Here is a 112,803-nt window from a genome sequence, read left to right as displayed (position 1 = left end):
GATGATATTCACGCGAGCCGAGCGTTGGGTGGCCGCCGCGAACATCGCACTGGTTGTTGTCTTTAGCGCCTGGAGCCTCGGGGTCGCCTATGGCGAGATTCCACTTTCAGCATGCTGTGGCGTTCCGAGCTATGTCGAGGCCGTGCTGGCAACACTGAACTTCCCTTCGTGGTTGCCCTCCGCACTTGCCGCGAAAGCTCTCTATGGTCAGGACTTCACCGCATTCGTTGCCTTCAAGCAACTGGTGTGGATCACCCTCTGCGGACCGCAATGGTGGGCCTACATTTCCATCTATCGGTTTTTGAGAAATCGGCGACGCTCCCCTCCGTAGCAGTACCTCGGCATCAGTCTGGGGAGCAAATTGCCAAGCTAAAAGCGTCTACCCCCTTCGCGCTAGTAGCAGCGTTACTGGTTCCTCCGGCCGTAAAGTCACCCGCAGCTTCGGCACACACACCGCCGCCCCCTCCGGCAACCGCAGCCGGTACCGCTGCAACAACATCGCCGCCAGCAGCGTCATCTCCAGCATCGCAAAGTGCTGCCCGATGCAGACGCGTGGCCCCACCCCAAACGGTATCCACGCGCCTTTGGGGATGGCCGGGGCGTCATCCAGAAAACGCTCCGGCACACAGCGGTCGGCCTGGGCAAACCAGCGTTCATCCCGGTGCAGCACCCAGGGCGTGATGCGCAGCATGGCGCCCTGGGGCACCTCCACGCCGCCCAGCGTGATGGGTGCGGTGGTGCGCCGGGTCATCAGCGCGGCAATGGGCGGGTACAGGCGCAGCGCCTCCTTGAGGGTTGCGGCCAGAAAGGGCAACCGGGCCAGGTGCTCGGGGCCGGGCGTCTGGCCCGGGGGCAGCACGCTGTCCACCTCGGCCTGTGCGCGTTGCGCAGCCTCGGGGTGTTCGGCCATCAGGCGGCTCCACCACAGCAGCGTGGTGGCGCTGGTCTCGTGCCCGGCCTGGAAGCTGACCATGCACTGGTCGAAAACCTCCTGCGGCGACAGCGGCTCGCCGGTGGATTCGTCGCGCAGCGCCAGCAGCATGTGCAGAAGGTCAGTGCGTGGCGGGGCGCCTGCTGAATCTGCCGCCTCCCGGCTGCGCGCACCGATGTGGCGCTGCACCAGCCCCTTGAGCGCCCTGAGCGCGCGCCGCTTGGCGGCCTTGCCGGGCAGGGGCAACCAGTCGGGCAGCGTGAAGGGCATGAACATTTCGCGGAAGGCTGTCTCCGACAGCGTCTGCGTGGCCCAGGCGGCATCGCGCGCGTCGGCCTGGGCCGATTCGCTGAACAGCGTGCGCAGGATCACATCCATGGCCACATCGGTCCAGAGCGTGTCCATGGGCACCAACGCTTCGGCCTGGCCAGCGGGCACGGCGGCGTCGAGTGCGCTGCGGGCGGCATCGGTCATGAGCTGCGCGTAGCCCGCCATGCGTTTGGGGGTAAAAGCAGGCATCAGCATGCGGCGCTGGCGCTGCCAGGTATCGCCCTCGGTCACCAGCACGCTCTGGCCGAACACCTGCTCGAACACGGCGATGCCGCGCTCCCAGCGGATCAGGTGGTCTGCGTGGGTGACCAGCGCCTCGCGCACGAGGTCGGGCGACAGGAGGTCCCAGGCATCTTCATTACCCAGGCGCATGCGGGTGAGGTCGCCATGGTCACGCTGCAGACGGGTGACGAAACCGAGGTAATCGGCCCGCATCTCCCACAGCAAGGGCAGGCCCCACCAGCGGCTGGGCGGGCCACCGGGCTCGGGGAGCCGGGCTGGCGCAAGCTGCGCAGAGGGGGAAGGTGTTGCGGGCTTCGATGGGGCAGTGGTGATGGCGTGGTTCATGGTGCGGATGGTGCGGTGCAGCAGCGGGCAGGTATTGAACGAATTCGACATCGCCCCTGGCCTACACTCGCGCCCCATGGCAACCCTGGTCCCACCTTCCGCACGGCATCCACAGGGGCTGATCCCCTCGGGCCAGCTGTGGCTTCCGCGCGCCAGCCTGTCGGCCTGCCTGCGCGGCACCATGGTGCGCAGCACACTCGGCTACACGCTCACGGATGCGCAACGCATCAACCGCTTTCCGGCCACACCCCTTTGCAGCCTGAGCTGGTGGTTTGAAGGCCGCAGCGAAGCCCTGGTGGCAGACCGCCCCGACGCCCTGCCCGGCCTGCACAGCCCGCGCGAGGCGTATCCCGGCCGCTGGGTGCTGGCGGGCCCCCAGACCCGGCCCAGCGCCAGCTATTGCGCAGCGCCCACCCACGCCATGATGGTGATGTTCATGCCCGACGCGCTGCACCAGCTCACCGGCCTGGAGCCTGAGGCGCTGACTGACCGTTTCGTGGATGCGCAAACCGTGCTGCCACCCGACTGGATCGCGATGTGCGAAGCCGTGCAGCACCAGCCGGGCGATGCCGCCCGCATGGACTGCCTGGAGGCGTTTCTGGAACCCCGCTGGCAAGCCTGCCGTCCCGCGCAGGCGCTGCAGGTGCAGCGCTACGGCGACTGGGCCATGCACCTCGCGCAGCGCGCCGCTGTATCGGCTCCAGGCCGCAGCCTGCGCCAGCTGGAGCGCCGCATCAAGCGCTGGGCCGGGCTGCCGCTGCGCGAGCTGCGCGGCTTTGGCAAGGCCGAGCAGGCGTTTTTCGACACCATCGCTTCGGACGCCGCGAAGGGCACCGTGAAATGGGCCGACGTGGCGGCAGGCGCGGGCTTCTCGGACCAGTCGCACCTGTGCCGCGTGACGCGGCGCATCACCGGCTATGCCCCACAGGCGCTGTACGACGGCATCTACGGCGACGAGGCGTTCTGGGCATATCGCATCTGGGTGTAGTGGCCAGGGTAGCTGCAGCCGCCCGGCTGCGGCACGCCACAGTACACGCCCGACAGGGCACACCCGCCACGTATCATCCCCGCCATGCTTGCCAAGTTGATGAGTTTCCTTCTGCTGGGGATCGTGCGGTTTCTGACCGGTTCCCAGGCCCGCTGGTACGGCTGCCCGCCCAAGGCCGAGCAGCGCATTTATTTCGCCAATCACCAGAGCCACGCCGACATGGTGCTGATCTGGGCGGCGCTGCCCGAAGAGCTGCGCAGCATCACGCGGCCCATTGCCGCCAAGGACTACTGGACCAAGACGCCGTTCCGCCAGTGGATCACCACCGCCGTGTTCAACGCCGTGTATGTAGACCGTCAGGCCACGCCTGCGCGGCCCCCGGCTCCCCTGGCGGCGGAGCCGGTGGGCGTGCTGGAGGCCCTGGCCACCGCCGCCAGCGACGCGGACACCGCCATGGCCGGCGGCCCCGATCCGTCGCCCGAAGCCCCGCCCCGCGCGCCCACCCCCGAGGAGCTGCGCGCAGCCCTGCCCGAGTCCGACCCGCTGGCCCCGCTGGTGCGTGCGCTGGAGAGCGGAGACTCCATCGTGATCTTTCCCGAAGGCACGCGCGGCCATGGCGACGAGCCGCAGCCGTTCAAGTCGGGCCTGTTCAAGCTGGCGCAGATGTTCCCGCAGGTGGTGCTGGTGCCCGCCTGGATCAACAACGTGCAGCGCGTGATGCCCAAGGGCGAAGTGGTGCCGGTGCCCATCCTGTGCTCAGTGACCTTTGGGGAGCCCGTGCAGCTGGAAGCAGGTGAAGAGCGTCGCCCATTCCTCGACCGGGCACGCCGTGCAGTCATTGCGCTCAGGGAAGTCTGAACATGAATAACTTCCTCCGCAATTTGACTGCCACCCAGCAGGTCGGTGCCCTGTTCCTGGTGATGTTTGGCATCCTGTCCGTCGTCACCATCTGGGCCTTCGTACGCAATCTGCGCGAACACGCCAGCGACGACCCTGAGTCCGAAGCCCGCATTCTCGAAGCCAAGCGTTTCTGGGGGCTGCTCAAAACATCCTGGATGATGGCTTCCGTCTTCTGGATTGGCTGGGTCCTGGGCGACACGGTAGCCACCGTGCTGTTTGCCATCGTGGGGTTTTTTGCGCTGCGCGAGTTCATCACGCTGTCGCCCACACGGCGTGGCGACCACCGCAGCCTGGTGCTGGCGTTTTTTGTGGTGCTGCCGCTGCAGTTCTGGATCGTGGGCAGCAAGCACTTTGACCTGTTCACGGTGTTCATCCCCGTCTACGTGTTCCTCGCCCTGCCCGTGGTGAGTGCGCTGGCCAACGACCCGCAGCGTTTTCTGGAGCGCAACGCCAAGCTGCAGTGGGGCATCATGGTCTGCGTGTACGGCATGAGCCACGTGCCCGCGCTGCTGCTGCTGGACTTTCCGGGCTACCGCGACAAGGGCGCGTTTCTGGTGTTTTTCCTGGTGTTTGTGGTGCAGACCTGCATGCTGGTGCAGCACCTGCTGGGGCGGCGCTTTCCGCACAAGCCCGTGGCGCCGCAGGTGAGCCAGAGTTTTCAGTGGACGAGCTGGCTGGCCGGTGTGGCGGCCGGGGGGCTGGCCGGCGGGCTGCTCACGTTCATCACCCCGTTCAAGCCCGGCCAGGCGCTCGGTATGGCGCTGCTGGCTTGCGTGGCGGGCAGCCTGGGGCACCTGGTGATGAAGGCCCTGAAGCGCGACCGGGGGATCACCAGCTGGGGCATGCAGGGCATGTCGGTCACCGGTGCGGGTGGCCTGCTCGACCGGGTGGACGCGCTGTGTTTTGCGGCGCCGGTGTTTTTCCATTCGGTGCGCTGGTACTTCGGTCTGTAAATGAACCGACCCAGAAGTTTTCAAGAAAATTGGCACCTAGCGCTTTACCAACAAGCGATAGCAGCTATCAAATAATGAGCAAATGCGCATCTTAGGCATCGACCCCGGCCTGCAGACCACCGGATTTGGCGTGGTAGACATGGACGGCCACAAGCTCAGCTACGTGGCCAGCGGCACCATCCGCACCACCACGCTGGCGCTGGGCGATCTGCCCGGGCGTCTGAAGATCCTGTTCGACGGCATCACCGAAGTGGCGGCCCGCTATGAACCCGATGTAGCCTCGGTCGAGATCGTGTTCGTCAACGTCAACCCCCAGTCCACCCTGCTGCTGGGCCAGGCACGGGGCGCCTGCATCACGGCCCTGGTGGCGAGCAATTTGCCGGTAGCCGAATACACGGCGCTGCAGATGAAAAAAGCCGTGGTCGGCCACGGCCGCGCCGCCAAGAGCCAGGTGCAGGAGATGGTGCGGCGCCTGCTCAGCCTGCCCGGCGTGCCAGGCACCGACGCGGCCGATGGCCTGGGCATGGCCATCACACATGCGCATGCGGGTGCTGCCATGGGGCGGCTGGGCGAAGCCGCGACGCTGAACCGGCGCCAGCACGCGATGTACAAGGGTGGGCGGAGTTACTGACCCCAGGCGAGCCAAAGCACCGCCGCGCGGATGGGCGCCCACGGCCGCGGGGATGTCGAAATGTGCGGACAAAAAAATACCGCGCCCGAAGACGCGGTACTGCCCCACCAGGCTTTAGCAACAGCGAAAGGTCAGGCCACCTGCGTCTTCATCCGGTCCGCCCGCTCCTTGGGTGACGGATGGGTAGACAAAAAGCTGGTCGAATCCCCGCCCGACATGGCGGCGAGTTTTTCCAGCGCAGTGACGCAAGCGGCGGGCTGGTATCGCTTGGCCTTCATGAAGCCCATGGCGTAGTCGTCAGCCTCGCGCTCGTTGCTTTGCGAATGCTGGGCGCGCACCACTTTCTCGAACAGGTCACCGAGCTGCGAGCTGGCAATGGCACCGGCCTTGCCGTTGCTCGACGCCACGGCATTGCGCAGCGCGCTGGTGCGCAGGGCGGTCTGGATGCGGGCCTTGGTGTGGCCGGCCTTGACGTGGCCGATCTCGTGGCCGATCACATAGCGCACTTCATCGTCGGTGAACTTGTCCATCAAACCCGAATACACCCGGATGGTGCCGTTGGCCATGGCAAAGGCGTTGATCTCCGGCGTGAGGTAGACCTTGAAGTTCATCTTGAGGCCGTCGTGGGTGCCCAGGCCCGAGGTGAGCTTCGTGAGGCGCTTGGCATAGGGGTTGCCTGCCGGGGCCACCTGGTTCTGGCTGTCCATATCGGCGGACATCTGGTCGAACGTGCTCTTGAGTTCCTCGTCCGACAGGCTCTCGGACTTGGCCAGGTCCTTGCCTGCATCCAGCATCTTGCCCAGGTCAAACTGCGCCCACACGGGCGATACGGCGCTCACGCCGGAAGCCAGGGTTACGAGCGTCAACAATTTACGGCGGTCCATGGGGTTCCCTCTCTGACGTGGTCAGCTTCTTGATTGGTCTTGAATCGATGGGTCGATTGTGTTTTTGCGCAACCAACTGCAAGCAATGGTTGGCGCGCGCCGAAGGATAGCCACGCCAACGGCGTTTCTCGCAGGCAGCCGTGTCTTCAGATGTAAGAACTGTGTGCCGATGCTGGCGGGCGGGCCGAAACGGTGGGGGCTGGGCGAGGTTGCGGGCGCCGGAAATCTTCGCAGAATTCAGAAAAAAATGGCCTTAGCGCTTGTGTCTAAAGCGTTTTAAGCTATCAAAAACAGAGCAACCATTCACACAGCGCCGACTGGCCCTGGCCGTGCCTGTGTACACCGCGCCCCAAGGTATCAGCGCCCCAGGCCCCGCTTGAGTTCCTTGAGCAGCAACAGCACCTGGTTGGACGCATGGCGGCAGCTGCTGTTGAGCAGTTGCACGGCCTTTTGCTGCTCGCCCGCCTGGAACGCAGTCACCACATCGGCCGCCTGCTGGTGAAAGTATTTGTGCCGGGCCACCAGCATGTCGAACGCGGGGTAATGCCCCAGCCGCACGCGCCCCGTGCCATAGAGCCATCGGCCCAGGTCGCAGCGGTCGTCCTGGCAGATGCGTTCGGGCCGCATCACTTCCTGCGAGCGGCTATTGACCATGTCCTGCAGCTGCAGGCGCCAGCGCTCATGGCTGGCAATGGCCGCGTCGATATCGATTTCGGTCATGAGCATGGAGGCGTACTCGGCGTCCAGCACCAATTCGCTGCCGTTGTCTTCCATGGCCCAGGTGGTGTCAGGGCTGGTGGGATCTTGCTCCCGGATCTTGAACAGACGACTGAAAAAACCCATGCTTGGTCCCTGTGGAGGCACCCCGTCCGCCAGCACCAGGAATGGTCCTGCCGGAAATGCCTTGAAACATTCTGTGGGGCGCGCGCGCTTTTGGCTACCAAAAAATGACCTCTTGGTAAAAACCGTGCGCGTCAACCCTTCTGGCCCTGCCAGCTCTGCCCCGGTAGCCAGCAGCAATGTGGCCAGGGCCAGACAATGTACGGATGACTTCCACTGCTCAACGCCCCGCCCTGTCCATGCTCGACCTCGTCGCCGTCCGGGAGGGCGGCACCGTAGCCGATGCGCTGCAGATTGCCCTGCGCACCGCGCAACATGCTGAAAAGCTGGGTTTTGCCCGCTACTGGCTGGCAGAGCACCACAACATGGCGGGCATTGCCAGCTCAGCCACCGCCGTGCTGGCGGGCCATATTGCCGGTGGTACCTCGCGCATCCGTGTGGGTTCTGGCGGCGTGATGCTGCCCAACCACGCGCCTCTGGTGGTGGCCGAGGCCTTCGGCACCCTGGCCGAGCTGTACCCGGGCCGCATCGACCTGGGACTAGGGCGCGCGCCGGGCACGGACCCCACCACCATGCGCGCACTGCGCCGCAGCCGGGTAGAGACAGCCGATGATTTTCCGCAGGACGTTGCAGAGTTGCAGCGCCTGCTGGCCCCGGCCGAACCAGGTCAGCGCCTGATTGCCATGCCCGGTGCGGGTACCAACGTGCCGATCTGGCTACTGGGCTCCAGCCTGTTTTCGGCGCAACTGGCGGCGGAGCGCGGGCTGCCGTATGCCTTTGCCTCGCACTTTGCCCCGCGCCTGCTGCACCAGGCCATTGACCTGTACCGCAACCTGTACCGGCCGTCCGCCGCCTGGCCCCAGCCCTATGTGGTGATCGGGGTGCCGCTGATTGCAGCCCCCACGGATGAAGAAGCGGAGTTTCTGGCCAGCAGCACCTACCAGCGGGTGCTGGGCATTCTGACCGGCGACCGGCGCCGCCTGCTGCCGCCCGTTGAGAACTACGCCGCGCAGCTGCAGCCCCAGGAGCGCGCCGCGATTGGCGACTTTCTGGCCGCTGCCGTGATCGGCGGGCCGGACACGGTGCGCGCGGGCCTTGCACAGCTCACCGAAGCCACCGGGGCCAATGAGCTGATGCTGGTAAGCGATGTCTACGACCCAGCACTGCGCCTGCGCTCGCTGGATGTTGCGGCACAGGCCCACGCCGAAGCGTGGGAAAGCCGCTGAGTGCCTTGATAAAAGAGCTTAGGTCTTCTGTCCGGTGTAGACGAAAGTTTCTGCCTTGCTCGCACTCTGCCCCATGATCACGATCGCTTGGGTGGTGTCGTTGTACAGAACAACGTGTTGAACAACCACGCCATCGCCCACGGGGCAGGTGGCTCCGCTGAAGGTGAGCGGCAAATCAAACACGTTCCGGCCGCTGGCGCGGGGCACCACGGTGCCGCGAACGGAGCAGCCCGGGTAGGAGGGAATCGACACCAATCCACCGGTGGAAATGGAAACCGACACCAGGGGCTCCCGCACCTGATTGCCAATGCCGGTGCCGGAATACGTACCCAGCAACTCGCTCACGACAGCAGGCTGCTCGTAGAGCACGCCATAGGTACCGGTGAACTTCACGCCCTTGGAATCCGTGACCTGCACCGAATCCCGCACCGCGTACTTGCCGCTATAGCTGACCGCCACCGTCGTCCGGCTGGCAAGGTTTGCCTCATCCACCACATTGAGATAGCGCCCGGTGCCAGAGACAACATCTGGGCCCGACGTCTGAACGGCGCCTTGCGATATGCCCACCACGGCGCCCACTGCATCGGTCAGGATGCTCCAGGATTCGCCGTTCTCCAGCACCACACCCTGCACATTCAGAGGGTCGGTGGTCGCCCCGGTCCACAGGCCTTCCACGCCGGTGACCACGGTCGCAGGAGGCTTTGGCGCAGGTGGCGCCACATCATCCCCGCCTCCGCCGCAAGCAGATAACACCAAAGCGGCAACCAGTCCTCCCAGGGCAGTCGTCTTATTCACTTTCTTCTCCTTTGTGAGTCAAATCTGGGGGGCTGCGCCATGGCGCGGCCCCAACTGCCGCATCTTAAGCGCAGGCACCGCAAGCGGCACAGGGCAAAATGGCATCCGGTGGCGGGCCGTCTCACCCACGCCACATCGGGTTCGAGGAGAACTTCATCAGAGGCAGCCACCCTTTCCAGCCATCCAGTTTCCATGGCTCCAACGCCGCGCCGGTGTTTTATCGCGCCAGGTAGCCGCCATCCACCGGGTAATACGCCCCGGTCACAAACGACGCCTTGCTGGACGCCAGCCAGGTCACCAGCTCGGCCACCTCTTCAGGTTGCCCCAGGCGGCCGATGGGGTGGGCGCCCACCAGCATCGCGTTGATGCCAGCATCCTGCTCCAGCCCGCTGATCATGGGCGTGTGGATAAAGGCAGGCCCGACGGCATTGATGCGCACGCCATGGGCGCTGTATTCAATCGCAGCCGCCTTGGTCAGCCCCACCACACCATGTTTGGCCGCGGTATAGGCCGGGGCGGTGGCAAAACCCACCGATCCCAGGATGGATGCCATGTTGATGATGGAGCCGCCGCCATTCTTGAGCATGGCTGCGATCTGGTATTTCATGCCGTAAAACACGCCGGAGAGGTTGATGTTGATGACCTGGGCCCAGCCATCCAGGGGGTAATCGGCCGTGGCCGCCTGCGGGCCGCCGATGCCCGCGTTGTTGCAGGCGATGTCCAGCCGGCCGTAGTGGGCCACGGTGCGGTTCACCAGCGCTTCGCAGTCCTCAGGCTTGCCCACATCGGCAGCCACAAAAATGGCATCGCCCCCGGCTGCGCGTACCAGCGCCGCCGTTTCCTCACCCGCCTGCACATTCACATCCGACACCACCACCTTGGCGCCTTCGCGCGCCCACACCAGCGCAATGGCACGCCCAATGCCCGACGATGCCCCGGTGACCAACGCAACCTTGTTCTTCAGCATGAAAGACTCCTTGTTCATTCAGAACACCTGCAACCCGATGCCACAGATCGCTTTTCATTCTGCGCGCCCAATGCGTCAGCGCCTTGACCTGGGTCATCCCGCTGGCAAGGGTACTGGCCCACAGCCATGGGCCTTGGGTACCGGCTACCATCAGGGGCTGCAAGGTTTTCGCCCGCATCAGCCTGTTGTGTGACCGCCTGATTTCCACGCCACCGCCATACCGCCCGCACCCGCATGCCTGCTTTTTCCTTTGAAGCCCTGGACGCCCAGGGCCAGACCCGCAAGGGCCTCATGGAGGCCGACACCGCCAAGGCCGCGCGCAGCCTGCTGCGAGCCCAGGCCCTGGTGCCCCTGGCGGTAGAGCTGGTGCAGACCGGCCAGTCGCTGGATGGCAGCTCGGCCAGCCTCAGCCAGCGCCTGTTCACACGGCCCGTTTTCAGCGCTACGGGCCTGTCGATCTGGACGCGGCAGATTGCCGGGCTCGTGTCTTCTGGCCTGCCGCTGGAGCGTGCCCTCACTGCCTTGTCGGAAGAAGCCGACGACGATCGCCAGCGCCACCTGGTGGCCGCGCTGCGTGCCGAGGTCAACGCGGGTGCCACCTTTGCCCGCGCGCTGTCGCAGCACCCCCGTGAGTTTTCCGACATCTACTGCGCCGTGATCGGCGCGGGCGAACACAGCGGCAACCTGGGCTTGGTGCTGGAGCGCCTGGCCGACGACCTGGAAGAACGCCAGGCGCTCAAGGCCAAGCTGGTGGGCGCTGCGCTGTACCCCGCCATCGTGACCATCGTGGCCATCGTGATCGTGCTCTTCCTCGTGGGCTACGTGGTGCCCCAGGTGGCCAGCGTGTTTGCGGGCACCAAGCGGGCGCTGCCGTTTCTGACCGTGGCCATGCTGGGCATCAGCGCTTTTGTACGCAGCTATGGCTGGATGATGCTGATTGCTTCTGTTTTGATCGCTTTTGGCACACGCTGGGCGCTGACCATCGGGCATATTCGCGAAAAATTCGATGCTGCCTGGCTCAACCTGCCGCTGGTGGGCAAGCTGGCGCGCGGCTACAACGCGGCGCGTTTTGCGGGCACCTTGGCCATGCTGGCGGGTGCGGGCGTACCCATCCTCAAGGCGCTGCAGGCCGCCGCCGAAACGCTGAACAACCGCGCCCTGCGCGCCGATGCACTCGAAGCGCTGGTGCTGGTGCGCGAAGGTGCGCCCCTGGCCTCGGCGCTGGCGCAGAAAAAGCGCTTCCCCGGCCTGCTGTCGATGTTTGCGCGCCTGGGCGAGCAGACGGGGCAACTGCCGGTGATGCTGCAGCGCGCCGCCAGGCAGCTTTCCACCGAGGTCCAGCGCCGCGCCATGGCGCTGGCAACCATCCTGGAGCCTTTGCTCATCGTGGGCATGGGCCTGATCGTGATGCTGATCGTGCTGGCCGTGCTGCTGCCCATCATCCAGCTCAACCAGTTCGTGAAGTGACTCTATGGCCGTGACCCTGGACGACAAGCTGGTGGTGGCGATCTCATCGCGGGCGCTGTTCAACTTCGAGGAGGAGAACCGCGTCTTCGAGCACGAGAGGGATGACCGCGCCTATGTGGACCTGCAGCGCCAGCGCCTGGACGTGCCTGCCGCACCCGGCGTGGCGTTCTCGCTGGTGCGCAAGCTGCTCGCCTTCAACACCTCGGAGCACCAGCGGGTGGAGGTGGTGCTGCTCTCGCGCAATGACCCGGTCAGTGGCATGCGCGTGTTTCGCTCCTGCAACGCCCATGGCCTGCCCACCATCCAGCGCGGCGTGTTCACCCAGGGGCGTGACCCGTTTCGCTACCTGCGACCGCTGGGCGCACACCTGTTCCTGTCTGCCAACGAGGCCGATGTGCGCGAGGCGCTGCACCTGGGCTACCCGGCCGCGCGAGTGATCACCGAATCGGTACAGGCAGGCGACGCCAACCCGCAGGAAGTGCGCATTGCCTTTGACGGCGACGCCGTGCTGTTCTCCGATGAGGCAGAGCGTGTGTACCAGGCCGAAGGCCTGGCCGCCTTCCAGCAGCACGAAACCGACAAGGCCGCCCTGCCCCTGCCCGATGGCCCGTTCAAGCCCCTGTTGGCGGCGCTGCACCGACTGCAATCCGCGGGAGAGGCCGGCGGCACCACCGGCATGCGCATCCGCACCGCACTGGTCACGGCGCGCAGCGCCCCGGCACACGAACGCGCGATCCGCACGCTGATGGACTGGAACATCGATGTGGACGAAGCCATGTTCCTGGGTGGCCTGCCCAAGGGCGAATTCCTGCGCGAATTCGAACCCGACTTTTTCTTCGACGACCAGACAGGCCATGTGACCTCAGCCGCCCGTCATGTGCCAGCCGGCCATGTGAACAGCGGTATCTCCAACCCCCTGCGCCCTGCTGGCGATTAACCCGGGGCCGGGCACGGACCCGCGTTCCTTCGAAAAGTTTTGCAATCCCCTGCAACTCCCGGTGAAAGCTGCAAGCCTTGGGTTGCATTCCGCCCACGCACGCCCAGCTGTGCCAACATCGTTGCCAGTCCACAGAAGGAGCCTGTTTTGCGCATCAGATTTTCCCTGGCCGCCTGCGTGATGAGCACCCTGGCGGCAGCCTTGGGCACCACTGCACTGGCCATGCCCCCTGCAACTGCGCCAGCGCCACCAGCCCCCGCCGCCAGCGCCCCCACTGAATCCCAGGCAGCCCTGACCAAAGGCGAAATCAAGGCCATGCGCGAGTTCAAGATGCTGGACTTCAATGGGGACGGCAAGCTCAGCCGCACCGAGGTCAAGCTCTTTCCCCGCCTGGCCGCCGCGTTCGACGATGCAGACACGGACAAGGATGGCTACGTGTCGTACGAGGAAGTGCGGGCCTTTGCCGCCAAGTACCGCGCGGAGCGGGATCAGCAGCGGGCGGCCCAGGCAGCGGCTCCCGCTTCATCGCCCCGGCCTTGAGGCCAGAATGGGGCAAAAATTGAATGAAATACGGCTCCAGCGCTTATCAGTTATGCGCAAACAGCTATAATTTTAGGAGCAAAATCCTCACAAGCCGCCAGTGCGCTTGATCTTGGGGTCGGAGTAGGTCAGAGGCTCGTTCTTGACCTGCTGGGCCATGCGCTCCTGCAGGGTCATCTTGTTGATGTCCTGCGCCACCTCCACCGCACTGCCACTGGCCCGCCACATCGACTGGATCAGCTCCAGCAGTTGTTTGTAGATCGGCTCCTTGGGGGGCTCGGGCGGTTCTTCCACGGTGTCTTTTTTCTTGACCTCGGTCCAGTCCCGGTTTGCTACATCGGGCGCGGAGGGCTTGTCGGGCTCGCGCACGATGGCGCCCTCGCCCAGCCGGTCCATGGATTCGACGGGATTGGATGCATTGATGGGCCGCACCGGCGGCGCGCCAGAGGCGCCAGTGGAATACAAATCAGCGCCCTGAGGACGCCAACTCGGCGATCGATCGACAGGTGGCATTTGCATGGCAGTGGCCCCAATGGTTGATGAATAGATATGCTCGAAGTGCAGAGGCTTTTTCGCCGTCTTCGTAATCTGTTACGGCAAAAAGAAGGGGAAATTTAGGTCTTTTTCACCGATTGGCACAAATTTAGGGTTTCCCCTAATCTTTGTCACCCTTTTGGGAGCATGCGGGGGCCGGATCGGCTCACAGCCGACCGATTGCACTCATTCCCGCACCGGGTCTGGAGCTACTGGCTTGCGGGGGGAGCGGGCACGGCAGGGCTTGGCACTGCCGTTGTGCCTTGCCGGTGGAGACACCGGGATGACCCCGTACAGGGTCAGATCAGAGAAAGCGTTCCAGCAGCCGGCGCGAATGCCGGTCCAGCGCCGTGGTGTCTTTGACGCGGAACTGCACGCCGTCGCCCCCGGCAATCAGCAAGCGGGTGCGTCCGCCCAAGCGGCGGATGTCTTCCTCGGCCTTGAGGACGAGGCTGGCAGGGCCCCGGTCCGTCTCCACCTGCCAGGTGCTGGGGGTGGAGAAGCTCGATACTGCAATGATTTTTTCGATAGTGGGCACAAACTCTCGCACTTCCAACTCTTCTTCGATGAGCTGGCGGGCGGGGGCTGGCAGCTGGTCCAGCCAGTCGATCCACAGCAGTTCGTGGCCGTCAGATCCGATCAGCGAGAGCCCTTCGGCGGGTGCCGCGATGGGGAAGGCCCGCACAGGCGTGACGCCCTCGTGGGCCGTGCCGTCGGCCAGGGTCAGAACCAGCCTGCCATGTGGATTGCGCGCCAAGGTGAAAGCGCCGGAGGCGGTGGACGGCGATTGCGGGAAGGAAGGGGTGTTCATGGCGTTTTCCTGCAGTGCAGTCGTCACGGGTTGCCCGCAGGGTGGGCGGGGTGCAGCAGGCTGCTGTCGATGATGACGCCGGCCGCCTGGGCGTCTTCTTCAGCACGGCGCGCCTGGGCTTCGTAGAGCCGCCAGTAGGCGCCCTGCTTTTCCATGAGTTCGTCGTGCGGCCCGACCTCCACCACTTCGCCCCGGTCCATCACTACCAAGCGGTCGGCTTTGCGCAGGGTGGACAGGCGGTGGGCGATGGCAATCGTGGTACGGCCCTGCACCAGGTTGTCGAGCGCCTTCTGGATTTCCTTCTCGGTCTCGGTGTCCACGGCCGAGGTGGCCTCGTCCAGGATCAGGATGCGCGGGTCGATCAGCAATGCGCGGGCAATGGAAATGCGCTGGCGCTCGCCGCCCGAGAGGCCCTGGCCGCGCTCACCCACCAGTGAGTCGTAGCCATGGGGCAAGCGCAGGATGAATTCATGGGCGTGCGCAGCGCGGGCCGCCGCCACGATCTCTTCGCGCGTGGCTTCGGGTTTGCCGTAGGCGATGTTCTCGGCAATGGTGCCGAAGAACAAGAAGGGCTCCTGCAGCACCAGGCCGATGTGGCGGCGGTAGTCGGCCACGGCAAAACGGCGGATGTCGATGCCGTCGACCTGGATGGAGCCGTCGCTCACGTCATAGAAACGGCTGATCAGGTTGACCAGCGTGCTCTTGCCTGAGCCGCTGTGGCCCACCAGGCCGATCATCTCGCCGGGGCGGATATCCAGATCCAGCCCCTTGATGACTGCGCGGCTGCCGTAGCGAAAGCCCACGCCCTGCATGGTGATCGCGCCCTGAACCTTGTCCGCCTTCACGGGTTGGGCCGGGTCGGGCACGTTGCTCACATGGTCCAGGATGTCGAAGATGCGCTTGGCGCCAGCGGCGGCCTTTTGCGTGACCGAGACAATGCGGCTCATTGAATCCAGCCGCCCGTAGAAACGGCCGATGTAGGCGATGAAGGCCGTGAGCACACCCACCGTGATCTGGTTGCGCGACACCAGCCAGATGCCGAAGCCCCACACCACCAGCAAGCCAATTTCAGTGAGCAGCGACACGGTGGGCGTGAACAGGCTCCAGGTCTTGTTGAGCTTGTCGTTGACTTCCAGGTTGTGTTGGTTGGCGTCTCGAAAACGCTGGGCTTCGCGCTTTTCTTGCGCAAAGGCTTTCACGACCCGGATGCCCGGGATGGTGTCGGCCAGCACGTTGGTCACTTCGGACCACACGCGGTCGATCTTTTCAAACCCGGTGCGCAGGCGGTCGCGCACGGTGTGGATCATCCAGCCAATGAAGGGCAGCGGCACCAGCGTGACCAGCGCCAGCCATGGGTTGATGGAGAACAGAATGGCCGCCGTCATCATGATCATGAGCACGTCGGTCACAAAATCCAGGGCGTGAAGGGACAGGAAGACGTTGATGCGGTCCGTCTCGGAGCCAATCCGCGCCATGAGGTCACCCGTGCGCTTGCCGCCAAAGTAGTCCAGCGACAGGCGCAGCAGGTGCTCGTAGGTGGTGGTGCGCAGGTCGGCGCCGATGCGCTCGGACACCAGCGCCAATATGTAAGTGCGCGCCCAGGAGAGGCCCCAGGCCGCCAGCGCCGACAGCAGCAGGCCGCTCAGGTACAGCAGCACCAGGCCGGGTTCGATCTGCTTGCCGTTCTGGAACGGGATCAGGATGTCATCCATCAGCGGGATGGTCAGATACGGCGGCACCAGGGTGGCGGCGGTGGACGCCAGCGTCAGCGCAAAACCGGCGGCCAGTTGCTTGCGGTAAGGCCGGGCAAAGCGCCACAGGCGCAGCAGCACCCAGGTGGAAGTTTGGGGCGGCTGGGCGCGGGCGCAGGCCGGGCATTCTTCGGTGTCGGGCGGCAGGGGCGTGTGGCAGGTGGGACAGGCGGGTTCGTCGGCCTCGTCCTCGGCGCCGTTGTCACCCCGGGCGCTTTGCTGCTCAAAACGCTGCAGCAGACGCAGGGCCTGGGCGTGGTGCGCCAGGGTAAAGCGCCACAGCGCCAAGCGCTCGCGAGGGCTGTGCAGCTCCAGCGAGCCCACACCGCCATGGTCCTGCAGCTTGAGCGCCAGGCCATCGCCCAGGGGCCAGCTGCGCCAGGCCGTGGTGCCCGCATCACAGGCCAGCAGCCGTTCAGACGTCACCACCACCCAGCCTGCCGCAAAGCGCAGCGCCGTGCTCAGGTCAACCTGAAGCGCTGCCAGTACGTTTTCCTTGGAAGCGAGCATGGCCCGCAAATCGGCCCCCAAAGGGCCAGAAAAGACACCCGAGGCGTCCACAGAATGGTGATGTTGCATTTTTGGTTGGGTTTTCCGCCCCCGGCTGCCTGCGGTGACCGATCTCGCGAAAGCGCGAATTCTCCCCGATACTGCATGCCACGGTGCGACGGCATCCTCATTTAACGCCTCTGACGCTCATTTGGCTGACACTGCGCACAGCCCCAGGACTGGAGCACAATCCTCGTCCACAAAAGTTTCCTTTCACAGTTTCTTCCTCTCCCGCATAGCCCATAGCCCTTACCCGGCCGGACCAACTCACCCGCTGCAATCCATGGCGAAACTCAACGACATCCAACTGCTTCGCATCAACTACCTGCGCGGCCCCAATATCTGGACCTACCGGCCTGTACTGGAAGTCTGGCTGGACCTGGGCGAGCTGGAGGACTACCCCTCCAACCTGCTGCCCGGTTTCAACGACCGACTTACCGCCTGGCTGCCCGCACTGATCGAACACCACTGCGGCGTGGGCGAACGCGGTGGGTTCCTGCAGCGCCTGCAGGAAGGCACCTGGTGCGGCCATGTGCTGGAGCACATCGTGATCGAGTTGCTCAACCTGTCGGGCATGCCCACCGGTTTTGGCCAGACCCGCAGCACCAGCCAGCGTGGCGTATACCGCATGGTGTTCCGGGCGCGCGACGAAAGCGTGGCGCGCGTGGCGCTGGCCCAGGGCCATGCGCTCATCATGGCCGCCATCAACGATGAGCCGTTTGACGTGGCTGCCGCCGTGGCCCGTGTGCGCACCGAGGTGGACGACCAGTACCTTGGCCCCAGCACCGCCTGCATCGTCACCGCCGCCACCGACCGGGGCATCCCGCACATCCGCCTGAACGACGGCAATCTGGTGCAACTGGGCTATGGCGCCAGCCAGCGCCGCATCTGGACGGCTGAGACCGAGTTCACCAGCGCCATCGCCGAAGGCATCGCCAGCGACAAGGACCTGACCAAGAGCCTGCTCAAGTCCTGCGGCGTGCCCATCCCCGAAGGCCAGGTGGTCAACAGCCCCGAGGAAGCCTGGGAAGCCGCCCAGGACATCGGCCTGCCTGTGGTGGTCAAGCCCTCTGACGGCAACCACGGCCGGGGTGTGACGCTGGATCTGCACAAGCAGGCAGACATCGAGGCCGCCTACCACGTGGCCTACCCCGAGGGCAGCGACGTCATGGTCGAGAGCTTCATCCCCGGCGACGAGCACCGCCTGCTGGTGGTGGGCGGCAAAGTGGTCGCAGCGGCACGTGGTGAAGTGGTCACCATCACCGGCAACGGCCGCTCCACCGTCAAGGAGCTGATCGACACCCAGCTCAACTCCGACCCGCGCCGTGGCTACGAAGAAGAGTACCCGCTCGAAATCATCGACCTGGCCACTGACACCAAGGTGCAACTCGAACTCAAGCGCCAGGACCTGGGCGCCGACTCGGTGCCCGCCGCTGGCCGCCAGGTGGTGGTGCAGCGCAACGGCAACGTGGCCGTGGACTGCACGGACGACGTGCACCCCGAGGTGGCCTACATCGCCCAGTTGGCGGCCAAGGTGGTGGGGCTGGACATCGCTGGCATCGATCTGGTGGCCAAGGACATCTCCAAACCCCTGCACGCCCAGGGCGGTGCCATTGTCGAAGTGAACGCAGGCCCTGGCCTGCTGATGCACCTGAAGCCCGCCGTGGGTGCACCGCGCCCTGTGGGCCAGGCCATTGCAGAGCATCTGTTCCCGTCGGAAGACGATGCGGGCCAGGCAGGCCGCATTCCGCTGGTGGGCGTGGCGGGCACGCGTGGCACGTCAACCATCGCGCGGGTCGTGGCCTGGCTGCTGCACCTGAGCGGCCACCACACGGGCCTGGCCTGTCGCGAAGGGCTGTTCCTGGACCGCCGCTGCGTCGAATCGACCGATTGCGCGCACTGGGAGGCCGCCCACCGCCTGCTGATGAACAAGACCGTGCAGGCCGCCGTGATCGAAAGCGACGCGCGCACCATCCTGCGCGACGGCCTGGCCTACGACCGCTGCCAGGTGGGTGTGGTCACCGACATGGACGGCGTGGAAACGCTGGCCGAATTCGACGTGCACGAACAGGACCAGATGACCAAGGTGATGCGCACCCAGGTGGACGTGGTGCTGTCGGAAGGCGCAGCGGTGCTCAACGCCGCCATCCCGCAAGTGGCCGACCTGGCGCCGCTGTCGGACGGTGCCGTGGTGCTGTATGCCCAGGACGCCACCCTGCCTGTGATCGTGGAACACCGCGCCAAGGACAACGGCCGCGCCGTGGTCGTGAAGAACGGCCGCGTGGTGCTGGCCACGGGCAGTGCAGAACATGTGCTCGGTTCGCTGGCAGACCTGACCTTTGGGCGCAATGCCGTGGCGCCCGACACCGACGCCCTGCTGGCTGCCATCGGCACGGCCTGGGCGCTGAACATTGCCCCCGACCTCATCGGCGCTGGCATCAAGACCTTTGAGCCCGAACTGGTCCCCACCGCCGCACTGCGGTCGTGATGGCACCTCGCGCATTAGCTTTAGTTTGTTGTTTGACCTCGCATCCCACGACCTGAACAGGGCCTCAGCGCCCTGATGGACCACTGAAAGAGACTTCCATGGATGTATCCCGCACCCGGGCCCTGCGTGGCCCCAACCTCTGGAGCCGCCACATGGCCATCGAGGCCGTGGTGACCTGCGCCGAAAACGAGCGCGCCGTGGGCCAGATGGCCGGGTTCGAAGCCCGCCTGCGGGCCCTGTTTCCCGCCATCGGCGCGCTGCACCCCGAAACCGGGGGCGGCGATGTCTCGCTGGCCCATGTGCTGCAGACTGCCGCCCTGGCATTGCAGGCGCAGGCAGGTTGCCCTGTCACCTTTGCGCGCACTACCGCCACCACCGATGCGGGTGTGTACCAGGTGGTCGTGGAATACAGCGAAGAGGCCGTGGGCCGCAAAGCCTTTGAGTACGCGCAGCAACTCATCAAGGCGGCGCAAGGCGAAGGCAGTTTTGATGCCGACACCGTGATTGCCGAACTGCGCGAACTCGACGAAGACGAGCGCCTGGGCCCCAGCACCGGCTCCATCGTGGACGCCGCCGTGGCGCGCGGCATCCCCTACCGCCGCCTCACGCGCGGCAGCCTGGTGCAGTTTGGCTGGGGCTCCAAGCAGCGCCGTATCCAGGCCGCCGAGGTCGATTCGACCAGCGCCGTGGCTGAGTCCATCGGCCAGGACAAAGACCTGACCAAGCGCCTGCTGCATGCTGCTGGCGTGCCCGTGCCGCTGGGCAAGCCGGTCGAAAGCGTGGACGAAGCCTGGGAAGTGGCCTTGAAGGTGGGCCTGCCCGTGGTGGTCAAGCCACAGGATGGCAACCAGGGCAAGGGTGTGACGGTCAACATCACTGACCGCGCCCAGCTCGAAGACGCCTACAAGAACGCCGCCGAATACGGCACCGTGATGGTCGAGCGCTTTTTGCCGGGCCATGACTTCCGCCTGCTGGTGGTCGGCGACCAACTGGTGGCCGCTGCACGCCGCGAGCCGCCCCAGGTGCTGGGCGACGGACAGCACACGGTGCGCGAGCTGGTCAACCAGGTCAACCTCGACCCGCGCCGGGGTGAAGGCCATGCCACCTCGCTCACCAAGATCCGGCTCGACGACATTGCCGTGGCCCGCCTGGCCATGCAAGACCTGACGCCCGACTCGGTGCCCGCCAAGGGCCAGCGCGTCGTCCTGCGCAACAACGCCAACCTCTCTACGGGTGGCACCGCCACCGACGTGACCGATGATGTGCACCCCGAGGTTGCCGCACGCGCTGTGGCCGCCGCCCAGATGGTGGGCCTGCACATCTGCGGCGTGGACATGGTGGCCGAGACCGTGCTGCGCCCGCTCGAAGAGCAAGGCGGCGGCTTTGTGGAAGTGAACGCCGCCCCCGGCCTGCGCATGCACCTGGCACCCAGCTACGGCAAGCCCCGCAACGTGGGTCAGGCCATGGTGGACAAGCTCTACGCCCATGGCGACGATGGGCGCATCCCAGTGGTGGCCGTCACCGGCACCAACGGCAAGACCACCACGGCCCGCCTCATCGCCCACCTGTTCACCGCCCAGGGCCTGCGCGTGGGCATGACCAACACCGACGGCGTGTACGTGAACGGCCGCCAGATCGACAGTGGCGACTGCAGCGGCCCCAAGAGCGCCCGCAACGTGCTGTTGCACCCCGAGGTGGACGCCGCCGTGTTCGAGACCGCCCGTGGCGGCATCCTGCGCGAAGGCCTGGGGTTTGACCGCTGCCAGGTGGCCGTGGTCACCAACATCGGTGCGGGAGACCACCTGGGCCTGAACTACATCACCACGGTGGAAGACCTGGCCGTGCTCAAGCGCGTGATCGTGCAGAACGTGGCCACCACAGGCTACGGCGTGCTCAACGCGGCCGACCCCATCGTGGCCGCCATGGCACCCGCCTGCCCCGGCAAGATCATCTTCTTTGCCAGCGACCGCCACCATCCCGTGATGGCCACGCACCGCGCGCAGGGCCACCGCACGGTGTATGTGGATGGCGACTCCATCGTGGCTTCGGAAGGCTCGTGGCGCGAGACCATCCACCTGCGCGACGTACCCATCACACGCAACGGCAAGATCGGTTTTCAGGTCGAGAACGTCATGGCGGCCGTGGCCGCCGCCTGGGGTGTGGGCATGCCCTGGCAGACCATCCGCCGGGGCCTGTCAGGCTTTGTGAACGACAGCGACAACGCGCCCGGCCGCTTCAACATCATGGACTACCGGGGCGCCACCGTGATTGCCGACTACGGCCACAATCCCGACGCCATGCGCGCCCTGGTGGGTGCCGTGGACGCCCTGCCCGCCAAGCGCCGCAGCGTGGTGATCAGCGGCGCGGGCGACCGCCGCGACGAAGATATCCGCGACCAGACCGTGATCCTGGGCGCCGCATTTGACGACGTGATCCTGTACCAGGACGCTGCCCAGCGCGGCCGTGCCGATGGCGAGGTGATGACCCTGCTGCGCGAAGGCCTGGCAGGCGCATCACGCGCCACACACGTCGAAGAGATTCGCGGTGAGTTCATCGCCATCGACGCCGCCCTGGCGCGCCTGCAGCCCGGCGACCTGTGCCTGGTACTGGTGGACCAGGTCGAAGAAGCCCTCGCCCACCTGGCCCAGCGCTGCACCGAAGCCGGGGCCGCTGCGTGATGGCCCTCAAGCAAACGGCCACCTCGGCGCTGCTGGCCCTGGCCGCAGCAACCGCCTGGGTGGGCGCAGCTGGCACAGCGCAGGCAGCGCCTGGCGAAAAAATCGGCACGGTGGACACCGCCTTCCAATGGATCGGCCGCGACCACGACATCCTTGTGGAAGCCTATGACGACCCCGGCGTGTTGGGCGTGACCTGCTACGTCTCGCGCGCACGCACGGGCGGCATCAAGGGCACCCTGGGCCTGGCCGAAGACCGCGCTGAAGCCTCCATCGCCTGCCGCCAGGTGGGGCCTATCAGCTTCCCCGAGCCGCTCAAGAAGCAGGAAGAGGTGTTCAGCGAACGCATGTCCATCCTGTTCAAACGCCTACGCATCGTGCGCATGGTCGACCCGGCCCGCAACACGCTGGTCTACCTCACCTACTCCGAAAAACTCATCGACGGCTCGCCGCAGAACAGCGTGACCGCCGTGCCGGTGGACCGGGCCATGGCCATCCCTCTGCGCAAATAAGCGGGCAAGGCCGTACACCACAGAAATCAGAAAACACAAAGGGGCCACGGCCCCTTTGTGTTTTTTTTATATAAAACCAGCCCCTAGCGCTTATCCATCAAGCGCCAGCAGCTATCAAAACAATAGTATTCATCAAGCCTGGCTGGCAATCTGCCGCAGCGCCTGCTCAAACACCTCCACCGGCTGACCACCTTGAATCAGGTGGCGCTCGTTGATGATGATGGCGGGCACCGAGTGGATGCCATTTTGCAAATACAACTGCTCACGCTCGCGCACCTCTTCGGCAAAACGGTGAGACGCCAATAGTTCACGCGCCTCGTCCACATTCAGCCCGACCTCACCCGCCACGCGCACCAGCACTTCGTGGTTGCTCGGGTCTTGCCCATCGGTGAAATAGGCTTTGAACAGCGCATGTTTGAGTGGCGGCTGCAGGCCCTTCTCTTCGGCCCAGTGCAGCAGGCGGTGCGCGTCAAAAGTGTTGTAGACGCGGCTGCGTTTGCCTTTACCAAAGGTGAACCCCAAGTCCGCACCACGCGCGGCAATGGCCTCGCGGTTGCGTTCGAGCTGCTCGGGCGTGGAGCCATACTTTTCCTGCAGATGCTCGTTGATGTCCTGGCCCTCGGGGCCCATCTGCGGGTTCAGCTCGAAAGGCTGAAAGTGCATGTCAAGGGCCACTTCGCCCTTCAGGCGATCGGCCGCCTGCTCCAGCGCCTTGAGGCCGATGATGCACCAGGGGCAGGAGACATCGGAGACGAAATCGATCTTGAGGGTTTTGGTAGTCATGGCAAGCTCAAAAAATCAGAGCTGGATGGTAGACCAATGCATTGGCCTTCGCAGGAGGGCGCTTTTGTGCCCCTGAAGCGCCCGCTTCCTGCCCCAGTGTTATCTAGTGTGGCGTTGCACGCTAGCGCAGAACGCCAGGCTTCAGTCCTCCTCGTTTCTGCCGATATCCGTCAGACAGCCATGAAATATCCTGAATGAGTGCGATCAGCCTCTCCCCTCTTTCCACAAGCTGGAGCCCGTCAGGAAATTCCGCCCCAGCATCGGTGACGGCCTCTGCGCAGGCTTCTTCACGCGTGCCGATAGCGAGCGCCGTATCGCCGGACGTGACCCGCAACAGCGTCACAAACTTCACTCCATCTGTCATCCCGGAAGCCGTGCCTTCGACGATGGGTGACACCCGGTTTCTGCACGTTACCCAGTGGCCCTCGGCGATGGAGTCGATCGACGTCACCTACGAAGCAATCGCCCCATCGCAGACCAGCAGCCGGCAAATGCAGGTATGGGAGCAGACACCGACGACCGCTGTGGATCAGATCATCGGCCGAAACGCGAGCGCCACGACGGAAAAGGCGCGGTTTGCCGGTTTGGGGTCCGCCCTGATAGAGCAGGCCGCCCGCACCGGCTCGAGCTACCGTCAGACTGTGGTGAACCTGGGTGCAGTGAGTTCGCCCGACAAAATTCAAGGCAAGGCTACCGGCGCTATGTGGGGCATTCAATCCAGCCCCAGCGCCAGTGCGACATTTGCCATCACCACTCAATCTGGCGCCACGGTGCGGATCTCCATAGCCGACCAGCGGGAGCAACGCGCCACAGGCTCTGGCATCGCTGTGCAGATCGAGGTGGATGGCAACCTTACGCAGCAGGAAAAGGACGCACTCCAATCTCTGGCAGAAGGTTTCGATCTTGCTATCGAGGGCTTGACGGCTGAATCCCCTGTGCTGCGGCTGGACGGTCTGCTGAAGTTCGATAGCAAGCTCTTCACCAAGCTGGAATTCAAGGTGGATATCTATGGCGTGGACCAGGATGGCGTCCGCATCCTGAAGCTCGGTGCCAACATCAGCGCAGACGCCAAAACCCGCGAGATTGAACTCAAGAGCCCTGAAGGCACCGTAAGAATGAAAACCGATTTGCGGCAGCCCGCGCTATGGGGCACCGCAGACCAGAAGGCCTACGCCGTGCGACAGTACCTCAGCCGCATCGACAAGGCAGCAGAGCGCGGGCATGCAGACAGCGGCTTGGTTGACCTGTTCAAGTCCAGCTTCGCCGCCCTGAACGGCGGCTATGAATCGGCAAACTCCCCTGGGAGGTCAGGCAGCGCCAGTATCAGCATTGGCGACCCGGTCGATCTGACGCGCGACGCCAACGCCTTCAGTGAAGGCGACAAGAGCCTGCTCACCGGCCTGGCGGACTTTGATGCATCGATTACCGCAACCCGCCGTGCGTCCAATCCGCGCCGCACCAAAGAGGTTGACACCTTCGAATACACACTCAAACAGTCCACTCAGATCTCCGGCTCATCCCCCAGCAACCGCGGCTTCACCCAGACCCAGTCCGCCAAGCTTTCTGCTGCCTATCACCAATCGCTGCACTCAAGAGCAGCACCAAAGTTGACATCAGACTCTGCAACCCAGAACTATTCCTACGAAAAGGTGGAAGACAGCAGCAGTACGCAGGTAGAGCTAGGCTACGAGAAGGATGAGCCTGTGCGCGCACTGATCACGCAGGCCGCCTCGCAATCGCTACATGTCCTCAAGGTGGAAAACAACAAGATCACCGAGAACACGGCAGAGCCAGCTCATGTGCAGTCAAAGCAGACAGATTTGCTGCCCTTGCTGAAGCAATTGAAACAGCAGCAGGATGCGAACCAGTTGACGCATGACGAGAAACAAAAGCAGCTGCAGGAATGGGGCGGAATGGTGCTGGGAAGCTTGGCCACGGATTAGCACCGCTGAATAATTTCGTTGACGCAGCGCCCGTGCGTTCTCTGCTGCGCAAACTGACAAAGACGCCGAACACCCGCGCTAACCCGTTCGATCCGCCGAGAGCATCTCTCGAAGTGCTGTCTTTGGCACTTTGCCATAGCTGTTCTTGGGCAAAGCCTGCACAAAGCGGTACAGCCGAGGGCGCTTGAAACGGGCTATATGGGCCAGGCACAGCGCGTCCAGTGCATCCGGGCTCACGCCCTCCTCCGCCACCACAAAGGCCACAGGCACCTCGCCCCATTCCGCATCACGCTGCCCCACCACGGCCACCTCGCGCACCTGGGGGTGCAGCAGAAGCACCTCCTCCACCTCGCGCGGGTAGATGTTGGAGCCGCCAGAGATGATCACGTCCTTGGAGCGGTCCTTGAGGGTGAGGAAACCATCGGCATCCAGCGCGCCCATGTCGCCGGTGTAGAGCCAGCCGTCGCGCAGCGTCTGCGCCGTGGCTTCGGGGTTGTTCCAGTAGCCGGGCATGACGGTGTCGCCGCGCACCACCACCTCCCCGGTCTCGCCTGTGGGCATCGGCTGGCCTGCAGCATCGACCACACGCACCTCCACCAGCGACTGCGCCACGCCGACCGATACCATGCGCTCGGCCCAGCGCGGGTGGTTGCGGTCGGCCAGCTGGGCGCGCGACAGGGCGGTGATCGTCATTGGGCTTTCGCCCTGGCCGTAGATCTGCACGAAGCGGTTGCCGATCACGGCCAGCGCGTTGCGCAGGTCGTCGGCATACATGGGACCGCCACCGTAGACGATGGTCTTGAAGCCGCTCACATCGGCACCCGTGGCGCGCACATGGTCCACCAGGCGGTGCACCATGGTGGGCGCAGCAAACAACGTGAGCTGGCCCACGCTGGCCGCAAGCTGCACCAGCTCCGCAGGCTCAAAGCCACCCGACAGCGGCACCACATGCCGCCCGCCGCGCAGCACCTGGGCGTAGTTGTAGAGGCCAGCGCCGTGCGACATGGGCGCGGCGTAGACCATGGCGTCGCCGGGCAGCACATCGTCTACGTCGGTGAAGTAGCAGGCCGTCATGGCCAGCAGATTGCGGTGGGTCTGCATCACCCCCTTCGGGCGGCCAGTGGTGCCGGAGGTGTAGAACAGTGAGGCGACATCCTCGGGTGCACGGTCGCAAACGTCCATGGGCGCGTGCGTGACGGCGGCGCGGTACGCTTCGGAGCCGAACACCAGCAGACCGGCATCCGCCGCCCCGGCCTCGCGCGCGGCCGGTGCCAACGCCTGCGATGCCAGCACCGCACGCGCGCCGGAGTCGGCCAGCACGTAGGCCAGTTCTTTGGCATGCAGCTTGTAGTTGACCGGCAGCGACACGGCCCCGGCCCACACGATGGCGTGCAGGGCCTCCAGGTACTCGGGCGCATTGGCGGCGTAGATGGCCACTCGGTCACCGGGGGCCACGCCGCATTGCGTGTGCAGATAGGCGGCCAAGGCGGCAGCGCGTGCGCCCAGGTCGCCGTAGGACCACAGCACGTCACTCCCCTGGAGTACAGCGGGCTGGTGGGCATGCAGCAAAGCACTGCGGCGCAGCAGGTGGGCGATGTTCATAGGGTGCACTCCACAACAAGGGGATTTTTCAGGGTCAGCCGCCTCCACAGCCGTGGAGACCTGTTGGCACTGCAGGCACTGTAGGCACGCCGGGCGCTGGCGCACAGTCGCCAAAATACCCAAGGGATAACCCGGCCCGCCCCCGAAACACCCAGTTACCACGCGCGCCCAAATCCCCACAGGCTGTGGCGTTGAAACCCCGTTGCCTAGACTGCATCTGATCCCATGCGCGCGGCCAGCCCACCCAGGCGAGCGCACCACCGTTTTTACCCAACGCCTTGCAGGCAACACCCCATGAACCTGGACCAGCAAAAATCCATTCTCACCATCGCCCTCCTGGCCGCGTTTGCGGACGGCAACAAGGACGACGCCGAGCGCGAAGAGATCCGCCGCATTGCCCAGTCGCTCGCGGGCGACGCAGGCATGGCGGACCTTCCACGCATCTACCAGGACGTGCTGCTGCGGCGCACCAGCGTGCAGGCGGCGGTGCAGGCCTTGAGCGACCCCATGCACCGCCAGCTGGCCTACGAGATGGCCGTGTGTGTGTGCGACGTGGATGGCCGCCAGACGGCGGCAGAACGCGAGTTTCTGAACGGCCTGAAGACGGCGCTGCAGCTGGGCGCACCGCAGACCGACGCGTTTGACCGGGAAGCCGATGCGATCGTGGATGTGGCCGAAAAGGCCGTGCCTTTATCCGTGCCTTTATCCGTGCCTGTGTCCGCGCCCATCGCGATCCCAGTGGCAACAGCCGCCGCAGCCCCCAGCAGTGCTTTGGATGCGGAGCTGGACAAATCCATCCTCAACTACGCGCTGCTCAACGGTGCGCTGGAGCTGCTGCCGCAGTCCTGGGCGTCAATGGCCATCATCCCCATGCAGGTGAAGATGGTGTACGGCATTGGCAAGGCCCATGGCGTAGAGCTGGACCAGGGCCACATCAAGGAATTCATCGCCGCTGCGGGCGTGGGCATGACGTCCCAGTACCTGGAGCAGTTTGGCCGCAAGCTGCTGGGCGGCCTGCTGGGCAGGGCGGCGGGCCGGACCATCGGCGGACTGGGCAGCGCCGCCACCGGCATGGCGTTTTCGTTTGCCACCACCTACGCGCTGGGGCAGGTGGCCAAGCGCTACTACGCCGGGGGTCGGGTCATGAGCACGGCCATGCTGCGCGATACCTTCCAGAACCTGCTGGGCCCCGCCAAGCAGATGCAGTCGCAGTACCTGCCGCAGATCCAGCAAAAGGCCGCCACGCTGGACGCGGGGAAGATCATGGCGATGGTGCGCGGTGCCTGACACGCCACAGCCACTGCGGCAAACGCTATATTATTAATAGCTACTAGCGCTTAACAGATAAGCGCCAGAGGCCATTTTTAATCAAAGTCCAGTGGCGAGGCCCGCGTGGGCCAAACGCAATCAGGCCAGAGCGTTGCGCCCGCGCTGACCCGCGCGCAAACCAGGTGGCGCAAACATCGGCCCATGACAGAATCGGCCCATGCTCGACCACACGGACCCTGTCGCCTCCATCATCCCGGCCATGTCGCTCGACTCACCGTCCGACAACGCCATGACGGCGCTGTCCCGGCTGGCGCTGGGGCCCGTGAACACGGCCTACTACATGGCCGTTTTCGAGCGCTTTGACAACACGGGCCGCACCACCACCACCTGGAACTGGGCGGCCTGCCTGGCCACCCTCAACTGGATGCTGTTCCGGCAGTTGTGGACCCCCGCGCTGGTCTACCTGGCGGCGGCCGAAGGGCTGGCGCTCATCGTGTATGGCATCGGCCGGACGTTCCTGCAATGGCCGCCGGGCGTGGAACTGGGCGTGCTGGGCGCCTTTGCAATGCTGGCCTTTGCGGTGCCGGGCCTGTATGGCAACGCCATCCTGTATGCCGACATCCGCAAACGGGTGGCCCGCGCGCTGGCGGCCTCACGCACGCTGCCCGAGGCCTGTGTGCTGCTGGAGAAGCAGGCCAGCTCACGCAAGCGGCTGCAGGCACTGGTGCTGGCCAACCTGGTGCTGGTGGCCGCAGCCACGCTGGCTTATCTGGTATGGGCCCCTTCAGACACCAAGCCGCTGGCCCTGGAGCCCGCCGTAACGGTGGCGCAAGCCACGGCGGCGGCTTCCCGGCCCAGCGCAGCGGCTTCTGCACCAGCCGCTGCCATTACGGCGGCGCCTTCACCAGCACCAGCACCAGCACCGGCACCGGCATCAGCACCCGTACCTGTTCCGGTTCCTGCGCAAGAGCCCCCTACCCCCGCCCTTCCCGCCACCACCGCCTCGGCTCCTGACCCAGCGAAACCGGCAGCGGCCCCGCCCACCGTCAAGCCTGCGGCCACGGCAAACCCAGCGCCAAAGGCCGCAGCACCAGCCAGCACGCCAGCGCGATCCTCGGAGGCCAACCGCCCCGCTCCGGCTGCGGCCTCTGCAGCCTCCACGGTGTCCAAAACGCCCTCTTCAGCGCCCGCCACGGCTGCCCCCAAGCCCTCTGCAAAGACAACGCCCCCCGCCGAGCCCGCCAGCCGCGCGGCCTCGGCAGCCAAGGCCAAAACGCCCAAAGCCTCCGCTTCGGCCGCTGCGCCAGCATCCTCAGCCCCTCTCCCCACCGTGGGCACGGCGGCGGGCTACTACATCAACGTGGGGCTGTTTGCCGACGAAGCCAACGCCCGCAAGGCCCAGGCCCGCCTGCTCAACGAAGGGCTACCCGCCTTTCGCCAAGAGCTGAACAACGCCAAGGGCCGCCGCATCCGCGTGCGCGTGGGGCCCTATGAAAGCCGGGCGAAGGCAGAGGCCGCGGCCGCGTCGATCCGGGCGATGGCGCTGGAAGCTGTGGTTTTCAAGCAGTAGCCGACCGTAGCGGCGCGCCCGTCCTACTCGCTCCGTTGCCCGCCACCGACGCATCCGGCCCCTGCCTGTCGGTAGGCTGCAGCAAGGTCCTACTCTTGCTCCAGCCCATGAAACACGCCGTCCGTACCCGCCCCGCATCCTCGCGCCGCATGGTGACCCTGGTGGCCATTGCCACAGGCGCACTCTTGCTCACCGCCTGCGCGCCCTGGCGCATGTGGACCGCCGCAGACCTGGCCCGCGAGGCCCAGCCCTACACTGCGCAACCGGATCAACCCGTGCGGCGGGTTCTGGTGGTGGGCGACAGCACGGCCGTGGGCACGGGGGCCAATGCCCCGCTCGACAGTCTGCCCGGGCGCATTGGCCAGGACCACCCGAAGTGGCACATCGATAACCTGGCCGCCAACGGTGCACGCTACGCCGACGTGGCCGCCCAGCTGGATCGGGCGTCTGCGGGCTACGACCTGGTGCTGGTGCTCGCGGGTGGCAACGACGTGATCCGGTTGACAGCGCTGGATACCCTGCGCCCCCAGATCGAGCAGGTGGTAACCCTTGCACAACAAAAGGGCCAGCACGTGGTGCTGATGCCATGTGGCAACGTGGGGCATGCGCCGTTTTTCATTCCCCCGGTTTCGTGGGTGATGTCGCACCGCTCTGAGGACCTGCACGCCATCGTCAAAGACGTCGCAGCCACGCGCCAGGCGCGCTATGTGCGCCTGCTCAAGCCACGCCATGAAGACCCGTTCGTGGCCCGTAGCAAGGCACTGAATGCCGCCGACGGGCTGCACCCCAGCAGCGCTGGCTACGAGGAGTGGTACCGCGAACTGGTGGCCCAGGGCGGGCTTGCCGGTCTGGGGGAGTGAACGCCAGCGCGGGGTTTGCGCCACCTCACGGCGAGCCCTCTATCCAGGACCGCACCTGCCCAATAACCCACTGCGCGTCATCCAGCGGCAGGTCATGTCCAGCCGACGGATGCATGCGCAGCGGCACCCCCCACGCCCGTGCGATGGTCTGCGAACACTGGCAAGACACCAGCCTGTCGTTCTGGCTGGCCAACAGCAGGATGCGGGGGCTGTCTGAGACCGGAACCAGGGGCGCTGCAACAGGCGCCATGTAGCGCGCTGCAGCCACCAACTGGCGCAGGGCGTTGGATGCCGACACCGGCCGCTGCCTGCGCAGGGCCACCCAATCCTCGACCACCGCGCCCCTGGCATGGTCAAGGTTGCTGGTCATTCGCAGCACGGTCTTTTCAATGGTGAGCGGGCTGCTCCAGGGCGCGACGCAGCGCAGCACCTGCAGATATCTGGCTGGCCGAAGCCGTTGGGAGAAGGGGCTGAAGGGCCGCAGACTGGTGTTGATCAACACACAGCCCACCAGCTCCTCAGGCGCCACCCGCGCCCACTCGGTCGCCACCATGGCGCCCAGCGACATGGCCAGCACCCGAAAAGGTGGCCGCACACCTTGCGCGGCCAGCTGGGCACGGCAGGCGTCCACCATGCCCCGCACCGTGGCGGGCGACACGGCCCGGTGCAGCAGGCCATTGCCAGGCAAGTCTTGCACCACAACGCGGGCACCCGGCAGGGCGTGCTCGAACGCTTCGACAAACGAGCCCCAGTGCGCGGCCTCGCGCGTGAGGCCTCTGAGCAGAATCCATGGATGGTGCATGGGGAACACCTCTTCAGTACCACGCGGCCAAGGCATCCGCCCTGCGCTGCGCCCGCGCTTCGGGAGCTGGCACCCAGCGCTCGTGGCTACAGGCCGCGCGGGCCAGAAAATCGAGCAGTGACAGATGGCGCCGCAGCACCCGCTGCTGGCGGTGGTTGATGAGTGGGTTGAAGATGCCGTTGCGCGAAAACAGCTGGCGCGGGTTCTTCTTAATCCACAGCCACGACCCCATCTCCAGCGTGAGCGGCAGGAAGGTGTGTGTGGGCGCCTCGCGGCAGGCCTGCAGGTACAGGTGGTCCCACAGGTCGCCGTGCGCCAGGTACTGGGCGCTTTGCGGCTCGATGACGTACTGGTGGTGGCTGTGGGCCTGCAGAAAGATCTCCTGCAGCGCATGCAACTCGGCCAGGTGCGCAATGGGCTTGCGCGTGTGGGCAAACGGAAACCACAGGCGGTCACGCACGCCAAACCCCGAATGGCAGTCGATGGCCATGCTGAAGGGCCGCGCCAGCAACTCCTGGGCCACCACCTCGCACAGCGCCTGGCTTTCGGCCTCCATGGCATCGCCCGCGCGCCCCCGGTACCAAGGCAGCCCCGCGCTGATGCGTTGCCCGCCGATCCAGGGCGGCACGCGGTCCGTGGCATCGACCGGTGCATTGCGCATGAGGTCCACCCCGCGCGGATTGGCGCGTGTGGCGGCCCACATGCCACCCGGGTTGACCACCGGCATGAAAACCAGGCGCATCTGCTCCAGCTGGCGGTGCAGCGTGGTGTCCCACTGCAGCCGCATGACCACGTTCTGCAAGTAGGCGATGACCACCTCGGCGCCGATGCGCTCCAGCCCATGCACGCCTCCGAAAAAGCCGATGGCAGGCACGTCCAGCGACGGGTTGCCCACGCCGATGGCATGGATCGGAAAGCTGTGGCCCGACGCCAGCTGCACCTGCCGAACCACCTGCACCTGCAGATGGGGTGCCCCCAGCTCGATGATTTTTTCGAGCGCCAGCAACTCGGGCAGCGTGTTCATGGTGGATGGCGATGGAGGCGTGGGACCGTGCAGCAAGGCGATAGGCAGCAAGCATAGCCCCGGCCCGCACGCGCCAACAGCGCCATGACGCATCTGTGTGAATTCGGCGAAACGACTCGGAACTGTCACACAAGCGCGTTAACTTGCCCGCAGACACAACCCTTCGAAGAGGCACACGATCATGCTCTGGAGATTGCTCGGACTGCAGCGGCTGCTGGATGAACTCTTCGATGCCCCGGGCTGGCCCAGCTTCGATTTGCCCAGCCCCGACGGATGGACCCACTATGAAGACGCCGCAGCTGCAGCGCAGGACTGAGGTGCACCGCATCGTCCTGCTGTGCGGCACCCTCGGGTGTGCGCTGGCCTGGGGTCTGGTGGAGTTGCTGGCGCTGCAGCGCCAGCGCTACCACCAGTGGCGCCAACGCCACGAGACCCCTGCGCACCGCTGACGCAGCAGCTAGACCGGACACATGCGTGCATGCATGCATGTATGCGAGCGCACGCAGCACACACGGCCTTCAGCAGACGCCAACTGCGCACGACCCCTCACTCGCAGCGTCTTTCTACAGCCCTTCTCAGAAGCCTCTAATGCTGGCGGGTCTTCGTTTTTGCACGGTATGCCGCAGTCGCACCTAAAATTGCGCACCTTCCCTTCATTGGGGGGAGGCATATTGCAACTCTGAACAAAGAAGAATCACCATCATGGCAACTGCAAAAAAGACTCCAGCGCCCGCGAAGAAGGCCGTCAAGGCGGCAGCACCTGCTGCTGCAAAGAAGGCGGCACCTGCCGCCAAGAAGGCTGCAGCCCCCGCAGCAAAGAAGGCCGCCGCACCAGTGGCTAAGCCTGTGGCTGCAGGCATCAAGCCGATCAAGACCGCCTTCAACAAGACCACGCTGATCGCCCACCTGGCCGATCAGGCTGGTGTGGAACCCAAGGCCACCAAGGCCGTGCTGGCCGCACTCGAAGCCACCATCCTGGGTTCGGTGCACAAGAAGGGCTCTGGCGAATTCACGCTGCCCGGCCTCATGAAAATCGGCCTGCAGCAAATCCCCGCCAAGAAGAAGCGCTTCGGCAAAGACCCCTTCACCGGTGAAGAGCGCTGGTTCCCCGCCAAGCCTGCAGCCGTGAAGATCAAGACCCGCGCGCTGAAGAAGCTCAAGGACGCCACGGTCTGATCTCAGCCGTTGCGAAGGGCGTGACGGGGTGATGCCCCATCATTCCTTCTCCGCAAGAAAAGGACCCGTTGCCCAAGGCAGCGGGTCCTTTTTTACGGGTGGATTCGAAAAACCGCAGAAGGCGCTGCCACGGCACCCCGTCAGATTGAGATCACGTTGGGGGCAGCAGGCCTGGCATGCAGCAGCTCGACCTGTGCAGCACGGCGCGAGAGCACAGCGCCCTGGTTGATGTAGCCCTTGTCGGTGATTTCTCCAGCATCGGGGTCGGGCGGCGTCGCCATCACCAGTGCACGCGCAGGGCACTGCGATGAACCCGCGCCAGCAGTGCGGCGGGCCTGCATGACACCACGCAGGGCGTCGTCCAGCCGCGCGCGGTCCGCTGCACCGGCGGCAGAGGGAAACACCAGCATGCCCACTTCGTCCCGGTTGTGGCCCGTAAGCACGATGTCCTGCACCAGGGGTGCCAACTCGGACACCAGTTCCACCCGCAGCGTGCCCACCGACACCCAGCTCCCACTGGAGAGCTTGAAATCCTCAGCCACCCGGCCGTTGAAGACCACGCCACCCTCCGGCCGCGCGGGGTCCACCAGGTATCCCGCGTCACCGATGCGGTAGAAGCCATCGCTGTCAAACGCGGCGGCCGTCTCGGAGGGTGCATTGCGGTAGCCCGGAAACACCGATACACCCTTGACCCGCATTTCGAGCTTGCTGCCGTTGGGCACCAGCTTGAGTTCAAGCCCGGGCAACGGCGCACCGATACAGCCAGCGCCCTCCATGCGCCAGTGGGCGCTGGTCACTGCGGGCGATGTCTCCGTGGAGCCCCAGGACGTGGTCAGCCACAGCGGCGACGCGGGCCGCACGCGTGCTGCCACGGCCTCCAGCCGCTGCCAGGTGGAAGGGGCCAGCGCTGCCGCGGCATAGAACGCCAGGCGCATGCGCGAGAGGATTTCAGCGGCCAGCGCGGCGTCTGCCTCCAGAAACGGCAACAGCATGTCGAAACCACGCGGAACATTGAAGAGCATCGTCGGCTTCACATCGCGCAGGTTGCGCACCGTCTTCTCGATAAGCCCTGGCACGGGCCGCCCTTCATCGATGTAGAGCGCGCCCCCATGGCACAGCACCATGTTGAGGTTGTGGTTGCCGCCAAAGGTGTGGCTCCACGGCAGCCAGTCCACCAGCACAGGCTTTTCGTGGGCCAGGAACCGCCAGGTCTGGGCCATCATCTGCTGGTTGGCGCATAGCATGCGGTGGGTGTTGATGACCACCTTGGGATGGCCCGTGGAGCCCGACGTCAACAGGTACTTGGCAGGGTCGTCGGGCTGGATGGCCTCAAACGCCTGCGACACGGCCGGGCTTTCCACGCCCGCGAGCAGTTGAGCAAAAGGCAAGGCGCCAGGCACGGCCTCGGCATGGCGACTGAAGACCTTGACGGCATCGGACGCGTACCCCGCCAGGGCGGGCGCGTAGACCGAGGCGTCCGATGCATAAACCAGCGAAGGCTCCAGCACCGCAAGCATGCTGTGCAGGCGGCCCGGGTCTCGGGATCGTGCATAGGCGCTCGACAAGGAACAGGGCGTGATGCCCACATGCATCGCCGCCAGCATGAGCACCGCGTGGTCTACCGCGTTGTCGGAAAGAATGGCGATGGGGCGGCCCGCCGGCAGCTTCAGGTCCAGCAATGACTGCGCAACGGCGCCCACAGCCTGGCGCAATTCGCCATAGGTCAGGGTGCGCCAGTGCTCGGCCGTCTCGTCACGCTCCGCCAAGGCCAGCGCGTGGGGTGTCTCGCGCGCCCACTGCTCCACCCATTCACCGATGCAGCGCGCATACGCGCCCAGCGCCACGGGGGAACGCAATACGAACGAGCCGTCGTCCTGATGGACCAACACCGTGGCGGGCGGTGCGATTTGGTTTTCATCGCCAAGAAATTCGGGGTGCATGGTGTGGGTGGTCTCTCGTGTTCTTGGGGCAGCGACAAAAATGGGCAAAACAGCGCTAACCAGCGGCGCGGCGGTGCGCAGCACCACTGCTGGAAGCGCTTGGTTGAACCCGTCGAACAAACCCATGCGGCAGGAACGCACGGTGCAATAGCGGATTCAGACCGGCGAACAAAACTCAGCGAAGCGGTTCTGGCCGGGCGCTGCGTCGCAGGCAGTACGGGTAGTACGGCAAGACGCGGCAACAACGCCAGCAGGGTTCTGTTGGCCGCTCTCAGTCCAGGACGCGGGCATCTTGCTTGGCACGCAGAAGGTCTACCAGCAAGGCGTCGCGTGCAGCCACCAGCTCCGCACTGGTTCTCCCTCCAAGCGCCTGCGTAACGCCGTCAGCGACACGGCTTTGCAGCGCTGGCGTCATCTGCGGAGCCCCCAGGTCCCGCCACCAGTCTTCGATGGGGCCGCCGAGGTGCGCGAGCAAATGGGCGATTCCACCTTCGCCGCCGGAGAGGTGCAAGTTCATGAAAGGCCCCATCAGCGCCCAGCGCAGCCCCGGGCCATGGGCAATGGCGGTGTCGATGTCGCTCACACTGGCAACCCCCTCGTGGACCAGATGAAACGCCTCCCGCCACAGCGCCGCCTGCAGGCGGTTGGCAATGTGCCCCTTGATTTCGCGCCGAACATGGATGGGGCGCTTACCGATGGCGGTGTAGAAATCCATCGCGGTAGTGATCGCCTGGGCCGATGTCTTTTCGCCTCCGCCCACCTCCACCAGCGGGATCATGTGCGGGGGGTTGAACGGATGGCCCAGCACCACGCGCTCCGGGTGTTTGCACTGGGCCTGCATGGCCGTAATAGACAGCCCTGAAGAGCTGGAAGCCAGGATGGCATGCGGCGGTGCGGCTTCGTCTATGCGGCGCAGCAGATCCACCTTGAAGTCCAGCCGCTCCGGCCCGTTTTCCTGCACGAAGTCCGCCTGCCCCACGGCGTCCTCCAGCCGAGCATGAAAGCGCAGCCGTGCCGTGCTGGCGCCCGGCGCAAGCCCTTGTCGTTGGAGCACCGGCCAATGCTGCGCCACGGCATCGCGCAGGCGCTGCTCGGCCCCCGGGGACGGATCGGTGGCATCCACGTCCAGCCCCCAGGCGAGAAAATACGCAGCCCAGCTTGCACCAATGACGCCAGTGGCAACCACCGCCACCCGGTTCACGGAAGCATCCATGTCCGTGCCCTTCAGGACTCGGCCGTGAAGCCGATCTTCTTGACCAGAGGCCCCCAGCGATCTGCCTCCGCCTGTTGCGACGCGGCCATCTCTGCGGCGGTGGAGCCCTTGGCAATCAGGCCCACCACAGCCAGGCTGTCGATCACCGACTTTTCCTTGATCGCCGTGTTGATGGCAGCGTTGGCGGCTGCAACCACGCTGGCCGGTGTCTTGGCGGGTGCGTAGAAGCCAAACCACTCCTCGGTCGTCAGCTCGGGGAAGCCCTGCTCCGCAAAGGTGGGCACCTCGGGCGAGAACGGCGAACGCGACTGGCCAGAGGTGGCGATCAACCGCAGCTTGCCCGCCTTGTGGTTGGGAATGAAGTCGCCGCTGGGCGTCACCATGGAGGCAATCTGCCCACCCACCACATCGGTCACACCGGGAATGGAGCCCCGGTAGGGCACATGCTTGAGGTCCACACCGTTGTTCAGCCCCAGCAGCGCACCGATGAAATGGGGGGTGGAGCCCGCCGCTGGCGAGCCGTAGTTGGCCTGCCCCGGGTTCGCCTTGGCCCAGGCCAGGAAGTCCTTCACGTTCTTCACCGAGGCTGGCACCAGCGGCCCCACGGCCAGCCCATGGTGCATAACGGCGGCGATGGACACCGGCACGAAGTCTTTCGTGGGGTCGTAACTGAGTTTGCTGTAGATGTGCGGATAGATGGACGTGCAGGAAAACGGCGACAGCGTGAGCACGCTGCCATCGGTGGGGGCGCCCTTGAGCGCCTCCAGCGCAATGCGCCCGCCGGCACCGGGCTTGTTCTCCACCACGGCGGCATTGCGGGTATAGGACGAACCCGCCAGCTTCTCACCCACCCTGCGCGCCACGCTGTCACCCGCGCTGCCCGCCGGGAAGCCGTAGAAAATCTTCACCTGCTCCAGCGTCTGGGCCATCGCGCTCCAGGGAGTCAGTGTCCCCAGCGCGGTTGCATAGCCCAGGTGATTCATGAATTGGCGGCGTGTCTGCATCATCTGTCTCCTCTTTCTTGGTGGGTGAAATCGCAACAACTCAATCGATCGCAAAGGCGGGGCGAACGCCGCCTGCGCGGGGCAGACCCATGAGGGCGCGGGCCTCTGCCGGCGAAGCGGGCTCCATGTCCAGCTCCCGAATGATGCGCACGATGCGCTCCGTCAGCTGCACATTGGTGGCCAGTTCGCCCTGGCGGAAATACAGGTTGTCCTCCAGCCCCACGCGGGCATGCCCACCCAGCAGCAGCGCCGCCACATTGGCTTCGAGCTGCGAGGGGCCGATGCCACTCACGCAAAAGATGCTGCTGCGCGGCAGGGTGTCCACCATCATCTGCAGGTAGCGCGGCGAATACGGCATGGCGTTCTGGAAGCTGCGGTGCACGTTCATCACGAGGTTGATGAAATGCGGGCCCTCGTCGTGCCCCTCATCGATCAAGGTGGTGGCATCCTGCAGGATGTGTGTGGGGCTGAACACCTCCCACTCGGGCTTGATGCCGCGTGCCTTCATGCCCAGTGCCAGTTCGCGCCCTTTGCTGAGCGGGGTGTCCATGAGGATCTCGCGGCCGTCAAAGCTCAGATTGAGCGTGGTGGCATCCAGGGTGCACATCTCGGCCCCCGCATCCATGCCCTTGATGCGCTCTTCCCAGGCGATCTCCCAGCGGTCACCGGACAGCGGCCGCACCATGTCGCCATGCACACCACCGCCGGTAGAGTTGTTGATGACGATGTCGCAGCCTTTGGCCCGGATGCGGGTGTTGATGTCGCGGTAGATATCTGCGTTGCAAGTGGCGCCGTCATCCGGGCGCCGCGCATGGATGGCCACCACGCTGGCCCCTGCGTTCCAGCACCGCTGCACATCGTCGGCAATTTCACCGGGCTGGGTGGGCAGGTGCGGGTTCTGCGACTTGTGGGCCATGCCACCGGTGGGAGCGATGGTGACGATGACTTTGCGCTTTGTCATGACATGGACTGGTGGAAAATGGTAATGCACCCATTATTTTTTTTTAGCGTCTGCATACTCAGTCATCGCGATGACATTTGGACTCAGGGTATACGAGGACGCCTTTCTCCTTCACTCTGGAGCCTCACACCATGCTGGTCAAACTGGCGCCGCCGACGGTCGCCGATCTCCTGAAAAACTCAGCCTGGTTTCCCTTGCTGGACGAGAGCGCACAGCGACGCGTCCTGGACGACCTGCGTGAAGTCGAAGTGGCCCAGGGCAGCGCCCTGTGCCGGCGCGGCGACGTACCCCTGCACTGGTACGGTGCCGTTGAAGGACTGCTCAAGTGGACGGTGACCTCGGACAACGGGCGCTCGGTGACCCTCGGCGGTCTTTCTGCAGGCAGCTGGTTTGGTGAAGGAACCCTGCTGCGTGGCGTGCCGCGCACGGCGGACATCATTGCGCTGCGCCCCAGCCGGGTTGCGCTTTTACCCGTGGACACCTTTGAATGGCTGCACGCCACCCAGCGCAGTTTTGACCACTTTCTGCTGCGCCAGATCAACGAGCGCATGCACTGGTTTCTGGGCAATTTCACGGCCCACCACCTGCTGGACACGGACAGCCAGGTGGCGCGGGCGCTGGCAGGTCTTTTCCATCCCTGGCTGCACCCTGGCAGCGACCCTCACCTGCAGGTATCGCAGGAGGAAATCGCCAATCTGTCCGGTGTCTCGCGCCAGCGCTGCAACGCTGCACTCAAGCGCCTGGAGGCCGGGGGTGTGCTGCAGATCGAGTACGGCGGTATCACCGTGGTGAACCTGGAAGAACTGCGCCGCAGAGTGGAGTAAGGGCCGGCGCGGCGTTCGATGGGCGCAGGTGCAGGCCTATCGGGTGTTCACTGATTTCGGCCTGCTGCCATCACGAACGCCAAGGTCGCAGCGATCACATCGTCGGAACGATCGCGGTGGGGTGAATGCGCGCAATCGGACAGTTCCAGCAGCTGCGTTCCGGGCACACGGGCGGCAATGCCGTGGATCTGGGCCAGCGTGCCGTACTCGTCATTGAGCCCCTGCACAGCCAGCACGGGCACACACACGGTGCCCAGCTCTTTTTCGATGTTCCACGCGCGAAATGTCGGGTCGAGCCAGATGCGGTTCCAGCCCCAGAAAGCGGAGTCCGGGTCGTCGTGGTAACGGCCCAGCTTGCGGGGCAGGTCGGTGGTCTCGTAGGCATCCCGCGCCTGCTCGATGTTCTGGATGGTCACATCCTCCACAAAGAGGTGGGGCGCCAACACCACCAGACCGCTGACCCGCTGCGGGAACATCGATGCATACAGCAAGGCAATGGATGCGCCATCACTGTGGCCAAAAAACCAAGGTGGCTCGTTAACGCCCACAGCCTCCAAAAAAGCAGGCAATACCTCCCGCGCCTGCCGGTGCATGAAGTCCACACCCCAGGCTTCGTCGGGCGCTCGTGGTGTGGAGCGCCCATACCCCGGCCGCGAGAACACCAGACCCCGAAAGCCTCCCGCCTCGCAAAGCTGCTGCGGGAAGTCCTTCCACATCGCCACCGAACCCAGCCCTTCGTGCAAGAACACCACCAAAGGTGCGGAACGGCGCTCGGGCGCGATCCACTGGTATTCCACCTGCACCGGCCGACCGCGCCAGTCGATCGTGACGAATTCGCAGGCACTGCTGGTACCGCCGCTGATGCCCCCGTTCACGCCCGGGACTCCAGCTCGCGCAGCCTGAAACGCTGGATCTTGCCCGTGGCGGTCTTGGGCAGCTCCGGTACGAACTCGATGAAACGCGGATACTTGTAGGGCGCGAGTTTCTCCTTCACGAAGGCTTTGAGCTCGTCCTGCGTCGCGGCCTTGCCATCCTTGAGCACCACAAACGCCTTCGTCTTGGTAAGGCCGTCTGCGTCCTGCTTGCCGATCACGGCGGCCTCCAGCACGGCGGTGTGCTGCATCAGCGTGGCCTCCACCTCGAACGGCGAGACGTAGATGCCGCTGACCTTGAGCATGTCGTCGCTGCGGCCTGCGTAGGTGTAATAGCCGTCCGCGTCGCGCACATACTTGTCGCCGCTTTTGGTCCACCCGCCCTGGAAGGTGTCGCGCGTCTTCTCGCGGTTGTTCCAGTACATCAAAGCAGCGCTGGGGCCTCGGATGTAGAGGTCGCCCACCTCGCCGTCGGGCACGCTCTGGCCGTCCTCGCCAAGTAGTTGCACCTCGTAGCCCGGCACGGGCTTGCCGGTGGTGCCATAACGGATGTCGCCCGGGCGGTTGGACAAAAAGATGTGCAGCATCTCGGTGGAGCCAATGCCATCGATGATGTCGCAGCCAAAGTGCGCCTTGAAGCGCTGCGCAATCTCTGCGGGCAGCGCCTCGCCTGCCGAGGAGCACATGCGCAACGCCACCGCCGCACGCGCTGGCAACCGGGGTGATGCGAGCATGCCCGCGAAGCCTGTAGGCGCGCCAAAAAACACCGTGGGCTGGTGGTCCACCCAGCGCTTGAAGGTGGCATCGGGCGTGGGCCGCTCGGCCATCAGCACCACAGTGGCGCCCACGGACAGCGGGAAGGTGAGCGCATTGCCCAGGCCGTAGGCGAAGTACAGCTTTGCGGCTGAGAAACAGACGTCCTGCTGGGTGAGGCCGAGCACCGGCTTGCCATACAACTCGGCCGTCCACCACAGGTTGCCGTGGGTGTGCACCGTGCCCTTGGGCTTGCCCGTAGAGCCCGACGAATAAAGCCAGAAGCCCGGGTCGTCCGCGCCGGTGGGCGCTGGTGCGGCCACCGGAGACGCACTGTTCAAGGCCGCCTCCAGATCGCGGGCGCCCGCATGCAGCTTGCCCACCGGCAGCGATACCAGCAGCGTGCCCACTTCATGAGGACCGCGCGCCATGGCCTCGGACAATACAGGCAGCAAGGCCCCCGATACCAGCGCCGCCTGCGCCCGGCTGTGCGCCAGCATGTAGGCATAGTCATCCGCGGTCAGCAGGGTGTTGACCGCCACCGGCACCACCCCTGCATACAGGCAGCCCAGAAAGCACACGGGCCAGTCGCTGGTGTCGTGCATCAGCAGCAGCACCCGCTCTTCGCGCCGCACCCCCGCCTCAGCCAGCACGCTGGCCAGCCGCCGGGCGCGGTCTTCCAGATCGCCATAGCTCAGGTGGCCCCGGTCGTCGATGTAGGCTGTGCGCTCGGCATGCGCCCGGTTCAGGTCGAACAGATGTTCGGCGAAATTGAATCGCTCTGGCAGGCTGGTCATGGGGATGTCTCCGTATTGTTCTGGGTAATTCACAGGCCTTGGCAGGCCTCATAGACCGAGCGATGCCAACACACCTGGGCTGGCTTGCACCGCACTGCGCTGGTGGTAAAAGTCGAGCGCACGCAAGCCGCCCAGCTCTGCACCACCACCAGCGCGCCCCGGCCCCCCGTGCTGCGACATGGGCATCACATTGCCGTGCCCTGTGTGAGCCTGCGCCACATCGGGTGTGACGACATGCACACGCCCGTGGCTCGCGGCCAGCTGCACGGCCGCAGCTGCCAAGGCTGCCTCGTCAGCACCAAACAGCGAGGTCACCAGCGATCCTTGGCCCCTGTGCGCCAGCGCCAGGGCATGGTCCAGGTCACGGTAGGGCAGTAGCGTGGCGACAGGGCCGAATACTTCCATGTCATGCACCGCAGATGCTGCATCGGCATCGCGTGCACCCAGCAGCACCGGCCCCATGCAGGCCGCTACGGCAGGGTCGGCATCCACCAGCGGGCGTGCGCGGCCATCGTGCAGCAGGTCGGTGTGGGCGCTCAAAGCGGCCAGACCTTCGCGCACCGCGTGCAATTGCGCGGCGCTGACCAGGGAACCCATGCGCACGCTCTCGTTGCGCGGGTTGCCCACGCTGATGCCTGCGAGCTTGGCACCGATGGCCTCGGCCGCAGCGTCGTATACCGCGGCGGGCACCAAAATGCGGCGGATCGCCGTGCACTTCTGCCCGGACTTGACCGTCATCTCGCGCACCACTTCACGCACCAGCAGGTTGAAGGCATCGCTGCCCACGGTGGCGTCGGTCAGCAGGAGGGCGGAGTTCAGGCTGTCGGCCTCGATATTGGCCCGCACCGAGCGGTGCGCCACGGCCGGGTGCGACCGGATGACGCCCGCAGTTTCCGCCGAGCCCGTGAAGGAGACCACATCGAAAGGCTGCAGCTGGTCCATCAAACCCGCAGAGCTGCCCGCGATGACCGACAGCGCCCCCGCGGGCAGTACGCCCGCATCGATCACATCCTTCACCATGCGCTGCGTGAGCCAGGCCGTGGCAGTGGCGGGCTTGACGATCACCGGGACGCCAGACAGCAACGCAGGCGCCGCCTTCTCCCACAGCCCCCAGGCCGGAAAGTTGAAGGCATTGATGAACAGCGCCACACCCCGCGTGGGCACCTGCAGGTGCTGCGACAAAAAGACCGGCTCCTTGCCCAGCTTGACCGCGTCGCCATCGCGCAGCACCCGCACATCACCCAGCGCATCGCCCCACCGCGCGTACTGGCCAAGGGTGAAGATGCCGCCGTCGATGTCCACCGCCGAATCGTTCTTCAACGTGCCAGAGTTGGCGGTTGCAATGTCGTAGTAACTCTCACGGTGTGCCTGCAGTACCTTCACCACCGCCGCCAGTAGCGCGGCCCGCTCACGGTAGGTCATGGCGCGCAAGGCGGCGCCGCCGCGATCCCGTGCAAAGGCAAAGGCTTCCGGCAAATCCAACCCCGTGCAATCGACGCGCACCAGCGCGTCGCCCAACACCGGGTCGCTGAGCACGGTGCCCGGGCCGTTTCCGGTTTGCCAGCGTCCAGCGGCAAAGTTGGCCAGAAGTTCAGTCATGCAGGTCTTTCAATAAAAGGGATCGGGATGGCGAGAAGCGCGAGAAAGAAGGGACCGCTTTAACGTGTGAACTGGATCTGCCCTTCCGGCAGCAGATAGAGCACCAGCGCACGCCCTTGAGCCACCGTGGGGCGGTGGGCGCTGGCCGGTGGATAGACGCACCACCCAGCGGGGTGCCCGTCGAAGGTGGCACCGGCCGTGAGCGGCATGATCAAATCGATTTCCCCCAGAGGGTGGCTGTGGTGAGGGCCCGCAATGTCCTGCATGTCCACCACATCGACGGAAAAGCGGTGCAATGCATCGTCAGCCTTGAAGACGCGGCCGTAGCGGATGCCGCCACCTTCGCGATCGCACAGCCACCCCTCTTTCACGCCCACCAGGCAGGCCGCTTTGAGCCCTGCATAGGCAGCGCTGTCAGGCCCGTGGGTCTGGTTGAGCCAGTCCTGCAGTTCGGAATCCAGAGGTCGCCCGGCGATCTGCGCGGTCAGATCCACCAGGGCTTGATGAAATGCGGCTTTGTGGGGCATGGCTTCTCGGGGGCTAGGAAAATGGGGGCCCGCACACCTTTTTGATCTGTATCCTTGTGGATTTTTCAGATGTGCAGTATTTTGCTTGCACATGAACGATAGGTAATGCATGGCTGAATGTCAAGCACTATAGTGCATAAATTGTTTTCACCGACGGGGTGGAAATGCGCCGTGGTGAGGCGCCCCAGAGTGCGCTCGACCTGCCACTACCCACCAATACCCGCCAATGGGCTGTAAGAACCTGTTCCAAGAAAGATGGGCATGACCGAACAAGAAGACGCAGAAACCGCGCTCTCCACGCCTGCCGACAACATGCCGGGGGCTGCGGAAGAGGCCAAGAACCCCCTGCTGGTCGCGCTGGGCGAGCGCGCGCGCAACCTGCGCGCACAGCGCGGCCTCACGCGCAAGGCCGTGGCGGTGGCGGCCGATGTGTCCGAGCGGCACCTGGCCAACCTCGAATACGGCACCGGCAACGCGTCCATCCTGGTGCTTCAGCAAGTGGCAGGCGCCCTGCACTGCTCGCTGGCCGAGCTGGTGGGCGACTTCACCACACGCTCGCCGGAATGGTTGCTGATCCGGGAGCTGCTGGAGCACCGCAGCGAGCCCGAGCTGCGCCGTGCGCGGCTGGCGCTGCACGAACTGTTGAGCGGCGGTGGCAGCGACACGGCACGCCATAGGCGCATCGCACTCATTGGCTTGCGGGGCGCGGGCAAATCCACCCTGGGCCCCCTGCTGGCGCGCGACCTGGACGTGCCCTTTATTGAGCTGAGCCGCGAGATCGAAACCCTGGCGGGCTGCAGCGTGCGGGAGATCCACGACCTGTACGGCACCACGGCCTACCGCCGCTACGAACGCCGCGCCCTCGAAGAAACCGTGCAGATCCACAGCGAAGTGGTTATCGCCACGCCCGGTGGCATCGTCTCGGACCCCGCCACCTTCAACGAGCTGCTCGCGCACTGCACCACCGTGTGGCTGCGCGCCGCGCCCGAGGAACACATGGGCCGCGTGCTGGCCCAGGGCGATATGCGCCCCATGGCCGCCAGCAAGGAGGCCATGGACGACCTGCGCCGCATCCTGGAAGGGCGCGCGGCCTTCTATTCCAAAGCCGACCTCACCATCGACACCTCCGGGAGCAGCCTGGAAGAAAGCCTGCAGCAACTGCGCACCGGAGTGCGCAAGCTGATGACCGCCCGGCCAGCCTGACCTCCTCCCCACCACCAGCCCACAGCCTCGAAGCTCTCCGGGGCTGCCGCCGCGTGGTTTCAGAAAAATCCGCAGAAAACAGCGACATGCATTGACTTGCCTATTGATATGCACGATGATGCACATCAACGATGCATTTAATGCACTATTATTCCTGTTAGCAGATGGATGGAGACCCCATGACCACACCCGCCCCCACCCGCGTGGACTACCGCACCGATCCCACCCAATATCGCCACTGGACGCTGGCCGTAGACGGCCCGGTGGCGCGCCTGTCGCTCGACATCGCCGAAGACGGTGGCATCCGCCCCGGCTACAAGCTCAAGCTCAACAGCTATGACCTGGGTGTGGACATCGAGCTACACGACGCACTCAACCGCATCCGCTTCGAACACCCCACGGTGCGCACCGTCATCGTCACCAGCGCCAAAGACCGCATCTTTTGCTCGGGCGCCAACATCTTCATGCTGGGTGTCTCCAGCCACGCCTGGAAGGTGAACTTCTGCAAGTTCACGAATGAGACGCGCAACGGCATCGAGGATTCGTCCAAACACTCGGGCCTGAAGTTCGTCGCCGCCGTGAATGGCGCATGCGCGGGCGGAGGCTACGAGCTGGCCCTGGCCTGCGACGAGATCGTGCTGGTGGACGACCGCTCGTCGGCCGTGTCTTTGCCTGAAGTGCCGCTGCTGGGCGTGCTGCCCGGCACTGGCGGCCTGACCCGCGTGACCGACAAGCGCCATGTGCGCCACGACCTGGCCGACATCTTCTGCACCAGCGTGGAAGGTGTGCGCGGCCAGCGCGCGGTGGACTGGCGCCTGGTGGACCGCATCGCCAAGCCCGCGCAATTTGCCGCCACCGTCGATGAGACCGCCGCACGCCTGGCCGACGGCAGCCCCCGCCCTGCAAACGCACGGGGCGTGTCCCTGACCCGCGTGGAGCGCGAAGAAAGTGCCGACAGCCTGCGCTACGCACACGTCAGCGTGGACATCGACCGCACCCGCCGCACCGCCACGCTCACGCTGAAGGTCCCCACCGGCGCGCAACCCACGGACATCGCTGGCATCGAAGCCGCAGGCGCCGCCTGGTGGCCGCTGGCCCTGGCGCGTCAGCTGGACGATGCCATCCTGAACCTGCGTACCAACGAGCTCGATATCGGCACCTGGCTGCTCAAGACCGAAGGTGATGCCCAGGCCGTGCTGGCCAGCGATGCCACGCTGATCGCGCACCAGGACCACTGGCTCGTGCGCGAAACCATTGGCGCACTGCGCCGCACCTTTGCGCGGCTGGATGTGTCGTCGCGCAGCCTGTTTGCGCTGGTCGAATCCGGCTCGGCCTTTGCAGGCTCCTTGGCAGAACTGGCGTTTGCGGCCGACCGCACCTACATGCTCGCCCTGCCCGACGATGCCGAGCGCGCGCCCAAGATCACGCTCAACGAATTCAACTTCGGCCTGCTGCCGATGGTGAACGACCAGAGCCGCCTGCAACGCCGCTTTTACGAAGAAGCCACGCCCATGGAGGCAGCCCGCTCGGCCGCCGGCAAGCCACTGGACGCCGATGCCGCGCTTGCACTCGGACTGGTCACCGCCGCCCCGGATGACATCGACTGGGACGACGAGATCCGCATCGCCATCGAAGAACGCGCGGCCATGTCGCCCGACTCGCTCACCGGGCTGGAGGCCAATCTGCGCTTTGCCAGCAAGGAGAACATGAACACCCGCATCTTCGGCCGCCTGACCGCCTGGCAGAACTGGATCTTCAACCGCCCGAACGCCGTGGGTGACAAAGGCGCGCTCAAGGTCTATGGCACGGGCCAGAAAGCCGGTTTCGACTTGAATCGCGTCTAGCCCCAACCCCGACCGTTCGGTTTTCCATCCAACGAGGAGACATCCATGAGCACCATCAACTACAGCGAGAAGATCCCCAACAACGTCAACCTCGGCGAAGACCGCACGTTGCAGCGCGCGCTCGAAGGCTGGCAGCCCAACTTCATCAACTGGTGGGACGACGTGGGCCCCGAGGGCTCCACCAACCACGAGGTGTACCTGCGCACCGCCGTGAGCGTGGACCCCAACGGCTGGGCGCAGTTCGGCCACGTGAAGATGCGCGACTACCGCTGGGGCATCTTTTTAAACCCCGGTGACACCAACCGCGAAATCCACTTTGGCGACCACAAGGGTGAAAAGGCCTGGCAAGACGTGCCCGGCGAGCACCGCGCCAACCTGCGCCGCATCATCGTGACGCAGGGCGACACCGAGCCCGCCTCGGTCGAGCAGCAGCGCCACCTGGGCCTGACGGCGCCCAGCATGTACGACCTGCGCAACCTGTTCCAGATCAATGTGGAAGAAGGCCGCCACCTGTGGGCCATGGTCTACCTGCTGCACAAGCACTTTGGCCGCGATGGCCGCGAAGAGGCCGAGGCACTGCTGCAGCGCACCTCGGGCGACGTGGACAACCCACGCATCCTGGGCGCGTTCAACGAGAAGACGCCCGACTGGCTGGCGTTCTTCATGTTCACCTACTTCACCGACCGTGACGGCAAGTTCCAGCTGGCAGCGCTGGCCGAGAGTGCCTTCGACCCGCTGGCGCGCACCACCAAGTTCATGCTGACCGAAGAGGCGCACCACATGTTTGTGGGCGAAAGCGGCATCTCGCGCGTGCTCAGCCGCACCGCGCAGGTGATGAACGACCTCAAGACCGACGACCCCGCCCGGGTGCGCGCGGCCGGCGCCATCGACCTGCCTACCATCCAGCGTTACCTGAACTTCCACTACAGCGTAACCATCGACCTGTTCGGTGCCGACCAGTCCAGCAACGCCGCCACGTTCTATAGCTCCGGCCTCAAGGGCCGCTACGAAGAGGGCAAGCGGAGTGACGACCACATCCTCAAGGGCCAGACCTACAAGGTGCTGGAAGTTGTCAACGGCCAGTTGCAGGAGAAGGAAGTGCCCATGCTCAACGCCTTGAACGAGGTGCTGCGCGACGACTTCATCAAGGACTCGATGGCGGGCGTAGGCCGCTGGAACAAGGTGCTGGAAAAGGCCGGCATCCCCACGCGCCTGGCCGTGCCACACAAGGCCTTCAACCGCCAGATCGGGGCGCTGGCGGGCATCAAGATGTCACCCGACGGCCGCGTGGTGAGCGAAGCCGAATGGACAGCCCGCAAGGCCGAGTGGCTGCCCACGCCCGAGGACTTTGCCTTCGTTGCCTCTCTGATGGGGCGCGTGGTGGAGCCCGGCAAGTTTGCGGGCTGGATCGCGCCGCCGGTCATGGGCATCAACCGCCAGCCCGTCGATTTCGAATACGTGCGGTTTGGTTGATCCCCCTGAGCCGCTGCGCGTTTTCCCCCTGAAGGGGACGCCTCCAGCGGCCCGGCAAAGCCGGTTCCGCGGTGGCACTGGCATCAGGTCGCGCCACTGCTTACCGCTGCGCGCAATGGCGCAGGGACATGGCACCGGAACAACTGTTGGAAGAAGAATATGGGCATGACCACCACCACGCTGATCGACAACGGCATCCTGAAGCAGCACCTGATCGACCCCGAGATCTGCATCCGCTGCAACACCTGCGAGGCCACCTGCCCGGTGGGTGCCATCACACACGACGACAACAACTACGTGGTGCGCGCCGATGTGTGCAACGGCTGCATGGCCTGCATCTCGCCCTGCCCCACCGGCTCCATCGACAACTGGCGCACCATGCCGCTGGCGCGCGCCTACAGCATCGAAGAACAGCTCACCTGGGAAGAACTGCCGCCCGAACTCACGCCCGATGAACTGGCTGCCGAGGGCGTGGCGACTTCAGCCGGGGATACAAAGCTGCCGTCCGCAGCGGCTGCACCGACCACGCCCATGGAGCCGGGCACGCAGACGTTCCGCTCGGCGCAGTACGGCGCCACGGTGCCACCCTGGTCGGCCGCACACCCCTACACCAACCTGTTCCCCCCGAGGAGCCCCACCACCGCCACCGTGGTTGGCAACTTCAACTGCACCGAGGCGGGCTTTGAGAGCGAGACGCACCACGTGGTGCTCGACTTCGGCAGCATGCCGTTCCCGGTGCTGGAGGGGCAGTCCATCGGCATCATCCCGCCCGGCACCGACGCGCTGGGCAAGGCGCACCACGCGCGCCAGTATTCCATCGCCAGCCCGCGCAATGGCGAGCGGCCCGGCTATAACAACTTGGCGCTCACGGTAAAGCGCGTGACCACCGACCACGACGGCAACGCCGTGCGCGGCATCGCTTCCAACTTCGTGTGCGACCTGAAAGTGGGCGATAAGGTCCAGGTGGTGGGGCCGTTTGGAAGCTCCTTCCTGATGCCCAACCACCCGCGCTCGCACATCGTGATGATCTGCACCGGCACCGGCAGCGCCCCCATGCGCGCGATGACCGAATGGCGTCGGCGCCTGCGCAGCAGCGGCAAGTTTGAAGGCGGCAAGCTCATGCTGTTCTTCGGCGCACGCACGCAGCAGGAGCTGCCGTACTTTGGCCCACTGCAAAACCTCCCCAAGGATTTCATCGACATCAACCTGGCGTTCTCCCGCACCGCCGGGCAGCCCAAGCGCTATGTGCAAGACCTGATGCGCGAGCGCGCCGCTGACCTGGCTGCGCTGCTGCGCGACGGCAACAGCCACTTCTATGTCTGTGGCCTGAAGAGCATGGAAGAAGGCGTGGTGATGGCCCTGCGCGACATCGCCAGCGAAGCCGGCCTGGAGTGGGACGCTGTGGGCGCCGCACTCCAGCGCGAAGGACGGTTGCACCTGGAGACCTACTGAGCTGCATCGCCGCCGGTCCGTAGGCCGGCGGCACGGGAAGCGCGCTGGTGGTGGTGCGCCTCCAGGTTGGTCGGATTGCGCATCAAATTTAGAGTGCAATAGGGCCCTAGCGCTTGATGGATAATCGCAAACAGCTATTATTTTTATAGCACTTAAGCCATCCACCACCCTCGCAGCAGTTGCGCATAGTCAGGCGAGAAATGAACGGCGCACTTTCGCGCACGCGCCCCGCCCTTCCCGCCAGCACCGCCAAAGCGCCACGCTGCACTATCCAGAATAATCACACGCCCCACGCACCTTTGCGCGCCTCGCAAGATGCGGAAACCTGGTGTGCGTTTGCTTACGGCAGATGGAAAAAGGACGACCCGCCTATAGGACAGGGACTACAGAAATTGCCCTGGTGCATTTTGAGAATGAATTCACACACGGCCCCCCGTGTGCAATTTTTCTTTTCTTTCACCAGGAGATATCAATGTCCAGCAACAACCCTCAAGGCCAGAACCAGCACACCGACAACAACGACTCCCAGCGCAAGAATCAGGGCAGCCGGCAGGCCGAGCAAAGCAACGATCCATCCGGCAACCGCCAGCAGGGGCAGAACGACCCTTCGGGCTCCAGCGGCAATCAGGGAAGCCGTGAGCAACATGGCGATTCTTCCCGCCGCACACCCCAGAACCAGCGCTGATCCGTCGAGCGGCGCCTTGCCGTGAGACTGATGCAGGCCAAACGGGCGCACGCCAAGCCGCAAGCCGGCGGTGGGCGTCCGCCTTGTGACCTCGGGCCGCGCTGCCTCCACCCCGGAAGCAGCGCGGCCTTACTTTTTGCCCCTGTTGCGGCCTTCATTCAGCGCGCCACACCCCTGCGCTTCGTTTTTCTTTCATTCATTGAGCCAGCACCCTCTGCCATGAACACATCCAAAACGCCCCCTTCCGACACAGCGGTCCATGCAACGGTCCAGAAGCAGAGGCGGATCCAGACCGAGCAGGACCGCCACGACACACACCAGCCTCCAAAGAGCAAGGCACGACCCACGCAGGGCAAAGGCAGCCCTGCGGCACCGGGGCCGGGTCACGCGGAACCGGCACCTCCGCTGCCCGACCAGCACCTCGCCAAACCGGGCCTGGAGGCGGACATGGAACTCAAGCCCCAGTTCGAGGCAGCCCACTATCGGGGCAGCGACAAACTCAAAGGGTTCTCTACCCTGGTGACTGGCGGTGACTCGGGCATTGGCCGCGCGGTGGCCGTGCTGTTTGCCCGCGAGGGCGCGGACGTTGCCATTGCGTACCTGGCGGAACATGCAGATGCCGAGCAGACTCGCCAGCTGGTGGAGGCCGAAGGCGGCCGGTGCATTCTGATCCCCGGCGACGTCAACGACGCTGCGTACTGCGCGGATGCCGTGCGGCAGGTGATCACCGCATTTGGCAAGCTCAATGTGCTGGTCAACAACGCGGCATTCCAGGAGCATGCGGCATCCCTGGAAGAACTGACGGCCGAGCGTTTTGACGAAACGTTCCAGACCAATATCTACGGCTACTTCCACATGGCCAAGGCAGCCCTGCCCCACCTGCACCGGGGTGACTCGATCATCAACACCGGCTCCGTCACCGGGCTGCGCGGCAGCAAGGAACTGATCGACTACTCGGCCACCAAAGGGGCCATCCATGCGTTCACCAAGGCCCTGGCCCACAACCTGGCCGACCAAGGAATCCGCGTGAACGCTGTCGCCCCCGGGCCGGTATGGACTCCGCTCAACCCAGCGGACAAGGCGCCAGACGACATCGAAAAATTTGGTGCAAAGACCCACCTGGGCCGCCCGGCGCAGCCCGAGGAGATTTCACCCGCCTACGTGTTTCTTGCAGCGCCGTGCTGCTCCAGCTACATCACCGGCACGGTGCTGCCGATCACGGGCAACGCCGGCGACGGCGCGTGAAGAGAGCACCGCCTCACATCACGCCAGATCGCGGGCGACCAGCGGTTCAATCCCAGCCCACTCCTCGTCCGTGAACAGGCGCGAGCGGGTGTGGAAAGCCTTGCCGGTGCTGCCCTCCAGCGAAAACGTGCCGCCGTGCCCGTCAATCACATCCAGAATGAGCTGCGTGTGCTTCCAGTACTCGTACTGCGATTTACCGATGTAAAACGGAGTGCCGCCCACATGCCCCAGCAAGACATCCCCCGCCCCAATGGTCAGGTCGGTGGGCAAGTAACAGTTGGCGGCACTGTTGTCGCAACACCCGCCCGACTGGTGGAACATGACGCTGCCATGCTGCGCCTGCAACTGCGCAATCAGCGCAAGGGCTGCGTCGGTGGCAATGACTCTCTCGACCATGGTGATCTCCTGGTGCGCCAATGCAAAAAGCTGCCGCAGAACGACTCTGCCGCAGCGTCACCAGCGGTTCACAGGCCGTTCCTGGCTAGGCGTCTCTCCCGCAGACAGTAGCAACGCTACGGCAAGGGAGAGCAACGACGCCAGGGACGGTCTGTGGACCGCCACCACCATCAGAAGAAGCCGAGCTTGTTTTCCGAGTACGAAACCAAAAGATTCTTGGTTTGTTGGTAGTGGTCCAGCATCATCTTGTGCGTCTCGCGCCCAATGCCCGATTCCTTGTAGCCGCCAAACGCCGCGTGCGCCGGGTAGGCGTGGTAGCAGTTGGTCCACACACGCCCAGCCTTGATGGCGCGGCCCATGCGGTAGGCCACATTGCCGTTGCGGCTCCACACTCCCGCCCCCAGGCCGTACAGCGTGTCGTTGGCAATGGCCAGGGCTTCGGCTTCGTCCTTGAAGGTGGTCACGGCCAGCACGGGGCCGAAGATTTCCTCCTGGAAGATGCGCATCTTGTTGTGGCCCTTGAACAGCGTGGGCTGCACGTAGTAGCCGCCTTCCAGGTCGCCACCCAGGTGGGCTTGGCCACCGCCAGCCAGGACTTCGGCGCCTTCGGCCTTGCCCAGTTCCAGGTACGACAGGATCTTGGTGAGCTGCTCCTTGGAAGCCTGCGCGCCCATCATGCTGTCGGAGTCCAGCGGGTTGGCATGTTTGATGGCCGTCACGCGCTTCAAGACACGCTCCATGAATTTGTCGTAGATGCTTTCCTGGATCAGCGCGCGGCTGGGGCAGGTGCAGACCTCGCCCTGGTTGAACGCGAACAGCACCAGGCCTTCCACACACTTGTCAAGGAAGGCATCGTCCTTGTCCATGATGTCGGCGAAGAACACGTTGGGGCTCTTGCCACCCAGCTCCAGCGTGGCGGGAATCAGGTTGTTGGCGGCGGCCTGCGCGATCACGCGGCCGGTGCTGGTCGATCCGGTGAAAGCGATCTTGGCAATGCGCTTGCTGGTGGCCAGTGGCATGCCCGCCTCGCGGCCATAGCCGTTGACGATGTTGAGCACGCCGGGCGGCAGCAGGTCGGCAATCAGCTCGGCCAGGATGAGGATGGAAATGGGGGTGGACTCTGCAGGCTTGAGCACCACGCAGTTGCCCGCGCCCAGGGCAGGCGCCAGTTTCCACGCCGCCATCAGGATGGGGAAGTTCCACGGAATGATCTGGCCCACCACGCCCAGTGGTTCCTGGATGTGGTACGCCACGGTGTTCTCGTCGATGTTGGAGAGGGCGCCTTCCTGCGCACGCACACAGCCTGCAAAGTAGCGGAAGTGGTCCACGGTGAGTGGGATGTCGGCGTTCAGCGTTTCGCGGATGGCCTTGCCGTTGTCCACGGTTTCCGCATAGGCCAGCAGCTCCAGGTTCTGCTCGATGCGGTCGGCAATCTTCAGCAGGATGTTGCTGCGCGTGGCGGCGTCGGTCTTGCCCCAGGCGTCGGCAGCGGCGTGGGCGGCGTCCAGCGCCAGCTCGATGTCATCAAAGGTGGAGCGGGCGGCCTGGGTGTAGATCTTGCCGTTGACGGGTGAGATCACATCGAAGTATTGGCCCTTGACCGGGGGCACAAATTGGCCGCCGATGAAGTTGTTGTACTGGGGCTTGTAGGCGATCTGGGCGCCAGCGGCGCCGGGGGCTGCGTAAACGGTCATGTTGTCTGTCTCCGGTGGATTTGTGGACATCTGGTCGGCACACCGCGCCGCCAGATAGAGGACATGACTCAAAACCCGTGCCAACCTGCCCCACCTGCTAAGTGTTTGATTTTTATGGCTTTGTTTGCGCGTCCGCAAGAATGCACAACCCATCGGCCGCTAAGGTGTCCGCTCCAGAACGCGACACCTGTCACGAAATGGAACAGTTGAAGCGGCCCCTCAGCGCTTGCTATTGCCCTGGCCTCTGGCCACCGCCATACTGGCTTTCAAACAGGGCGCGTTCATGACGCCCGGGCAGGAGACAAACACCATGCGATCCACTTCCACATCTGTGGCACTGCGGCAAGCCCGCCAGCACCTGCTGGAATCAGGCCAATGCCCCATCGGCCTCGTGGACGAGCGCCTGGCACGGTCGTGGCAGCGCAGCCTGGACAGCGGCCTGCTGCCCACCGGGCGACTGGGCAACCCCGACAACCTGGAACACCAGGCCTTGCGGCAGTTGCGCGGCCACCACCAGGAGTTGCTGGCGCATTCGCGCCCCGTGATGGAGTACCTGTTTGAGCAGGTGCGCGACAGCCAGAGCGTGGTGGTGCTGGCCAGCCCCTGCGGCACGCTGGTGGACACCTGTGGTGACGCCTACTTTCTGGGCAAGGCCGAACGGGTGGCCCTGACCAGCGGCGCCTCGTGGCACGAAAAGCAGCGCGGCACCAACGCCATCGGCACCGCGCTGGCCGAAATGGCGCCCGTGGAAGTGCACGGCGCAGAACATTTTCTGGAGCGCAACGGCTTTCTGACCTGTGCCGCCGCCCCCATCCTGTCTGCCACCGGGCAGATACTGGGCATTCTGGACATCTCCAGCGAACACAGCCGGGGCAACCCCCACACGCTGGGGCTGGTCAGCACCGCCGCCCACATGATCGAAAACCGGCTGCTGGTGTCGGGCAGCCAGCGCCATGTCCGCCTGCACCTGCACACGCACCCCGAGGGCATTGGCACCGTGGCCGAAGGCATCGCGCTGGTGTCGGAAGACGGCTGGGTGGTGGGCGGCAACCGCAGTGCGCTGGCGCTGCTGCGCATTTCGGTGGCGCAGCTGGGCAGCATCTCGCTGGACCAGATCCTGAACGTGGACCTGCAAGAGCTTCTGGCGCGCCATCACCGCCGGCCCGACGCGCCGCTGTCCTTGCGGCGGCACGATGGCGCCCCGCTTTTTGGGCTGCCAGTGCCCGACAAGCGCACGGTGCGGACCCTGCCCCCATCTGCGCCCGCCCGCCCGCCAGAGGATGCGCTGGCCCAGCTGGACACCGGCGATGCCCGCTGGCGCGCAGCGGCCGCCAAAACACGGCGCATTCTGGGCAAGCCCATCGCCCTGCTCATCCAGGGCGAATCCGGGGTGGGCAAGGAGTGGTTTGCGCGCAGTGCACACCAAAGTGGCCCGCGCCGCGACGGCCCCTTCATTGCCATCAACTGCGCCGCAATGCCCGAGTCGCTGATCGAGTCCGAGCTGTTTGGCTACAGCCCCGGCGCGTTCACCGGCGGCCGGCGCGAGGGGCGCCTGGGCCTGCTGCGCGAAGCCCATGGCGGCACGCTGTTTCTGGATGAGATTGGCGACATGCCGCTGACCCTCCAGACGCGGCTGCTGCGCGTGCTGCAGGAGCGGCAGGTGGTTCCACTGGGCAGCGCGCAGCCGGTGGCCGTGGACTTTGCCCTCATCTGCGCCTCCAACCGCAAGCTGCGCGAAGAGGCGGAGCAGGGACGGTTTCGCACCGACCTGTACTACCGGATCAACGGTCTGGCGGTCGAGCTGCCCCCCCTGCGCGAGCGCACCGACTTCGAAGCGCTGAGCCAGCGCATGCTCCAGGACATTGAACCTGCCCGACACCTGCGCCTGGACCCTTCGTTGATGGCAGCGCTGGAAAAATACCGTTGGCCGGGCAATTTGCGCCAATGCGCCAGCGTGCTGCGCACCGCCTGCGCCATGCTGGACGCGCACGAGGAGATGGTGGAATGGCACCACCTGTCGGACGACTTTCTGGAAGAACTGCAAAGCGCGGATCGTTTTTCCACGCCCTCCACTACGGAGCGCCCTCCGCAAAACCTGGATGAGCTGTCCCAATCGGCCATCCAGCAGGCGCTGGAGAGCTGCCGGGGCAACATGAGCCACGCAGCGCGCACCCTGGGCATCAGCCGCCAGACGCTGTACCGCAAGCTGGCCCTGCGCAAGGAGCGGCTCGCCGCCCCTGATGTGCAGCACTCCGCCCGGGGCTTGTTGTCAGGGCGCTGACGTTCAGGCCAGCATCAGGCGCTGGCCCGCATGCTGCCCCGATTCCAGTGGCTGGGCAACGCCGGAGAGTTTGAACGTTGCGACCGTTTCCACCAACTTCCTCGACTGGGTGCTCAGGCTGGAGGCTGCTGCGGCCATTTCCTCCACCAGCGCCGCGTTTTGCTGGGTGGCCTGGTCCATCTGGTTCACCGCCACATTGACCTGGTTCACCCCTTCGCTTTGCTCGGTTCCGGCCGCGCTGATTTGCGCCACCGTCTCCGTCACCCGCTCAATGGACGAGACCACCTCTTTCATGGTCTGCCCGGCGGTGCCGACCAGCACGGTGCCAGCCTCAACCCGCTCGACACTCGTGGCAATGAGCGTTTTGATCTCCTTGGCGGCCTCGGCAGAGCGTGCCGCGAGGCTGCGCACCTCCGAGGCCACCACGGCAAAACCCCGTCCCTGCTCACCCGCCCTGGCAGCCTCCACGGCCGCATTCAGGGCCAGGATGTTGGTCTGGAACGCGATCCCGTCAATGACACCGATGATTTCGGAAATCTTCTTGGAGCTTTCGTTGATGCCGCTCATGGTGTCCACCACTTTCGACACCACATCGCCCCCCTGCTTGGCCACCGTGGATGCACTCTGGGCGAGGGCATTGGCCTGGCGTGCATTCTGCGCATTGTTTTGCACCGTGGAATTGAGTTCCTCCATGGCGGCAGCGGTCTGCTCCAGCGCACTGGCCTGGTTCTCCGTCCGGGTGGAAAGGTCGCTGTTGCCGATGGATATCTGCGCGCTGGCCGCCGCCACGGTTTCGGAACCACTGCGCACTTGGCTGACGATGCGGGTCAGCGAGTCCTGCATCACGGCCAGCGCTGCCAGCAGGGGGCTGAATTCATCCTGCGACGCATCCACCACCGCCGTGGTGAGGTCGCCATTGCGCACGCGGTCGGCCACGGCTTGTGACTCGGCAACCCGGCGCAGGAGGGTAGCGCCGATGTGCCACGAAAACAGCAGCAGCCCGATAGCCACCACCACAACGGAGCTCACCAGCGCACGCAAGGTCAGCTTAACGTCCCGCCCAATCTCGGCAAGGCTGGCATCGAGCAGCTTGGACTGGTGTTCCTTCTCCTTGGCAAGAACTGCCAGCACCACATTGCGCGTAGGTATCGTGGACGCGACCAGGAAGTCAAACGCTGGCTCCTTCTTTCCTTCCTTGATCAACTGCAGGTTCTGTTCGGCAACCCGCCAGAAAGCTTCCAATCCTTGGGTCAATTCGGCACTCAGTGCCTTTTCCGATGCCGAATTTACTGCTTGCTGGAAGCCCGCAAGGTCTTTGTCAATCAGGCGCCTTTTCTCGCCGATATCTGCGAGCGTGGCGGCCAGGTCTTCGGGTGTGCGGACCAGGATGGCATGGCGAACCTGCAAGGAAACCCGCGTGACGTTCAACTCCATGGCACTGGCCTGAAGCTGGCGCGGCACCTCTTCCCGAGCCACCAGTTCGGTCTGGTGATTGACCTCACCCAGATAGATCCAGGCCAATACGGCGATCCCGGCCAGTCCTGCAATCAGCAGGAAGGAAATGGCATGAAGACGTCTGGCAATGCTCATGGTGTCACCTCTGCAAGGAAGAAATCTGCGTTGCGGCGGCGCTCTAGCACTGCCCCCTGGGCTTCGTACCAATTGCGACAATTTGCAACGAACCGGGCATCTTGGCGGATTGAACGCGCTTCTCGAATGCGGGTCAATGGGGCCGCCCCTGCATGGCGGCAAGCGGGTCTTCAGGGGTCACAGGGCGAGGGGCTATGCTTTACCCATGAGCCCCCGCAAGACCTTGTTGATCGTTTACCACTCGATGACGGATGGCACGCGCCAGATGGCAGATGCAGCACGGGCAGGCGCTTGCTCCGACAAGGATGGGGCCGTTCAAGTGCGACTGCTGCATGCCGCACAGGCTGGCGCCGCAGACGTGCTGGGCGCGGATGGGTTCATTTTTGCCACCCCGGAAAACCTTGCAGCCATCAGCGGACAACTCAAGGATTTTTTTGACCGCAGCTACTACGCCGTGCTCGACCACGTCAATGGCCGCCCCTATGCATGCCTGGTCTGCGCGGGCAGCGATGGGCACAACGCGGCCCGGCAGATGGAACGCATTGCGACCGGCTGGCGCCTGCGGGCCATCGCCGAGCCCCTCATTGTCTGCACCCACGCGCAGACGCCAGAAGCGATTCTGGCCAGGAAGAGCATCGGCAGCGATGAACTGGAACGCTGCCGAGCCTTGGGCGAAGCGATGGCGCAGGGTTTGGCGCTGGGCGTTTTTTAGGCCGGCTACTGCGCCCAGAAACCTGGTGGGGTAGTCCACTGAAACGGCTCAGCGCACCACCTGAAACGCAGCACGCGCCGCCGAGTCCCGCTCCAGCTGGCGTGCAATATTGCCGCAGACCAGATCACACAAGGCATCGACCGACTCATCGGTCAGCCGGTAGTACACGCTGGTCCCGCGCCCCTCGCGGGCCACAAGGCCGTGTTTGGTCATTAACGACAGATGCCTGGAGACATTGGCCGCGGTGTAGCCACATTGCTGCGCCAGGTCTCCCACGTTTTTCTCTCCGTCCCGCAGCAAATTGAGGATGCGCAGCCGCGTGGGTTCGGCAAGAACCTGGAAGTAGGCAGCGACCTGCTCAAGGGCTTCGGGGGGCATTTCTTTCATCGCGGGATCTCCGTGCATTGGGAACACATGATACATTATTGACTAATTAGCTGATTAGTTAAATAATTAATCTCACATAGATTCCCTGGAGCCGCCATGAAGTCCCTGACCCTGTTGACCGCAGCGCTTTCCCTGGCCGTGTCCGGCGCCTGGGCGGCTGGCGACACCGCTGCGCAGCCGGTCGCCACCTTTACCGTCAAGCCCGCTGCCGCCCAGCTGGCGAGCAGTGTGGACGCCCAGGTCGAGGCCGTGCGGGACGCCACCCTCTCCGCCCAGGTACAGGGTGCGGTGATCAGCCTCTCTGTCAAGGCGGGCGACCGCGTCACGGCGGGCCAGGAGCTGGCACGCATTGATGCGCGCGCAGCGCAACAGAGCGCCGCCGCCAGCGCGGCCCAGGTGGACGCCGCGCGCGCCGCCCAAAACGTCGCGACCAAGGAATACGAGCGCCAAAAGCAGCTGTTCCAGAAGCAGTACATCAGCCAGGCAGCGCTGGACCGGGCAGAGGCCCAGTGGCGCGCCAGCCAGTCGCAGGTGCAGGCCCTGCTGGCGCAGGCAGGTGCGGCCGCCACGCAGTCGGGCTTCTACGTCATCAAGGCGCCATTTGCGGGCGTGGTGGGCCATGTGCCCGCCACCCTGGGCGACATGGCCATGCCGGGCAAACCCCTGATGACCGTGTACGACCCTTCGCTGATGCGCGTTACCGCCTATGTGGGGCAGCAACAGGCCGCCACGCTGCGCGATGGAGGCACTGGCGAGCTGCAGGTGGACATTCCGGGGGTCTCCGCTTCGCGCATCGCGGTCCCGGCATCCAAAGTGCAGGTGCTGCCCACCGTAGATGCACAAAGCCACACGGTGCAAGTGCGCGTAGAGCTGCCAACCAGCGTGGTGGGCGTGGCACCCGGCATGTTCGCCCGCTTGTGGCTGGACGCTGGCAAGGGCACTACCTCACCGACAGCCGCTGCCGTGGGCCCGCTGCTAGTACCCGCCAGTGTGGTGGTGCGGCGCGCGGAAATGACGGGCGTCTACGTGCTGGACGGCCAGGGCCGGCCGCTGCTGCGGCAGGTGCGCCTGGGGCGGCCCGCTGGCGACATGGTGGAGGTGTTGAGCGGCGTGCGCGCAGGCGACCGCATTGCACTCCAGCCCCAAGCTGCTGCCAAGGTGCGCTGACATGAGCACCCCCAAAAATCCTTCTCCGCTCGGAATCTCCGGGCGCATCGCCGCCTTGTTTCAGGGCGCGCAAATCACACCCTTGCTGGCTGTGGGGGCGTTTTTGCTCGGCGTGTTTGCCGTGCTGGTCACCCCCCGCGAGGAAGAGCCCCAAATCGACGTCACCATGGCCAATGTCATCGTGCCGTTCCCCGGTGCCTCCGTGGCAGATGTGGAGCAAATGATTGCGACGCCCGCCGAACAGGTGCTGTCGCAGATGCAAGGCACGGAGCACGTGACCTCGGTGTCCCGGCCCGGCGTGGCGGTGATGACCGTGCAATTCAAGGTGGGCGTGCCACGCACCGAGGCGCTGGTGCGCCTGCACGACACCTTGCGCAGCAATGCCAACTGGCTGCCCAAGGGGCTTGGGGCCATGGACCCGATCATCAAGCCCAAGGGCATCGACGACGTGCCCGTGGTGACGCTCACCCTGCACAGCCGCGACGAAACCTCCGGTGCCTTTGCGCTGGAGCGCGTGGCCCACAGCCTGGAGGCCGAGATCAAGCGTGTGCCCGGCACCCGCGAGGTGCAGACCCTGGGCGGCCCTGGCCGCGCCGTGCTGGTGCGCATGGACACCAACCGCATGGCCGCCACTGGCACTACGGTGGAAGACCTGCGCCGCGCCTTGCAGTCGGCCAACATGGGGCTGCCCGTGGGCGAACTGCTGGGCGGCGACCGAACCATCCAGCTGGACAGCGGCCCCGTTCTGGCGCGCGCCGATGAGGTGGCCGACCTCATGGTGGGCGTGCGCTCGGGCAAGCCGGTGTTCCTGAAAGATGTGGCCGATGTTCAGGACGGCGCCTTGCCCGCCAGCCGCTATGTCTGGCATGGGGTTCCACGGCGCACCGCCAACACCGCCAGTACCAGCAGCGAAGCCCAGCAGAGCGCCGTGGACGAATACCCAGCCGTGACCCTCACGGTGACCAAGAAGGCGGGAGAGAACGCCATCGACGTCGCCAATGCGGTGATGCAGCGGGTCGAACAACTGCACAACACCGTGATTCCCGACGGCGTGGAGGTGACGGAAACCCGCAACTACGGCGCCACCGCCAACGACAAGGCCCAAAAGCTCATCCAGAAGCTGCTGTTCGCCACAGCGTCGGTGGTGGCACTCGTCTTCCTGGCCCTGGGCCGCCGCGAGGCCGCCATCGTGGGCGTGGCCGTGGTGCTGACGCTCACGGTGACGTTGTTTGCGTCCTGGGCTTGGGGCTTCACCCTCAACCGGGTATCGCTGTTTGCGCTGATTTTCTCGATCGGCATCCTGGTGGACGACGCCATTGTGGTGGTGGAGAACATTCACCGCCACCAACTGCTGCACCCCGGACGCAGCCTCAAGGACATCATCCCCCACGCGGTGGACGAGGTGGGTGGCCCCACCATTCTGGCCACATTCACCGTGATTGCCGCCCTGCTACCCATGGCGTTTGTGAGCGGCCTCATGGGCCCCTACATGAGCCCCATCCCCATCAACGCCAGCATGGGCATGCTGCTGTCGCTGGCCGTAGCGTTCGTCATCACCCCCTGGCTGGCCCGGCTGTGGATGAAGGAGCATACGGGCCATCCACCAGGGCATACGAGCCCGGTGCACAGTGGACTCAGCGCTCGCATCGCGCCCACCTTCGAGCGGGTTTTCAGCCCCTTGCTGGATGACGCCCAAGGCCGACGCAACCGCCGCTGGCTGGGGCTGGGCGTGGCGGCACTTATTGCCTTGTCGGTCGCTTTGCCGGTGCTCGGATGGGTGCAGCTCAAGATGCTGCCGTTCGACAACAAGTCCGAGTTCCAGGTGGTGGTAGACATGCCTGCGGGCACCCCGGCAGAGCGCACGGCCGCCGTGTTACATGAGTTGGGAGCACACCTGGCCACCGTGCCCGAGGTGACCGACTACCAGGCCTACGCAGGCCTCTCCGGCCCCATCAACTTCAATGGACTGGTGCGGCAGTACTACCTGCGCACCGGGGGCGAGGTCGGTGACATCCAGGTCAATCTGGTGGACAAGCAACACCGCAAGGACCAGAGCCACGCCATTGCCATGCGGGTGCGCCCCGCCCTGCAGGAGATCGGCAAGCGCCATGGCGCCAATGTGAAGGTGGTGGAAGTGCCACCCGGCCCACCTGTGCTGTCGCCCATCGTGGCCGAGGTGTATGGCCCCGAGGCCGATGGCAGGCGCGAAGTGGCGCGTGCTGTGCGCGCCGCGCTGGCCGCTACCAACGGCATTGTGGACGCCGACGACAGCAGCATTGCCGACGCCCCTCGCAAGCTGCTCATCGTGGACCGGCGCAAGGCGTCCCTGCTGGGCATTCCCCAGCAGGCCATCGTGAGCGCGCTGCATGCGGGGCTGAGCGGCGAAGCCACCACCTGGCTGCGCGACGCCAGCAAATACCCGGCGCCCGTGCTATTGCAATTGCCCGCAGAAAGCCACGGCGACTTGGAGGCACTGTTGCGCCTGACGGTCCGGGGTTCTCAAGGCCAGTTGGTCCCTATCCGCGAGCTGGTCACGGTGAGCGACACCCTGCGCGAACAGCCCGTGTATCACAAGGACCTGTTGCCGGTGAATTTCGTGGTGGCGGACATGGCGGGCCGTGTGGACAGCCCGCTGTACGGCATGTTCCAGGCGCGCAGCGCGATTGCCCACATCGTGGCGCCTGACGGCGGATCGGTGCAGGAATACTTCGTGCGCCAGCCTGCGGATGCCCTGCGGGGCTACGCCATCAAATGGGATGGCGAATGGCAGATCACGTTTGAGACCTTCCGCGACATGGGCGCTGCCTACGCGGTGGGCCTGATCCTGATCTACCTGCTGGTGGTGGCGCAGTTTGGCTCCTACCTCACACCGCTCATCATCATGGCGCCCATTCCACTCACCATCATCGGCGTGATGCCCGGCCATGCCTTGCTGGGCGCGCAGTACACGGCCACCAGCATGATCGGAATGATTGCGCTGGCGGGCATCATCGTGCGCAACTCCATCCTGCTGGTGGACTTCATCAACCTGCAGGTGCGTGACGGCACCCCCCTCAAGACGGCCATCGTCCACTCGGCCATCACCCGTGCACAGCCCATTGTGCTGACGGGGCTGGCGGCCATGATCGGCGCGTTCTTCATCCTGGACGACCCGATTTTCAATGGCCTGGCCATTTCACTGATCTTCGGCATCTTTGTTTCCACCGTGCTCACGCTCGTGGTGATCCCCACCCTGTACTACGCAGCGTACCGGGACCGCAGCGCGGGCAGCGGCACCAACGGTGCCGGTCCCGCCAACCCACCTGACAACAGCCCCTCAGAGGCTGCCGTTCACCACGGAGCGCAGTGAACAGCGCACCGAACGCACTGAACGAACGATCGGGCAACCATCCTTCAACCACAGGAGACAACCATGGCACATGTAGTGATTATTGGAGCGGGTATCGGGGGCATGCCGGCTGCGTACGAAATGCGCAGCAAGCTGCCACGCGAGGATCGGATCACAGTGATCAGCGCGGTGGACTACTTCCAGTTCGTGCCCTCCAACCCCTGGATCGCCGTGGGCTGGCGAAAGCGCGACGACATCGTCCTGCAGATCCGTCCCCTGCTGGAACGCAAGGGCATTGATTTCATCGCCCAACCGGTGAAATCCATCGACGCTCCGGGCAAAACCGTCACGCTGGAAGACGGAAGCACCGTGGCCTATGACTACCTGGTGATCACCACCGGCCCCCGGCTGGCCTTTGAGGAAGTGCCTGGTTCTGGCCCTCTGAACGGCCACACACATTCGGTGTGCTCCGTGGACCACGCGGAACACTTCTGGCGCGACTACCAGAAGTTTCTGGAAGCCCCCGGCCCCATCGTCATTGGCGCCATGCCAGGCGCGAGCTGTTTTGGCCCGGCCTACGAGTTCGCATTCATCGTTGCAGCGGACCTGCGCAAGCGCAAGCTGCGCCACAAGGTGCCGATCACCTTTGTCACCAGCGAGCCCTACATCGGCCACCTGGGCCTGGGCGGCGTGGGCGACAGCAAAAGCATGCTGGAGAGCGAGCTGCGCAGCCAAGACATCAAGTGGATTCACAACGCGCGCACCACGCGGGTCGAAGCGGGCAAGATGTTTGTCGAGCAGCTGGACGACAAGGGCCAGGTGCACCAGCAGCACGAGCTGGCCTTCAAGCTATCGATGATGCTGCCTGCCTTCAAAGGGGTCGATGCCGTGGCGTCCGTACCCGGGCTGTGCAACCCGCGCGGGTTCGTGTTGATCGACCAGCACCAGCGCAGCAAGGCCTACCCCCACATCTTCTCGGCCGGGGTCTGCGTTGCAATTCCGCCCGTCGAGGTGACACCCGTGCCCACCGGCGCACCCAAGACGGGCTACATGATCGAGACCATGGTCTCGGCCATCGTGCACAACATTGCCGCCGACATTGCGGGCCAGCCCGCCACTGCCACCGCCACATGGAACGCCATCTGCCTGGCCGACATGGGGGACACCGGCGCGGCGTTTGTCGCGCTGCCGCAGATGCCGCCGCGCAACGTCAACTGGTTCAAGAAGGGTAAATGGGTGCATCTGGGCAAGATTGCTTTCGAGAAGTACTTCCTGAACAAGATGAAGTCGGGCAATTCCGAGCCCATCTACGAGAAGTACGTGCTCAAGCTCCTGGGCATCACTCGCCTGCAGGAGCAAAAGCCCCATTGACCGGCGCGTGACCACGCACCCACGCCCAGTTTCTATCGTTTCTTAACAAGGAGTTCATCATGACAACCTGGCAAATCGTTCGTTTGGTCGCAGGCACCTTCATCCTGCTTTCTCTGGCGCTGGGCATTCCTGGCAGCCCTGTTTTTGCCAGCCAGTGGTGGCTGGCCTTCACGGCGTTTGTGGGTGTGAACCTGCTGCAGAGCGGGCTCACCAAGTGGTGCCTGATGGAGACCATCTTGCGCAAGCTGGGCGTGCGCCCAGGCTGCTGAGGAGGACCACGCCATGCGCAAAATCCTCCTGAGCGCTGCCTTGCTGGCCTGCGGCATGGGTGCAGCCCAGGCGGCAGATTTGCACGAGGCTTGGCTGGCCGCACGGCAGCAACACCCGGACATGGCAGCAGCGACGGCCACACGCGCCGCAGGCGAGGCCCGCCGCGTGCAGGCTAGCCGCTTGTGGAACCCCTCTGTGACGGCCCAGGCTGCGGCAGGCGCGATGGGCTCACAGACCTCCGCCCAGGGGGCCGCGTTTTCCATGCCAGGGACACCACAGACCTCTGGGGTGGGTTTTGACACCTCGGTCCGCAGCGGCCCGGGTACACGCTGGGGTGTGGAGGCGCGCATGCCGCTGTACAACCCCGAGCGCAGCGCACAGGGGCGCCAGCTGCTGCTGTCCGCCGATCTGGCAGAACTGCAGGCCGCCTCGGTGCAGGAACAGCTGATGCTGCGAACGGCCCAGCAATACTTCTCGGCCGTGCTGGCGCAGCAGCAGCGCGCGTTGCTACTGCGCCAGCAGGAGGCAACCGATCAGGCTCTCAAAGAGGCGCTGGACCGCTTTGCATTGGGAGACTCGCCGATCACGGATGTGCGCGAAGCTGAGGCGCGCGCGCAGGCTAACGCTGCACTGGTGCAGGCTGCCGATGTAGAGATGCAGATTGCGCGCCAGGCTCTGGCCCAGACCACAGGCTGGAATCCTGCGCAACTGCCCCCCCTGCATCTGCCCGCCTCGTCGGGCAACGAAACCACCGCCTTGCGCGATGGCAAACCCCTCGCGCCCCTGTCTCACTGGCTGGATCTCGCCGCGCAGGACAACCTTCAGGTGCGTACCCAGGCGCAGGCCCTCGCACTGGCCGAGCAAGAGGCGACCAAGGCGGCGCGTTTTGCCAGCACCAAGGTGGACCTGGTGGCCCAGGCGGGTGGCGACCACCTGTCAGGATCTGGCCGGTGGGGCTCTGCCAGCAACTCCGCACGCCAGTACATGGTGGGTGTGCAGATCCAGGTGCCGCTGTACACCGGTGGCCAACTTGATGCGCGCCATCAGGAACTGCTGCGCCTTCAAGACAAGGCCCAGGCCGACCTCGACAGCGCCCGACTTGCCGTCGCCCAGCAGGTACGCACCAGCTGGCTGCACCTGCAGGCTGGGGGCGCCCGGACCCAAGCCCTGGAGTCGGCGCTCAGGGCGGCCCAGGTTCGGCTGAAGGCGACCCAACTGGGTCGCCAGGTGGGCGACCGCACCACACTGGATTTGCTGCAGGCACACAATGACGCCATGCAGTCGCAATCCAACCTGCTGGGGCACCAGACCCGCATGGCGCAAGAACGCCTGCAGTTGATGGCGTTGGCGGGCCAACTGGATGAGGCCGCGTTGCAAGCGGCCACCGACACAGCGCACATGCTGGCCCCGCCCACACCTTGAACGCATCCAACCATGCCCTCATCCCACACCCTCACCCCGCCAGCGCCATGAACCCCCACCCCGCCCCCACGCTTCCCCTGGTCGTCGATGTCCGTTCGCCCGGCGAATTCGCAGCAGGCCATGTGGCTGGCTCCATCAACCTGCCGCTGGACAGCCTGGCCCAGCAAGCCGCTGCAGCGCTGCCGCACCGCGACCAACCGATGGTGCTTTGCTGCCTTTCGGGCGCTCGCTCGGGCATGGCAGTCCAGTGGTTGCGCACGCAAGGCTATAGCCAGGTGTCCAATGGCGGCGGTGTGAGCAGCGTGGCCCTGCAGCTGGGCCGCCCCATCGAACGCGACTGATGGGATCACGCGCTTGCCACCGCCACACTCGGAGCATTGTGTCCATCGAACCTGCAACAGGAGACCCCCGTGAAGCCCCAGATAGAAGCCTTCTTTGACGACGCGACCTGGACCGTGAGCTACGTGGTGTTTGACGAACCCGGGGGCCACTGCGCACTGGTGGATTCGGTGCTGGACTACGACGCAAAATCAGGCCGCACCCGCACGCATTCTGCGGATCGCCTGGTAGCTTTCGTCCAGAGCAAGGGGTTGACCGTGCAATGGATTCTGGAAACCCATGCCCATGCCGACCACCTGTCCGCCGCGCACTACCTTCGCAGCAAGCTGGGAGGGAAAATCGCCATCGGAGCCGCGATCACCCAGGTGCAAGAGGTGTTCAAAGCCATCTTCCACCTGGAGCCAGAGTTCCACCCGGATGGCCGTCAGTTCGACCACCTGCTGCACGACGAAGAAGTGTTTTCTATTGGCCAGCTCGAAGCCAAGGCGCTGGCCGTGCCGGGCCACACCCCTGCGTGCATGGCGTACCAGATCGCAGACGCCGTGTTGGTGGGCGACACCCTGTTCATGCCCGACGTCGGCACCGCGCGCTGCGACTTCCCGGGTGGCAATGCGCACACGCTGTACCAGTCGGTGCGCAAGCTGCTCAGCCTGCCCGCACAGACCCGCCTTTTCATGTGCCACGACTACCCCCCCGCGGAGCGCGCCCCGGCCTGGCAGACCACGGTCGCCGATCAGCGCGCCCACAACATCCATGTGCACGACGGCATGACCGAAGCGGCATTCGTCGACCTGCGCACCCGGCGCGATGCAACGCTGGACATGCCCGTTCTCATCCTGCCGTCGGTGCAGGTCAACATCAGGGCCGGGGCGATGCCCCCGGCAGAAGACAACGGCATGACCTATCTCAAGATTCCCGTGAACGCGCTGTGACACGCTATCCACGAGCCCCCTCAGAAGATCCCGGAGATTTCCATGAGCAACGAACAAGTCACCGTTGAGCTGGTCCAGCAAAAGGACTACCGCTTTGACATCCATTTTGGCGGCACCGTCCCCCACCTGATCGGCGATGAACCCGCCCCGTTGGGCTCGGGCAAGGGCCCATCGCCGGTGCAGCTGCTTTGCGCAGCGGTGGGCAATTGCCTGAGTGACTCCCTGTTGTTTGCGCTGCGCAAATTCAAACAGTCACCGGAGCCCTTGCGCGCCACCGTGGTGGCCCAAGTGGGCCGCAACCCCGAGGGACGCCTGCGCGTGCTGCGCATGGATGCCACCTTGCGCTTGGGCGTACCCGCCGCACAACTGGAACACCTGGACCGCGTGCTGGGCCAGTTTGAAAGCTATTGCACGGTAACCCAGAGCGTGGGGCAGGGCATTCCCATCGTGCTGAAAGTGCTGGACGCCAACAACGCCGTCCTCAAATGACACCACGGCATATCCACCGTCACACCGTACTAAAGGAAACACCCGATGAAAACAGCCCACGATCTCGTGGCTGCGGCGAAAGCCCAGGTCCATGAAGTCCCCATCGACCAAGCCGATGAAGCCATCCGACTGGCCGATGTGCTCATCGACGTGCGCGAGGCCGATGAGTACCAGGCCGGACACATACCCGGTGCCATCCACGCCTCGCGCGGCGTTCTGGAGTTCAAGCTCAGCAGCACGCCTGCACTCACCTCGCGCGATCTGAAGGTGGTGGTGTACTGCAAGACCAGCGGGAGGGCCGCCTTGGCAGCCTGCGCCATGCGCGACATGGGCTACCTGCAGGTGCAGTCCATCGCAGGCGGCTTTGACGCCTGGGCTGCGGCGGGCAAGCCCGTGGCGTCTCCCGAGCCACCGTCTTTCGACTGATTCGGTGGTGCATCAGCCATGCGCCACCTCCTGTGCAAAAAAGGTCCCGCCCCCGGGGCCCATGCGTAACCCAAAGGAATTGTCATGAACGTCAACGTTGGAACCATTGATCGCGTGCTGCGCATCGTGGCAGGCTTGGTGCTGATTGCCTTGGCTGCCACCAACACTGTGGGATGGTGGGGCTGGTTGGGCGTCGTCCCCTTGGCCACCGGCCTGTTCCGCTTCTGCCCCGCCTACACACTGCTGGGCATCAACACCTGCCCCTTGAAAAGGTAGCCAGACGCGGCAAACGCTGCGCGTGCGGTGCAGGCATTTCCCGTACGTGCAGCACTGAGCACGTGTCTACGATCTAGCCGGAGATCGTGAACAGACGCTTCGACAATTTGGCCCCACACATCTCAAGCCGGACCACCACCTGCGCACAACAGGCTGCCGAAGGGCTGACGCCCCGTGCAAGGTCACCTGCACCACCACCGGCGGGTGGTCTGCATCGCCCAGGCTCTGACTGACGCGGAGCAGTTCGACAGCTCCACGCTTTCCCGGCTTCGCAGGCCCGGGCACCAGAGTTTCTCCCCGTAAAACCCATTGGGTGAAATAGGCCCATGGGCCTCCAATCCCTGCATACCCCTCCCTGCGAAGCGCTTCTTGACGCAGCAAATCAATTGTTTCCAATACTGGAACAGTTAGTTTGCGACTGGGTAGTTTTTCCCTGAACAGCACCGGCGTACAGTTCAACCCATCGATGAGCCGAACCCGCAAGGCGACTCACCGAACCCGGTTTGAAGCACTTTTCAGCATCCGCTTTTGGCGCTTTGTTCCGGCTTTTTTTGAGACGCTTTTTATCCAAGGATTTGCACCATGAACACGACTGCCCGTTTCCTCTCTATCGCTGCTGTTGCTGCTTTCGCCTCTTTCGGCGCCCACGCTGACGAAGCCGATGGCTCGCAATTTGCGCTCCAGTTCGACACCAACCGCACCCGTGCTGAAGTGCAAGCGGAAGCCGCCACGGTGGCCCAGACCCGCAGCCAGGAACCCGCGGGCTCGCGCGTGGTGACATACACCTCCACGGCTGACCGCGCTGCAGTGCGTGCCCAGGCAGCCGAAGCCCTGCGCACCGGCAAGATTCCCCACGGCGAATTCAGCGCCATGTAATTGACGCAGTTGCGGGCCTTCCCATGGTGGCGGCACTTCGCGGGTGCTGCTGCCATGGGGAGTGTTTTCCTCACTGTCAGGCAAGCAAACTGGGCTCCCACTGGGAGCCCTTTTTGTTGCTACACCTATGCCTCGGCAAGCAGCTTTCTATCCCTGCGCGTTTTGCGCATTCGGCGCGGGGATCGAGGATGAAGGCGGGTCCCACGGGGCTTCCTTCTTTGCTATTGCCCGCATCTCCGAATCGCGACGCCTTATTCGACTAATGTTTTGGACTTTTTAAACAATTTTTATGGACTTTTTTGGTGATTCCCTCAGAATGGACGCGTGCATTGGAAACCAGACCCCCTCCTCTACCCCAGCCATTTAAGAGCACGCGTCAAGAGGGGACGAGGCCTGCTCCAGGGCGCCGAGTACCTGCCTTGGCTTTACATACGCGACGTTCCTTCACGCGGCACTTCGTTGGGTGGGCATGGCATCGTTACGGGTCGCCCGCATCAAGGTCTTTCCGATCTGGAGGCCACCTATCTGTACCTTATGGAACGTCGTGAGAGTGTGGTGGACATTCGAGAGCAATGGCCTATCTTGGATTTGGATAGGACTCTAGAGCTCTGTACGGAACTTGAGGTTCGACACATATATAAGAGAGGGTTGCCGGAGCCCTTCACGATCGACTTTCTGATCACGGAACTGACGGCGGACGGAAAGAGCTACCGTGCAGCGAGCGTTAAGACTTCTGAAGATGCGGCCGATCCGTCAAAGAGATTGCGTTTAGAGGTGGAGCACAGATGGTGTCAAGAACGAGGCATACCTTGGACTTTGGTAGATACGTCGCGCTTCAATAAGACACTACTTGAAATCCTGCGCTTCATGCGTGGGTGGTTTCGCCATCGTTTCAATCCGGAAACACAACTTGATCCACGCTTCTTACTTGCTTTCGAGAGCTTCTACAAAAGCAACGAGTTGCTCAGTGAGTTAGTGGCAAGGCTCACCAAGACTCTTCGACTCCCCAATTCGCAGGTGCTGGACATGTTTCGGTACTGTGCTTGGTCAGGTCAAATAGATATCTCGCTTGGTCATCCGTTGGCGCTCAATCGACCACTGTTTTTGAATCAGAAGAAGCGATGACTGATTTTCGCGCGCTACCCAATCAGCCAACCCTTCATGTAGGCTTGGCACTGCATGACTCCGAACGACCAGGTCGGTATCTTCGCCTAACTCATATTTTTGAGGATGGGGTATATGCGATGTGGGTGGGCACACCCGAAGAAGCCAGGTATGCCAAACGACCGATTTTCTATTCTTGGAATCAACTTAGCGCGCTCACCTCACCCACATCGAAATGGGGTCGCATAGTACTTCCACAACAGCTCTCCGTGCCAGCCGAAAGCGGTAGTTCTCAGGCAGGAAAAATTCAATCAGCATGGGTCCAGATCGCGCCTGTAATACAAGCATTTGAAAATAGGACGAACCTATCGAGACATCACTTTACCGCCTTAATTCGAGAGAGAGCTTTAAGCATAGACGTTGCGGAAAAGACGCTGCACCGTCTCATCCTTCGTTACTACTACTTCGGCAGCACAAAAATAGCACTGGTTGCACTGCCTCGCGGCCCCAAGCGCATCACGAGGGGTCGTGAAGAGTCAGGTGAAAAAGACCATGCAAATGGCGAAATTCCGGATAAGGCCAATAATCGCCGCGGCCGGAAAACTATTCTGAGCGATGAACTAGGTCCTAACAATTTTGTTGTCACTCCGGATGATGTCGACGACATGCTCAGATGCTATAAGCAATTGCTCAGAAAGGGGCCAACAAATAAGACCACTGCGCACGAAACCTACTTAAGCACTTTTTTCCAGAAGAGCCACCCTGATACTCATCGCCAGTACATAAAAAAACAGATATCAGAGCCAGTAACCTATCGCCAGTTTTGCTACTACATAAATGGTGAGTTGCAGCTTACGGAAGACTTAGCACGAAATGAGCGCAGGCTTCGTCGTGACCCTGCCAACACCAACTCGCTAGTTTCGGCAGGTCCAGGTGAAATATATGAGATCGATTCTACCGGAGGGCGACTCTACCTAGTCTCCAGCGAAAAAAATCCTGTAGTGGTAGGCAAACCAACCATTTACTTCCTAATTGACCGGTGGAGTAGATTTGTCGTCTCAGCGTACATCTCTTTGCGCGCGCCTTCGTACGAGGAAGTTCGCAATACGCTCTTAATTGCATTTACCTCTCGCGAAAAACGCTTCTCGAGATTGGGCATAGAAGTTTCTGACAATCAATGGCCTATAGGCTGCATTCCAGCCGTTATCTGTCCTGATCGTGGATCCGACTTCATGAGTGGATCTATGTTGCAAAGCGTGGTCGATGATCTGCGCATCGACCTGACGCCACTCCCCCCTCTATGCCCAGACGGCAAAGCAATAGTAGAGAGGCTAATCCGCACTATCAAGCAGCGCATGGCGGCATCGGGGATGAAAGGTGTTTACGCAGACCGTCCCTTAGATCCTCAATCAAGAAGGGCCGCACGTAAGGCTGAAGCTGCTGCAGTGCACACACTTGCGGATGCGTACCGAGCGTTAATCGAAATTGTGAAGGACTACAACAACCGTCCCCATCAAGCCCTCAAGCGTCGAAAAATCCTTACACAACACGGCATCGAACCTACGCCGAAAAATGCGTATGTTTGGGGACTCGAAAACATAACGGGACTTCGGTCTGCACCGTACACGGAAGAAGACTATTACCGACTGTTACTCAGTTCAGATAAAGCGAGTATTTCAGGAGGTGTTCTTCGCTACAAGACTCGTGTATATCATCCCTCTAACGAGGCCGCAATCGACTACATCAGGCGATCGCCCAGAAACAGGCCTTCTCTGGACATCCGACTCGACAAGACGCAGCCAGCGGTAATCATGATAGCGAGCAGACACGGCGAATGGCCGTGTTTCGTGATGGGCGCTGGTGACGCAAGGGACAGCGAAGGAATTTCAATTGACGAGGAGGAGGCCTTCGCGGCTGTCAATGCACGCCTTTGGGCCCGCTCCGACCATGAAAGTCGACGCGTACGGGTTGCCGCAAAGGCGGCCAAGCCTGTCAACAACCGGCATAAGAGCGCCCCCGCCGAACGTTTACCTAATGTTGATATGCAACGAGCTAGGTATCAAGAAACCGCAAAACTCAAAAACAAGTTGCATGCCCAAACACACACAGAGTTCGAAGAGCACACGGCCAGTGCGTCCGTTGGGAAAAGCTGGAGTGAAGTGGAGCGAGAGGAGAAGGCTCGATTGGTAGAACTAGTGAAGCTAAACAGGAGCAAGCGATGAAGGATGTTGAGATATTCCCTGCGGTGTATCACGATACAGGAGTTTCTCGATTTGCAGGCAATCCGTTCATTGAGGCAATGCCGCCTCTGGAGCAAAGCAAAAGTGACTTTCTGACTAACCTCGCGCACTACCCAGCGAAGCCGTCGGCAACGCTTCGCAGGAGTAGCGAGGTCGTTCGACTGATGGAGCTGTCCACCATCAACGACATCGTCTACCCTTTCCCTGAATATCAAAAGGCTGGCTTCACCCTGGCCAAGATGGCCCGCGACACTTATGTAGCGCGCCACCCTTTGACTACGATGGACCGGCAGAGGAGGCACGCCATTGCCACCACCGGAACCAATGGTCTACCAATGCCCGCTGACTGGAAACCTTCGGCTAAAGGCTACTTCATGATGTCTGTTAGCGGGCAAGGCAAGACTACTTTCGCAGCTGCAGCTTTGCTGAGATACAAGCAGGTTATTTGCCACTCGAATTATCACGGAGCTGATCTGAAATGCCATCAGGTCGTATACGTTCTTCTCAGAGTGCCTCACGACGCAACACTCAAGTCGTTGTGCCTGCAATTCTTCAACGAGATCGACCGACTGCTAGGAACCGACTATTCGCGGAAGGCGGCAGCGCTACGCAATATTGCGCCCATGGTCGACTTGATGAACAAAGTCGCAACAGCTGTCTCCTTGGGCTTTATTGTCGTTGATGAAGTTCAGAATTTGCGCAGCGCGCGCGCCCAAAATGCGGAGCTTGTACTAAACCTATTCAGTGAAATCATTGAGCGGCTCGGCATTAGCTTGTTGGCGCTTGCAACACCAGCGGTCCAAGCTGTCGTAGAAGGAGCGGTACGAAACACCCGCAAACTCGCTTCCTTCGGGAGCTTGGTAATTGAGCCGATGGCAAGGAATAGCCCTCAGTGGGAAGAATTCTGCGATACGTATTGGGACTATACGTTTGTCAAGACAAAGACAAAGCTGACGAAAGAAATCCTTGATGCTTGGTACACGGCCTCAGCGGGAAATACGGCCTTCGCGGCGCTCGCGTTCACACTATCTCAGCACAATGAGATTGGCGGGCGCGAAATTATCGACGCTACTGCGTTTCAGCGAACCGCGGCGACTGACATGGCATTTCTTGGACCGGCAATTGCAGCCTTGCTCAGCAAGAACCCTGCAAAGCTTCGAATGTTTGACGATCTGCTGTTCAGTCCTAGGTACAAAGCTATGCGCGCCCTGCTTGGGGCAGAGGAGCCTGCTCGACCCAAAGGGGTAAAAAACGAAGAGTTTGACGATGTACACGAAGAGAGCATGCCCCCCAGTCCCGCTGCGACAAAGAACAAAAAAAGGGCCTCGCCTCGGCCGGTTGACCTCCCCTTAGAGGATCCGCTGGCCCGCTGAGACTACTTGCTGATTGACTGGAGTTAGCAAACGTGCACCGTAAGCGAACGGTGATCCCATCTTGAGCAATGGCGAGAGGTAGGGCATCGTGTCCACGAAGGAGATCGTGGACACGATGCAAAGAGAGTCGACACTTGAAGTCCCGAAGCGTCGGGAGTACAGCAAGCAGATGAAGGCCTTGGTGCTGCAGCAATGTTCCCAGGAGGGTGCCTCAGTAGCGGGCGTGGCGCTCAGCCACGGTCTAAATCCCAACATGGTCCATCGCTGGATTCGTGAAGAACGGCAGCACAATTTGGGCGATGCTGGTCAGGTCACTTCGCCGCAGTTCATCCCACTTCAACTACCTGCCGCTGCTGTCATTGAGGCTGAGCCTCCCCAGGCCTGCCCGCCAGGCACAGCGCAAACTGGGGCGGCAATCCATATTGAAGTTCGTCGCGGTTCGGCTGCGGTCTCCATCCACTGGCCGATGGACAGCGCCTCGTCTTGCGCCGCGTGGTTGCGCGATTGGCTGCGATGATCCGCATCGATTCGGCCTGGCTAGCGGTTGCCCCGATAGATATGCGCGCAGGCATTGAGTCAGTGTTGGCGCGCGTGGTCATCGTCTTCGGATCCGCACATCCCCACCATGCCTACCTCTTTGCCAACAAACGTGGCAACCGGTTGAAGGTGCTCGTCCACGATGGCATCGGCATCTGGCTTTGCTCTCGAAGACTGCATCAAGGCCGCTTCGTTTGGCCGACCCCAGGAGGGGCGCATCAGTACTCCGTAAGCCAGTCCCAGTTAAGCGCCTTGGTCCTCGGCTTGCCATGGCAACGTCTTGGCGAAGATGGTGTCATCTCGATCGTGTGAGACGCTGCGCACAGGCTGCAATCCGGGCAATCGACAATGCGAGGTGACGCGGCTTTCGGCACACTACAAAGCCATGGTGGCTCAATTGCAATCCCTGGATGGTCTCAGCGCCGTGCAGCTGCGCGAGCTCACTGTCCGGCTCGCTGCCGAGGTGAAGCACAAGCAGGCACTGATAGACAAGCTCACGAACGAGAACGCACTGCTCAAGCGAATGAAGTTCGCAGCGCAATCGGAACGCTTCAGTGCAGAGCAGTTCAGTCTCCTCGACGGCTTGGATATTGAAGACCTTGCTTGCGAGAGCGAGGCCCCTCCCGCACCCACCTCGTTCATTCGTTCCAAGCTGCAACCGAAGCGGCAACACCTGCCACCGAGCTTGCCGCGCAGAGAGATCCTGCACGATCCGCAATCGACAGTGTGTCAATGCGGTTGCCAGATGAGGCGCGTTGGGCAGGACGTCGCAGAGAAGCTGGACTACACACCAGGTGTTTTCACGGTAGAGCGTCACATCCGCGGCAAGTGGGCCTGCAAGAGGTGTGAGAGGCTAGTACAAGCTCCCGTGGCCGCGCACATCATCGACAAGGGTATCCCAACGTCTGGCCTCCTCGCGCACGTACTCGTGGCCAAGTTCGCAGACCACCTGCCTCTGTACCGCCAGGAAGCAATTTTCAGTCGAGCTGGCTATGCGGTTCCGCGTTCAACCCTGGCGCAGTGGGTTGGCAGCTGTGGAGCGCAGCTGCAGCCTTTGGTCGACGCTCTTCGCGACGAAGTGTTGAGTCACGCCGTGCTCCATGCCGATGAGACGCCCGTCGCGATGCTCAAGCCTGGAATCGGCAAGACTCATCGTGCCTATCTGTGGGCGTACGCACCGGGTGCCTTCGAAGACACTCGGGCGGTGATCTACGATTTCTGCGACAGCCGTGCCGGTATTCACGCCCGCACCTTCCTTCAAGGGTGGCAAGGCAGTCTGGTGTGCGACGACTTCTCTGGCTACAAGGCCTTGATGGGCCATGGTGTGACCGAGGTCGGATGCTGGGCCCATGCGAGACGCAAGTTCTTTGATCTGCATGCTGCCAGCAAGAGCTTGATCGCAGAGAGTGCCCTTCAGCAGTTTGGCAGGATCTACGAAGTCGAGCGGGACCTGCACACCACAAACGCTGATGAGCGGTTGCTTGGGCGCCAGGCTCGGTCCAAACCGCTACTCGAAGCGCTTCATCTTTGGATGGTGCAGATGAGACACAAGGTGCCGGAGGGTTCGGCCACCGCGCGCGCCATCGACTACAGCCTCAAGCGCTGGGCGGCGCTGACGCGCTTCGTGTTCGATGGACGCCTTCCGATCGACAACAACCACATCGAGAACCAGATCCGTCCGATAGCCATCGGCCGTAACAACTGGCTGTTTGCCGGAAGCCTTCGCGCCGGCAGGCGTGCGGCCGCGATCATGACGTTGATCCAGACCGCCAAGCTCAATGGGCATGACCCCTACGCCTACCTCAAGGACATTCTCGAACGCTTGCCCTCTCACCGCGCAAACCGCGTGACGGAGCTTCTTCCCCATAGGTGGGGGTCGTAGAGTACCAAGTCTGGTAGCGATGCCGCACTCGCTTAGGTCCTGCGCTACGCTGCCGGTCTACAATACTTGGGTGCTGCAATCCATGTCCAAGTGCTCCGAAGCCACGGTGTTCGTTCCGAACCGTGAGCTGCCGCTTGGCTACTTCTGCTCCGTCACACCGCCATAGCCTGGTGCGTTTCAAGTCCCTTTTCTAGCGGGCTTTCACTTTCTTCTTTCGTGCGTCACTGCTTTCGGGCGGCTCGGCGCTGCGCATTTCTCTCGTTGTTTCCGTAGTCTGCAGCGCATCGGCCGTCGTCGGTGGCGTTGCCTTTTTCCCATGAATCTTTCTTCCATCCGGCAAACCTGGTTTGCCAATGTCCGGGGCGATCTGCTCGCGGGCATCGTCGTGGCGCTGGCGCTCATTCCCGAGGCCATCGCGTTTTCCATCATCGCGGGGGTGGACCCCAAGGTGGGGCTGTACGCCTCGTTCAGCATCTGCGTGATCATTGCGTTTGCCGGCGGCCGGCCAGGCATGATCTCGGCGGCCACGGGCGCCATGGCGCTGGTCATGGTCACACTGGTCAAGGACCATGGCCTGCAGTACCTGCTTGCGGCCACAGTGCTCACGGGCGTGCTGCAGATCCTGGCGGGCGTGCTCAAGCTGGGGGCGCTGATGCGCTTCGTCTCGCGTTCTGTGATCACGGGTTTCGTGAATGCGCTTGCCATCCTGATCTTCATGGCTCAGCTGCCCGAGCTCACAAACGTGAGCTGGGTGGTTTACGCCATGACGGCAGCGGGCCTGGCCATCATCTACGGCCTGCCCTACCTCACCAAGGCGATTCCCTCACCTCTGGTGACCATCGTCGTCCTTACCGCTGTCTCCATCGCCATGGGGCTGGATATCCGCACCGTGGGCGACATGGGCGAGTTGCCCAGCAGCCTGCCAGTCTTTCTGTTGCCCGACGTGCCGCTGAACCTGGACACGCTCAAGATCATCTTGCCCTATTCGATGACCTTGGCTGTGGTGGGCTTGCTGGAGTCGATGATGACGGCCTCCATCGTGGACGATCTCACCGACACCCCCAGCAACAAGAACCGCGAGTGCATGGGCCAGGGCGTTGCCAACATTGCCACGGGCTTTATCGGCGGCATGGCGGGCTGCGCCATGATCGGCCAATCGGTCATCAACGTGAAGTCGGGCGGGCGCGGGCGCCTGTCGGCGCTTGCTGCTGGTGTGATATTGCTGCTCATGGTTGTGTTTTTGGGCCGCTGGGTGAGCCAGATCCCGATGGCCGCCCTGGTGGCCGTGATGATCATGGTCAGCATCGGCACCTTCAGCTGGGATTCGGTGCGCAAGCTGCGCGAGCATCCGCCCAGCTCGTCCATCGTGATGATTGCCACGGTGGTGGTGACAGTCTCAACACACGACCTGGCCAAGGGAGTGTTTGTGGGAGTGCTGCTATCGGGCATCTTCTTTGCGCACAAGGTGGGCCGGGTGCTGCGTGTGGACCGCAGCAGCGGGGACGAGGGCCGAACGCGGGTGTACGGGGTGGTGGGGCAGGTGTTCTTTGCATCTTCCGAAGCCTTCCTCTCGGCATTCGACTTCAAGGAAGTGGTTCCCCTTGTCCGCATTGACGTGACGCGTGCACACTTCTGGGACATCACCGCCGTCGGCGCACTGGACAAGGTGGTGCTCAAGTTCCGGCGCGAGGGTACGGAGGTCGAAGTCATCGGCATGGACGAAGCCAGCAGCACGCTGGTGGACCGGTTCGCCGTCCACGACAAGCCCGGCGCTGTCGAACAACTCATGCACTGAGGAGACACCAATGAAGAAGGTTTACGCTTGTATCGATGGCCTGACGACAACGCCCGCGGTGATCGACTGGGCCGCCTGGTCGGCCCGGCGCCTTGGGGTTCCGCTGGAGCTGTTGCATGTGCTGGAGCGCGATCCCGATGCGGCCGCTGTAACGGATTTCAGCGGCGCTATCGGCCTCGGCGCTCAAGAGGCACTGCTAGGCCAGTTGAGCGACTTGGATGCCCGACGCGGCAAACTGGCCCAGGAGGCTGGGCGCCAGATGCTGGCGAGCGCGCAGGAGCGTGCCCGGTCCGCAGGGGTACAGCAGGTGGATGGGCGCATGCGCCACGGCGAGGTGGTGGACACGGTGCTGGAGATGGAGCCCGACGCGCGCCTGGTGGTTCTGGGCGAGCACCAGCGCGCCAGCAAAGCGGGAAGGTTGCATCTGGACCACCACGTGGAGCGCGTCGTGCGGGCAGCAAAGTGCCCGGTGTTGGTTGCGACGAAGGAAGAATTTGCAGAGCCTGCGCACTTCGCCATCGCCGATGACGGCAGTGCCACGGCCATCAGGATGGTCGAAGCGGTGGCGCGCAGCCCCATGCTGGCGGGCCTGCCGTGCACTATCGTGAGGTGCGGCACGGACGACAGCGAGGCGCGTCGGTCGCTGGAAGAAGCCCAGCAGGTTTTGCAGGCCGCAGGTTTCGAGGTGAATGTGGCGATGCTGCAAGGCGATGCACACGAGGCAATACCCGACTGGCTTGCCTCGCAAGGAACCTCGCTTCTGGTTATGGGCGCCTATGGCCACTCCCGAATTCGCCACCTTGTTGTTGGAAGCACTACGACCACCTTGCTCAGGGTGAGTCCATGCCCGGTTTTGATACTTCGGTAAATCAGTAGCAAGTAGAGGCTGCAACCCTACCTATCGAAGTCTTTGAGCGCAGGGGAAGGGCTGTGTTGGCGATTTCCCCGAGGGACGCAAGATGACTTCCCTAGACGCTTACCGTGCACCGCGCTCGCCTCGCTTCAACAACTATCTGCTACACGCCTGAGCTGCACCATGACGAACTGCTGTATTCATGGCTGTGCAGGTTAGCAATCTTGAATGCGTGGGGAACGGGCCGAGACGCAGTGAGGAAAATTTTTGGCGGCAGGACGGTTACACCCAGCCTTACCCTTCCCAGTCACTTCGATGCCATGAACGAGCGATGCGCGGGGGCGCTGCCACACGACTCTTTCGCCGATCTTGTGGAAGTCAGTACGCTGCTACCGTATCACAGGCCGTTCTTGGATCACGAGCGCTATGCACAACTAATGGAGGACTCGCGCTCAAGTAACTCCCTTGACTTGAAACTGCGGCTTGGTCTCGTTGCAAACCGGTTCGGAATCAACACGCCACACCGCTTTTGCCCCGCATGTGTAGCCGAAGATATTGAGATGAACGGCTGCCACTACTGGCATCGGCAGCACCATCTACCCGGAGTGAACTGCTGCGTCCGCCATTCTCTGCAGTTGCAACAACAAAGTGTCCCAAAGGAAGGCCTATTTGGCCAACCCCTAATGTATCCAGGCCTTCCTAGCGGCGAGGAATGCATAACCCCTGAATGTGGTTTTCAATTCCGATTTGCGCAACTATCAGCGGATCTCCTGCTGGCAGCACTACCGCCGATAAACAATGCCGATCGCTCCAACGTATATCGAAACCGCCTGTCGGCAAAAGGCTTTCAGTCGAGCCGTCGAAGCCTCGACTACCAATTAGTTGCAACTGAGGTGAGGCACTACTTTGCCGACTTCGCTAACTTTCAGCATCAATCACGACTGCTGCAGACCGCCAGAAGTCCTTTGCGCTGGATTGAAGATCTGGTTGAGCGTCCTGACCGCTCATTGCATCCGATATGCCACCTGCTGATGATTGATTTTTTATTTGGCTCCATAGCAGAGTTCAGCTTGGCAGTTGACGCAGAGCGGTCTTCACGCGAAGCGACACGAGGAAGTGCGCACGCGATTCCTCGTGGTGAGACAAAGAAATCCCTACAAGTACCAGGCCTTGAAATAGAACATCTCCTACGCAACCCGTCATTGTCCTGCCGTCAGATAGCTCAACAAACGGGCAAGAGTGTCGGCACCATCGTCAAGTATCGTAGACAGCGAAAAATCGAAGTGAAAGAGCGTCGTAAATTCGTCGGCGCCCAAACTCGAACTTCGATAGGGCACGACTTGTTGTCAGGTTTGGAATTGCAGTCTATTGCCCTTCGTAATGGGGTTTCCGTGCAAACTATATATCGGGAATTAGCGTACGAGAAGGGCACCAAACTGCACCGCCAACGTTCACTTTTCATGGCACAACGAACGTCTCGGCGTGACCGGTGGATGGGAGTGTTAAAAACGCCTGGCGTTGAGGGAATCTCCAAAGCAAGGTCTCTGGGCTTTTCTGACTATGCTTGGCTCTATCGACATGATCGCAGTTGGCTACTTACTTCCAATGCGCAATATCGCAAATCGGTGAGCACGCGTGGTACGGTGAATTGGCCGGCCCGAGATCAGGAGCTCTGCTCGAAAGTTCTCACTAGGATGATCTTGCTATTAAGGGCTGAACCACCCATGCGAATCTCAGTAGCTCGGCTTTGCTCAGGGCTGGGGCAATCCTCTCAATGGCGCCGCGACAAACTACCCCACTTTAAGGCGCTCTTATCACGTTTTTCGGAGACACCTGAGTCGTTCAGAATTCGGAGGGTTAACTTCGCAATCGATTCTTTAGTGCAACGAGAGTCCGACATTAAATTATGGAAAATTCAGCGTGCTGCAGGCCTTCGTATATGGCCTGCGGACCTTATCGCGTACGCTCAACGACGAATCAACGAGCACACCTAAAGGTCTTGGGCACCAACTAACACTCTAAGCCCCTTCATGGTATTCCTGCCATACGTTCCCACCCCTTACCCAGACGAAGTTCTGTGCTCGGTTCTCACAAGATTTGTAGTTCACAATGGTGAGAGTGTTTTTCGAAAAATATCAAATTCTGTAGCCCACCTCAGTCCCAATCTTTCAATTTATCAGGCAAGCCCGCCTCATCCTGCAGTCGTAGCATTCATCACCGATCAAATGGGGCTACCAGGAAATGAAGTCACCGATAGGTTAACTACAAGTCAATTCTTTCGAGTATTCAACACGGCTCACAAGAGACCGCTGGACCTAGAGACAGCGGGGTATGGAACACGAAGTGGGAGACTTCGGTCCCTTGGATTCATTCCTTGCAATCACCAACCCGCTGTGCGTTTCTGTCCATCCTGTCTTGATGAGGACTTCAAAAAATACGGTGAGCCCTATCTTCATCGAATTCATCAGATGCAGCCCGCATTGACATGCACAGTTCATGAAGAATGGTTAAGAATTTCATGCCCCAAGTGCAAAATGCTTGTTGTGCCAATTAACAGAATGGTACTTCGACCTATGCCCATCGTCTGCGAATGCGGCGCGGATCTACGGTCATTGCCGGTCAGAAAATCGCCAGTAAGCAGTGCCTTCAAGCGATTGAGTAAATTTTGTGCGGATTCAATTTTTTCTAAAAATTCACTGTGGTCGCACGCTCAAGTCAAGTCCGCCGCCAGCGAAGCTCTTGGACTATCGCCGCATGACTTCTCCACAGGATATATCAAATCTCTTATCAAAGTTTACGGTAAGCCAATCAGCATTTCTCCTCACAAATTCGTTATCGCGCCGCCGAGCAGCGACTGCCATCTCAGACTCAATCTGGATTTGGGGAGGTTTAAAGCTGAGGACTTTGCATCCCTCTTCACTGCCGCTGGACTAACCTTCGACGAATCCGCACTATTAATTTCAAAAAAAAGAACTGTCGGCATTCACATCAAGCAAAGGAGTCCGAAGTACGTCTACGGTTTGAAGCACGCCGAAGAAGTCCTCCTCAACTTTTCAAAAGCATACCCAGGCGAGGTGGCTACGAAATTCCAGAGATCTCACCCTCGACTCTACTGGCTCCTGAGGATCCATCATCCAGATTCGATTAAAAGATGGTGTCCAAAGTTGAAAACACTGCCGCCCATTGATAGCGACAGAGAGAAGTTAGCCCGACTATTAAAGAAAAATGGAGATTTTAAAAAAATATTCGCCAGTGCATCGCGCCCGCTCTTTAGAGCAATTGTAAGGGACCAGGACTGGCTGATAAGCACTGCAAAATTAAGCCCATCAGATTTTACAGACCACCCACTCAAACCGATCACCAAACTCACATCAGGAAAAACCCCTGACTCCAAAAATTTGAGCACTCCCACCAACAGAAAAAAAGAACATAAAAATTCAAAAATAAATGATATTGAAAGAGACCTCGCATTCGCATTAATGAAGGCGATTCGCATAGAACGGCGTCCTCATAAGATCACCAGATCGAGACTTTCTCAACTATCCTCAAGAGGAGTTTCTTCAATTACCAGAGCAACCCCACCCGGCAGTAGGCTGCACACGATGATAAGCAAAATCAACGCCGACAAAGATCGTAGATTGGCACTGTGGGCAGCACAAGCGTTAGCTCTTGCAGGGGTAAATATGACGCCTACAACAGTTCTGCTAGCGGCAGGGCTCAACACGACTTCCCGTAACAGGGAACACGCGCGCTCTGCAATCGAATTGCTTTCAAGTGGATTAAGTCGTCAAGCAATTCGTGAATCTTTTAACACAGATCCAGAGCAGATAACCAGATTACACCGCCTCAACCGAGCCGATTAAAAACCTCTGAATTAATAAAAGCAACATCTTCTAGTCAAATATCGCGAATAATTATCCGAATAAAATGCTTCAACTGCTCTGCGGAGACGGCTTGCCACCGATGCTGATATCGTACCCCCGACGAACCCGACCTTCTCAGCGCCTAGAACTTCGAGGGGGCCACGACGGCATTTACAGCACCATCAAACACATAAATTATGACGACAGGGCGTAATTCACTCGTCGGCTGAACCTAAAAAGTGAGACATCAATTAAGTGATGCAGCAAAAGTGACTAAATTGACGATTACCCACAGGACCAACCGTTTTAAAAGCAATTGTCTTAGTGGCCATACAGGAGGCATGTGACGGCAGAGGTATATTGCTGCGGAAGCTAGATGCACTTGACCACAAAGTACACTGCAAGGTGACCATGCGTTCCGTGTCTACTTGGTCCGCCCTGAACAATCTGCAAGCCCTTGATCTGACACGTAGTTCTGCTGATTGATGGGTGCAGGATTTGCAAGGTATGGTTTTGCCAGTACCTGTTTTCTTGCAAATCGCTCCGAGGAGTACGATGGGTCCGAAGCCTTCGCAGCCGCAGTCCGGCGAGCTGTTCCGTCCGCGGCTGGACGAGCAGCTCAACATGAAGCACCCACTGGTCAGGCTGGCCGCGCTGATCGACTGGGCCGAGATCGAGCGCACCTTCGCGGTGTCGTTCACCTCCGGTCGTGGCCGTCCAGCCTTGGCTCCGCGCCTGGTGGCTGGGCTGCTGTACCTGCAGCACACCTTCGATGCCTCCGACGAAGCCGTGGTCAACACCTGGGTGGAGAACCCGTACTGGCAGCTCTTCTGTGGCGAGACCTACCTGCAGACCGAGTTGCCCATCGACCCGTCCAGCTTGACGCGCTGGAGTAAGCGTCCGGCAATCCCATCTTGAGATAGACCCAGCGCCGAGGCATCGTGTGCACGATGAAGATCATGCACATCATGGCGAACGAAGCGATCGCCCAACGTCCCAAGCGTCGCTATTACTCCCCAGAACTCAAAGCCCAGATCGTGGCCGAATGCCAGGTCTCCGGCGCGTCCGTGGCCGGCGTGGCACTCGCACACGGGGTCAACGCCAACATCGTTCATCGCTGGATGCGCGAGCAAGCGGACTCCCTATTGCCAGTGCCCCGGAATGAGTTCGTTGCATTGAATCTTCCACTACCAGTTGAACCTAGCCCTGCTGCTGACACCAGATCGCCGCCCGTGGCGCGCTCGATCCACGTTGAGGTTCGACGCAGTGCCGGGGTGGTCACCGTGAACTGGCCACTGGAAGATGCGGCGTCGTGTGCAGCGTGGCTGCGCGAATGGCTGAGATGATCCGGGTCGATGCCCTATGGCTGGCCACCGAACCGCTGGACATGCGAGCGGGCACCGAAACGGCGCTGGCGCGTGTGGTGTCGGTCTTCGGCGCAGCGCGCCCGCACCACGCCTACCTGTTCGCCAACAGAAGAGCCAACCGCATGAAGGTGCTGGTGCACGACGGCATCGGTGTTTGGGGTGATCTCACTTTCGGTGCAGATTACCCGGTTAGGATGCTCGGGTTAACCCTAGATTTGTGTTTTCTGAGGCTAGGTGGTCTGCACTCCTGGCAGTCTTTTCAAAGTGTGGTTTGAAGACGAGCTGTCAGTTGTGAACCGGTGGCCTGCGTGAGTCCCGTTCGCCCATCGACCAAAAACAACGACTTGCAGAACGGCCGATAGAGCCACGATCGATCATCCACCGCCACCCATCTGCGATGTGGCACATCGTTGGCCCAAAGCCAGGCATGGCACTCGGCCTCCCGCTCGTACCCCACCAGCGTATTCGGGACGTTCGTTAGATCGCAATATCTGGGGGTAACACCTTCGATCATGGCGGCAATGTCCGGAGAGAACCTTTCCAATAGATCCTCATAGGCCTGTTCCAGGCGCCAGGTGCTGGTGATCACGATCTGGCACTCGGGCATCCACGCAAGGGCATCTACATGAGCCCGTATGAGGCTGCAGGGCATTCGCTGTTCGAATGGGTTCCAATCCTGGAGTCGGTGCTCCAACCCCACCCAACCGTTGCCCTGGTACTGAGTAGCACCTGGTGCATTCGCCCCGGGTACAGCGCAACCCTTAAGCGCCTTCCAGCGTCCTTGCGTGCTCGGTTTATTGGCGGGACATACCACAGACGTGTGCATGGCGTGGACCCATGGAACCTGTCCATGTTCCGCACCACACCCCGGGGCGTGCAAGTTCAAGAAGACGCTCAGCGCAGAAAACCCAAGCAGTGGATAGCGCTCGATGACGATCTGGAAGATTGGCCTGACTCCTGTCGGCAAAACCTGGTCGCATGCGAGGGAACTACGGGCTTATCCAACCCCGAGGTATAACACGAACTGAGGGAAAAATTGCGCAGCTGTCATGTGGCCTTATCGGCCAGAACCCCATAGCAGCTCGCGGGGTACAGTGGACTTAACAACGGTCCAACTATCGAATCTTCATTCGAGAAAACCCCCGCCGCAAGTGTCTTGGATGCAAGGTTAGACGCATCCTGAATGTACATTTTGACGAGCCTTCAATGTACATTTGGACGGTAAACGCATCATTGCTTTCCCATGCATAGTCCGACCATCCCATTTCGCCTAGTCTCCACTCAGCGCGAAGAGCAATTGGCTCAATTCAACGCCAGGAAAGAAATTGCTTGGTTTGGGTTTAGGGGGACGTTCAAAGAGCCAGGCTTGGCGATCATCAATTTCACCAAAATCGAATCTGGCCTTCAGGGAGGTGGAGGAACCTCCGCAATCAATGGCGGTGTTATCGCCGCAGGTTTTGATGCAGCCTTCGTGCTTGCAGGTTTGGGCCACTACGATTCCAAGGTCGTCGTCACCCTGGAGTTGTCGGTCAAATTTTTGTCCCTTGCACTTGTCAGCGAGTCGCTTGCATTCCAAGCGCATCTCGTTCGATCTGCTAAAAACTTCTCGTTCGCCGAGGGCTTTCTCTCTCAGGCAGGTACAGGACCAGCCCAGCATTTGGCAATTGCCACCGCTATGGTGGCGCCTGCGCGCTAGGCACGCGGCGGGAAGGCGCAAGGCGCAAGGCGCCAAAGGTCTCCTTCCCCTCGGCTGAGATGGAGATTTTCGACAGTCGTTCACCCAAGGCGCGAGCGTTCTAGCTCGTAGAGACACCACCAGCACTGAGGTCGTTTGCTGCTTTCCGATCTTCTATGCCGATTGAATTCCGTGAGACCTTGACCTTAACACCGTGGCAAGGTTCATAGTCAAAACGTGAATCAACCAAAGGAGGCTCACATGGTCCATTTCAATGTTCCTGATATGACGTGCGGCACTTGCGCCCAGCGCATTGGTCGTGCAATAGCTCAGGCCCAACTGCCTGGGGGCATCGAAGTAGAAATCGACGCAGCTGCACGTCAGGTACGCATCCCGGCGCAAGCCGGAGAAAGCACTGTGGAGCTTGTCCGCTCAGCGATTGAGCGTGCTGGATACAAAGCAGACGCGGCGGTGAGTCCTGCATCTCGCCGAACAACCGGTGGCTGCTGCTGTGCGTCTCGGTCCACAACCTCTGTTGATGTGAATCAAGGCGCTGCGAACCGTACGTCGTCATGCTGCAGTTGAACCTACAAGGAGACCATCATGCGTCTGAATATCGTCGCTGGGCTGTTGACAACCCTTTTCGTGGCGGGCTGTGCCGTCGCGCAATCTCCAAAACCTGCGGACGAACACGCAGGCCACCACCCCGGTGATGCGCAGAGCGGTGGCGTAACCACCCAGTCTGCCCCGGCAGCTACCACCCCGCCAACACCGGACGCCTTTGATCGTCAGATGAAGGCGATGCAGGAAATGCACAAAAAAATGCAGGCGGCCAAGACTCCCACCGAACGTTCAGCGCTGATGGGGGAACACATGAAGCTCATGCAGTCAGGCATGGCCATGATGGGCGCGGGTAGTTCTGGTGGCATGGGGATGGGAATGATGCAGCAAGGGGCGCAGACCAAACCTGCCATGCCTGCAGCCTCTGGAAACTCGGGTATGGGAGGCATGATGGGCATGCACGCTCAAATGGAGCGCCGTATGGCCATGATGGAACAGATGATGCAAATGATGGTGGACCGCCAAGCAGCCATGCCATCCAAGTAGTCTCACCGCGAACGTTCTTTGCGGGGGCAAGCTATCACTATTCCAAACGCTGGTGAGCTGCGCGAGGCTTGGTGACTCAGTCACTAACCACAGTGCAGTTGCGCCCGAGCGCCTTTGCCCTATAAACAGCTTGATCAGAGCGTTTTAGCAGTCGGGCGAGGAAATCCGCTCCGGTTTGGTGTACTGCACACGCCAGCCCGACACTGACCGTTACTGGCCCTGCCAATGAGCGCACCCGTCTGGCGCATTTGTGCACCCGCTCAGCAATTCTGGCAGCTGCTTCTGCGTCCGCATCAGGTAACCAAAGGACGAATTCTTCCCCACCGTATCGCACCACCAGGTCCGAACCACGTGCGTCTGCCTGTATCTGGCGAGCAAAGTTCACCAGCACCCGGTCGCCCTCGGGATGGCCATGCGCGTCGTTGATCCGTTTGAAGTAGTCCACGTCCACCATCAACAACGACACGTAACTCTGTCGAGAGGCCGTCCGTTGCCACTTCTGCACGATCAATTCCAGCGCACGGCGGTTTTTAAGACCCGTAAGCGGATCAGAGAGACTCAGTTCCGAAAGCTGGCGATTCTGCAATTCAACCTGTTGATTGCTGGCGGCCAAGCGCTGGGCAAGACCCTGGGCCTCTGCACGGGCCTTGATCAACTCGCCTTCGAAACGGCTGCGTTCGCGGGCCACAAAAAAGGCCCATACGATGTGGTCGCCCGTGTCCAGGCGCTTGCTGACCGCATTGACCATGACAGGAACAGTCTCGCCGCCAACACCGCGCAGGTGGAGGAACACTTCGCGCGCACTCTTGGCGTGATGCAGCGTGGGAAACAGGTGGGTCTGGCTGAAAATTCGAGAAGCTGGTGTCAACAGTTCATCCATGGAGTGGCCGAGCCAAAACGCCTCCGTGCCCCCGATCAGGACAAGGAACTCCCCGTTCATCCGCACGATGTGCCCCACCGGGTCCGTGATCATCATCGCGCAAGGGATGTCATCAACCGCCAGCATGTTCTGCCCTCTCGGTTTCGCTCACGCTAAGGAGAGATATCGCTGCATGGCGGCCGTCACCAGGTGCGGATGACTCATGTGGGCGCAGTGTCCGGTCACGTCCAGCACTTCCAGCGTGCTGTCCCTGAGCTTCTTGTGCATGTATTGCCCCACCGAATGGGGCGCCAACGCATCGTTGCCATGCTGCAGGATCAGACTCGGCCGGGTCACGCGCGACAGCTCCTCTCTGGTATCCGCAAAGAAGGTTGCCTGCGCAAAGATACGAGCCATCGTAGGATCGGTTGAGCAGAAACTCTCAGACAACTCTCCGCCCAGACTGTCTGCCTGCGGCGCTCCCGCCACAATGGGTGCGAGGTAGCTGGACCAGCCCATGAAGTTCTGGTCCATGAGGTCCAATAGGCCCTCCAAATCCTGGCGCTCGAACCCTCCAAGGTAGTCCGGAGCGTGATTGAGGTAGCAAGGCGACGGGCCAACCAGAATCAGGCGGTCAAAAAGTGTAGGTCGCTCGATGGAGGCCAGCAGGCCGATGCTGGCGCTGACCGAATGTCCAACAAAATGCACTCCGCGCTCGATGCCCAATGCGTCGCATACATCCAGCAGATCTTGCACGTAGCCTTTCAGACTTGCGTACTTCACGGGGTCAAAGGCGGCCAAGTCTGATTGGCCGCAGCCGACGTAGTCGAACAAGACCTGGCGGCACTTACCTTCAAAGGCCGGAGTGATATGTCGCCACATATGCTGGCTACACCCAAAGCCGTGCGCATAGACGAGCAAAGGGGCGTCCGGGCGAATTGGGTCGATCATATGAACGTTGTTGCGCTTACGAATTTCCACTGTTGTTCTTTCTGGGCGGTCTGCCCGCAGATTTTGCACGCCCGACGCTTGCACCGCGTGTGAAATGTATGCAAGCGTGCACGATTGCGAGCGCGAAACGACAGGTTTATTGGGAGCACTTGGTTGCGCAACGCAGCGTTCAGCCTCCGGATGCCTCTGCTTTCACTCTCCTTGGCTTACGCATCAGCACATAGGCCGCAGGAATCACGAACAAGGACAGCAGCGGCGCCGTCACCATACCGCCCAGCATGGGTGCCGCGATGCGGCTCATGACCTCCGAGCCTGTCCCGCTGCTCCACACGATGGGCACCAGGCCCGCCAGGATGACAGCCACGGTCATTGCCTTGGGTCGCACGCGCAGCACGGCACCTTCCCGAATCGCGTCCAGCAGCTCTTCCAGTGTGGGCTGCCTGCCGTCTGGACATCTCTCTGCGAGTGCCTGCTTGAGGTAGATGAGCATGACCACCCCGAACTCTGCCGCGACCCCCGCCAGGGCGATGAAGCCCACACCGGTGGCGATGGACAGGTTGTAGTTCATCAGGTAGAGGAACCAGATGCCCCCGGTCAACGCGAATGGCAACGTCGCCATGATCAGTCCCGCCTCACCCATGCGCGAGAAGGTCAAGTACAAAAGCACGAAAATGATCAGCAAGGTGGCTGGTACCACCACCTTGAGGCGAGCATTGGCCCGCTCTAGGTACTCGAACTGGCCAGAGTACGTGATGCTGACTCCTGGCTGCAGCTTGATCTGTCGGCTCACCGCGTCGCGCAGGTCATTGGCCACCGATGCCAGATCTCGTCCCCGCACATCAACATACACCCAGCCCGATGGACGGGCGTTCTCACTCTTGAGCATGGGCGGCCCATCGGTGATGGAGATGCTGGCCACCGTTGCCAGCGTGATTTGCTGCCCCATGGGGGTGGAGATGGGCAACTGGGCCAGCCGTTCGGGCGAGTCTCTCCACTCACGCGGGTAGCGCAGGTTGATGGGGAAGCGCGCCAGGCCCTCGACCGTTTCCGAGACGTTTTCTCCACCGATGGCCCCGGAGACCACGGCCTGGATATCGGACACATTCAGCCCGTAGCGCCCCGCGGCCGTGCGATCGATGCGGACATCGACGTAGCGGCCCCCTGTCAGGCGCTCGGCCAGTGACGAGGCCACTCCCGGAATGCCTTTGGCGACCTGCTCGACCTGTGCCGCGATCCCATCGATCACCTGCAGGTCGTTGCCCGTCACCTTGACACCGATGGGGCTCTTGATGCCGGTTGCCAGCATGTCGATTCGGTTGCGAATGGGTGGAATCCAGATGTTGGACAGGCCGGGGATCTTGACGGCCTTGTCCAACTCTTCGATCAGGCCCTCGGGCGTCATTCCTGGACGCCATTGGTCTCTGGGCTTGAGCTTCACCGTGGTCTCGAACATTTCCAGCGGGGCCGGATCGGTGGCGGTCTCTGCGCGGCCCGCCTTGCCGAAGACGCGCTCGACCTCGGGCACCGTCTTGATCATCCGGTTGCTCAATTGCAGAAGCTCCGTGGCTCGCTGTGCCGACAGGCCCGGCAGGGCTGACGGCATGTACAGCAGATCGCCTTCATCCAGCCTGGGCAGGAACTCGCCCCCCAACCGCGACAGGGGCCAGATCGTGGTCGTCAGCGCCAGCACGGCGATGACCAGGGTGGATTTGGGACGATGCAAGACCCACTCAAGGCAAGGTCGGTACACGGCAATCAGCGCGCGGGTGATGGGGTTTTTCTGCTCGTCAGGGATACGCCCCCGGATCCAGTAGCCCATGAGGACCGGGATCAGCGTGACCGAGAGTGCCGCAGCTGCGGCCATCGCGTAGGTCTTCGTGAACGCCAGCGGTCCAAACAAGCGGCCTTCCTGTGCTTCCAGCGTAAAAACGGGCACAAAGGACAACGTGATGATAAGCAGCGAGAAGAACAGCGCGGGGCCCACCTCCTCGGCAGCTTCGGTGATCACTTTCCAGCGTTCTTCCCCCACCAGTTGGCGGTCGGGATGCTTGTGCTGCCAGGCCTCCAGCTTCTTGTGGGCGTTCTCGATCATCACCACAGCTGCATCGACCATGGCGCCCACGGCGATTGCAATCCCGCCCAGGGACATGATGTTGGCGTTGATGCCCTGGTAGCGCATCACCAGAAACGCCGCCATGATCCCCAGCGGCAGAGAAATGATGGCGACCAGCGCAGAACGCAGGTGCCAGAGGAACAAGACACAGACCACCGCCACCACAATGAACTCCTCTACGAGTTTGGTGCTGAGGTTCTGGATCGCCCGCTCGATGAGTGCGCTGCGGTCGTAGGTGGTGACGATCTCCACGCCCTGGGGCAGGCTGCTTTGCAGCTCGCTGAGTTTGGCCTTTACGGCCTGGATCGTTTCCTGGGCGTTCTTGCCAGATCGCAGCACGACCACGCCTCCAGCCACTTCCCCCTCGCCGTCGAGTTCAGCGATGCCGCGCCGCATTTCCGGCCCGATCTGAACGGTGGCGACATCCCCCAGGCGCACAGGCACCCCTGCGCGCGACACCAACGGGATGGCGCGGAAGTCGTCCAGCGTCTTGAGATAGCCGCTGGCGCGCACCATGTACTCGGCGCCGGACAGTTCCAGCACCGATCCCCCCGTTTCCTGGTTGGCATTCATGATGGCCTCGCGCACCTGCCCCTGAGTGAGGCCTTGGGACGCAAGCTTGATGGGGTCGAGCACGACCTGGTACTGCTTGACCATGCCACCGACCGATGCCACCTCGGCCACGTTGGGTAAGCTCTTGAGTTCGAACTTCAGGAACCAGTCCTGCAAGGCGCGAAGCTGGGCCAGGTCGTTTTTGCCGGTGCGATCTACCAGGGCGTACTGGAAGATCCAGCCCACCCCGGTGGCATCTGGGCCCAACGACGACTTGGCCGTAGCGGGTAGTCGTCCCTGCACCTGGTTCATGTACTCCAGCACCCGCGAGCGCGCCCAGTACAGGTCCGTGCCATCCTCGAACAGGATGTAGACGAATGAGTCGCCAAAGAACGAGAAACCTCGCACCGTCTTGGCGCCCGGGACGGACAGCATGGTGGTGGACAGCGGGTATGTGACCTGGTTCTCCACTATCTGCGGTGCTTGGCCGGGATAGGAAGTGCGAATGATGACCTGGACATCCGACAAATCGGGAAGAGCGTCCACGGGGGTGCTGCGCACACCCCACACGCCCCAGGCCGTAAGCATCACGGTCGCCAGCAGAACCAGGAGTCGGTTCGCCACCGACCAGCGGATCAGACGCGCGATCATGGCTTGATCCTTTCCACGGCAGTGATCACGAAGTCCTTGCCTTGCTGCTGGAAGGTGAACTTGACCTGCTGCTCCGGTTTCAGGGCCTTGGCCAGCTCTGGGTTTGCCAGCTTGAATGGCATGGTCATGCCGGGCCACTTCAGTTCAGGCACGGCCTCGTGGGTAAGGGTCAGCTCGGTTGGCGTGACCTCATCGACCACCCCTCGCACCGTAAAGCTCTTGGACGCCGGAGCCGCAGAGGCCGAGGAACCCTGTTCAGCGATGGGTTGTGCGCTGCTGCCGGGAGGTTGAGCGGGCATGATGCCTCGCAGGCTGGCTTCCGAGTCGATCAGGAACTGCGCCGAGGCGACCACCTGCTGCCCTGCGGTGAGTCCGCTTTGAATGACGAGTCGGTCATCGATTTCCGCGCCAAGTTGTACCTGGACGGGGTGGTACTTGCCGGGGCCGTCCACCACGTAAACCAGTGCCCGCTTACCGGTTCGGATCACCGCTTCGCTGGGCACCAGCAGCGCTGGTTGCATACGTCCGGCCAGGGCAATCTGCCCGGACATGCCCGCCTTCAGGCGCTGGGTGGGGTTGGGAAGCTCCAGGCGCACGCGCACCGTGCGGGTGTCCCGGTTGGCCTCTGGGAGGATGCTCACGACACGGGCTTTGAGGGTTTCGCCCGGAAACGCGGCCAGGCGCACCTGGGCGTCCTGCCCCAGTTGCAAGGGACCGCTTTGCGCTTCGGGAACGGCCGCTTCGATCCAGACGCTGGCCAGGCCGTTTACGCGCACCAGACTGCCCCCCGAAGAGACCGTCATGCCCTGGCGCACCATCAGTTCAGCCACCATGCCGGCCTGCGGGAAGGTCACCGTGTAGCGGCCCTGAGGTTCGCCCGTGCGCTCCACCTGGGCCACGAGCGAGGCAGGCATGCCCAGCAGCGACAGCCGCTGGCGCGCTGCTGTCGTCAGCGACTCGTCCTTGAGCGCCCGGACCGCGAGAAACTCGCGCTGCGCAGCCACCCACTCTGGCAGCAGTAGATCGGCCAATGGCGCGCCTGCGGCCACCACGTCGCCCGGGGCCCGGGCATAGACGCGTTCCACGAAGCCGCCCGAGCGGGCCTGGACGATGCTCACATCCCGGTCATTGAGCTGGACCGTGCCCAGCACGTCCACATCGGACCCAATGTCTCGCTGCTCTACCAGGGCGGTGCGCAGGCCGAGGGCTTGCACGGCCTGGGCGGAGACGCTCAGGCCGGAGCTTTCCGGAGTGTCCTCATCCGCATACTTGGGTACCAAGGCCATGTCCATGTAGGGGGACTTGCCTGGCTTATCGAACTTCTGCGTCGGCGACATCGGGTCGTACCAGTACAGCACCTTGCGGTCGGCTTTTGCTGCTTCTGTCGATGCGGGACTGGCTCCCAGTGCGTGGTTGTTCGCGGTGCGCCATTGGGAGACGGTCCAGCCGAGGGCGATGCCTGCAGCCACCAGTGCTACGGCCACAGCGGTCTTCTTGAAAACGTTATTGGTCATGTGGTTCTCCCTTCAGTCGGCGATCAGGCTGTTCAAGCGGGCAATCACGGTGTCCCGCTGTGCCTGCAGATCAATGAGCCGCCAGTGCGTCTCCCGCACTTGGGCCCGAGCCGCCAGCACGGCGCTCAAGTCGCCTTTGGCGGACTGGTAGTTGGCCAGCGCGAGTTCGGCACGCCCCTGTGCCAAGCCCATGCCAGCCGATTGCAGCCGTTCGATCTGACTGTTCAGTGCCGCCAGCTCTGAGGCGCTGTCCTCCAGCTCCTGCAGGTGCCTGCGGGTCACGTCTTCCTGCTCGGCTTCCAGGCGCTGCAGCTCCAGCTGCTTGGCCTTGATCTGGGGTCCCTGGCGCCGCTCCTGTTGCCAGGGAAGATCAAAGGTCACCTGGAAGGACACCATGTCGCCCCAGCGTCGGTCGCGGCGGCTGTAGGCGACTTCCCAGGACCAATCACCCTTGGTTTCTGCCTGGGCTTCGCGCGTTTCCGCCAAGGCCATGGCCTGCATGGCGGGGTACTGCGCCAGTTCGGCATGGCGGTGTACCTCTGCGCGCAACTGGTCCAGGGGGCGGCTCAGCGGCCCAGGAGTTCCCTGAAGCGCCTCGTCGGCGCGAGCGCCAACCCAGCGCCGCAACATCGCCCTGGCCTTGGACCGGTCCCGCTGCAGATCGTCCCTGCGGTCCGACAGCGCAAGCGCCTCCTGCCTGGCCATCAGGAGATCGCCCGCTTGGGCCGTCCCCCCCGCGATGCGGGCAGTCAGGCTGTCCTGCAGGCGCTGGTTCTCACTCAGTAGACCGGTGAGTACCTGATCACGTTGCTCGATAGCCTGGGCCATGATCCACGCTTGGCTCAGCTCCTGGCGGATCTGCAGGCGCTGGACGCCCAGGGCGGCGCGTTCGCGTTCCACCTTGGCCTCGGCGCCGGCAATCTGGGCATCTCGTTTGGCGCGGTTGGGCACCTCCTGCATCAGCGCCAGGCGCTGCATGGTCATGGATTCGCGCGTGAGGCTGAAGCGGTCCATGCCGCTGACGGGAAAGTTCTCGATCCCGACTGAGAGCTTGGGGTCCGGCAGGGTTCCTGCCGACTTCTGGGAACTGCTGGCCGCGTCAATCTGCAGCCGCTGGGCCGTGATGCGAGGGCTGTGCTGCTCGGCCAGGTCCAACGCTTCGGAAAAGCCCAGGGCGTGTGCCTGGTTGCCAGCCAATCCAATGCTGGACAACAGGACCCCGAGAGCGCCCAGGCGCAGATGGTGGAGGTTGCGCACACGGATGCGCGGCGAGAGAGGATGAATGCGCAGTTGCGCAGGCAGGCGCTCGCAGGGAGCGCCGAAGGAGATGTTGGGCATGATGGTCCTCGAAATGAAGGGGCACGAAGTCAGACCTGCGCGCACGCTGCAAGGCAGCGCACACGCCGTGCACGTTCAATTCCGAAAGACCTGATGGGTCAGATAGATGGGGGGAGAGCCCGCTCGACTGTCCAGCTCTGCGTAGACAGCCCGAGGGTCAATATGGCGTTCTGAGTCCAGGATCACGGGCAGCACATAAGCAACCCAGATGGCGTGAGCCGCGAGCGCCTGCAGATCGAGACCTTGTAGCGAGGGGGAGGACAAGCTGTCGCCATCACAATGGGCTCGACACAGCTGAGGATCTTGCTCATCCATGGTTCCCGCCATAGCGTGGCAATCGGGCATGGAGGGCATGCCGACTGAGTCTTCCATGGCCATGCCCGCTTTTTGCATCGATGCCGCATGGGCTGCGGAGTCCAGCTTGGGACAGGCATAGGCCGCCAACGCGAACTGCATCAGAAGCAACGCCGCCACCAGAGCGCTGGTTATCCAGCGGGCTTGGCGCGATATCGTGCTTCTGGCGAAGATCATGGTACGAATGGTATTCCCAGCGGTGGCCGCGAACTTAACCTAGATCAAATCTGAGCGAGCCAAGTCGATTCAGCCCTTGCGAAGCCGCAGGGCGTTTGCGATCACGGACGCCGAACTCAGGCTCATCGCCAAGGCCGCGATCATTGGCGATAGCAGCCATCCGGTGAAGGGATACAGCAGCCCTGCGGCGATCGGGATGCCCAGCGCGTTGTAGAGGAAGGCAAACATCAGGTTCTGCTTCATATTGCCCACCGTCGCCTCCGACAATTCCCGCGCAGTGGAAATCCCTCGCAGATCGCCCTTGACCAGGGTGACCTGTGCGCTGTTCATCGCCACGTCGGTGCCGGTGCCCATCGCGATCCCCACATCCGCCTTGGCAAGGGCGGGCGCGTCGTTGATCCCGTCCCCCGCCATGGCGACAACACGGCCTTCGGCCTGCAGCCGCGACACCAGGGCCAGCTTGTCCGCAGGCTTGACTTCGCCATGGACCTCATCAATCCCCAGTTTGGCCCCCACCGCCTTGGCGGTGGTCATGCCGTCGCCCGTGGCCATGACGATGCGCAGTCCCGCCGCGTGCAACGTTGCCAAGGCTTCCGGCGTGCTGGCCTTGATGGCGTCCGAAACTGCCAGCAGCCCTTGAAGCTGGCCGTCGGCCGCCAGGTACATCACGCTCGCCCCTGTGGCGCGCAAGGCCTCTGCCTGTGCAAGCAGCGGATCCGCAGAAACGCCCACCTGCTCCATGAGGACCGTGTTTCCCAGGGCGAGCTGGCGCCCGGCTACCCGTCCGCGTACGCCGATGCCCGAGCCGGACTCAAAGTCCTCGGGCTTGTCCAGGGCGAGCCCCTTGGCGCGAGCTGCCTGGACAATGGCATCGGCCAGCGGATGCTCGCTGCCTTGGTCCAGACTGGCCGCCAGGCGCAGAACCTCATCCTCGGACAGACCGGGCATGGCCACTACACGTTCGAAGGAGGGCTTGCCTTCGGTGAGCGTGCCTGTTTTGTCCACGATCAGCGTGTCCACCTTGCGCAGGTTCTCGATGGCTGCCGCGTCCCTGAACAGCACGCCGCTGGTCGCCCCCCGGCCTGTGGCCACCATGATGGACATGGGCGTTGCCAGGCCCAACGCACAAGGGCACGCGATGATCAGCACCGCAACTGCATTGACCAGGCCGTAGACCCAGCGTGGCTCCGGACCGAACAGGCCCCACGCGAAGAGTGTGAGCAACGCGATACCCACCACAGCCATCACGAAGTAGCCCGCCACCTGGTCGGCCATGCGCTGCATGGGGGCCCGTGAGCGCTGTGCCTGCGCAACCATTTGAACGATCTGCGACAGCATGGTGGCGGAGCCCACCCGCTCGGACCGGATCACCAGTGCCCCGTTGGTATTGAGCGTGGCACCGATGACGGCATCACCAGGCCCTTTGACGATGGGCACCGGCTCCCCAGTGAGCATGGCTTCGTCCACGGCACTGCTGCCCTCGACCACCACACCGTCCACGGGGACCTTCTCGCCGGGCCGCACGCGCAGCAGATCACCCACATGGACGTGGGACAACGGGACATCGCTCTCCTGGCCGGTGGCGTCGATGCGCCGCGCTGTCTTGGGCGCCAGGCCCAGCAACGATTTGATGGCGGCCGAGGTCTGCGAGCGTGCCTTGAGCTCCAGCATCTGGCCTAGCAGCGTGAGCGAGATGATGACCGCTGCAGCTTCGAAATACACCGCCACGCGCCCCATGGCCTGGAACGAGGCGGGAAACACCCCCGGCGCAACGGTCGCGACCACGCTATAGACAAATGCTGCGCCCGTTCCCAGACCAATCAGCGTCCACATGTTGGGACTGCGGTTCACGACCGACTGCGCACCGCGCAAGAAGAAGGGCCAGCCCGCCCACAGGACGATGGGTACCGTCAGCACCAGTTCAATCCAGCTCTGTGTGACCATCTCGAACCACTGCAACCGGTGCCCAAGCATGGCCAGGACGGTAACCACCACAGTGAGAGGCAGCGTCCACCAGAAGCGATGTCGGAAATCCACGAGCTCGGCGTTTTCTCCCTCATCCAGCGTGGGCAGCATGGGCTCCAGTGTCATGCCGCACTTGGGGCAATTTCCAGGATGGTCCTGTTGCACCTCAGGGTGCATGGGGCAGGTATAGGTTGTGCCCGGTTGCGCCGCTTCGGGCTCAGGCTGAGGCGCGCGCTCGCTGATGGGAGTCGAGAGAAACTTTTGCGGCGCTTCCATGAAGCGTGCTTTGCATTTGGCGCTGCAAAAGTAGTAAGGACGCCCTTCGTGCTCTGTCGAGTGATGCGATTGTTCCGTCACATCCATACCGCAGACAGGATCCTTTAGTCCCGTCGTGGGCAACGACACATGCGTGTGATGCCCTTCATGATGCTGGTGGTCATGATGGACGTGTTCGTGCGGTTGCGCATTCGACATGGATAGCCTCCCTGGGTGTTTTGGCCGTGCAAGATTACTTCTTGCTCGAATCGACGTTGTGGGAGCCGTGCCCCCCGTGTCCGTGGAAAAGGTGCATCAGGGGGCAAGCCAGCAAGAGCAGATACGGCCAGTAGCCCGCGACATGCGACCAGTGCTCTTTGAGAAGAAAAAACATGCCAATGAAAGCGAGCATGACGACTGCGCCAATCAGTCTCTTTCTGCCCATTGAAGCGCTGGCCTTATCCGATTGTCCTGTACTGTGATCGTGGTTCATGGTTTTCTCCATATGAGGTCGTCGAGACAGTGACGAGCCGTATGGAAACAATAAGGCTTAACACGGTGGCAATGTCAAACTGATGACAAGTCCTCTTGACGTGGATCATGTGCCTGCTCAGCCCCCATGCGCACTGCAAACGGCGTCTGAGTAACGCTGCCCTGATTCCCCGACAGCGGTCCAAGGGTCAGGGCAGCGATCGCTGAGTACAGAGAACTATTTCGTGGGTGCTGTGGGTTGCTTGCCATTGCGAACGAGAAACGCATCCAGCACAGCGATTTCCTTTTTTTGCGCGGAAATAATGTCCTGGGCCATGCTGAGTAGTTGGGGATCTTTTCCATCGCGCAATTGGCTCTGCGCCATGTCGATGGCACCTTGATGGTGGATGCGCATCATTTGCGCGAAATCCACATCGGGATTGCCTGACGTCTTCACGGACGCCATCTTGTCGTTGTTCTCTTTCATCATGGACTTCATGTCCATCTTGCCTGCAGGCATCGTCTGATCCATGGCAGCGCCTTTCATGCCAGCGTGTGGGGCAGACTGGGCGTGCAACGACAAGGGAACCACCAACGCGCATGCAAGAAAGGCGGTTGCCGAGACGGTTTTCGAGGGTGGGTGCAGAAATCTCATGGTGGGCTCCTTGAACAGCGTCAATCTGCGTGGGCCATGGCGGCACATTCTTGAGCGCATTTGTGGCAAGCGGCGGCACATGCCTTGCAATGCTCGGCTTCGTGCCTAGCGCACTCATCGCCGCAGGCCTTGCAGATCTGCGCGCACAGCGCACAAATCGCCTCGGCGTATTCGCTTCGGCGCGCCATCACATCGGCAGCTAAGCTGCAAGCGGCCGCACAGTCCGCGTCCAGCGCAATGCAGCGGGCCATCATCTTGACGTCCTCCTCCTTGAGGCACTCTGCGAAACACTGATGGCAAGCCGTCGCGCACGACCGGCAAGCATTGATGCAAGACATGTAGGGGTTCGGGGTGTGATTCATCTGGATCTCCTGATAGGTTTGGATGGCTCAAAAAGTTGAACTTGATCCTACGCAGCGGGCTGCAAGGAGCATCCATCTTCCGCCGCGAGAAGCATTCGGTTCTGTAGGCTCGCGCCGACGATTGACTCAGCCTTCGAGCAATTTGCCGCAATTTCGGTGCAAGATGACGAAGAGGTTTCAGGGTCGTAATCTAGATGTCATATTCGACCAAGTAGTCTTCGCCAAGGCTGTTTGTTACGCCTATTCGCACGGCTGCCGTCCAATCACAGCCCTTCAAAGCTGACGTAACCACCATGCAGTGCACTACGGGCCCAGCTGTGGTACCTCTTACGCCACAAGGCGTCAGCGCACACGCGACGATCGGATGCCAGAAAGAACGCCAGATGGTTCGGCTTCCCCAGTGTTTGATCGCGCAGCGAGCATGCGGCCTGCGGCATCGACTTTGATCATGCCCAATCTTGGATGGCTCCAGTAGCGCGTTTTTCCATCCTCCGTCGCAACTCTGGTGGCCGACGCTTCAACGCGCACCTCGTTGTCGGTAGGTGCGGCAAACGTGGTCGCAGACGCCAGCGACGCTGCTGCGACCAACATAGACACAATCATCTTTTTGTACATGGTCTTACTTTCCTCATCAGTCATTAAAACGTCAGCTGGGCCGACGGCTACACGCGGATACAAGACATCAATGGGCGGCGTGTGGAAGAGGATTTTGGGCTACGGGGACGAACGAGAAGCTGTAGTGCGGATGACGTTTTCGAAATATACGGAACATGCAATGTTCATCGGGTGCTTCATCCCGGTGAGGAGGCATAGACCGTATCTCGAACCAGATCCCTCTGCACTTTTCACCTCGCCCCAAACCTGTCAAAAGCGTAATCGGGAGGTCACCGCTTCGTAGGGGTGCGGGTTCTAGACTTCTCTCCGTGGCGCAGAAAAACGCCACCTGGATGGACCATATCGGGCATCCGGCGCCACAGGAGACCATCATGAAAATTCGTACTGCCATCCTCGTCGCCAGTCTCGCTGCATTCGCTACAGCGTCCTTCGCTACTTCGGTCTACCACGCAAGCCCAAGTCAGGAAGAAGGCGTGAGTCTGGCCCCCGACCACCTGGGCAACGCAGTCAGCCGTCAAGCTGTCGAAAGCACCGTACTGGCCGCGCAAAAGGACGGTTCTCTGTACTGGATCAGCCGTGGTTACCCGGCTACTTATCCGCTCGTCCCTGGCCCCAAGCTGACAAAGACCCGCCAGCAAGTCTTGGATGAGTTGCAGGCCGCCAAGCGCAATCCCGTGACCAGCGATGGCATGCGCGATCTCGGAGGCGAGGCAGGTTGGGTCAACGCCAGCCAACTGCCCTGAACCCCGAACCATCCCCACTACCGCGAATCTCCAAGACCGGCCTGCAGCTGCACTCAAACCATCTCCATTTATCAAGAAGGAAATCCCATCATGAAACTCAAGTCCACCCTCATCGTCCTCTCTCTTATCGCAGCCCCTGCATTTGCTTCGGACCAAGTGGTCAGTAAGACGCGCGAGCAAGTCCGTGCTGAATTGGCGCAGGCTCAGCAGAGCGGCGACATGCTCGCCTTTGGCGAATCGGGTCTTACGCTCAAGCAGATCAATCCTGGCGCCTATCCCGTGGCTACTTCGACTCAGGTCGGCAAATCCCGAGAGCAAGTGCGGGACGAGCTGGAGCAGGCTATCCGTACAGGCGACATCATGGTGGCCGGTGAATTCGGCGTCAAACGCAATGAACTGATGTCAGGCCGCTATCCCATCGTGACAGGCAAATCGCTGAAGACACGTGACCAGGTAAAGAGCGAGCTGGCACGCGCCATCCGCGAAGGCGAAGTCGTCGCTGTGGGCGAAGACGGCCGCAAGCTCAACGAAATCTATCCGGACCGCTATCACGCAGCGCAGCATGCGGCCATGGCCACCACCTCGGACGAATCCTCCAAGGCGCCACGGTTGCAGTGAGTTTTCCCAGGGGGTCAGCGGCTGAGCTGGAGGAGCCTTGCCAAAAAAGGGCCGCCTCCAGCTTGAATGCAAAGCATGCCCACGGCCCCGACAGCAGGTGCGCACGACCGTTGTCTTACAACTCGCTCAGGATCAGACCTGCATGTTCATCACATCGGTGTAGGCCTGGACAATTCGATTGCGGCTTTGCAAGGTCGCCTGGAACGCAATATTCGACTTGACTCCAGCGAGCATGGTCCCTTCCAAGCTGACCGTGGGGTTGCCAAGTGTGACCTCTCGACTCAGCCGACCCGATTCACCTTGCAATTGGCTTGTGATTGTCAGCGCCTGCTTCATGGCGTCTAGAAAACCGCCCCCTTGGATGCTCGGTGCTGTGGACACAGAGTTTCCCAACAAACCGACTGGCGACAGAGCATCCAATGGCTTGGTAGTGACGTTCATGTCGAGGACCTCATGGTTGGACGAAGAATTTGCGAAGTGCCGCCTTGGAGATCTCTACCAAGGTGATGGTCCATCGTAGTTTCTGGCGCCAGACCTGTAGCTTTCGCAGCGCAAGTTATTACCAGCTAGTCCCCCCGTTCGGGATAACAGGCGCTTCATCTTGCCGACATCGCCGTGAATCGAACCCGAGGCCGAAGGAGCCAGACCCAGGCGAACCGCACCATGCCAAAGAACCGGGTCTCACAGCCGCTGCGAAATCTCCAGCAGCGGCTTGATACTGGAACCAAAACGGCTCATCAAAGCGTGGTTCTGCTCCAGTTGGCTATACGGCAGGTACCGGATTCCCAACTCCGAAACGCGGGAGAATGCAGGCCTTTGAAGTTGTTCAGCGACCTTGTCTCTGCGATTGTCTGGAGCCACAAGAAACAATGCACAGTTGACTGCAACCGACGTGCCCAAGGCCAGGTCGAGCATTCGCACGATCCCCGAATAGATGGACGTGGTGTGCTCGACTTCAAATGCGGCCGCGACCTGCGATGTCTGAGTATCAATCCATACGACATCAATGAGTCGAATCGACTCCAGTCCCCTGTCCACGCTGGCAGGCAACTGCGCCAGACATCCGTCTCCCAAAAGGCCGCTGCCGTAGGAGCGACCCCGGTCGTTGGACGCTATCCAGACATCAAACCCGAGAGACTTGCCCAGATCGCGCAATGAAGCCTGAATACCCGTGTGGGTCGCATCGCTTTCGGTCGCCTGGGACATCTCCCGTTGCGATGCGGTGGATTCCAGCCGCACACGTTCAAGGTCTTCTTGCCAGAGTGTCGCCGTCGCCGCATCCATTGCTTGTGGCGGCGCTGCATATCGGCCACTGCCAATGTCAAACATGAGTCCCGCAATCGCACCGAGATCATTCGATAGTTTCAGCCGGTACTGCGCGTTCAAGCGCAGCAAGCCCTCCCGCATAGAGAGATAGTGGTCCCAACGTCCGAGCTTCACGCGCCCGCCAGTCACTGCGTTGAAACCATTGACAATGGCAGTGTTAAAGGGAGAGAGCAGCGTTGGGTGGATGAAATACAGCAAGTTGGCGACTGCTGGGCCCAAGCCTTTGATGCCGATTGCATCGATGCGCTGTATGGCGGCAACGACGTCTTCTGCGCAATCGCAGTGATCGCAGGTGTGAAGGAGATCTGCGAAGGCGAGCTGGTTACTCGTGTTTTCGTAGATGTCCGGAATCCTCAGCTTGGGTTTCCAGAGGAACGCGTGGTCCGCACCTTTGAAAATTTGGCGCTGCTCTGCCACGGAACCCACGATCGTCTCCAGCGAGGAGCCTCGGTAGGCGTTGCCAAACGTTCCTCCCCGGATGTCCTCCACCACCTGTGCCATGCCTCTGCGTATGGAGCGGAAGTTCTTGATCCTCTGATCCCACAGGAACCAGCTGTTGTAGGTGCTGCTCGGATCCGCCTTCCAGCAGTCAATAAGGGTTGCAAAGGGGTCATGCATTTGTCGTGAAGTGCTTGCCAATGGTCTGTGCACTGGGGAAATACATCGAAAAACAGGTCCTGCCATCGGCCGAACTCACTGAGATGCGGCCCCGGTGTGCATGAACAATCGCCTGGGTGATGGACAAGCCCAAGCCTGCACCGTCGGAATCCAGTTGCTTGCGCGACTTGTCTGCCCGAAAGAAACGGTCAAACAGGCGGGGGATCATCTGCGCATCGATAGAAGGTCCAGTGTTGACTACATCCACGGTGGTTCCGTGAACGTCCCCTTGAATGTCAACGACCACCTGTTCTCCAGGGGGGGTGTAGCGAACGGCGTTGGACAGGAGATTGCTCAGCGCCCGGCGAAGCATCAACCGGTCGCCAGTGATCTCCGCCGTTCCGATCAGTTGCAGCCGGACCCGCTTTTCTTCGGCAAGGGCCTCGTAGAAATCAAACAAGGCCTGTGCTTCATCATGAACTGCGATTCTCTCCGTGCTGGGAAGAATAAGCCCGTGGTCAGCCTTGGCCAGGAACAACATGTCAGCCACCATGCGGGCCAAACGCTGGTACTCCTCGGCGTTGGAGGCCAGTATGTCCTGGTACTCCTCGGAGGAGCGAGCTTGGCTAAGCGTGACCTGGGTCTGCGTCATCAGATTGTTGATGGGCGTTCGCAGCTCGTGAGCCAGGTCCGAAGAAAACTCGGACAGCCGGTCGAACTCCTCCTTGAGCCGCCGGAGCATCTCGTTGAGAGTGGTCGCCAAGTCTGCCATTTCCACTGGAAACTCCTGGGTTGGCATCCGCTCGTCCAGTCGCTGTGCCGTGATGGCCATGGCGCGAGATCTCATGGCCCGAAGGGGGGCCAAGCCATTCTTTGCGGCCCACCAGCCCAGGACCCCGGCCACTAGAGTGGCCAACGCCACATAGCCCACAAGCACCCAAATCAATTCGTACATGAAGTGCTTGTGGTGGGCAATGTCTACAGCTACCCAGACCTGCAGCGGCGGCTCGGCGGAACCCGGCAACGTCACGAGTGCCGACATCCCTCGGTATTCCCGCCCCTTCGTTTTCCAGGAGGCAACCCCCAGGCGGGCCCTCTGGGCCAGGGCATGGAGATCATCTGGAAACTGGAAATCCGTGGTCGCGTAAAGCGTGGCCCTGTCACGGAAAACGCTGACAAAAAGGCCCTCATGGCTGTGCAAGACGTCGTCCAGACGCATTTTGAGGTCTTCAGGTGACGTGGATTTTCCTATCACCTCACGTGTGAGGTGGATCTTGTCGCGCAGGGCATCGCGATCCAGTTCCACAAAATGGCGATCGATAGAAATGGCGACGATGGTCCCCAAGCCAACGAGCACAAGCCCAGAAGCCAGCGTAAAAAAGGCCGTCAGCCGTGTCGTCAGCGAGTGCCGGGCTTTCACGGAATCTCCTGTGGCGCTTCAAGCACATACCCCATGCCTCGCACCGTCTGGATCAGTTTGGCGTCATAGGCATCGTCAATTTTGGCCCGAAGCCTGCGCATTGCCACCTCGACCACGTTGGAGTCGCTGTCGAAATTCATATCCCACACCTGCGACGCGATCAGAGAGCGAGGCAAAACCTCTCCTTGGCGACGCATCAGCAGTTCCAGCAGACCGAATTCCTTGGGCGTGAGGTCGATGCGTTTGCCGGACCTGCTGACTCTCCGCCGCAGAAGATCCAGTTCAAGATCGGCCACCTGCAGAATGGTCACCTCGGCGCCACTACGGCCGCGCCGCAGTATGGTACGGGCCCTTGCCAGCAATTCAGCAAAAGAAAACGGCTTGACCAGATAGTCGTCTGCGCCTAATTCCAGCCCCTTGATCCGGTCTTGCACCTGATCCTTGGCCGTGAGAAATAGCACGGGCATCTCAAGGCCACGGCGACGCATATTGGTGAGGACCTGCCAGCCGTCCATCCGAGGAAGCATCACATCCAGGATTACCAGATCGTAGTCTTCCTCTTGAACCATACGCAGACCATCGACACCGTTGTGGACTAGATCAGCGTTGAATCCCGCTTCCCGCAAGCCTTGGCGCAGGTACTCCCCGGTTTTGGTTTCGTCCTCAACGATCAGTATCTTCACGAGACCTCCTTGGCGCTACAAGAGGTCGCCAGTGTGCCCGGAGATTTATGCCTTTCTTGAACATGACAAATATGTAATCAATCCGTTATGTCTTTGGAAGCTAATAACTCACACAATGCGTTGCATCAAAACGCATGGTGAATCTATGAGAAATTCTTGGCTTTCACGACTTAACTCAATCCCTTGGCTGGCCGCAGCATTGCTGGCACCTTCGCTGGCACTTGCTCAGATGCCGGACGATGCCCCCCCAAAGGTGGACTACCAACTTTCGTACCGATCAGCTCTCGCGGGCTATGAGGTCTACAAGGAGCAATCAGTCCAGCCGTGGAAGGCCGCCAACGACAAGGTGGGTGAAATCGGAGGATGGCGGGCCTATGCCAAGGAAATGCGCCAATCCGCACCCGCAGCGGGTCAGGACCAACCAGCCCAAGGCCATGACGCACACCACGGGGGCAAACAATGAGCCGCCCCCTGCGTATGCCCCGCGCCAAACTCGTGATCGCTGTTGCCGCAGTTGCGGTTTTGTCTGGCTGTGCCAGCGTGAACCTGGAGCAAAACATCTCCAGCGCCAACGCAGCAACCAGCAGTTTCACGGACGGCAAACTCACCTTGGCCCGAGCCAAGAATGAGCAAGAGGCCTTGCGCCGGCGTGCCTCGGACTTGTTGGCCAAACCGCTCAGTCAACAGGATGCCGTTCAACTCGCTCTGGTCAATAGCCCGTCCCTGCAGGCCATCGTGGCCCAAAACTGGGCGGACTCTTCCACTGCAGCCCAGTCCGGACGCATCGCCAACCCCATTCTGAGCCTGGAGCGGGTTCGCCTGGGTAGCGAGACGGAGATCGGCCGCATCCTGTCCTTCGGCCTGCTGGACCTGCTGACCTTGCCAACACGCAAAGGCATCGCCGAGCAGCGCATCAAGCAGACCCAGTTGCGCCTGAGCAGCGACGTAGTGGACCAAGTCACGCAGGTACGTCAGGCCTGGGTCCGGGCTGTCGCCGCGCAACAGACCCTGACTTACACCCAACAGGTCGTCGCCAGCGCCCAGGCCAGCGCCGAACTGGCCAAACGCATGCAGTCGGTGGGCAATTTCAACAAGCTCGATCGTGTGCGCCAGCAAGCGTTCTACGCCGACACTGCGACCCAGCTGGCCAGTGCGCAGCACCAGGTCACGGCAGCCCGTGAGGAGCTGGTGCGGCTGCTAGGCCTGGACGATAGCCAAGCCCAACAGCTCAAGTTGCCTGAACGCCTTCCCACACTTCCCAAGGAGCCGCTGTCTCCATCGGACGCTGGCCGTCAGGCTTCGAAGGGTCGGCTGGATCTGCAGATCGCGAAGGCCGATTACGACGCAGCCGCACGCGCGCAAGGCTGGAACACGATCACGACCTTCACGGACATTGAACTGGGAGTACGGCGCGACTCTGTCTTCGATGCGGCCGAGAACACCCACTCAACGCGACGAGGCTTTGAGATCAGCCTGCAGTTGCCCATTTTTGATTGGGGAGGTATGCGGCGCGACGCCATGAGCGCGCAGACCCTGGCTGCGGCCAACCGCCTGGAAGCTACCGCCCGCGCGGCGGGATCCAACCTGCGCGAAAGCTACTCAGCCTATCGCACGGCATACGACATCGCGCGCCACCACCGCGACGAAGTGATCCCGCTGCGTAAGAGCATCTCTGAAGAAAACCAGCTTCGCTACAACGGGATGCTGATCAGCGTCTTTGAACTACTTGCCGACTCCCGCGACCAGGTGAACTCGGTAATGGCGGCTCTGAACGCTGAACAACAGTTCTGGCTAGCGGACGCGGCCCTCCAGGCCTCCCTCATTGGCAAGCCAACCAGCACTGGCGTCTCGGGCGGTGGCGCAGCCGCTGCCGAAGCTGGCGCAGGCCACTGATCCCCTCAAGGAAACCAAACATGAATTCAAGAAGAGATTTTTTCCGATTTGCGGGCATCGCCGGAGGGGCCGTGGCCGCAGCGAGTGTGAGCCGAGTGGCGATGGCAGCACTGCCGGAACCCGTGTACCAGACAAGTCCAGACACCATGGCGCCGCTCGTACCCAACTCCGGGCGTCCTTACAACCCGGTGGTCACGCTCAACGGCTGGACGCTGCCTTGGCGCATGAACCAGGGGGTCAAAGAGTTCCACTTGGTAGCAGAACCCGTCGTGCGCGAAATGGCTCCTGGCTTCAAGGCCCACCTGTGGGGATACAACGGCCAGAGTCCCGGTCCCACCATTGAAGTCGTGGAAGGCGATCGCGTCCGCATTTTTGTGACCAACAAGCTGCCCGAGCACACCAGCATCCACTGGCATGGACAGCGTTTGCCCAACGGCATGGACGGCGTGGCGGGCTTGAACCAGCCAGCGATCCAGTCAGGGAAGACCTTTGTCTACGAATTCGTGGCTCGCCGTCCAGGCACCTTCATGTACCACCCGCACGCCGATGAGATGACCCAGATGGCCATGGGCATGATGGGCTTTTGGATCACGCATCCAAAGACCAAGCATCCGCTGATTGATGAAGTGAATCGAGACTTTTGCTTCCTGCTCAGTGCCTATGACATTGAGCCCGGCGCCGCTACGCCCAAGGTCGCGGAAATGCTGAACTTCAATCTGTGGACGTGGAACAGCCGCATCTTTCCTGGCATCGATTCCTTGAACGTTCGGCTCAACGACAAGGTGCGCATCCGCATCGGCAACCTCACCATGACCAACCACCCGATGCATTTGCACGGACACGAGTTTCTGGTAACGGGCACGGACGGCGGTCCCACGCCCAAGAGCACCCGTCTCTATGAAGTGACAACCGACGTGGCCGTGGGCCAGATGCGCCAGATTGAGTTCCTCGCGGACGAAGAAGGCGACTGGGCGTTCCACTGCCACAAGAGCCACCACACCATGAATGCAATGGGTCACGACATTCCCACCATGATTGGCGTGGACCACCGCGGCGTTGCCAAGAAGATCAACAACCTGATCCCCGACTACATGGTCATGGGCGAGCGCGGCATGGCAGACATGACGGAAATGGAAATGCCCATTCCGGACAACACCATCCCGATGATGACCGGAGAAGGCCCGTTCGGCTCGGTCGAAATGGGCGGAATGTTCAGCGTCCTCAAAGTACGCCGCGACCAGAAGCCGGGCGACTACAAAAACCCGGGTTGGTACAAAAACCCGGAGGGCACGGTGGCCTACGAGTACACCGGTCCGATGGCTGAACCGGCCCGCTTCAAGGCCGAGGGCGGGCAGTCCATGCCTCGCAAAGAGAAGTCCAGCTCGGACACTGTCGTCAAGGTCAAAAAGCCGTCTTCGCACAGCGGCCACTGATCACCACGTTCACATCGCATCCACAACCCAAGGCAACTATGAAACGCACTCTTTCCCTGATCGCGGCCTCCACCCTGGTGGCCCTGTCCTTCAACAGCATTGCAGGCGGCAATCACGGCGGCGGCCATGACGGCGGTGGCGCCCACGGCCATGGCAGCGCTGAATCAGCAATTGGTCAGCCCGGCAAGGCCGCGAAGGTGACCCGCACAATCAACGTGGACATGGCTGACACCATGCGCTTCACGCCCGCCGCGATTTCCGTCAAACAGGGGGAAACGGTCAAGTTCGTGATCAAGAACAGTGGCCAGGTCAAACACGAGTTCAGCATGGGCACCGATGCCGAACTCAAGGAACACTACGAGACCATGAAGAAGTTCCCGGATATGGAGCATGACGAACCCAGCAAGGTGTCGCTGGCCCCAGGCAAGCAAGGCGAAATCATCTGGCAGTTCACAAAGGCTGGTGAAGTCAAGTTTGCCTGCCTGTACCCAGGCCATTACGACGCTGGCATGAAGGGGCAGGTCACGGTGGTGAAGAAGTAAGCGGAAAAGTCCTCCACGCCATTGAACAAGGAGTTCACATGAAAAACGCAAACAGTCTTTTGATCGGCGCCGTGTTGTCGCTGACCACCCTCTTGCCGCTGTCGGCCACGGCGCAAGCCTCTGGAGACGCCGGAAGAGCCGCAACCACGGCCGCAGCCTCCATGACCGATGGAGAGGTGCGCAAGATCGACAAGGACGCCGGAAAAATCACCATCAAGCATGGCGACATCAAGCACTTGGAGATGCCGGGGATGACCATGGTGTTCACAGCCAAGGACAAGGCCCTGCTCGACAAGGCGCAGGCCGGCGACAAGATCCGCTTCATGGTGATCAACGAGGGCGGAAAGATGGTCGTCACTGCCATCGAGCCTGCCAAGTAAGCGCAAAAAGTGTCTCGCTACGCCCTCAAGAAAAGGGGGCGTTCTTCTGTTCGCACGTCAACCCACCAAGGAAAAATCATGAAAACGCTCCTTATTGCCCTCGCCATGACAGCAGCATCGTCCGCATTCGCCGCTGGCGACACCCAGGAAGCCACGCCCTATACCAACTCCAAGGCGCAAGCGCATGGCGAAGACCACAAGAAAGCCCGTCCTGCAACCGGTGTGAAGCAGATCAAGGATGGCGGTACAGCGCGAGGTGAAGGCTCTGGCCTTGCGGACACCAGCAAGGCCGAAGCCCGTGGTCAGGAAAAGGCCAATGCGCGTGAAGCCATGCCGCACAAGGAAGCCACTCCGGGCTCCACGCCTAAGTAATGCAAACGGGTGGGCCACAAGCGTGGCCCACCCAAGTACGGGCGGGCCGCAATCGTGGTGCAAGGTGATGGCTTCGCAAGCCCCCTCAGGGCCTAGTTCAGTGCCCGCTCCGATGTGCGTGGACTCCGCGCATCCACGTCATGAGGTCTAGATGGCTGTTCGTTGGCGTGTCGGTCACACCAGAGTGCGCTCTGGAAACCTTGGCTCCGCGCCGAGTCGGTTTGACGAAACTTGCGTTGTGGTTGGGCTTCGAGGGGCTGTCCGCCGCCAGGTTGTCAAGAATTGCGCAGTTCGAGTGGTCGTCGCCAGCGCACACAGAAACCAACTGCTCCAAGGCTGATTTCATCTCGATAATCTCCCGCAGCTTCTCCTCCAGATCCGCCAGATGGCGCTCCGCAATCGCCTTTACCTGCCGACTGGTGCGGTGCGTGTCACCCCATTGGCCGATCAACTCCGCAATCTGGGGCATTGAGAACCCGAGGCGGCGCGACTGGCGGATGAAACGCAGTACCGAAACTTCGCGCTCACCGTATTTTCGATAGCCAGACTCACTGCGCTCAGCTTCTGGCAACAAACCTGTTTGCTCGTAGTGGCGGATCATCTTGGCCGATACACCTGCCGCTTTGGCCGCTTCGCCGATGTTCATGAGTGTGGTCATGGATGCTCCTGTGCAATGGAATAACACGGTAGCAAGGACTTTGGCCCTTACCACCGTGTCAATGTCAAGCGCTCCGAATACTACGTTTTGTAAAGCCTAGATCAGGCGGGCGGATATCCAGCCTCGGTCAGCGCCTCGACCAGTGTCTTGCGATCTTCCGCGCTTTGCACAGTGACCATGCGTTTGGACATATCCACCTGCACTTTGCATTCAGGGTCTGTCATCTGAAGCGTCTGGCTCACCATACCAGCGCAGTGTCCGCAGGTCATGTCGGGGAGTTGGAATTCATGCATTTTTCACCTCTTGGAAAAGTTAAGAGGCTTTCAGTCTCCGGTTTGCCACTGGGGCAAGGTCAAGTGGCCAGATAGATATCCAAACAAGGAGCGCCGACTCGCTTGCGTCTCCCATCGTGTCAACCCTGAAAGTTCGAACTCTGCCGGTTAACGCCGGAGTTGAACACCACATGGAGATTGCTATGAATACCTCTGCCCATGAAGCGGGGCCGTCCGCCTCACTATCGATCGCACACCTGAATCTTCCGATACTTGGCATGACCTGCGGCTCTTGCGTTGGACGGGTTGAAAAGGCCCTCAAAGCCGTCCCTGGGGTCCGTGAGGTGACCGTGAATATTGCTACTGAGCGCGCCTCCGTGGTTGCCGCCTCCACGGTGCCGGTCCCGGCCTTGGCTGCGGCTGTCGAAAAGGCTGGATACGCAATAGCGGAAGAGTCCGTGGAGCTGTTGATCGGTGGGATGACCTGCGCGTCGTGCGTGGGACGTGTCGAAAAAGCGCTGAAGGGTGTACCAGGCGTCAAGCACGCGGAAGTCAATCTAGCCACGGAGCGTGCGCAGGTTCGTTTCGATGCAGGATTGCCTCCCGAACGCCTGGTAGCCGCCGTTGTTAAGGCGGGCTATGAGGCACAGGTTGCGGATACGAGCACTTCCACTGAACACGACAAGCCGTCGGCGCCCTGGTGGCCTGTCGCTCTAGCCGCTGGTCTGTCCTTCCCCCTGGTATTGCCCATGCTTGGCATGCTGTTCGGTCAAGACTGGACACTCAACGGCTGGATTCAACTGGCCCTGGCCACCCCTGTGCAGTTCTGGCTGGGCGCGAGGTTCTACCGCGCTGGCTGGAAGGCTCTTCGTGCAGGCGCAGGCAACATGGATCTGCTGGTCGCATTGGGTACGTCGGCCGGGTACGGCTTGAGCCTGTACCTGCTGTTCAAGCACGCTGAACACGGCACGCCCCATCTGTACTTTGAAGCCTCTGCTGTGATCGTCACGCTTGTCCTTCTCGGGAAGTGGCTGGAAGCCCGAGCCAAGCGACAAACCACCGAAGCGATCCGGGCGCTGCATGCGCTGCGCCCAGAAATTGCACGTGTGCGCACTGATGCCGGTGACATTGATCTACCACTCTCACGCGTGAAAGTAGGTGATACGGTGGTTGTCCGCCCAGGGGAGAGAGTCCCGGTAGACGGCTCGGTGATCGAAGGCGCAAGCCAGGTGGATGAGTCATTGATCACCGGGGAGAGCCTGCCTGTGGCGAAGCACGTCGGTGACAAGGTGACGGGAGGCTCCGTGAACGCGGAGGGCTTGTTGTTGGTACGGACGACTGCGATAGGCGCAGAGTCAACTCTGTCGCGCATCGTGCGGATGGTTGAGTCGGCGCAGGCGAAGAAGGCTCCCATCCAGCGGATTGTGGATGAAGTGAGTGCGGTCTTTGTGCCCGTGGTGCTCGGCCTTGCTGCCATCACACTGATGGGCTGGGGCTTTGCCACTGGCAACTGGGAACAGGCGATCCTCAATGCTGTCGCGGTACTTGTCATTGCGTGCCCTTGTGCGCTGGGTTTGGCTACTCC

The 112,803-nt window shown here is 62.4% G+C and carries 106 protein-coding genes and 2 pseudogenes (1 of these 108 cut by a window edge); 66 read left to right on the top strand and 42 right to left on the bottom strand.

What is annotated here, in order from left to right; translation table 11 throughout:
• Window position 1 precedes the first annotated feature (1 nt).
• Complete coding sequence (locus C8C93_RS25105) at window positions 2–331, top strand: hypothetical protein (RefSeq protein ID WP_147433801.1); 330 nt, start codon at window positions 2–4, stop codon at window positions 329–331.
• 48 nt (window positions 332–379) lie between these two features.
• Here the strand turns inward: C8C93_RS25105 and C8C93_RS24760 are convergent, their stop codons facing one another.
• Window positions 380–1,879 carry a cytochrome P450 gene (locus tag C8C93_RS24760; protein WP_233559565.1) on the bottom strand — a complete coding sequence of 500 codons (1,500 nt, stop codon included), beginning with the start codon at window positions 1,877–1,879 and terminating at the stop codon, window positions 380–382.
• A gap of 25 nt (window positions 1,880–1,904) precedes the next feature.
• Here C8C93_RS24760 and C8C93_RS24755 point away from each other — a divergent pair, with 25 nt between their 5' ends.
• The 4 genes from C8C93_RS24755 (at window position 1,905) to ruvC (ending at window position 5,300) form a co-directional block, all read left to right on the top strand.
• Window positions 1,905–2,816 (top strand): helix-turn-helix domain-containing protein, encoded by a 912-nt coding sequence (locus tag C8C93_RS24755; RefSeq protein WP_233559564.1) that lies wholly within the window; start codon window positions 1,905–1,907, stop codon window positions 2,814–2,816.
• Window positions 2,817–2,900: 84 nt separating this feature from the next.
• A complete protein-coding gene (locus C8C93_RS24750; RefSeq protein WP_121508584.1) occupies window positions 2,901–3,674 on the top strand; it encodes a 1-acyl-sn-glycerol-3-phosphate acyltransferase in 774 nt (257 codons plus the stop codon).
• 2 nt (window positions 3,675–3,676) lie between these two features.
• Window positions 3,677–4,669, top strand: coding sequence for a phosphatidate cytidylyltransferase (locus C8C93_RS24745; protein WP_055395967.1), 993 nt, complete (start codon window positions 3,677–3,679; stop codon window positions 4,667–4,669).
• 82 nt (window positions 4,670–4,751) lie between these two features.
• Window positions 4,752–5,300: a crossover junction endodeoxyribonuclease RuvC gene (gene ruvC, locus C8C93_RS24740; protein WP_055395965.1), complete on the top strand. Its 549-nt coding sequence runs from the start codon at window positions 4,752–4,754 to the stop codon at window positions 5,298–5,300.
• Window positions 5,301–5,431: 131 nt separating this feature from the next.
• On the opposite strand, the gene C8C93_RS24735 is transcribed toward ruvC, so the two are convergent.
• The gene (locus tag C8C93_RS24735; protein WP_121508583.1) at window positions 5,432–6,184 is read right to left on the bottom strand and encodes a M48 family metallopeptidase; all 753 of its coding nucleotides are present in this window, start codon (window positions 6,182–6,184) and stop codon (window positions 5,432–5,434) included.
• Between the two features lie 357 nt (window positions 6,185–6,541).
• Window positions 6,542–7,027 carry a CZB domain-containing protein gene (locus tag C8C93_RS24730; RefSeq protein WP_121508582.1) on the bottom strand — a complete coding sequence of 162 codons (486 nt, stop codon included), beginning with the start codon at window positions 7,025–7,027 and terminating at the stop codon, window positions 6,542–6,544.
• A 203-nt stretch (window positions 7,028–7,230) separates the two neighbouring features.
• Between C8C93_RS24730 and C8C93_RS24725 the strand changes: the two genes are divergently transcribed.
• Window positions 7,231–8,250, top strand: a complete 1,020-nt coding sequence (locus tag C8C93_RS24725) for an LLM class flavin-dependent oxidoreductase (protein WP_121508581.1) — start codon at window positions 7,231–7,233, stop codon at window positions 8,248–8,250.
• Window positions 8,251–8,268: 18 nt separating this feature from the next.
• Here C8C93_RS24725 and C8C93_RS24720 read toward each other — a convergent pair whose 3' ends face one another.
• The gene (locus C8C93_RS24720; RefSeq protein WP_147433800.1) at window positions 8,269–9,045 is read right to left on the bottom strand and encodes a hypothetical protein; all 777 of its coding nucleotides are present in this window, start codon (window positions 9,043–9,045) and stop codon (window positions 8,269–8,271) included.
• 217 nt (window positions 9,046–9,262) lie between these two features.
• Window positions 9,263–10,012 (bottom strand): SDR family NAD(P)-dependent oxidoreductase, encoded by a 750-nt coding sequence (locus C8C93_RS24715; RefSeq protein WP_055395971.1) that lies wholly within the window; start codon window positions 10,010–10,012, stop codon window positions 9,263–9,265.
• A gap of 234 nt (window positions 10,013–10,246) precedes the next feature.
• On the opposite strand from C8C93_RS24715, the gene gspF reads away from it, so the two are divergent.
• The 3 genes from gspF to C8C93_RS24700 all read left to right on the top strand — a co-directional run bounded on the left by gspF (window position 10,247) and on the right by C8C93_RS24700 (window position 12,956).
• Window positions 10,247–11,479 (top strand): type II secretion system inner membrane protein GspF, encoded by a 1,233-nt coding sequence (gene gspF / locus C8C93_RS24710; protein WP_121508579.1) that lies wholly within the window; start codon window positions 10,247–10,249, stop codon window positions 11,477–11,479.
• A gap of 4 nt (window positions 11,480–11,483) precedes the next feature.
• The gene (locus C8C93_RS24705) at window positions 11,484–12,416 is read left to right on the top strand and encodes a 5'-nucleotidase (RefSeq protein WP_121421141.1); all 933 of its coding nucleotides are present in this window, start codon (window positions 11,484–11,486) and stop codon (window positions 12,414–12,416) included.
• Window positions 12,417–12,596: 180 nt separating this feature from the next.
• A complete protein-coding gene (locus C8C93_RS24700) occupies window positions 12,597–12,956 on the top strand; it encodes an EF-hand domain-containing protein (RefSeq protein WP_121508976.1) in 360 nt (119 codons plus the stop codon).
• A gap of 87 nt (window positions 12,957–13,043) precedes the next feature.
• Here the strand turns inward: C8C93_RS24700 and C8C93_RS24695 are convergent, their stop codons facing one another.
• The 3 genes from C8C93_RS24695 to C8C93_RS24685 all read right to left on the bottom strand — a co-directional run bounded on the left by C8C93_RS24695 (window position 13,044) and on the right by C8C93_RS24685 (window position 16,631).
• Complete coding sequence (locus C8C93_RS24695) at window positions 13,044–13,475, bottom strand: hypothetical protein (RefSeq protein WP_029414343.1); 432 nt, start codon at window positions 13,473–13,475, stop codon at window positions 13,044–13,046.
• 319 nt (window positions 13,476–13,794) lie between these two features.
• Entirely contained in the window at window positions 13,795–14,301 is a 507-nt protein-coding gene (locus tag C8C93_RS24690) for a DUF1854 domain-containing protein (protein WP_121508578.1), read from the bottom strand.
• A 23-nt stretch (window positions 14,302–14,324) separates the two neighbouring features.
• Window positions 14,325–16,631, bottom strand: a complete 2,307-nt coding sequence (locus C8C93_RS24685) for an ABC transporter ATP-binding protein (protein WP_121508577.1) — start codon at window positions 16,629–16,631, stop codon at window positions 14,325–14,327.
• Between the two features lie 253 nt (window positions 16,632–16,884).
• On the opposite strand from C8C93_RS24685, the gene cphA (C8C93_RS24680) reads away from it, so the two are divergent.
• From cphA (C8C93_RS24680) to C8C93_RS24670, 3 genes are all read left to right on the top strand, one after another.
• Window positions 16,885–19,089, top strand: a complete 2,205-nt coding sequence (gene cphA, locus C8C93_RS24680; protein WP_121508576.1) for a cyanophycin synthetase — start codon at window positions 16,885–16,887, stop codon at window positions 19,087–19,089.
• 98 nt (window positions 19,090–19,187) lie between these two features.
• Window positions 19,188–21,767 (top strand): cyanophycin synthetase, encoded by a 2,580-nt coding sequence (gene cphA, locus C8C93_RS24675; RefSeq protein ID WP_121508575.1) that lies wholly within the window; start codon window positions 19,188–19,190, stop codon window positions 21,765–21,767.
• On the top strand, window positions 21,767–22,276 hold the full coding sequence (locus tag C8C93_RS24670; protein ID WP_121508574.1) for a CreA family protein: 510 nt from the start codon (window positions 21,767–21,769) through the stop codon (window positions 22,274–22,276). Before cphA (C8C93_RS24675) ends, C8C93_RS24670 begins: the two co-directional genes overlap by 1 nt.
• 132 nt (window positions 22,277–22,408) lie before the next feature.
• Here the strand turns inward: C8C93_RS24670 and C8C93_RS24665 are convergent, their stop codons facing one another.
• Window positions 22,409–23,059, bottom strand: a complete 651-nt coding sequence (locus C8C93_RS24665) for a DsbA family oxidoreductase (protein WP_121508573.1) — start codon at window positions 23,057–23,059, stop codon at window positions 22,409–22,411.
• A gap of 194 nt (window positions 23,060–23,253) precedes the next feature.
• On the opposite strand from C8C93_RS24665, the gene C8C93_RS24655 reads away from it, so the two are divergent.
• Window positions 23,254–25,002, top strand: coding sequence for a hypothetical protein (locus tag C8C93_RS24655; protein ID WP_147433799.1), 1,749 nt, complete (start codon window positions 23,254–23,256; stop codon window positions 25,000–25,002).
• A gap of 78 nt (window positions 25,003–25,080) precedes the next feature.
• Here C8C93_RS24655 and C8C93_RS24650 read toward each other — a convergent pair whose 3' ends face one another.
• Window positions 25,081–26,604 (bottom strand): AMP-binding protein, encoded by a 1,524-nt coding sequence (locus C8C93_RS24650; RefSeq protein WP_121508570.1) that lies wholly within the window; start codon window positions 26,602–26,604, stop codon window positions 25,081–25,083.
• A gap of 294 nt (window positions 26,605–26,898) precedes the next feature.
• Between C8C93_RS24650 and C8C93_RS24645 the strand changes: the two genes are divergently transcribed.
• From C8C93_RS24645 to C8C93_RS24635, 3 genes are all read left to right on the top strand, one after another.
• A complete protein-coding gene (locus tag C8C93_RS24645) occupies window positions 26,899–27,891 on the top strand; it encodes a YcjF family protein (protein WP_121508569.1) in 993 nt (330 codons plus the stop codon).
• Window positions 27,892–28,090: 199 nt separating this feature from the next.
• Complete coding sequence (locus tag C8C93_RS24640) at window positions 28,091–29,443, top strand: SPOR domain-containing protein (RefSeq protein WP_121508568.1); 1,353 nt, start codon at window positions 28,091–28,093, stop codon at window positions 29,441–29,443.
• A gap of 107 nt (window positions 29,444–29,550) precedes the next feature.
• A complete protein-coding gene (locus C8C93_RS24635) occupies window positions 29,551–30,303 on the top strand; it encodes a GDSL-type esterase/lipase family protein (RefSeq protein WP_121508567.1) in 753 nt (250 codons plus the stop codon).
• A 25-nt stretch (window positions 30,304–30,328) separates the two neighbouring features.
• Here C8C93_RS24635 and C8C93_RS24630 read toward each other — a convergent pair whose 3' ends face one another.
• Together C8C93_RS24630 and C8C93_RS24625 are read right to left on the bottom strand one after the other, a co-directional pair.
• A complete protein-coding gene (locus C8C93_RS24630; protein ID WP_233559563.1) occupies window positions 30,329–31,105 on the bottom strand; it encodes an alpha/beta fold hydrolase in 777 nt (258 codons plus the stop codon).
• A 13-nt stretch (window positions 31,106–31,118) separates the two neighbouring features.
• Complete coding sequence (locus C8C93_RS24625) at window positions 31,119–32,129, bottom strand: M14 family zinc carboxypeptidase (protein WP_121421154.1); 1,011 nt, start codon at window positions 32,127–32,129, stop codon at window positions 31,119–31,121.
• 181 nt (window positions 32,130–32,310) lie between these two features.
• Here C8C93_RS24625 and C8C93_RS25585 point away from each other — a divergent pair, with 181 nt between their 5' ends.
• The 3 genes from C8C93_RS25585 to C8C93_RS24620 all read left to right on the top strand — a co-directional run bounded on the left by C8C93_RS25585 (window position 32,311) and on the right by C8C93_RS24620 (window position 33,305).
• A complete protein-coding gene (locus tag C8C93_RS25585) occupies window positions 32,311–32,445 on the top strand; it encodes a hypothetical protein (RefSeq protein ID WP_255424299.1) in 135 nt (44 codons plus the stop codon).
• Entirely contained in the window at window positions 32,414–32,578 is a 165-nt protein-coding gene (locus C8C93_RS25290) for a hypothetical protein (protein ID WP_199727071.1), read from the top strand. The genes C8C93_RS25585 and C8C93_RS25290 overlap by 32 nt, the downstream gene beginning before the upstream one ends.
• Before the next feature lie 253 nt (window positions 32,579–32,831).
• Window positions 32,832–33,305: an HU family DNA-binding protein gene (locus C8C93_RS24620; protein ID WP_121508565.1), complete on the top strand. Its 474-nt coding sequence runs from the start codon at window positions 32,832–32,834 to the stop codon at window positions 33,303–33,305.
• Between the two features lie 140 nt (window positions 33,306–33,445).
• On the opposite strand, the gene C8C93_RS24615 is transcribed toward C8C93_RS24620, so the two are convergent.
• From C8C93_RS24615 to C8C93_RS24600, 4 genes are all read right to left on the bottom strand, one after another.
• Window positions 33,446–35,245: a feruloyl-CoA synthase gene (locus C8C93_RS24615; protein ID WP_121508975.1), complete on the bottom strand. Its 1,800-nt coding sequence runs from the start codon at window positions 35,243–35,245 to the stop codon at window positions 33,446–33,448.
• A 271-nt stretch (window positions 35,246–35,516) separates the two neighbouring features.
• A complete protein-coding gene (locus C8C93_RS24610) occupies window positions 35,517–36,458 on the bottom strand; it encodes a 3-hydroxyacyl-CoA dehydrogenase NAD-binding domain-containing protein (protein WP_121508564.1) in 942 nt (313 codons plus the stop codon).
• A gap of 11 nt (window positions 36,459–36,469) precedes the next feature.
• Window positions 36,470–37,462 (bottom strand): Bug family tripartite tricarboxylate transporter substrate binding protein, encoded by a 993-nt coding sequence (locus tag C8C93_RS24605; protein ID WP_121508974.1) that lies wholly within the window; start codon window positions 37,460–37,462, stop codon window positions 36,470–36,472.
• A 40-nt stretch (window positions 37,463–37,502) separates the two neighbouring features.
• The gene (locus C8C93_RS24600; RefSeq protein ID WP_121508563.1) at window positions 37,503–38,423 is read right to left on the bottom strand and encodes a 3-keto-5-aminohexanoate cleavage protein; all 921 of its coding nucleotides are present in this window, start codon (window positions 38,421–38,423) and stop codon (window positions 37,503–37,505) included.
• Between the two features lie 131 nt (window positions 38,424–38,554).
• Here C8C93_RS24600 and C8C93_RS24595 point away from each other — a divergent pair, with 131 nt between their 5' ends.
• Window positions 38,555–39,247: a Crp/Fnr family transcriptional regulator gene (locus C8C93_RS24595; protein ID WP_121508562.1), complete on the top strand. Its 693-nt coding sequence runs from the start codon at window positions 38,555–38,557 to the stop codon at window positions 39,245–39,247.
• Window positions 39,248–39,294: 47 nt separating this feature from the next.
• Here the strand turns inward: C8C93_RS24595 and C8C93_RS24590 are convergent, their stop codons facing one another.
• From C8C93_RS24590 to C8C93_RS24575, 4 genes are read right to left on the bottom strand one after another with little or no spacing between them, the layout of a single operon-like run.
• Window positions 39,295–40,122, bottom strand: coding sequence for an alpha/beta fold hydrolase (locus tag C8C93_RS24590; protein ID WP_121508561.1), 828 nt, complete (start codon window positions 40,120–40,122; stop codon window positions 39,295–39,297).
• Complete coding sequence (locus C8C93_RS24585; RefSeq protein WP_121508560.1) at window positions 40,119–41,669, bottom strand: benzoate-CoA ligase family protein; 1,551 nt, start codon at window positions 41,667–41,669, stop codon at window positions 40,119–40,121. Before C8C93_RS24585 ends, C8C93_RS24590 begins: the two co-directional genes overlap by 4 nt.
• 48 nt (window positions 41,670–41,717) lie before the next feature.
• Window positions 41,718–43,268, bottom strand: a complete 1,551-nt coding sequence (locus C8C93_RS24580; protein WP_121508559.1) for a 3,4-dehydroadipyl-CoA semialdehyde dehydrogenase — start codon at window positions 43,266–43,268, stop codon at window positions 41,718–41,720.
• 59 nt (window positions 43,269–43,327) lie between these two features.
• A complete protein-coding gene (locus C8C93_RS24575) occupies window positions 43,328–43,795 on the bottom strand; it encodes a DUF4863 family protein (protein WP_121508558.1) in 468 nt (155 codons plus the stop codon).
• A gap of 261 nt (window positions 43,796–44,056) precedes the next feature.
• On the opposite strand from C8C93_RS24575, the gene C8C93_RS24570 reads away from it, so the two are divergent.
• From C8C93_RS24570 to C8C93_RS24545, 6 genes are all read left to right on the top strand, one after another.
• Window positions 44,057–44,998 carry a helix-turn-helix transcriptional regulator gene (locus C8C93_RS24570; RefSeq protein WP_121508973.1) on the top strand — a complete coding sequence of 314 codons (942 nt, stop codon included), beginning with the start codon at window positions 44,057–44,059 and terminating at the stop codon, window positions 44,996–44,998.
• 179 nt (window positions 44,999–45,177) lie between these two features.
• Window positions 45,178–46,842: a 2,3-epoxybenzoyl-CoA dihydrolase gene (boxC, locus tag C8C93_RS24565; protein WP_121508557.1), complete on the top strand. Its 1,665-nt coding sequence runs from the start codon at window positions 45,178–45,180 to the stop codon at window positions 46,840–46,842.
• 45 nt (window positions 46,843–46,887) lie between these two features.
• Window positions 46,888–48,315, top strand: coding sequence for a benzoyl-CoA 2,3-epoxidase subunit BoxB (gene boxB / locus C8C93_RS24560; RefSeq protein ID WP_121508556.1), 1,428 nt, complete (start codon window positions 46,888–46,890; stop codon window positions 48,313–48,315).
• 165 nt (window positions 48,316–48,480) lie between these two features.
• The gene (boxA, locus tag C8C93_RS24555) at window positions 48,481–49,767 is read left to right on the top strand and encodes a benzoyl-CoA 2,3-epoxidase subunit BoxA (RefSeq protein ID WP_121508972.1); all 1,287 of its coding nucleotides are present in this window, start codon (window positions 48,481–48,483) and stop codon (window positions 49,765–49,767) included.
• A 472-nt stretch (window positions 49,768–50,239) separates the two neighbouring features.
• The gene (locus tag C8C93_RS24550) at window positions 50,240–50,452 is read left to right on the top strand and encodes a hypothetical protein (RefSeq protein ID WP_055395311.1); all 213 of its coding nucleotides are present in this window, start codon (window positions 50,240–50,242) and stop codon (window positions 50,450–50,452) included.
• Window positions 50,453–50,671: 219 nt separating this feature from the next.
• The gene (locus tag C8C93_RS24545) at window positions 50,672–51,697 is read left to right on the top strand and encodes an SDR family oxidoreductase (RefSeq protein WP_121508555.1); all 1,026 of its coding nucleotides are present in this window, start codon (window positions 50,672–50,674) and stop codon (window positions 51,695–51,697) included.
• A gap of 18 nt (window positions 51,698–51,715) precedes the next feature.
• Here the strand turns inward: C8C93_RS24545 and C8C93_RS24540 are convergent, their stop codons facing one another.
• Together C8C93_RS24540 and C8C93_RS24535 are read right to left on the bottom strand one after the other, a co-directional pair.
• Window positions 51,716–52,093 (bottom strand): DUF779 domain-containing protein, encoded by a 378-nt coding sequence (locus tag C8C93_RS24540; protein ID WP_121508971.1) that lies wholly within the window; start codon window positions 52,091–52,093, stop codon window positions 51,716–51,718.
• Between the two features lie 170 nt (window positions 52,094–52,263).
• Window positions 52,264–53,787, bottom strand: a complete 1,524-nt coding sequence (locus C8C93_RS24535; protein ID WP_121508554.1) for an aldehyde dehydrogenase family protein — start codon at window positions 53,785–53,787, stop codon at window positions 52,264–52,266.
• A gap of 310 nt (window positions 53,788–54,097) precedes the next feature.
• Between C8C93_RS24535 and C8C93_RS24530 the strand changes: the two genes are divergently transcribed.
• Complete coding sequence (locus tag C8C93_RS24530) at window positions 54,098–56,068, top strand: sigma-54-dependent Fis family transcriptional regulator (protein ID WP_121508970.1); 1,971 nt, start codon at window positions 54,098–54,100, stop codon at window positions 56,066–56,068.
• A 3-nt stretch (window positions 56,069–56,071) separates the two neighbouring features.
• On the opposite strand, the gene C8C93_RS24525 is transcribed toward C8C93_RS24530, so the two are convergent.
• A complete protein-coding gene (locus C8C93_RS24525; RefSeq protein WP_121508553.1) occupies window positions 56,072–57,658 on the bottom strand; it encodes a methyl-accepting chemotaxis protein in 1,587 nt (528 codons plus the stop codon).
• A 205-nt stretch (window positions 57,659–57,863) separates the two neighbouring features.
• On the opposite strand from C8C93_RS24525, the gene C8C93_RS24520 reads away from it, so the two are divergent.
• Window positions 57,864–58,370 (top strand): flavodoxin family protein, encoded by a 507-nt coding sequence (locus tag C8C93_RS24520; RefSeq protein WP_121508552.1) that lies wholly within the window; start codon window positions 57,864–57,866, stop codon window positions 58,368–58,370.
• Window positions 58,371–58,418: 48 nt separating this feature from the next.
• On the opposite strand, the gene C8C93_RS24515 is transcribed toward C8C93_RS24520, so the two are convergent.
• Complete coding sequence (locus tag C8C93_RS24515) at window positions 58,419–58,757, bottom strand: helix-turn-helix transcriptional regulator (protein WP_055395322.1); 339 nt, start codon at window positions 58,755–58,757, stop codon at window positions 58,419–58,421.
• 96 nt (window positions 58,758–58,853) lie between these two features.
• Here C8C93_RS24515 and C8C93_RS24510 point away from each other — a divergent pair, with 96 nt between their 5' ends.
• The 25 genes and pseudogenes from C8C93_RS24510 (at window position 58,854) to tnpB (C8C93_RS24395) (ending at window position 84,942) form a co-directional block, all read left to right on the top strand.
• Window positions 58,854–59,924, top strand: coding sequence for an efflux RND transporter periplasmic adaptor subunit (locus C8C93_RS24510; protein ID WP_121508551.1), 1,071 nt, complete (start codon window positions 58,854–58,856; stop codon window positions 59,922–59,924).
• A gap of 1 nt (window position 59,925) precedes the next feature.
• Window positions 59,926–63,273: an efflux RND transporter permease subunit gene (locus tag C8C93_RS24505; protein ID WP_121508550.1), complete on the top strand. Its 3,348-nt coding sequence runs from the start codon at window positions 59,926–59,928 to the stop codon at window positions 63,271–63,273.
• A 63-nt stretch (window positions 63,274–63,336) separates the two neighbouring features.
• A complete protein-coding gene (locus C8C93_RS24500; protein WP_121508549.1) occupies window positions 63,337–64,623 on the top strand; it encodes an NAD(P)/FAD-dependent oxidoreductase in 1,287 nt (428 codons plus the stop codon).
• A 59-nt stretch (window positions 64,624–64,682) separates the two neighbouring features.
• Window positions 64,683–64,892 (top strand): DUF2892 domain-containing protein, encoded by a 210-nt coding sequence (locus tag C8C93_RS24495; protein ID WP_055395335.1) that lies wholly within the window; start codon window positions 64,683–64,685, stop codon window positions 64,890–64,892.
• A gap of 13 nt (window positions 64,893–64,905) precedes the next feature.
• Complete coding sequence (locus tag C8C93_RS24490; RefSeq protein ID WP_121508548.1) at window positions 64,906–66,315, top strand: TolC family protein; 1,410 nt, start codon at window positions 64,906–64,908, stop codon at window positions 66,313–66,315.
• Window positions 66,312–66,656, top strand: coding sequence for a rhodanese-like domain-containing protein (locus tag C8C93_RS24485; RefSeq protein WP_233559562.1), 345 nt, complete (start codon window positions 66,312–66,314; stop codon window positions 66,654–66,656). The genes C8C93_RS24490 and C8C93_RS24485 overlap by 4 nt, the downstream gene beginning before the upstream one ends.
• Window positions 66,657–66,725: 69 nt before the next feature.
• Window positions 66,726–67,586, top strand: coding sequence for an MBL fold metallo-hydrolase (locus C8C93_RS24480; RefSeq protein ID WP_121508547.1), 861 nt, complete (start codon window positions 66,726–66,728; stop codon window positions 67,584–67,586).
• Between the two features lie 42 nt (window positions 67,587–67,628).
• Entirely contained in the window at window positions 67,629–68,075 is a 447-nt protein-coding gene (locus C8C93_RS24475; RefSeq protein WP_121508546.1) for an OsmC family protein, read from the top strand.
• 45 nt (window positions 68,076–68,120) lie between these two features.
• Window positions 68,121–68,501: a rhodanese-like domain-containing protein gene (locus C8C93_RS24470; protein ID WP_121421176.1), complete on the top strand. Its 381-nt coding sequence runs from the start codon at window positions 68,121–68,123 to the stop codon at window positions 68,499–68,501.
• An 84-nt stretch (window positions 68,502–68,585) separates the two neighbouring features.
• Window positions 68,586–68,777: a DUF2892 domain-containing protein gene (locus C8C93_RS24465; protein WP_121508545.1), complete on the top strand. Its 192-nt coding sequence runs from the start codon at window positions 68,586–68,588 to the stop codon at window positions 68,775–68,777.
• Window positions 68,778–69,359: 582 nt separating this feature from the next.
• On the top strand, window positions 69,360–69,653 hold the full coding sequence (locus C8C93_RS24460; RefSeq protein WP_121508544.1) for a DUF4148 domain-containing protein: 294 nt from the start codon (window positions 69,360–69,362) through the stop codon (window positions 69,651–69,653).
• A 534-nt stretch (window positions 69,654–70,187) separates the two neighbouring features.
• Window positions 70,188–70,778 carry a TnsA endonuclease N-terminal domain-containing protein gene (locus tag C8C93_RS24455; protein WP_082564904.1) on the top strand — a complete coding sequence of 197 codons (591 nt, stop codon included), beginning with the start codon at window positions 70,188–70,190 and terminating at the stop codon, window positions 70,776–70,778.
• A complete protein-coding gene (locus C8C93_RS24450) occupies window positions 70,775–72,979 on the top strand; it encodes a DDE-type integrase/transposase/recombinase (protein WP_121508543.1) in 2,205 nt (734 codons plus the stop codon). The genes C8C93_RS24455 and C8C93_RS24450 overlap by 4 nt, the downstream gene beginning before the upstream one ends.
• Window positions 72,976–74,370 carry an ATP-binding protein gene (locus C8C93_RS24445; protein WP_121508542.1) on the top strand — a complete coding sequence of 465 codons (1,395 nt, stop codon included), beginning with the start codon at window positions 72,976–72,978 and terminating at the stop codon, window positions 74,368–74,370. The genes C8C93_RS24450 and C8C93_RS24445 overlap by 4 nt, the downstream gene beginning before the upstream one ends.
• 115 nt (window positions 74,371–74,485) lie before the next feature.
• Window positions 74,486–74,887, top strand: coding sequence for a transposase (locus C8C93_RS24440; RefSeq protein ID WP_121508969.1), 402 nt, complete (start codon window positions 74,486–74,488; stop codon window positions 74,885–74,887).
• Complete coding sequence (gene tnpB, locus C8C93_RS24435; protein ID WP_121508541.1) at window positions 74,884–75,219, top strand: IS66 family insertion sequence element accessory protein TnpB; 336 nt, start codon at window positions 74,884–74,886, stop codon at window positions 75,217–75,219. The genes C8C93_RS24440 and tnpB (C8C93_RS24435) overlap by 4 nt, the downstream gene beginning before the upstream one ends.
• Window positions 75,220–75,295: 76 nt before the next feature.
• Window positions 75,296–76,789: an IS66 family transposase gene (locus tag C8C93_RS24430; RefSeq protein ID WP_370110907.1), complete on the top strand. Its 1,494-nt coding sequence runs from the start codon at window positions 75,296–75,298 to the stop codon at window positions 76,787–76,789.
• 316 nt (window positions 76,790–77,105) lie between these two features.
• On the top strand, window positions 77,106–78,584 hold the full coding sequence (locus tag C8C93_RS24425) for a SulP family inorganic anion transporter (RefSeq protein ID WP_121508539.1): 1,479 nt from the start codon (window positions 77,106–77,108) through the stop codon (window positions 78,582–78,584).
• A 10-nt stretch (window positions 78,585–78,594) separates the two neighbouring features.
• Window positions 78,595–79,452 (top strand): universal stress protein, encoded by an 858-nt coding sequence (locus tag C8C93_RS24420; protein ID WP_121508538.1) that lies wholly within the window; start codon window positions 78,595–78,597, stop codon window positions 79,450–79,452.
• A 113-nt stretch (window positions 79,453–79,565) separates the two neighbouring features.
• A complete protein-coding gene (locus tag C8C93_RS24415; RefSeq protein ID WP_121508537.1) occupies window positions 79,566–81,431 on the top strand; it encodes a TnsD family Tn7-like transposition protein in 1,866 nt (621 codons plus the stop codon).
• 36 nt (window positions 81,432–81,467) lie between these two features.
• Window positions 81,468–81,935 (top strand): annotated as a pseudogene (locus C8C93_RS25705) (TniQ family protein); the annotation flags it as partial.
• A gap of 75 nt (window positions 81,936–82,010) precedes the next feature.
• Window positions 82,011–83,300 (top strand): hypothetical protein, encoded by a 1,290-nt coding sequence (locus C8C93_RS24410; protein ID WP_233559561.1) that lies wholly within the window; start codon window positions 82,011–82,013, stop codon window positions 83,298–83,300.
• A 555-nt stretch (window positions 83,301–83,855) separates the two neighbouring features.
• Window positions 83,856–84,200, top strand: a pseudogene (locus C8C93_RS24405) (transposase); the annotation flags it as partial.
• A gap of 50 nt (window positions 84,201–84,250) precedes the next feature.
• Window positions 84,251–84,646: a transposase gene (locus tag C8C93_RS24400; RefSeq protein WP_121508535.1), complete on the top strand. Its 396-nt coding sequence runs from the start codon at window positions 84,251–84,253 to the stop codon at window positions 84,644–84,646.
• Window positions 84,634–84,942 (top strand): IS66 family insertion sequence element accessory protein TnpB, encoded by a 309-nt coding sequence (gene tnpB, locus C8C93_RS24395; protein ID WP_199727070.1) that lies wholly within the window; start codon window positions 84,634–84,636, stop codon window positions 84,940–84,942. The genes C8C93_RS24400 and tnpB (C8C93_RS24395) overlap by 13 nt, the downstream gene beginning before the upstream one ends.
• Here tnpB (C8C93_RS24395) and C8C93_RS24390 read toward each other — a convergent pair.
• The gene (locus C8C93_RS24390) at window positions 84,927–85,256 is read right to left on the bottom strand and encodes an HAD domain-containing protein (protein ID WP_233559560.1); all 330 of its coding nucleotides are present in this window, start codon (window positions 85,254–85,256) and stop codon (window positions 84,927–84,929) included. The two genes, tnpB (C8C93_RS24395) and C8C93_RS24390, sit on opposite strands and share 16 nt — an antisense overlap.
• Window positions 85,257–85,292: 36 nt before the next feature.
• Here C8C93_RS24390 and C8C93_RS24385 point away from each other — a divergent pair, with 36 nt between their 5' ends.
• From C8C93_RS24385 to C8C93_RS24370, 4 genes are all read left to right on the top strand, one after another.
• Complete coding sequence (locus C8C93_RS24385) at window positions 85,293–85,685, top strand: HAD domain-containing protein (RefSeq protein ID WP_225584681.1); 393 nt, start codon at window positions 85,293–85,295, stop codon at window positions 85,683–85,685.
• Window positions 85,686–85,910: 225 nt separating this feature from the next.
• Window positions 85,911–86,363: a PaaI family thioesterase gene (locus tag C8C93_RS24380; RefSeq protein WP_055400385.1), complete on the top strand. Its 453-nt coding sequence runs from the start codon at window positions 85,911–85,913 to the stop codon at window positions 86,361–86,363.
• 240 nt (window positions 86,364–86,603) lie between these two features.
• The gene (locus C8C93_RS25700; protein WP_082437546.1) at window positions 86,604–86,927 is read left to right on the top strand and encodes a heavy-metal-associated domain-containing protein; all 324 of its coding nucleotides are present in this window, start codon (window positions 86,604–86,606) and stop codon (window positions 86,925–86,927) included.
• Window positions 86,928–86,945: 18 nt separating this feature from the next.
• The gene (locus C8C93_RS24370; RefSeq protein ID WP_055400387.1) at window positions 86,946–87,449 is read left to right on the top strand and encodes a hypothetical protein; all 504 of its coding nucleotides are present in this window, start codon (window positions 86,946–86,948) and stop codon (window positions 87,447–87,449) included.
• A gap of 76 nt (window positions 87,450–87,525) precedes the next feature.
• Here the strand turns inward: C8C93_RS24370 and C8C93_RS24365 are convergent, their stop codons facing one another.
• The 11 genes from C8C93_RS24365 to C8C93_RS25100 all read right to left on the bottom strand — a co-directional run bounded on the left by C8C93_RS24365 (window position 87,526) and on the right by C8C93_RS25100 (window position 100,281).
• Window positions 87,526–88,455, bottom strand: a complete 930-nt coding sequence (locus C8C93_RS24365; RefSeq protein WP_121508533.1) for a sensor domain-containing diguanylate cyclase — start codon at window positions 88,453–88,455, stop codon at window positions 87,526–87,528.
• A 21-nt stretch (window positions 88,456–88,476) separates the two neighbouring features.
• Window positions 88,477–89,289: an alpha/beta fold hydrolase gene (locus C8C93_RS24360; protein WP_055400391.1), complete on the bottom strand. Its 813-nt coding sequence runs from the start codon at window positions 89,287–89,289 to the stop codon at window positions 88,477–88,479.
• Window positions 89,290–89,428: 139 nt separating this feature from the next.
• Window positions 89,429–92,575, bottom strand: coding sequence for an efflux RND transporter permease subunit (locus C8C93_RS24355; protein ID WP_121508531.1), 3,147 nt, complete (start codon window positions 92,573–92,575; stop codon window positions 89,429–89,431).
• A complete protein-coding gene (locus C8C93_RS24350; protein ID WP_121508530.1) occupies window positions 92,572–94,089 on the bottom strand; it encodes an efflux RND transporter periplasmic adaptor subunit in 1,518 nt (505 codons plus the stop codon). Before C8C93_RS24350 ends, C8C93_RS24355 begins: the two co-directional genes overlap by 4 nt.
• A 12-nt stretch (window positions 94,090–94,101) precedes the next feature.
• Window positions 94,102–95,427: a TolC family protein gene (locus tag C8C93_RS24345; protein WP_199727069.1), complete on the bottom strand. Its 1,326-nt coding sequence runs from the start codon at window positions 95,425–95,427 to the stop codon at window positions 94,102–94,104.
• A gap of 75 nt (window positions 95,428–95,502) precedes the next feature.
• On the bottom strand, window positions 95,503–95,958 hold the full coding sequence (locus C8C93_RS24340; protein WP_121508529.1) for a hypothetical protein: 456 nt from the start codon (window positions 95,956–95,958) through the stop codon (window positions 95,503–95,505).
• Between the two features lie 69 nt (window positions 95,959–96,027).
• On the bottom strand, window positions 96,028–98,286 hold the full coding sequence (locus C8C93_RS24335) for a heavy metal translocating P-type ATPase (RefSeq protein WP_233559559.1): 2,259 nt from the start codon (window positions 98,284–98,286) through the stop codon (window positions 96,028–96,030).
• 145 nt (window positions 98,287–98,431) lie between these two features.
• Window positions 98,432–98,623, bottom strand: coding sequence for a DUF2933 domain-containing protein (locus C8C93_RS24330; RefSeq protein ID WP_055402945.1), 192 nt, complete (start codon window positions 98,621–98,623; stop codon window positions 98,432–98,434).
• A 264-nt stretch (window positions 98,624–98,887) separates the two neighbouring features.
• Entirely contained in the window at window positions 98,888–99,304 is a 417-nt protein-coding gene (locus tag C8C93_RS24325; RefSeq protein WP_063459418.1) for a DUF305 domain-containing protein, read from the bottom strand.
• Window positions 99,305–99,324: 20 nt separating this feature from the next.
• The gene (locus tag C8C93_RS25530; protein WP_055401394.1) at window positions 99,325–99,666 is read right to left on the bottom strand and encodes a four-helix bundle copper-binding protein; all 342 of its coding nucleotides are present in this window, start codon (window positions 99,664–99,666) and stop codon (window positions 99,325–99,327) included.
• Between the two features lie 342 nt (window positions 99,667–100,008).
• Complete coding sequence (locus tag C8C93_RS25100; RefSeq protein ID WP_131798409.1) at window positions 100,009–100,281, bottom strand: hypothetical protein; 273 nt, start codon at window positions 100,279–100,281, stop codon at window positions 100,009–100,011.
• A 371-nt stretch (window positions 100,282–100,652) separates the two neighbouring features.
• Between C8C93_RS25100 and C8C93_RS24315 the strand changes: the two genes are divergently transcribed.
• Window positions 100,653–101,024 carry a hypothetical protein gene (locus tag C8C93_RS24315; protein WP_082836304.1) on the top strand — a complete coding sequence of 124 codons (372 nt, stop codon included), beginning with the start codon at window positions 100,653–100,655 and terminating at the stop codon, window positions 101,022–101,024.
• A gap of 90 nt (window positions 101,025–101,114) precedes the next feature.
• On the top strand, window positions 101,115–101,642 hold the full coding sequence (locus C8C93_RS24310) for a DUF4148 domain-containing protein (RefSeq protein WP_055401389.1): 528 nt from the start codon (window positions 101,115–101,117) through the stop codon (window positions 101,640–101,642).
• A gap of 132 nt (window positions 101,643–101,774) precedes the next feature.
• Here C8C93_RS24310 and C8C93_RS24305 read toward each other — a convergent pair whose 3' ends face one another.
• The 4 genes from C8C93_RS24305 to C8C93_RS24290 all read right to left on the bottom strand — a co-directional run bounded on the left by C8C93_RS24305 (window position 101,775) and on the right by C8C93_RS24290 (window position 105,668).
• Window positions 101,775–102,083, bottom strand: coding sequence for a flagellar hook-basal body complex protein FliE (locus C8C93_RS24305; protein WP_055401387.1), 309 nt, complete (start codon window positions 102,081–102,083; stop codon window positions 101,775–101,777).
• Window positions 102,084–102,323: 240 nt separating this feature from the next.
• Window positions 102,324–103,586 (bottom strand): hypothetical protein, encoded by a 1,263-nt coding sequence (locus C8C93_RS24300; protein WP_063459333.1) that lies wholly within the window; start codon window positions 103,584–103,586, stop codon window positions 102,324–102,326.
• Entirely contained in the window at window positions 103,579–104,985 is a 1,407-nt protein-coding gene (locus C8C93_RS24295) for a heavy metal sensor histidine kinase (RefSeq protein WP_063459332.1), read from the bottom strand. The genes C8C93_RS24300 and C8C93_RS24295 overlap by 8 nt, the downstream gene beginning before the upstream one ends.
• Complete coding sequence (locus C8C93_RS24290) at window positions 104,982–105,668, bottom strand: heavy metal response regulator transcription factor (protein WP_121508527.1); 687 nt, start codon at window positions 105,666–105,668, stop codon at window positions 104,982–104,984. Before C8C93_RS24290 ends, C8C93_RS24295 begins: the two co-directional genes overlap by 4 nt.
• A 253-nt stretch (window positions 105,669–105,921) precedes the next feature.
• Between C8C93_RS24290 and C8C93_RS24285 the strand changes: the two genes are divergently transcribed.
• The 6 genes from C8C93_RS24285 to C8C93_RS24260 all read left to right on the top strand — a co-directional run bounded on the left by C8C93_RS24285 (window position 105,922) and on the right by C8C93_RS24260 (window position 110,288).
• On the top strand, window positions 105,922–106,131 hold the full coding sequence (locus C8C93_RS24285) for a hypothetical protein (protein WP_233559558.1): 210 nt from the start codon (window positions 105,922–105,924) through the stop codon (window positions 106,129–106,131).
• On the top strand, window positions 106,128–107,561 hold the full coding sequence (locus C8C93_RS24280) for a TolC family protein (RefSeq protein ID WP_121508526.1): 1,434 nt from the start codon (window positions 106,128–106,130) through the stop codon (window positions 107,559–107,561). The genes C8C93_RS24285 and C8C93_RS24280 overlap by 4 nt, the downstream gene beginning before the upstream one ends.
• A gap of 20 nt (window positions 107,562–107,581) precedes the next feature.
• Entirely contained in the window at window positions 107,582–108,994 is a 1,413-nt protein-coding gene (locus C8C93_RS24275) for a multicopper oxidase family protein (RefSeq protein WP_100409526.1), read from the top strand.
• 38 nt (window positions 108,995–109,032) lie between these two features.
• Window positions 109,033–109,536 carry a plastocyanin/azurin family copper-binding protein gene (locus tag C8C93_RS24270; RefSeq protein WP_055394787.1) on the top strand — a complete coding sequence of 168 codons (504 nt, stop codon included), beginning with the start codon at window positions 109,033–109,035 and terminating at the stop codon, window positions 109,534–109,536.
• A 38-nt stretch (window positions 109,537–109,574) separates the two neighbouring features.
• A complete protein-coding gene (locus C8C93_RS24265; protein WP_121508525.1) occupies window positions 109,575–109,916 on the top strand; it encodes a copper-binding protein in 342 nt (113 codons plus the stop codon).
• A gap of 78 nt (window positions 109,917–109,994) precedes the next feature.
• Entirely contained in the window at window positions 109,995–110,288 is a 294-nt protein-coding gene (locus tag C8C93_RS24260) for a hypothetical protein (RefSeq protein WP_015012914.1), read from the top strand.
• A 97-nt stretch (window positions 110,289–110,385) separates the two neighbouring features.
• Here the strand turns inward: C8C93_RS24260 and cueR are convergent, their stop codons facing one another.
• Window positions 110,386–110,946: a Cu(I)-responsive transcriptional regulator gene (cueR, locus tag C8C93_RS24255; protein ID WP_369882074.1), complete on the bottom strand. Its 561-nt coding sequence runs from the start codon at window positions 110,944–110,946 to the stop codon at window positions 110,386–110,388.
• A gap of 101 nt (window positions 110,947–111,047) precedes the next feature.
• Window positions 111,048–111,239 carry a heavy-metal-associated domain-containing protein gene (locus tag C8C93_RS24250; protein ID WP_056419638.1) on the bottom strand — a complete coding sequence of 64 codons (192 nt, stop codon included), beginning with the start codon at window positions 111,237–111,239 and terminating at the stop codon, window positions 111,048–111,050.
• Window positions 111,240–111,421: 182 nt separating this feature from the next.
• Between C8C93_RS24250 and C8C93_RS24245 the strand changes: the two genes are divergently transcribed.
• Window positions 111,422–112,803: the 5' portion of a heavy metal translocating P-type ATPase gene (locus C8C93_RS24245; RefSeq protein ID WP_121508966.1), read on the top strand. 1,027 nt of this gene lie beyond the right edge of the window; only the first 1,382 of its 2,409 coding nucleotides appear in the window; it begins with the start codon at window positions 111,422–111,424; its stop codon lies off the right edge, out of view.

Source organism: Acidovorax sp. 93, from assembly GCF_003633835.1.
Taxonomy (GTDB): Bacteria; Pseudomonadota; Gammaproteobacteria; order Burkholderiales; family Burkholderiaceae_C; genus Acidovorax; species Acidovorax facilis.
The sequence above is the reverse complement of the archived record's forward strand: the minus strand, read 5'-3'. Positions and strand labels throughout refer to the sequence as shown.

What these genes read in the sequence shown, in the direction of transcription:
- C8C93_RS25290 (WP_199727071.1), top strand. Translation starts at nt 32,414, where the DNA reads ATGAAGACGCCGCAGCTGCAGCGCAGGACTGAGGTGCACCGCATCGTC.
- C8C93_RS24645 (WP_121508569.1), top strand. Translation starts at nt 26,899, where the DNA reads ATGAACCTGGACCAGCAAAAATCCATTCTCACCATCGCCCTCCTGGCC.
- C8C93_RS24610 (WP_121508564.1), bottom strand. Translation starts at nt 36,458, where the DNA reads ATGGATGCTTCCGTGAACCGGGTGGCGGTGGTTGCCACTGGCGTCATT.
- C8C93_RS24730 (WP_121508582.1), bottom strand. Translation starts at nt 7,027, where the DNA reads ATGGGTTTTTTCAGTCGTCTGTTCAAGATCCGGGAGCAAGATCCCACC.
- C8C93_RS24400 (WP_121508535.1), top strand. Translation starts at nt 84,251, where the DNA reads ATGAAGATCATGCACATCATGGCGAACGAAGCGATCGCCCAACGTCCC.
- C8C93_RS24425 (WP_121508539.1), top strand. Translation starts at nt 77,106, where the DNA reads ATGAATCTTTCTTCCATCCGGCAAACCTGGTTTGCCAATGTCCGGGGC.
- C8C93_RS24310 (WP_055401389.1), top strand. Translation starts at nt 101,115, where the DNA reads ATGAAACTCAAGTCCACCCTCATCGTCCTCTCTCTTATCGCAGCCCCT.
- boxA (WP_121508972.1), top strand. Translation starts at nt 48,481, where the DNA reads ATGACCACCACCACGCTGATCGACAACGGCATCCTGAAGCAGCACCTG.
- C8C93_RS24280 (WP_121508526.1), top strand. Translation starts at nt 106,128, where the DNA reads ATGAGCCGCCCCCTGCGTATGCCCCGCGCCAAACTCGTGATCGCTGTT.
- C8C93_RS24420 (WP_121508538.1), top strand. Translation starts at nt 78,595, where the DNA reads ATGAAGAAGGTTTACGCTTGTATCGATGGCCTGACGACAACGCCCGCG.
- C8C93_RS24465 (WP_121508545.1), top strand. Translation starts at nt 68,586, where the DNA reads ATGAACGTCAACGTTGGAACCATTGATCGCGTGCTGCGCATCGTGGCA.
- C8C93_RS24750 (WP_121508584.1), top strand. Translation starts at nt 2,901, where the DNA reads ATGCTTGCCAAGTTGATGAGTTTCCTTCTGCTGGGGATCGTGCGGTTT.
- C8C93_RS24655 (WP_147433799.1), top strand. Translation starts at nt 23,254, where the DNA reads ATGAGTGCGATCAGCCTCTCCCCTCTTTCCACAAGCTGGAGCCCGTCA.
- C8C93_RS24505 (WP_121508550.1), top strand. Translation starts at nt 59,926, where the DNA reads ATGAGCACCCCCAAAAATCCTTCTCCGCTCGGAATCTCCGGGCGCATC.
- C8C93_RS24545 (WP_121508555.1), top strand. Translation starts at nt 50,672, where the DNA reads ATGAACACATCCAAAACGCCCCCTTCCGACACAGCGGTCCATGCAACG.
- C8C93_RS24450 (WP_121508543.1), top strand. Translation starts at nt 70,775, where the DNA reads ATGACTGATTTTCGCGCGCTACCCAATCAGCCAACCCTTCATGTAGGC.
- C8C93_RS24445 (WP_121508542.1), top strand. Translation starts at nt 72,976, where the DNA reads ATGAAGGATGTTGAGATATTCCCTGCGGTGTATCACGATACAGGAGTT.
- C8C93_RS24630 (WP_233559563.1), bottom strand. Translation starts at nt 31,105, where the DNA reads ATGCACCATCCATGGATTCTGCTCAGAGGCCTCACGCGCGAGGCCGCG.
- C8C93_RS24460 (WP_121508544.1), top strand. Translation starts at nt 69,360, where the DNA reads ATGAACACGACTGCCCGTTTCCTCTCTATCGCTGCTGTTGCTGCTTTC.
- C8C93_RS24640 (WP_121508568.1), top strand. Translation starts at nt 28,091, where the DNA reads ATGCTCGACCACACGGACCCTGTCGCCTCCATCATCCCGGCCATGTCG.
- C8C93_RS25585 (WP_255424299.1), top strand. Translation starts at nt 32,311, where the DNA reads ATGCTCTGGAGATTGCTCGGACTGCAGCGGCTGCTGGATGAACTCTTC.
- C8C93_RS24595 (WP_121508562.1), top strand. Translation starts at nt 38,555, where the DNA reads ATGCTGGTCAAACTGGCGCCGCCGACGGTCGCCGATCTCCTGAAAAAC.
- C8C93_RS24325 (WP_063459418.1), bottom strand. Translation starts at nt 99,304, where the DNA reads ATGAGATTTCTGCACCCACCCTCGAAAACCGTCTCGGCAACCGCCTTT.
- tnpB (WP_121508541.1), top strand. Translation starts at nt 74,884, where the DNA reads ATGATCCGCATCGATTCGGCCTGGCTAGCGGTTGCCCCGATAGATATG.
- C8C93_RS24530 (WP_121508970.1), top strand. Translation starts at nt 54,098, where the DNA reads ATGCGATCCACTTCCACATCTGTGGCACTGCGGCAAGCCCGCCAGCAC.
- C8C93_RS24410 (WP_233559561.1), top strand. Translation starts at nt 82,011, where the DNA reads ATGCCCATCGTCTGCGAATGCGGCGCGGATCTACGGTCATTGCCGGTC.
- gspF (WP_121508579.1), top strand. Translation starts at nt 10,247, where the DNA reads ATGCCTGCTTTTTCCTTTGAAGCCCTGGACGCCCAGGGCCAGACCCGC.
- C8C93_RS24600 (WP_121508563.1), bottom strand. Translation starts at nt 38,423, where the DNA reads ATGACAAAGCGCAAAGTCATCGTCACCATCGCTCCCACCGGTGGCATG.
- C8C93_RS24690 (WP_121508578.1), bottom strand. Translation starts at nt 14,301, where the DNA reads ATGAACACCCCTTCCTTCCCGCAATCGCCGTCCACCGCCTCCGGCGCT.
- boxC (WP_121508557.1), top strand. Translation starts at nt 45,178, where the DNA reads ATGACCACACCCGCCCCCACCCGCGTGGACTACCGCACCGATCCCACC.
- C8C93_RS24275 (WP_100409526.1), top strand. Translation starts at nt 107,582, where the DNA reads ATGAATTCAAGAAGAGATTTTTTCCGATTTGCGGGCATCGCCGGAGGG.
- C8C93_RS24340 (WP_121508529.1), bottom strand. Translation starts at nt 95,958, where the DNA reads ATGATCTTCGCCAGAAGCACGATATCGCGCCAAGCCCGCTGGATAACC.
- C8C93_RS24580 (WP_121508559.1), bottom strand. Translation starts at nt 43,268, where the DNA reads ATGACTGAACTTCTGGCCAACTTTGCCGCTGGACGCTGGCAAACCGGA.
- C8C93_RS24380 (WP_055400385.1), top strand. Translation starts at nt 85,911, where the DNA reads ATGCATAGTCCGACCATCCCATTTCGCCTAGTCTCCACTCAGCGCGAA.
- C8C93_RS24260 (WP_015012914.1), top strand. Translation starts at nt 109,995, where the DNA reads ATGAAAACGCTCCTTATTGCCCTCGCCATGACAGCAGCATCGTCCGCA.
- C8C93_RS24385 (WP_225584681.1), top strand. Translation starts at nt 85,293, where the DNA reads ATGAGCCCGTATGAGGCTGCAGGGCATTCGCTGTTCGAATGGGTTCCA.
- C8C93_RS24665 (WP_121508573.1), bottom strand. Translation starts at nt 23,059, where the DNA reads ATGACTACCAAAACCCTCAAGATCGATTTCGTCTCCGATGTCTCCTGC.
- C8C93_RS24760 (WP_233559565.1), bottom strand. Translation starts at nt 1,879, where the DNA reads ATGTCGAATTCGTTCAATACCTGCCCGCTGCTGCACCGCACCATCCGC.
- C8C93_RS24670 (WP_121508574.1), top strand. Translation starts at nt 21,767, where the DNA reads ATGGCCCTCAAGCAAACGGCCACCTCGGCGCTGCTGGCCCTGGCCGCA.
- C8C93_RS24440 (WP_121508969.1), top strand. Translation starts at nt 74,486, where the DNA reads ATGCAAAGAGAGTCGACACTTGAAGTCCCGAAGCGTCGGGAGTACAGC.
- C8C93_RS24620 (WP_121508565.1), top strand. Translation starts at nt 32,832, where the DNA reads ATGGCAACTGCAAAAAAGACTCCAGCGCCCGCGAAGAAGGCCGTCAAG.
- cueR (WP_369882074.1), bottom strand. Translation starts at nt 110,946, where the DNA reads ATGACCACACTCATGAACATCGGCGAAGCGGCCAAAGCGGCAGGTGTA.
- C8C93_RS24700 (WP_121508976.1), top strand. Translation starts at nt 12,597, where the DNA reads ATGAGCACCCTGGCGGCAGCCTTGGGCACCACTGCACTGGCCATGCCC.
- C8C93_RS24525 (WP_121508553.1), bottom strand. Translation starts at nt 57,658, where the DNA reads ATGAGCATTGCCAGACGTCTTCATGCCATTTCCTTCCTGCTGATTGCA.
- C8C93_RS24535 (WP_121508554.1), bottom strand. Translation starts at nt 53,787, where the DNA reads ATGACCGTTTACGCAGCCCCCGGCGCCGCTGGCGCCCAGATCGCCTAC.
- C8C93_RS24265 (WP_121508525.1), top strand. Translation starts at nt 109,575, where the DNA reads ATGAAAAACGCAAACAGTCTTTTGATCGGCGCCGTGTTGTCGCTGACC.
- cphA (WP_121508575.1), top strand. Translation starts at nt 19,188, where the DNA reads ATGGATGTATCCCGCACCCGGGCCCTGCGTGGCCCCAACCTCTGGAGC.
- C8C93_RS24475 (WP_121508546.1), top strand. Translation starts at nt 67,629, where the DNA reads ATGAGCAACGAACAAGTCACCGTTGAGCTGGTCCAGCAAAAGGACTAC.
- C8C93_RS24735 (WP_121508583.1), bottom strand. Translation starts at nt 6,184, where the DNA reads ATGGACCGCCGTAAATTGTTGACGCTCGTAACCCTGGCTTCCGGCGTG.
- cphA (WP_121508576.1), top strand. Translation starts at nt 16,885, where the DNA reads ATGGCGAAACTCAACGACATCCAACTGCTTCGCATCAACTACCTGCGC.
- C8C93_RS24490 (WP_121508548.1), top strand. Translation starts at nt 64,906, where the DNA reads ATGCGCAAAATCCTCCTGAGCGCTGCCTTGCTGGCCTGCGGCATGGGT.
- C8C93_RS24625 (WP_121421154.1), bottom strand. Translation starts at nt 32,129, where the DNA reads ATGAACACGCTGCCCGAGTTGCTGGCGCTCGAAAAAATCATCGAGCTG.
- C8C93_RS24305 (WP_055401387.1), bottom strand. Translation starts at nt 102,083, where the DNA reads ATGAACGTCACTACCAAGCCATTGGATGCTCTGTCGCCAGTCGGTTTG.
- C8C93_RS24520 (WP_121508552.1), top strand. Translation starts at nt 57,864, where the DNA reads ATGAGCCCCCGCAAGACCTTGTTGATCGTTTACCACTCGATGACGGAT.
- C8C93_RS24745 (WP_055395967.1), top strand. Translation starts at nt 3,677, where the DNA reads ATGAATAACTTCCTCCGCAATTTGACTGCCACCCAGCAGGTCGGTGCC.
- C8C93_RS25700 (WP_082437546.1), top strand. Translation starts at nt 86,604, where the DNA reads ATGGTCCATTTCAATGTTCCTGATATGACGTGCGGCACTTGCGCCCAG.
- C8C93_RS24300 (WP_063459333.1), bottom strand. Translation starts at nt 103,586, where the DNA reads ATGCATGACCCCTTTGCAACCCTTATTGACTGCTGGAAGGCGGATCCG.
- C8C93_RS24650 (WP_121508570.1), bottom strand. Translation starts at nt 26,604, where the DNA reads ATGAACATCGCCCACCTGCTGCGCCGCAGTGCTTTGCTGCATGCCCAC.
- C8C93_RS24515 (WP_055395322.1), bottom strand. Translation starts at nt 58,757, where the DNA reads ATGAAAGAAATGCCCCCCGAAGCCCTTGAGCAGGTCGCTGCCTACTTC.
- boxB (WP_121508556.1), top strand. Translation starts at nt 46,888, where the DNA reads ATGAGCACCATCAACTACAGCGAGAAGATCCCCAACAACGTCAACCTC.
- C8C93_RS24365 (WP_121508533.1), bottom strand. Translation starts at nt 88,455, where the DNA reads ATGCTGGCGGTTGATGACATCCCTTGCGCGATGATGATCACGGACCCG.
- C8C93_RS24550 (WP_055395311.1), top strand. Translation starts at nt 50,240, where the DNA reads ATGTCCAGCAACAACCCTCAAGGCCAGAACCAGCACACCGACAACAAC.
- C8C93_RS24345 (WP_199727069.1), bottom strand. Translation starts at nt 95,427, where the DNA reads ATGCCCAACATCTCCTTCGGCGCTCCCTGCGAGCGCCTGCCTGCGCAA.
- C8C93_RS24605 (WP_121508974.1), bottom strand. Translation starts at nt 37,462, where the DNA reads ATGCAGACACGCCGCCAATTCATGAATCACCTGGGCTATGCAACCGCG.
- C8C93_RS24355 (WP_121508531.1), bottom strand. Translation starts at nt 92,575, where the DNA reads ATGATCGCGCGTCTGATCCGCTGGTCGGTGGCGAACCGACTCCTGGTT.
- ruvC (WP_055395965.1), top strand. Translation starts at nt 4,752, where the DNA reads ATGCGCATCTTAGGCATCGACCCCGGCCTGCAGACCACCGGATTTGGC.
- C8C93_RS24635 (WP_121508567.1), top strand. Translation starts at nt 29,551, where the DNA reads ATGAAACACGCCGTCCGTACCCGCCCCGCATCCTCGCGCCGCATGGTG.
- C8C93_RS25100 (WP_131798409.1), bottom strand. Translation starts at nt 100,281, where the DNA reads ATGTACAAAAAGATGATTGTGTCTATGTTGGTCGCAGCAGCGTCGCTG.
- C8C93_RS24350 (WP_121508530.1), bottom strand. Translation starts at nt 94,089, where the DNA reads ATGACCAATAACGTTTTCAAGAAGACCGCTGTGGCCGTAGCACTGGTG.
- C8C93_RS24585 (WP_121508560.1), bottom strand. Translation starts at nt 41,669, where the DNA reads ATGACCAGCCTGCCAGAGCGATTCAATTTCGCCGAACATCTGTTCGAC.
- C8C93_RS24250 (WP_056419638.1), bottom strand. Translation starts at nt 111,239, where the DNA reads ATGCATGAATTCCAACTCCCCGACATGACCTGCGGACACTGCGCTGGT.
- C8C93_RS24570 (WP_121508973.1), top strand. Translation starts at nt 44,057, where the DNA reads ATGACCGAACAAGAAGACGCAGAAACCGCGCTCTCCACGCCTGCCGAC.
- C8C93_RS24705 (WP_121421141.1), top strand. Translation starts at nt 11,484, where the DNA reads ATGGCCGTGACCCTGGACGACAAGCTGGTGGTGGCGATCTCATCGCGG.
- C8C93_RS24755 (WP_233559564.1), top strand. Translation starts at nt 1,905, where the DNA reads ATGGCAACCCTGGTCCCACCTTCCGCACGGCATCCACAGGGGCTGATC.
- C8C93_RS24470 (WP_121421176.1), top strand. Translation starts at nt 68,121, where the DNA reads ATGAAAACAGCCCACGATCTCGTGGCTGCGGCGAAAGCCCAGGTCCAT.
- C8C93_RS24575 (WP_121508558.1), bottom strand. Translation starts at nt 43,795, where the DNA reads ATGCCCCACAAAGCCGCATTTCATCAAGCCCTGGTGGATCTGACCGCG.
- C8C93_RS24335 (WP_233559559.1), bottom strand. Translation starts at nt 98,286, where the DNA reads ATGGATGTGACGGAACAATCGCATCACTCGACAGAGCACGAAGGGCGT.
- C8C93_RS24330 (WP_055402945.1), bottom strand. Translation starts at nt 98,623, where the DNA reads ATGGGCAGAAAGAGACTGATTGGCGCAGTCGTCATGCTCGCTTTCATT.
- C8C93_RS24615 (WP_121508975.1), bottom strand. Translation starts at nt 35,245, where the DNA reads ATGCACCCCGAATTTCTTGGCGATGAAAACCAAATCGCACCGCCCGCC.
- C8C93_RS24370 (WP_055400387.1), top strand. Translation starts at nt 86,946, where the DNA reads ATGCGTCTGAATATCGTCGCTGGGCTGTTGACAACCCTTTTCGTGGCG.
- tnpB (WP_199727070.1), top strand. Translation starts at nt 84,634, where the DNA reads ATGGCTGAGATGATCCGGGTCGATGCCCTATGGCTGGCCACCGAACCG.
- C8C93_RS24270 (WP_055394787.1), top strand. Translation starts at nt 109,033, where the DNA reads ATGAAACGCACTCTTTCCCTGATCGCGGCCTCCACCCTGGTGGCCCTG.
- C8C93_RS24455 (WP_082564904.1), top strand. Translation starts at nt 70,188, where the DNA reads ATGGAACGTCGTGAGAGTGTGGTGGACATTCGAGAGCAATGGCCTATC.
- C8C93_RS24315 (WP_082836304.1), top strand. Translation starts at nt 100,653, where the DNA reads ATGAAAATTCGTACTGCCATCCTCGTCGCCAGTCTCGCTGCATTCGCT.
- C8C93_RS24510 (WP_121508551.1), top strand. Translation starts at nt 58,854, where the DNA reads ATGAAGTCCCTGACCCTGTTGACCGCAGCGCTTTCCCTGGCCGTGTCC.
- C8C93_RS25105 (WP_147433801.1), top strand. Translation starts at nt 2, where the DNA reads ATGATATTCACGCGAGCCGAGCGTTGGGTGGCCGCCGCGAACATCGCA.
- C8C93_RS24500 (WP_121508549.1), top strand. Translation starts at nt 63,337, where the DNA reads ATGGCACATGTAGTGATTATTGGAGCGGGTATCGGGGGCATGCCGGCT.
- C8C93_RS24540 (WP_121508971.1), bottom strand. Translation starts at nt 52,093, where the DNA reads ATGGTCGAGAGAGTCATTGCCACCGACGCAGCCCTTGCGCTGATTGCG.
- C8C93_RS24715 (WP_055395971.1), bottom strand. Translation starts at nt 10,012, where the DNA reads ATGCTGAAGAACAAGGTTGCGTTGGTCACCGGGGCATCGTCGGGCATT.
- C8C93_RS24725 (WP_121508581.1), top strand. Translation starts at nt 7,231, where the DNA reads ATGACTTCCACTGCTCAACGCCCCGCCCTGTCCATGCTCGACCTCGTC.
- C8C93_RS24685 (WP_121508577.1), bottom strand. Translation starts at nt 16,631, where the DNA reads ATGCAACATCACCATTCTGTGGACGCCTCGGGTGTCTTTTCTGGCCCT.
- C8C93_RS24695 (WP_029414343.1), bottom strand. Translation starts at nt 13,475, where the DNA reads ATGCAAATGCCACCTGTCGATCGATCGCCGAGTTGGCGTCCTCAGGGC.
- C8C93_RS24495 (WP_055395335.1), top strand. Translation starts at nt 64,683, where the DNA reads ATGACAACCTGGCAAATCGTTCGTTTGGTCGCAGGCACCTTCATCCTG.
- C8C93_RS25530 (WP_055401394.1), bottom strand. Translation starts at nt 99,666, where the DNA reads ATGAATCACACCCCGAACCCCTACATGTCTTGCATCAATGCTTGCCGG.